Below are 112,418 nucleotides of genomic sequence, written 5' to 3'. Positions count from 1 at the left end.
CTGAGAGCGGACAACTGATCTGAACTTGCGCGCTGGCGCAATGCCATAAGGAATGGCAATGCGCTACAAGGTGAGGGCATCCCGCTTCACGCTGCATGCCCTTGCGCTGTTAATCCGATCAGGGAAAGCGACCGATGAAAAAGTTGATGCTAGCAATAGGATTGTTGAGCTTGGCGGGCACCGCGCTCGCAGACGGCAAGCCATGCGAAGAACTGAAAAGTGAAATCGCCGCGAAACTCGACGCCAAAGGTGTGGCGGGTTATTCGCTGGAAATCGTCGATAAAGGCGCGTCGACTGAAGGAAAAGTCGTTGGCACGTGTGAGGGTGGCGAAAAGGAAATTGTCTATACCCGCGGCTAATGCCTCGCGCTGGTACTTAAAGAAAACCGACGCCTGGGCGTCGGTTTTTTTTGCGCTGCGTCCCGGCGTCAGCCTTTCATAACCTGCGCCAGCAACTCGTAAGAATGCAGCCGATCGGCGTGTTCATACAGGTCACAGGTAAAGATCAGCTCATCGGCGCCGGTTTGCTCGATTAGGACGTCGAGCTTGGCGCGGATTTTTTCCGGGCTGCCGACCATCGCCAGGCCGAGGAAATCGCCCACTGCTTGTTTTTCGTGGGGTAGCCACAGGCCGTCCATGGTTTTTACCGGCGGACGCTGCACCAGGCTCTGCCCGCGCATCAGCGCAAGAATCCGCTGATAGACCGAGGTGGCCAGGTATTCGGCCTGCTCATCGGTGTCGGCGGCCACCAGCGGAACGCCGAGCATCACATAGGGTTTATCGAGCACGGCTGACGGCTTGAAGTGATTGCGGTAGATGCGAATCGCCTCGTGCATGTAGCGCGGTGCGAAATGTGAGGCGAAGGCGTAGGGCAAACCGCGCTCACCGGCCAGTTGCGCGCTGAACAGGCTCGAGCCCAATAACCACACCGGTACGTTGGTGTTGCTGCCGGGCATGGCGATCACTCGCTGGTCCGGGGTGCGCGGGCCGAGGTAACGCATCAGCTCGGCGACGTCTTCAGGGAAGTCGTCAGCGCTGCCGGAACGCTCACGGCGCAAGGCGCGGGCGGTCATTTGGTCGGAGCCGGGCGCGCGGCCCAGGCCCAGGTCGATGCGGCCGGGGTACAAGCTTTCGAGGGTGCCGAACTGTTCGGCGATCACCAAAGGCGCATGGTTGGGCAGCATTACACCGCCAGAGCCGACACGGATGCTTGAGGTACCGCCGGCCAGATAGCCCAGCAACACTGAGGTCGCGGAACTGGCGATGCCGTCCATGTTGTGGTGCTCCGCCACCCAGAACCGGGTGTAGCCGAGTTTTTCCACATGCTGGGCCAAGTCCAGGGAATTGCGCAGCGATTGCGCCGGGCTGCCGTTTTCGCGCACGGGCACGAGATCAAGAGTGGAATATTTCACATCGGACAATCGTGTCATGAGCCTGCTTCTCCAATTAGGGGTCCGCAGGTTTGTTCTCGCGAGCGAAAACCTGCCGATTTCAATAAGCCTGTTTCATGCAATGTGGGCATATACCCGAGTTTCAATAGCAGCCACGAAAATGCCTACCGAAAAAGCCGATCAATCCGACCGGGTGAACTTTGTCAGACCATCTATCCTCAGAACCCTTAGCAAGCAAAAACCACGAAGGCGCGGCCTTTCGCGTCGACTCTTGAGGAGGCAGCATGGCTATTGTCAAAAAAGCATCGGCTCATTGGGAAGGTGACCTGAAGACCGGCATTGGTTCGATCTCCACCGAAACCGGCGTCCTGCGAGAAGCCCCGTATGGCTTCAAGGCACGCTTCGAAGGCGGCAAAGGCACCAACCCGGAAGAACTGATCGGCGCAGCCCACGCGGGTTGCTTCTCCATGGCGTTCTCGATGATTCTCGACGGTGCCGGCCTCAAGGCTGACAGCATCGACACCAACGCCGAAGTCACCCTGGATCAAGTGGAAGGTGGTTTTGCGATCACCGCGGTGCACCTGATCCTCAAGGCGAAAATCCCGGGCGCCACTCAAGAACAGTTCGAAGAACTGAGCACCAAGGCCAAGGAAGGCTGCCCGGTCTCCAAAGTGCTGAACGCCAAAATCAGCCTGGATGCCACGCTGGTCAGCTGATTGTGCGCTGACAAGAATGGACGCCTTCGCGAGCAGGCTCGCTTCCACGGGATCTAACGATCAAAAGTGGGAGCGAGCCTGCTCGTGAATGGGTTAGCAGAAACAGCGCATGTCTCGGGCTGTATTAAAGGGAGTTACACCATGAAACGTTTTACCTTGGCCCTCATCGCGTGTGCACTGACCACCTCGGCGATCGCCGCGCCCAAAGACTGCGAAGAACTCAAAAATGAAATCGAAGTGAAGATCCAGGCCAATGCCGTGCCGTCCTACACACTGGAAATTGTGTCCAAGGAAGAAGCCGACAAACATGACGTGGCCATGGTCGTCGGCACTTGCGACAACGGCACCAAAGCCATCATCTACCAGAAAAACGACCGCTGACCGACATCACGGCACGCAGTTGATCAGCCGTTCTTCGGCCACGATCTGACGCTGGGCGTTGTACAGCCGGGCGCTCGGAGTGAAGGCCAACGAACGGGCTTGCAACTGATAACGCTGCCCCGCTTCGAAATGGTCATAGCGCAGCGTCATGTAGCACAGACGTTCTTGTGGATCGTTGAGCAGCCCGATACCGCCGCCGAATATCTCGAAATCGAAACGCACCGTCAGCTCATGGCTGCCCGGGGTCACCTGGAAGTAACGGCCATCGGGCAAACGCTGGTTATCCAGCCGTTCGGCCATCAGCACTTTGCCGCCCGGCGTCGGCATGGCCAGATCGACCCAGGCCTGCTGCGGATTCACCGCCGGCATGGGACTGGTGCAACCCGCCACCGCCACGGTTGCCACTAACACCGCGCACCACTTGATCATCATCGGTTCCCTACGCAAAGGATGCTCAGCATACCGCTGATCAACTGCGCTGACAGCCGGCCGGCTGACCTTGGCCAATCACATTGCGTTGCTGATCGTAAAGCCGGGCCCACGGCCGGAAGCCGATATTCCCGGCTTGCAGTTGGTATCGCTGGCCGGCATTGAAGTCCTTGAATTTCACATTCAGTTGGCAATCGCGCCACAGCGGAGCGGCATCCGGACCGATATTGGTCGGTTGCACCGCGAACTGGTAGCGCACCGTCAACTCATGGCTCCCTGGCTGGACTTCGAAATATCGCCGGTCCCGTGAGGTGTTGGCATCGACCTGCAGCGCTTGCAGATTGCTTTCATCGGGGTGGGGGTCGAGGTCAATCCAGGCTTGTGCCGGGTCGGGGTCGGGCAGGCCGGCACATCCGGCCAGCATCAGCAGGCCTCCAGTGAGCAGTAACGTGCGCATAGCGGAGCTCCAGTCAGGCGGGATAGTCTTGCGGGCAGACTGTCCAAGGATGTTTCGATGTGATCAGGCCGCTTCCAAGCCCTGGGTTACTTGATCGCGTTTTGCGCGTTTTGTTTCCGAGTGTGTTGTTTTTGTTACTCAACGGTTGCGCCAGCGTCAGCTACTACAGCCAATTGGCCAGCGGCCAATGGCAGTTGTTGCGGGCACGGGAGCCCGTTTCACAGGTAATCGCCGACCCGCAACGCGATGCGACGCTGCGTCAGCATCTGACCCAATCGCAACAGGCCCGCGCCTTTGCCAGCGATCACCTGCACCTGCCCGACAACCAAAGCTATCGCCTGTACGCCGACATCGGCCGGCCTTACGTGGTGTGGAATGTGTTCGCCACCGAGGAGTTTTCCCTAAAGCCCATTAACCACTGTTTCCCGATCGCCGGGTGCGTGGCCTATCGCGGTTACTACAGCCAGGGTGCCGCGCGGGGTGAAGCGGCGTTGCAACGGTTGAAGGGCATGGACGTGTCGATCGGCGGCGTCGAGGCGTACTCGACCCTCGGCTGGTTCAACGACCCGATCATGAATTCGATGATGGGCTGGGGCGATGAGCGGCTGGCGACGCTGATATTCCACGAACTGGCGCACCAGCGTGTGTATGTGAAAGACGACACCGAGTTCAACGAATCCTTCGCCACCTTCGTCGAGCAGGAAGGCACCCGACAATGGCGGGCGTTTCGCGGCTTGCCGCCGGACACTAACGCTCAGTCGCGGCAACGCGACCAGTTCATTCAACTGATACTCGATACCCGCACTCGGTTGGAGAAGCTCTACGCTCAGCCGTTTCCGGCGCAGCAGCTGCGCGAGCGCAAAGCAGCGGAATTCGAGCGGCTACGCAGTGAATATCGGCAGATGCGCGATCGGCAGTGGGCAGGCGACAAGCGTTACGACGCCTGGGTCAATGCGCCGATGAACAATGCGCGATTGCTGCCGTTTGGGCTGTATGACCAGTGGGTGCCGGCGTTTGCGGCGTTGTTCAAGCAGGTGGATGGGGATTGGTTGAGGTTTTATGCCGAGGTGGAGCGGCTCGGAAAATTGCCAGTAGAAAAGCGTAAAGCGTTGCTGAGTCAACTGACTGAGCGGTAACCCTGTGGCGAGGGAGCTTGCTCCCGCTGGGCCGCGAAGCGGTCCTCAGGAGATTTTGCGACTGCTGCGCAGTCGAGCGGGAGCAAGCTCCCTCGCCACAAAAGCTATGTCCGCATAAACGCCTGATGCAACTCATCCAGCGTTTCAAAGTGATAAGCCGGCGCCTCGGCCGTCAATTCTTCAAAACTGCCAAACCCATAACCCACCGCCGCCGCGTCCAGGCCGTTGCTGCGCGCGCCGATCAGATCGTGTTTGCGATCGCCGATCATCAAGGTTGTGGCCGGGTCCAGGCCTTCTTCCGCCATCAAGTGCGCAATCAGCTCGACCTTGTTGGTCCGCGTGCCGTCCAGTTCGCTGCCGTAGATCACTTTGAAGTGTTTGGCGAAATCAAAGTGCCGGGCGATTTCCCGGGCGAACACCCAGGGCTTGGACGTGGCGATGTACAACTGTCGTCCTTGGCCTGCGAGGGTCTCCAGCAGCGGGGTGACGCCCTCGAACACGCGGTTTTCATAGAGGCCGGTGACCTTGAAGCGCTCGCGATAAAAATTTACCGCTTGCCAGGCCTTGGCCTCGTCGAAACCATAAAACTGCATAAAGGCCTGCAATAGCGGCGGGCCGATGAAAGGTTCGAGTTTGCTCAAGTCCGGCTCATCGATATCCAGTTTGTTCAGCGCGAACTGGATCGAGCGGGTAATGCCCTCCCGGGGGTCGGTGAGGGTGCCATCGAGGTCGAACAAAACGGTCTGGTAATGCATGAAAAGTCCTGGGCGAATGTGGGAAAGGGTCAAGCCTGGTCGTAGCCTTCAGCCAGATGCAGGTCCTTGAGCTTCACGTAATTCGCCGCGCTGTAAGTGAAAAAGGCTTTTTCCTTGTCGGTCAGCGGCCGGATCTGTTTCACCGGGCTGCCGACGTACAGAAAGCCGCTGTCCAATTGCTTGCCCGGCGGCACCAGGCTGCCGGCGCCGATGATCACGTCGTCGTGCACCACCGCACCGTCCATCACAATACTGCCCATGCCGATCAGCACACGATTGCCGACGCTGCAGCCGTGCAGCATCACTTTGTGGGCAATGGTCACGTCGTCGCCGATCAGCAGCGGGTAGCCGTCCGGGTTGAACGGCCCGGCGTGGGTGATATGCAGCACGCAGCCATCCTGCACGCTGGTGCGCTGGCCAATGCGGATGCGGTGCATGTCGCCACGGATCACGGTCAACGGCCAGACCGAGCTGTTTTCGCCGATTTCAACGTCGCCGATCACCACCGCGGAGCCGTCGACAAAGGCGCCCGGGGCGAGCACGGGGGCGTGGTTCTGGTACTTGCGAAGGGACACGATAGGCTCTCTCTCTGTTTTCGATAGCGGCTGATAGCTGCGGTGGCCGTTGATTGTAATTAAGATGGCCCCATCTATGTTCTTACAGTTTCTACAGCCAAGGTGCCCACCGTGAGCGCGAACAACCCGCTTCTGCAGTCCTACGACCTGCCGCCGTTCTCGGCGATCCGTGCCGAACACGTGCAACCGGCCATTGAACAGATCCTCGCCGACAACCGCGCCGCGATTGCCGAGCTCCTCAAGACCCAAGGCCAACACCCTACCTGGGCCGGCCTGGTGCTGGCGATGGATGAACTCAATGATCGCCTGGGCGCTGCCTGGAGCCCGGTCAGCCACCTCAATGCCGTGTGCAACAGCGCTGAATTGCGCGAAGCCTACGAGGCCTGCCTGCCGGCGTTGAGCGCGTATTCCACCGAGATGGGGCAGAACCGCGAACTGTTCCAGGCCTTCGAAGCCTTGGCCAACAGCCCCGAAGCCGCCCATTTCGACGTGGCGCAAAAAACTATCCTGGAACATTCCCTGCGTGACTTCCGTTTGTCGGGTATCGACCTGCCGGAAGCCGAGCAGAAGCGCTATGCCGAAGTGCAAAGCAAACTTTCCGAACTGGGCAGCCGCTTCAGCAATCAATTGCTCGACGCGACCCAGGCCTGGACCAAACATATCACCAACGAAGCCGCCCTCGCCGGGCTGACCGACTCGGCCAAGGCGCAAATCGCCGCCGCTGCCCAGGCCAAAGGCCTCGAAGGCTGGCTGATCACCCTGGAATTCCCCAGCTATTACGCGGTGATGACCTACGCTGAGGATCGCGCGCTGCGCGAAGAACTCTACGCCGCCTACTGCACTCGCGCCTCGGACCAGGGCCCGAACGCCGGCCAGAACGATAACGGCCCGGTGATGGAAGAGATTCTCGACCTGCGCCAGGAACTGGCCAAGCTGCTCGGCTTCGGCAGTTTTTCCGAACTGAGCCTGGCCACCAAAATGGCCGAGTCCAGCGACCAAGTGCTGAGTTTCCTGCGCGACCTCGCCAAGCGCAGCAAGCCTTTCGCCGCCCAGGACCTTGAACAGCTCAAGGCCTTCGCCGCCGAACAAGGCTGCGCGGACCTGCAAAGCTGGGACAGCGGTTTCTACGGGGAAAAACTCCGCGAACAGCGTTACAGCGTCGCCCAGGAAACCCTGCGCGCCTACTTCCCGATCGACAAAGTGTTGAGCGGCCTGTTCGCCATCGTCCAGCGCCTGTACGGCATCGAGATCGCCGAGCAGAAAGGCTTCGACACCTGGCACCCGGACGTTCGCCTGTTTGAAATCAAGGAAAACGGCCAGCACGTCGGCCGCTTCTTCTTCGACCTCTACGCCCGCGCCAACAAGCGTGGCGGTGCGTGGATGGACGGCGCTCGCGACCGTCGCCGCACCGCCAACGGCGTGCTGCAAAGCCCGGTGGCCAATCTGGTGTGCAACTTCACCCCCGCCGACAGCGGCAAACCGGCGTTGCTGACCCACGACGAAGTGACCACCCTGTTCCATGAATTCGGCCATGGCCTGCATCACCTGCTGACCCGAGTCGAGCATGCCGGCGTGTCGGGCATCAATGGCGTGGCGTGGGATGCGGTCGAGTTGCCAAGTCAGTTCATGGAAAACTGGTGCTGGGAGCCGGAAGGCCTGGCACTGATTTCCGGTCACTACGAAACCGGCGAACCGCTGCCGCAGGACCTGCTGGAGAAAATGCTCGCGGCGAAGAATTTCCATTCCGGCCTGATGATGGTGCGCCAGATCGAATTCTCGCTATTCGACTTCGAACTGCACGCCACCCATGGCGATGGCCGTAGCGTCGCGCAGGTGCTGGAAGGCGTGCGCAACGAGGTGTCGGTGATGCGTCCGCCGGCCTACAACCGCTTCCCGAACAGTTTCGCCCACATTTTTGCCGGCGGTTATGCGGCCGGTTATTACAGCTACAAATGGGCGGAAGTGCTGTCGGCCGATGCCTTCTCCAAGTTTGAAGAAGACGGCGTGCTCAACGCCGAGACCGGCCGCGCCTTCCGCGAAGCGATCCTGGCGCGCGGCGGCTCCCAGCAACCGATGGTGCTGTTCGTCGACTTCCGTGGCCGTGAGCCTTCGATTGACGCACTCTTGCGTCACAGCGGCCTGAGTGAGGACGCGGCAGCATGAGTGAGGCACCTGTGATCACGAAAAGACGCTTTATCGCCGGGGCAGTTTGCCCGGCGTGCAGCGAGCCGGACCGACTGATGATGTGGAGCGAAGACGATGTCCCGCACCGCGAATGCGTCGCGTGCGGTTATTCCGACACGCTGAATGAGCAAGGTCTGTCCGTGCCCAAGGAATTGGGCACGCGAGTCAATACCGCGGCGCTCAAAGTGCCGGATGCCAAGGTGCAAGCGGTGCAGTTCTTCCCCAACCCGAAACTGAAGAAAAAACCCGAAGACCTGCACTGATCCCAGGCCTTCGTGGCTCGATACCGCCGCTACTGTGACGTGGTGGCGGTGTTGAACCAGCTCTGCATCGAGCACATGGCGAATACACTGGTGCTGCAATCACCATTGGCCAATGCCAGGCGCAGCTTCTCGACATCGGCGCGCATCATGTAGCGCACGCCATCCTTGAAGTGCTGGCTGTCGCCGAAGCCGCCCTCGGTCATCTCGCTCAGCGCATCCTCCTTGCTCCACCCCTGCACCACCACCCGATACATCGCCGCCATTAACCCGGTGCGGTCAGAGCCGTGCTCACAGTGCATCAGCACCGGCCCCTGGCTTTCGGCCGCCTGGATCGCCCGCAAGGCGGCCAGCACCTGGCTGTCATCGACGCGACTGGTGCGATAGGGCAGTTGCACTTGCTTGATCTCGGGGGTCGAAAGCCACGGCACGTCCGACTTGGGCAAGAAGGTGATGACTGTGCCGACCTTGAGTTTTTCCAGTAACGGCAGCGCACCGCGATCCGGTAACGCGCTGCGGTAGAGGGTCGGGGACATCTGATAGAGGTTGTAGCGGGACTCCACCAGCTGCGCCCATTCGTTGGGGCGAACCGGCGTCGGCTCGTCCGCATAGGCTGCGGCGCCCGTCAGATATGTCAGCAGCAGCGGCAGGAACAACCGGAAACAACGGATGGGAAACATGCTTTGAGTGACACTGCACGGGGAATGGATGCACAGCTTCGCTTCAGGGCAGTCAAAGCGCTGTAATGCGCGTGTCAAATAATCGTGAAGCGTCGCCCCGCCGCGCGGCATCCGCCAATGGTCGAACGGTCCTTGGAATCGTGCAAATCGTCAGATACTGTACATAACAACAGTATTTGAGATTTCCGTCATGGCCACTCCCCTGCCACCTCGCGGTCGCGGCACCGCGACCAATCCGCACAACCGTTTCGCCCCGAACCGTTCGTTGGCCGAAGACGACGGCTGGTTCCAGGAAGTGCCCGAGACCCAGAACACCGAAGTGATGATCGAAACCGCCAAGACCATCATCACCCGCAACAACTCTCCGGACCTGCCGTTCGATCGCTCGATCAATCCTTATCGCGGCTGTGAACACGGATGCATTTATTGCTACGCGCGCCCCAGCCATGCCTATTGGGACATGTCGCCAGGGCTGGATTTCGAAACCCGGCTGATCGCCAAGACCAACGCCGCCCAAGTGCTGGAAGAACAACTGTCGAAACGCGGCTATCAATGCGCGCCGATCAACCTGGGCTCGAACACCGATCCTTACCAGCCGATCGAACGTGAACACCGCATTACCCGCCAGACCCTGGAAGTGTTGCTGCGCTACCGCCATCCCGTGACCATCATCACCAAGGGGTCGCTGATTCTGCGGGATCTCGACCTGCTGACCGAACTGGCACGGCTCAACCTGGTGGCGGTGATGATCAGCCTCACCACCCTCGACGACGAACTCAAGCGCATCCTCGAACCACGGGCAGCGGCGCCCAAGGCTCGCTTGCGGGCGATCCGGGTGTTGCGCGAGGCGGGGATTCCGGTGGGGGTGCTGTGTTCGCCGATGATTCCGATGATCAATGACAGCGAAATCGAAAGCCTGCTGACCGAAGCTCAAGCCGCCGGCGCGCAGAGTGCCAACTACATGATGCTGCGCCTGCCCCTGGAAGTGGCGCCGCTGTTCGAGGAATGGCTGCACGCGCACTATCCGCAACGCGCCAACCACGTCTTGAGCCTGATCCGCCAGAGCCGTGGCGGTGAGTTGTACGACAGCCGTTTCGGGGTGCGCATGCGTGGCGAAGGGCCGTTTGCCGATCTGCTGGCGCAACGTTTCGCCAAAGCCTTGAAACGCATGGGGCTGAATCGGCGCGGCGACTTCCATCTGGACTGCGGCGCCTTCTGTCCGCCCGGGCGCCAGATGGCATTGATTTAGGGACAATGGACCTTAGAGTTGTGTGAGGCGCAGGCCCTTAGCCAGCAGCCAGTCACATTTTTTGTGACCTGTAACACACGTTCTAGAGCCTTTGATTCAGTTTGAGTTAAGTTTCGAGCGCTACCTTGATCATCGAGTGACTGACGGGTCGAATACTTGCGACCGGGATGTTTTATATCCAGCCACTGGCATCACAGTGGAAACCAGGGAAAGATTCCCTGAGTCCGCCCAAGAGGATGAATTATGAGTGACAAGGATAAACAGCCATTGGCTGCGTCGGCTTCCCCCAGCCCCGAGGCGGAATCCGCCGATGCAGCGCTGCAGCACATCGTTGATGGCTTTTTGCATTTTCATCATGAGGTCTTTCCGCAACAGGAAGAGCTCTTCAAGAAACTGGCCACGGCCCAACGGCCACGCGCCATGTTCATCGCCTGCGCCGACTCGCGCATCGTGCCCGAACTGATCACCAACAGCTCCCCCGGCGACCTGTTCGTTACCCGCAACGTCGGTAACGTGGTACCGCCGTATGGCCAGCTCAACGGTGGCGTATCGACCGCGATTGAATATGCGGTTCTCGCCCTGGGCGTGCAGCACATCATCATCTGTGGCCATTCCGATTGCGGCGCGATGCGTGCCGTGCTTAATCCGCAAAGCCTGGAAAAAATGCCCACGGTCAAAGCCTGGCTGCGCCACGCCGAAGTGGCGAAAACCATGGTTCATGACAACTGTGACTGCGCCAATGAATCCGAGAGCATGCACATCCTCACTGAGGAAAACGTAATCGCTCAGTTGCAACACCTGCGCACGCACCCCTCGGTGGCATCGCGCATGGCCAACGGTCAGTTGTTCATCCATGGCTGGGTGTACAACATCGAGACCAGTGAAATCAAAGCCTACGACGCGGATCAGGGTTGTTTCCTGCCCTTGGATGGTCGCCATCCGACGCCGATCGCGACGCCCAAAGCGCGCTTCTAAATCCTCCTAAACCCCAGGGTGGTTTTGCCGTGGCTGCCGATCAGGCAGCCGGGCTTTGCCATGCCTGAAGAAAACCTTCGGGAGAACTGACATGCGTGCTGCGCAATTGAAAGCTGTACTGCCACGGGAGCTGCTGGCGTCCGTGGTTGTGTTTCTGGTCGCCCTGCCGCTGTGCATGGGGATTGCCATCGCCTCCGGCATGCCGCCGGCCAAAGGCTTGATTACCGGGATCATCGGTGGACTGGTGGTCGGCTGGCTGGCCGGCTCACCGCTGCAAGTCAGCGGCCCGGCGGCCGGGCTTGCGGTGTTGGTGTTCGAACTGGTGCGCCAGCATGGCATGGCCATGCTCGGGCCGATTTTGCTATTGGCTGGGTTCCTGCAACTGCTGGCCGGGCGGTTCAAACTCGGCTGCTGGTTTCGGGTCACCGCGCCTGCGGTGGTGTACGGTATGTTGGCTGGGATTGGCGTGCTGATCGTGCTGTCGCAGGTGCACGTCATGCTCGACAGCGCGCCGAAACCGTCCGGGCTGGATAACCTCACCGGTTTCCCGGCGGCGGTGATGCAAGCCGTGCCGTCCTTTGGCTGGCAGGCCGGGTTGCTCGGTTTGTCGACGATTGCAGTGATGTGGCTGTGGGAAAAATTCCGCCCGCACAACTTGCGTTTCATTCCTGGCGCCTTGCTCGGCGTCGGCCTGGCCACCACCGCCAGCCTGCTGATGGCATTGCAGGTCAAACGGGTGGAAGTGCCGGATAACCTGGCCGAAGCCATCGATTGGCTGAAGCCGGCGGATCTGCTGAATTTTGCTGACCCTAACTTATTGATCGCAGCGTTCGCGGTGGCCTTCATCGCCAGCGCCGAAACCCTGTTGTCCGCAGCGGCGGTCGACCGCATGCACAGTGGCCAGCGTTCGGACTTTGATCGCGAATTGTCAGCGCAAGGCGTGGGCAACATGCTGTGCGGCCTGGTTGGCGCACTGCCGATGACCGGCGTGATCGTGCGCAGTTCGGCCAACGTCCAGGCCGGTGCCACCACGCGGATGTCGACGATCTTCCACGGCCTGTGGCTGCTGGCCTTTGTGCTGTTGCTGTCGAGCGTACTGCAGAGCATCCCCGTCGCCAGCCTGGCCGGTGTGCTGGTCTATACCGGTTTCAAGTTGGTGGACCTCAAGGCCTTTCGCGGCCTCGGTCGCTATGGCCGGATGCCGATGTTCACCTACGCCGCCACCGCGCTGGCAATCATCTTCACCGACCTGTTGACCGGCGTGTTGATCGGTTTTGGCCTGACCCTGGCGAAACTGGCATGGAAAGCCTCGCGCCTGAAAATCAGCCTGATCGATCTGCCGCCAGACGGTGAAATGGAATTGCGCCTGGTAGGCGCGGCGACCTTCCTCAAGGTACCGGCGTTGACCCAGGTGCTGGGCACCATCCCACCGGGCGCGACGGTCCATGTGCCGCTCAATAACCTGAGCTACATCGACCACTCGTGCCTGGAATTACTGGAAGAATGGGGCCGCGCCAATGCCAGCAAGGGCTCGAAACTGCTGATTGAAGCGCGGGGCTTGAAGCGCCGTCTGGAAGGTCGGCTACGGACAACGGCCGGGATCGGTTCGGCGGGATAAACCGTGCAGCAAAAAATGAGGGAGCGAGCCTGCTCGCGAAGCGGGCGTATCAGACAACATTTCCGGGGCTGATACACCGCTTTCGCGAGCAGGCTCGCTCCCACATTTGGATTGATGTACATCTGGTAGTGATTTGTTGGCTGTCAGGCCGTCATCGCTGGCAAGTCGAATCGTCGCACCGCAGCTCCCACAGGGTTCGTGTTGAGTTCACACCGCCGCTTGATCCAGCTCCAGGCCCACGCCCAAACGCCGGGACATGCACGGCCAGCGTTTCCACGCCGCGCCGGTGTCCGGGCTGCTGAGGGTCTCGCGGTAGGCTTCCACCGACTCCAGCGCAAAGCTGTCGTCGTTGAGCATCTCGTCCACCGCCAGGTGCACCACCTCATCCAGTTGGTTGGCGAATTCCTCGCCGATCAATTGATGGGCAATCAGGTTGGCGACGGTCATGTCTAACGGGATCAGCGGCTGGCCGAAATGCTTGATGTACAGGTCGTTGACCTCTTCCACAAACCGATGCGCCAGGTAGGCTTCGTCCAGCAGGCTGTCGAGCCCTACGTGCCCGGCCATGCAGGCTGGCGGCTGGAGAAAGTACTGCTCGGCGATTTTCAGTACCGGCTTGATCTGCGCTTCGATTCCCGCTTCCCTGGCGACTTCATTGGCTGCATCCAGCAGTTCTGGCACTTCATCGATATAGGCGGCGACAAACCGCGACAGCACGCCATTGGCATCGGCTTCCGGCAGTTGAATGGCCGGGTGCAGGTGCGGCAACTTGCTTTCCAGTTGACGGGTCAGCAGGCCGGTCTCGGCTTCATGTTGTTGGGCTGTTTGGATCTGCTCGCGCAATGCGGCGGTGTTCATGAAAACTCCAGGAAACAAAGGCAATGAAATAGGGAAGACATAACTTAGCTGGGTCTCGAAAAATGCTAAGACGCATTTGTCATAATTATTTCATCCTTGATGCATCGGCGTTATATCGCTTAGCCACCCTCTCGCGCGCATCCTTCTCCATCCGTGGCCTGCAGCGCAAGCGTTTGCTGTTTCAGTTCATTTGCGCCATCGCGTTGCGGGGTCGCAAGTGCTGTCTATACTCGGACTTGAAAGGAGTTAGCTGATGACGCCCGACTGCCTGTGCAGCAAGGCCCGGCGATTCAAGTTCGTAGTCTGAAAAAGCCGCTCCCTTGCCGCTGGTGTTAGCCGGCGGGATAACAAGAACGATAAGGGGAACCCGCAATGATGCGACATCCACACGTCTGGATGGGCCTCCTGTTGTGGTCATTTTTCAGCCAGGCGCAAGCCGCCTGGACTGTCAATATGGCGCCTGGAGCGACTGAAATCAGTCACGCAGTATTCGACCTGCACATGACCATTTTCTGGATCTGTGTGGTGATCGGCGTCATCGTCTTCGGCGCCATGTTCTGGTCGATGATTCTCCACCGCCGGTCCACCGGCCAGGTGGCGGCCAAGTTCCACGAAAGCACCACCGTCGAAATCCTCTGGACCATCGTGCCCTTCCTGATCCTGGTAGCCATGGCGGTTCCTGCCACGGCCACGCTGATCAAGATGTACGACGCCAGTGAATCGGATATCGATATCCAGGTCACTGGCTACCAGTGGAAGTGGCACTACAAATACCTGGGCCAGGACGTTGAGTTCTTCAGCAACCTGGCCACTCCCGCCGAGCAGATCCACAACAAAGAAGCCAAGGGCGAACACTACCTGCTGGAAGTGGACAAGCCGTTGGTGCTGCCGACCGGTGCGAAGGTGCGCTTTCTAGTGACCTCCGCCGACGTCATCCACTCCTGGTGGGTGCCGGCGTTTGCGGTCAAGCGCGATGCGATTCCGGGGTTCGTCAACGAAGCGTGGACCCGGATCGAAAAACCCGGTCTGTATCGGGGCCAGTGCGCCGAGCTGTGCGGCAAGGACCACGGTTTCATGCCGATCGTGGTCGAGGTCAAGGAGAAGGCCGATTACGACAAGTGGCTGGGCGAACGCAAAGCCGAGGCGGCGCAACTGGCGGAACTGACCAGCAAAGAGTGGACCCTCGACGAGCTCAAGGAGCGCGGCGACAAGGTCTACCACACCACCTGCGTGGCCTGTCACCAGGCCGAAGGCCAAGGGTTGCCGCCGATGTTCCCGGCGCTCAAGGGCTCGAAAATCGCTACTGGCCCGATAGCCGACCACTTGGGCATCGTCTACCACGGCAAACCGGGCACCGCGATGGCGGCGTTCGGCAAGCAGCTGTCGGAAGTCGATATCGCCGCCGTGGTCACCTACGAACGTAATGCCTGGGGCAACAACAAGGGCGACATGGTCACCCCTAAAGAAGTCCTGGAGCTGAAACAGGCGGAAAGCAAATGACCCAGTCCATTGCGCGTTCCCGGAACCGGTCGGGGCATTGTGCCCCGCGCCACCCAGCCCACTCGTTTGCAGGAGATCGGCCATGAGTGCAGTGATCGATGACCATGGTCATGCCGGCGCCGACCACGCCCACGGCCCCGCCAAAGGCTTGATGCGCTGGGTGCTGACCACCAACCACAAGGACATTGGCACGCTGTACCTGTGGTTCAGCTTCTGCATGTTCCTGCTTGGCGGCTCGTTCGCCATGGTGATCCGCGCCGAGCTGTTCCAGCCCGGTTTGCAGATTGTCGAGCCAGCGTTCTTCAACCAGATGACCACCATGCATGGTCTGGTAATGGTGTTCGGCGCAGTGATGCCGGCGTTCGTCGGCCTCGCCAACTGGATGATCCCCTTAATGATCGGCGCGCCGGACATGGCGCTGCCACGGATGAACAACTTCAGTTTCTGGCTGTTGCCGGCAGCGTTCCTGCTGCTGGTTTCGACCCTGTTCACTCCCGGTGGCGGGCCGAACTTCGGCTGGACGTTCTATGCCCCGCTCTCTACCACCTACGCCCCGGAAAGCGTGACGTTTTTCATCTTTGCCATTCACCTGATGGGCATCAGTTCGATCATGGGCGCGATCAACGTGGTCGCCACCATCCTCAACCTGCGAGCCCCCGGCATGACCCTGATGAAAATGCCGCTGTTCGTCTGGACCTGGCTGATCACTGCGTTTCTGCTGATTGCAGTAATGCCGGTGCTGGCCGGGTGCGTGACGATGATGCTGATGGACATTCACTTCGGCACCAGTTTCTTCAGTGCCGCCGGTGGCGGTGACCCGGTGTTGTTCCAGCATGTGTTCTGGTTCTTCGGGCACCCCGAGGTGTACATCATGATCCTGCCGGCCTTTGGCGCCGTCAGCTCGATCATCCCGACCTTCTCGCGCAAGCCGCTGTTCGGTTACACCTCGATGGTCTACGCCACGGCGAGCATCGCGTTCCTGTCGTTCATCGTCTGGGCGCACCACATGTTCGTGGTCGGCATTCCGCTGGTGGGTGAGTTGTTCTTCATGTACGCGACGCTGTTGATCGCCGTGCCCACCGGGGTCAAGGTGTTCAATTGGGTCAGCACCATGTGGCAAGGCTCACTGACCTTCGAGACGCCGATGCTGTTTGCGGTGGCCTTCGTGATTCTGTTCTCCATCGGCGGGTTCTCCGGGCTGATGCTGGCCATCGCCCCGGCGGACTTCCAGTACCAGGACACCTACTTCGTGGTGGCGCACTTCCACTACGTGCTGGTGCCGGGGGCGATTTTCGGGATCTTCGCCTCGGCCTATTACTGGTTGCCGAAATGGACCGGCCACATGTACGACGAAACCCTCGGCAAGCTGCATTTCTGGCTGTCATTCATCGGCATGAACATGGCGTTCTTCCCGATGCACTTCGTGGGCCTGGCCGGCATGCCGCGGCGGATTCCGGACTACAACCTGCAGTTCGCCGACTTCAACATGGTCTCGTCGATTGGCGCGTTCATGTTCGGGGCCACGCAGATCTTCTTCCTATTCATTGTGATCAAGACCATCCGTGGCGGCGCGCCCGCGCCGGCCAAGCCCTGGGATGGCGCTGAAGGGCTGGAATGGAGCATCCCGTCCCCGGCGCCGTATCACACCTTCACCACGCCGCCGGAAGTGAAATGAACACGCAGCCCGATGTGAGAGCGAGCTTGTGTGGCGAGGGAGCTTGCTCCCGCTCGACTGCGAAGCAGGCGCAAAGCTTTTGGGGCCGCTTCGCGACCCAGCGGGAGCGAGCTCCCTCGCCACAAAGGCTCGCTCCCACAGGGTACATGGTGAAGGGCCGATGCCATGGCTGACTCGATTTCGCTGAAGAAACTGGTCACCCGCCTGTTGCTGGTGGTGGTGGCGATGTTTGCCTTTGGTTTTGCCCTGGTGCCGATCTACGACGTGATGTGCAAGGCGTTCGGCATCAACGGCAAGACCGCCGGCCAATACGAAGGCGAACAGGTCACCGACGAATCGCGAAAAGTGCGGGTGCAGTTTCTGTCGACCAATTCCGCCGACATGGTCTGGGAGTTTTACCCGAAACAAAGTGAGCTGGTGGCGAACCCTGGCGCGGTGAACGAGATGATCTTCATCGCCCACAACCCCACCAATCGCCCCATGGCCGCGCAGGCTGTGCCGAGCATCGCGCCGAGCGCCGCCGCCGCGTATTTCCACAAGACCGAATGCTTTTGCTTTACCCAGCAAGTGCTGCAGCCCGGGCAGCGGATCGAGATGCCGGTACGTTTCATCGTTGACCGGGACATGCCCAAGGATGTGAAGCACCTGACGCTGTCCTACACGCTGTTCGATATCACCGCTCGTCATCCCCCGGTTGCAGTAAACACTGGCGGTTAAGCGTGCCCGATAAGGAGAACAATAAATGGCAACTCATGAGCATTATTACGTTCCCGCCCAGAGCAAATGGCCGATCATCGCCACGGTCGGCATGTTCGTCACCGTGTACGGCCTGGGCACCTGGTTCAATGATCTGAAAGCCGCACGGCCGGAATCCCACGGCCCGCTGATCTTTTTCGTCGGCGGCCTGATGCTGGCCTACATGTTGTTCGGCTGGTTCGGCGCGGTAATCAAGGAAAGCCGCGCCGGGCTGTACAGTGCGCAGCTCGACCGCTCGTTCCGCTGGGGCATGAGCTGGTTCATTTTCTCGGAAGTGATGTTCTTCGCCGCCTTCTTCGGTGCGCTGTTCTACATCCGCCATGTCTCCGGGCCGGCGCTCGGCGGCGAAGGGCCCAAGGGGCTGGCGCACATGCTGTGGCCGAATTTCGAATTCGTTTGGCCGCTGCTGAACAACCCCGACGCCAAACTGTTCCCGGCGCCAAAAGACGTCATCAGCCCGTGGGGCTTGCCGCTGATCAACACCGTGCTGCTGGTGACCTCCAGTGTCACCATCACCATCGCCCACCACGCCTTGAAGAAGGGCCATCGCGGTGCGCTGAAAATCTGGCTGGCGCTGACCGTGTTGCTGGGCTGCGCGTTTCTCGGTTTTCAGGCCGAGGAATACATCCACGCCTATCACGAACTGGGCCTGACCCTGGGTTCGGGGATCTACGGCGCGACGTTCTTCATGCTCACCGGGTTCCACGGCGCCCACGTCACCATCGGCACCATCATTTTGTTTGTGATGCTGATGCGGGTGTTGCGCGGGCATTTCGACAACGAGCACCAGTTCGGTTTCGAGGCAGCGAGCTGGTACTGGCACTTCGTCGACGTGGTGTGGATCGGTTTGTTCATCTTCGTCTATGTGCTCTGAGCTCGTTACCAGGGCACGTGCGACACCAACTGGCCGCTGAAAAAGCCCCAGGCGATCAGGCCGACGGTGCCGGCGGCCAGCGCCACACGAATGCTGAGGGCGATGACCAGGCGATTGGAGTTGCTGTCGTCCTTGACCAGAAACAACAGGCCGCTGAACAGGCTGACGACCGTGGCAATCAGCATCAGGACGATGGCTGTTTTGAGCATGGGGACACTCCGGGGGAACGGCAATGCACTTGAGTATAGCTAGCCCGACTTGCGACTTCGCGACCGCGCCATGAAAGGCTTCCGGCCGGGCGTCGTGCCAACCCTGGCGGTGGCGTTGCTGCTGCCGCTGCTGGTGTGCCTGGGGTTCTGGCAACTGAGCCGCGGCGCGGAAAAAACCGCGTTGCTCAACGCCTACGCTGAACGCCGCGCCGCCGAACCAATGGCCAGCATCGAACTGCCACACACGCAAGACCCGGCCTTTCGCCGGGTGCGCCTGCACGGCCAGTTCGACGGCGAGCACAGCCTGCTGCTGGACAACCGGCAGCGTAACGGCAAGGTCGGTGTCGAGTTGCTGCAACCCTTCCTCGATCAGGCCAGCGGCCTGTGGCTGCTGGTCAATCGCGGCTGGCTGCCGTGGCCGGACCGGCGCACCCCGGCGCAATTCAGCACGCCGAAGCAAGCCCTGGCACTCGACGCCTGGGTGTACGTCGCCCCCGGCGCAACCTTCCAGCTGCACGCCGACCCGGCGACCAGCACCTGGCCGCAACTGGTGACGGCGGTTGACCCGGCCAAGCTGTGGAGCAGCCTCGGCCGCGAAGGCTTCGCCTACGAATTGCGCGCGGAAGGTGGCCCCACTGCTTACCTGGCTGATTGGCCGGTGGTGGCGATGGGCCCGGAAAAACATTTGGCGTATGCCGTGCAGTGGTTCGCGTTGGCGATCGCGCTGTTCGGCCTCTATCTCTATCTCGGCTGGCACAACGCAAAGGAGAAACACCATGGGAGCGGCCATGAATCCACCCAGCATGTCTGAGGCGAAGACCCCGGCCAGTCGGCGACGCGGGCGTGTGCAGTTATTACTGATCGTGCTCGGCGTGATTGGCCCGATGATCCTCGCCACCGGCATGTACAAGTTGCAGTTCTGGGTGCCGGACGGTCGCAGCTACCACGGCGAACTGATCGGCAACGGCCAGACCCGCGCCGACCTCGGCGTGCAGGCGGACGTCGATCGCTGGCAGATTCTGGTAACCGCGCCCAAGGACTGCGCGGTGGACTGCCAGCAACTGGTATACCTGGCGAGGCAGGTTCAGATCGGCCTCGGCCGTGATGCTTCACGCGCCACCCATGCCCTGGCGGCGGCGCAACCTGTGAACAGCGACTACCAGGCCAAGCTGAGCGTGGAATACCCGCAGTTGCAGCGTTATCCGCTGGACCTCAGCCAGTTCAGCAAGACCGCCGGTGACAAAGGCACACCGCTGCTGTGGATCATCGACCCCCACGGCAACCTCGTGCTGCGCTACGACCCGACGGTCAAGGGCAAGGATCTGCTCAACGACCTGCGCCACCTGCTGAAACTGTCCAACATCGGCTGAGGGCATCGTCATGGCCAAACCTGGTTTTCGCCTCGCGCTGTTTGCCACCTTGCTGGCACTGATCGTCGTCCTACTGGGCGCCTACACCCGGCTGACCCACGCCGGCCTCGGCTGCCCGGACTGGCCGGGCTGTTACGGCTTTATCAGCGTGCCGAAAAGCGAAGCCCAACTGGCGCATGCCGAGCTGCATTTCCCGGACACACCCGTAGAGGCCCACAAAGGCTGGAACGAGATGGTCCACCGCTATTTCGCTGGCACCCTGGCCGTGATCATTGCAATTCTTGCGGGCCGGGCCTGGGTCAATCGCCGTCATCCGGGGCTGCCGGTGAAGCTGCCGCTGTTTGTGCTGGCGGTGGTGCTGGCGCAAGCGGCGTTCGGCATGTGGACGGTGACCCTCAAGCTGTGGCCGCAGGTGGTGACCGGGCATTTACTCGGCGGCTTCGCCACCCTGAGCCTGTTGTTTCTGCTGACCTTGCGCCTTTCCGGCGTACTGCCAGCGCTGACCGTGCCCAAGCGTTTGCAGTACTGGGCGACCGCTGGCTTGCTGCTGGTGATTCTGCAAATTGCCCTCGGTGGCTGGGTCAGTTCGAACTACGCCGCCGTGGCCTGCATCGACTTCCCGACCTGCCACGGCCAGTGGCTGCCGCCGGCGGACTTCGCCAACGGTTTTCACCTGAGCCAACACATCGGCCCCAATTACCTCGGCGGACAACTGGACAGCGATGCGCGCACGGCGATTCACCTCACCCACCGTATCGGCGCGCTGCTGGTGACCCTGGTGTTGCTGGGCCTCGCGTGGCAGCTGAAAGTGGTCGGCATGACGCGCCTGGCCGGGCTGGTGCTGATCGCCCTCGCCGCGCAGATTTCCCTGGGCATCAGCAACGTGATTTTCCATCTGCCGCTGCCCGTGGCCGTGGCGCACAACGCCGGCGGCGCTGCGCTGTTGCTGACCCTGGTGCTGGTCAATTACCACGCCCGCACCAGCCTGGTCCGGGTCAAACGCCAAACCCCTGTGCGCTGGCGCCTCAGCCCGCGTAAACACTCGGCCGGGCCCATAACAATAAAAGGAGAAGTGCCATGGCGATTCTGATCGGCGAACGTCACAGCCAGGCCATTTGGCGTGATTACCTGGAACTGACCAAACCTAAAGTGGTGGTGCTGATGCTCATCACCTCGCTGGTGGGCATGTTCCTCGCGACCCGCGCCGGGGTGCCGTGGACGGTGCTGGTATTCGGCAACCTGGGCATCGCGTTGTGTGCCGGCGGCGCGGCGGCGGTCAACCATGTGGTGGACCGGCGCATCGATGCGGTAATGGCGCGGACCCACAAACGGCCGCTGGCCGAGGGCCGGGTGTCGCCCGCTGCGGCGCTGACCTTCGCCCTGGTCCTGGCGATCGCTGGCCAGGCGTTGCTGTTGGCATTCACCAATCCATTGACCGCGTGGCTGACCCTCGCGTCATTGCTCGGTTACGCGGTGATCTACACCGGTTTCCTGAAACGCGCGACGCCACAGAACATCGTCATCGGCGGCTTGGCCGGCGCGGCGCCGCCGCTGTTGGGCTGGGTCGCCGCCACCGGGCATGTCAGCGCCGAACCGCTGTTGCTAGTGCTGATTATCTTCGCCTGGACCCCGCCGCATTTCTGGGCGCTGGCCATTCACCGCAAAGAGGAATATGCCCAGGCTGATATCCCGATGTTGCCGGTCACCCACGGCGAGCATTACACCAAGGTCCACATCCTGCTCTACACCTTCGCTCTGCTGGCGGTGAGCCTGATGCCGTTCGTCATTCACATGAGCGGCGTGCTGTACCTGATTTGCGCACTCGGCCTCGGCGCACGGTTTCTGCAATGGGCCGTGGTGCTGTACCGTGGCACTCGGCCGCACGCGGCGATCAACACCTTCAAGTACTCTATCTGGTACTTGTTCCTGCTGTTCATTGCCCTGCTCGTAGACCACTACTTACTGTTGAACCTATGACTCGAACTCAGAAAACCGTCTTCATTCTCGTTGCCCTGATCGCGCTGGTGCTGGGCCTGACCGTTAACAAGGTGCTGTCCGGCAAGGGCCAGGGTGATCCGACGGAGTTGATCGATGCAGGGATCATCCTGTTGCCGCAGAGCCGCACGCTGCCGGACGTGGCCATGACCAATCAGGACGGCCAGACGGTGACAATCAACGAGTTGAAGGGTAAATGGAGCTTGCTGTTTTTCGGCTACACCTTCTGCCCGGACATCTGCCCGACCACCCTTGCCCAACTGCGCCAGATCAAAAGCGAGCTGCCGGCGGACGCGGTGGACAAGTTGCAGATCGTGCTGGTCAGCGTCGACCCGAACCGCGACAACCCCAAGCAGCTCAAGCAGTACCTCGGCTACTTCGATCCGCAGTTCATCGGCCTGACACCGGGCTCGATCGACGACCTACAGAAAGTCGCCAACGCGGTGAGCATCCCGTTCATTCCCGCCGACACCAGCAAGCCCAACTACACCGTGGACCACAGCGGCAACCTTGCGGTCATCGGCCCGGACGGCAAGCAGCGCGGGTTTATTCGCTCGCCGCTGAACAATGCGAAGTTGGTCGCGCAGTTGCCGGTGATGCTTAAGCGCAACTGAGGCGCCACACACCAAAGTGGGAGCGAGCCTGCTCGCGAAAGCAATCTATCAGTTGACTGAGATGTCGACCGACACAACGCCTTCGCGAGCAGGCTCGCTCCCACAGGCCGATCAGAACGCCGGCAGTACCGCGCCTTTGTACTTCTCAAGAATGAAGGCTTTGACTTCCGGGCTGTGCAGCACGGCGACCAGTTTCTTGATCGCGTCGCTGTCCTTGTTGTCCGGGCGGGCCACCAGGATGTTCACGTAAGGCGAGTCGTTGCCTTCGATGACCAGCGCATCCTTGGCCGGATCCAGCTTGGCTTCCAATGCATAGTTGGTGTTGATCAGCGCCAGGTCGACCTGGGTCAGCACGCGCGGGATGGTCGCGGCTTCCAGTTCACGGATCTTCAGGTCTTTCGGGTTTTCGGCAATGTCCTTGACCGTGACGAGGATGTTGCTCGAATCCTTCAGCGTGATCAGGCCAGCCTTTTGCAGCAGCAACAGCGCACGGCCGCCGTTGGTGGCGTCGTTCGGGATCACCACATTGGCGCCGCCCGGCACGTCGTCCAGCTTCTTGAACTTGCTGGAGTACGCACCCAGTGGTTCCAGGTGTACACCGGCCACCGCTACCAGATCGGACCCACGGCTCTTGTTGAATTCATCCAGGTACGGCTGGTGCTGGAAGAAGTTGGCGTCGAGGCGTTTCTCCGCCACTTGCACGTTGGGCTGGATGTAATCGGTGAAGACCTTGATCTTCAAGTCCACACCTTGCTGGGCCAGGGTCGGTTTGACGAACTCGAGAATCTCCGCGTGCGGCACCGCCGTGGCGGCAACACTCAGGGTCTCGTTAGCCTGGGCGGAAAACGCCGCCACTGCAGCGAGGGCAACCAACAGTCTTTTCATTTACAAACTCCTTGTGCGGCGCCCACTTCAGGCACCGGCCGGCGCGCGGGCCGACTCATGGTAAGTGGCGGCGTGCAGCGTTATTTGCGCGAGAAATGCGCGACCAGTTTGTCGCCCACGGTTTGCAGCACTTGAACCAGCACCACCAGCAGAATGACGGTGACCAGCATCACGTCATTCTGGAAACGCTGATAACCGTAGCGGATCGCCAGGTCACCCAAACCACCGGCGCCGACCACACCGGCCATGGCGGTGTAACCCACCAGCGTAATAGTGGTCACGGTGATCGCGGCCAGGATGCCGGTACGCGCTTCCGGCAACAGGGCGTTGAACACGATCTGCCGGGTCGTCGCGCCCATGGCCTGGGTGGCTTCGATGATGCCGCGATCGACCTCACGCAACGCGGTTTCAACCAGCCGCGCAAAAAACGGCGCCGCGCCAATCACCAGCGGCGGGATGGCCCCGGCCACGCCGAGGGACGTCCCGGTAATAAAGATAGTCGTGGGAATCAGCACGATCAGCAAAATGATGAACGGCAGCGAGCGCACCACGTTGACCACGAACGCCAGCGCCGAATACACGCCTTTGTTTTCGAGCAACTGCCGTGGGCCGCAGAGGAACAGCAACACCCCCAACGGCAAGCCAAGTATCACGGTGAACACCAGCGAACCGCCGAGCATCAGCAGAGTGTCGCCAGTGGCTTCCCAAATGTCCGCCCAATCGATGTTGGCGAAAAAACCCAGTAACAGTTCCATCAGCGCAGCACCTCCATGTGGACGTCGGCGGCGGTGAAGCGGGCGAACGCCGCTTCCATGTCACCGCCGGTGACTGCCAGAGTCAGTTGCCCGTAAGGCGTGTCTTTGATGCGATCAATGCGCCCGGCGAGGATGCTGTAGTCGACCCCGGTTTCCCGCGCGACGGTACCCAGCAACGGCGCGTAGGTCGCGTCGCCCTGGAACGTCAGGCGTACGATGCGACCCGGTACGTGAGCGAAGTCATCGCGCTGTTCGCCTTCGTCGATCTGCTCGTCTTCCTGCACGAAACGCTTGGTGGTCGGGTGCTTGGGGTGCAGGAACACCTCAGCCACCGGACCTAGCTCGACGATCACGCCAGCATCCATCACCGCCACCTGATCGCATACCCGGCGGATCACGTCCATCTCGTGGGTGATCAGCACGATAGTCAGTTTCAGCTCGCGGTTGATCTCGGCCAGCAGTTGCAGGACTGACGCCGTGGTTTGTGGGTCGAGCGCGCTGGTGGCTTCGTCGCACAGCAGGATTTTTGGCTTGGTGGCCAGGGCACGGGCGATGCCGACGCGCTGCTTCTGGCCGCCGGAGAGTTGCGCCGGGTACTTCTTGGCGTGATCGGACAGGCCGACCCGCGCCAGCAATTCGGCGACACGCTGCTCGACTTCACTGCGGGACAATTCACCGGCCAGGGTCAGCGGCAGCGCGACGTTGTCGGCCACGGTCTTGGAGGACAGCAGGTTGAAGTGCTGGAAAATCATCCCGACTTGCTGGCGAAAGCGCCGCAGGCTCGGGGCGTCCAGCGCGGTGACTTCTTCGCCGTCGACGAAGATCTTGCCGCCGCTGGAGTCTTCCAGGCGATTGATCAGACGCAGCAGGGTACTTTTTCCCGCACCGGAATGGCCTATCAGGCCATACACCTGACCGTTCTCAATCGACAGATTGGTCGGGTGCAGCGCGGGGATATCCTTACCGGCGACGCGGTAGGTTTTATGGACGTTTTGAAACTCGATCACGTAGCGAACCTTGTGGGGCGCGGTGGAAAAGGATCAGCGGTAAGCCGGGCGCGCATTTTAGCCTGTCCGTATAGAGGTTCTTAGCATTTATTTGCTCGGCGTCATTCGATTTGGCAATAACGCGATCAAAGGTCATAAAAAAGGAACGGCTTGAGACTCCCGCCAGTCACTACCTAAGCAACTCGAAAATGCCCCGGACCGTGCCTGGGGAATATTCTGACGAGTCCTGGCTACGGCGGGGATCGCAACAAGGAGTTAATGACTGATGAGCAACAAGAAACCTCAAGCGCCGAAAAGCGCAATGGCCGGGACCGACACCCTGGACCGTGGCAACACTAACGCCAAACTCGAAAGCCTTGAACAGTTCCGCTCCGACGCCACCGAACAGGCCTTGCGCACCAATCAGGGCGTCAAGGTCTCGGACAACCAGAATACCCTCAAGGCCGGCGCCCGCGGGCCGTCGCTGCTGGAAGACTTCATCATGCGTGAAAAAATCACGCATTTTGACCATGAGCGGATCCCGGAGCGCATCGTCCACGCCCGCGGCGTCGGCGCCCATGGCTATTTCCAAAGCTATGAAAACCATGCCGCGTTGACCAAGGCCGGTTTCCTACAGGATCCGCAGAAAAAAACCCCGGTCTTCGTGCGCTTTTCCACGGTGCAAGGCCCACGCGGCTCGGGCGATACCGTGCGCGATGTACGCGGTTTCGCGGTCAAGTTCTTCACCGACGAAGGCAACTTCGACTTGGTGGGCAACAACATGCCGGTGTTCTTTATCCAGGACGCGATCAAATTCCCGGACTTCGTCCACGCGGTGAAACCCGAGCCGCATAACGAAATCCCCACCGGCGGCAGCGCCCACGATACGTTCTGGGACTTTGTATCGCTGCAACCGGAGTCGGCGCACATGGTGATCTGGGCCATGTCGGACCGGGCGATCCCGAAGAGCCTGCGCACCATGCAGGGCTTCGGCGTGCATAGTTTCCGCATGATCAACGCCGAAGGCACGGCGAACTTCGTCAAATTCCATTGGCGCCCGGCAGCCGGGACTTGCTCGCTGCTGTGGGACGAAGCGCAGAAACTGGCCGGCAAGGACACCGACTACCACCGTCGCGACCTCTGGGAGTCCATCGAAATGGGCGACTACCCGGAATGGGAATTCGGCGTTCAGATCATCCCTGAAGAAAACGAACACGACTTCGATTTCGACATCCTTGATCCGACCAAGATCATCCCCGAAGAGATCATCCCGATCACGCCCCTGGGCAAAATGGTGCTCAACCGTAATCCGGATAACTTCTTCGCCGAAACCGAGCAAGTCGCGTTTTGCCCTGGGCACATCGTGCCGGGCATCGACTTTTCCAACGATCCGCTGCTGCAAGGCCGGCTGTTTTCCTACACCGATACGCAAATCAGCCGACTCGGTGGGCCGAACTTTCATGAGATCCCGATCAACCGTCCGGTGGCGCCGTTCCATAATGGCCAGCGCGACGCCCTGCATCGCACCACCATCGACAAGGGCCGCGCCGCCTACGAGCCGAATTCTATCGACGGTGGCTGGCCGAAAGAAACCCCGCCCGGCCCGGTGGACGGTGGCTTCGAAAGCTACCCTGAGCGCGTCGACGCGGCGAAGATCCGCCAGCGTAGCGAGTCGTTCGGCGACCACTTCTCCCAGGCGCGGCTGTTCTTCCACAGCATGAGCAAGCACGAGCAGGAACACATCATCGCCGCCTACAGCTTTGAATTGGGCAAGGTCGACCGGTTGTGGATTCGTGAGCGGCAAGTGAACGAAATTCTCGCCAACATCGACCTCGAACTGGCCAAGCGTGTGGCGCAGAACCTTGGTTTGCCAGCGCCCAAGGCAGGCACTATCGACGTGCGGAAAATCTCCCTTGAACAGTCGCCGGCTCTGAGCCAGGCCAATTTGCTCTCGGGCGATATCAAGACGCGCAAAGTCGCGGTGCTGGTAGCGAACGGCGTCGATGCCGCAGCGATCGATGCGCTGAAGAAGGCACTCACCGCCGAAGGTGCGCATGCCAAAGTGCTGGGCCCGTCGTCGGCGCCGGTCACCACCAAGGATGGCAAAACATTGCCAGTGGATGCATCGATGGAAGGTTTGCCGTCGATTGCTTTCGACGCGGTATTCGTGCCGGGTGGCGCGGATTCGATCAAAGCCCTCAGCGGCGACGGCGTGGCCCTGCATTACCTGCTGGAGGCCTACAAGCACCTGAAGGCGATTGCACTGAACGGTGAAGCCAAGCAGTTGCTGGACGTGCTGAAGCTGGAAGCGGATGCCGGGTTGATCGTGGGTGTCGATGCCAAATCGATGAAGAACTTCTTCGCGGCGATTGCCCAGCATCGGGTTTGGGATCGGGAGCCTAAGGCCAAGGCGATTCCGGCTTAACCGTCAGGACGCTTTCGCGAGCAGGCTCGCTCCCACAAGATTGGGTAACACCCTTTCCAATGTGGGAGCGCGCCTGCTCGCGAAGTTTCTTAAGGCTTACGCGGACTCAACACCATCTGCGCCGGCACGGTGCGCAAGATCTGCTTTTGCAATGTCATGTCAAAGCTGGCCTCCAGCTTTTTCACCCGCTTGCTCAGCAACGTCGCCAGCCATGGGTAATCCTGAGTGCGCGGCGTCTGGATGATGACGTCGCACTGGTAATTCACCACATCAGCGGCGATGGCATCGAGTTGCCGACGCAGTTTCGCCATATCACCGATGTTCAGTGCAACCGTGGTGCTTTCAGCGGTCGGATCGATCACCCGCGCCTTAGGCTTGGCTTCAGCGGCCAGCAACGCAGCTTCGGCTTTGTCCAGCTCAGCCTTTCGCGCATTGACGATGGCGTTGTTGACGCCACCGGTCAGCGCCGGTGCCTTGGGCATCAGCGCACGGGCGCGGCTCAGGGCAGTAGCGGCGGCGTTGACATCACCTTTCTGCAACACAATCTGACTACGGCGCAGGTAGGCTTCGGCCAGTTGCCGCTGGTATTGCTCCAGCGACTGGTCGTTGGGGTATTGGGTTTGCAGCGTGGCCAATTGATCTTCGGCGGTGGCCAGCTCACTGCTGGCCAGGTTTTGCTCAAGCTGCGCGATGGCCGTGGCCCGCGCATCGGGGACCTCGGGGGCCGCCGGCGGCGTGCTTTGGCAGGCACCCAGCAGCAGGGAAAATGCGGCAAGGAGCAGATAACGGGAGGCGAACGGCTTCATTCCTGCGACTCTCTATTTGCGCAAAAAACGAGCAAGTCTACACCCCTCGACGGGGCAGGACAAAACTCAGCAGAAACAACGCGGCGGCCACGACGACAATCGAGGGCCCGGCCGGGGTGTCCTTGAACCACGATAACGCCAGCCCGCCGCACACTGCCAGCATGCCCAGCAGGCTCGCGCCCAACGCCATCTGCTCCGGCGAGCGGGCGTGACGCTGTGCCGCTGCCGCCGGAATGATCAGTAACGAAGTGATCAGCAACACGCCAACGATTTTCATCGCCACGGCAATCACCACGGCGATCAAGAGCATCAAGGTCAAGCGCAGCGCCGCCACCGGCAGGCCCTCGACCGTGGCCAGCTCCTCGTGGACGGTAATCGCCAGCAAAGGCCGCCACAGCGTTACCAGCAGCGCCAGCACCGCCGCGCTGCCGCCGAGGATCCACGCCAGATCAGTGGGGCTGATCGCCAGCAGGTCGCCGAACAGATAGGCCATCAGGTCGATCCGCACTTCGTGCATGAAGCTTAGGACCACCAGCCCCAGCGAGAGCGTGCTGGGCGCAAGAATGCCCAATAAGGTGTCGGACGCCAGCGGTTGGCGCTGTTGCAGGGTCACCAGCAACACCGCCAGCAACAGGCAACCGACGGTGACCGCCACGGTCGGGCTGACATCCAGCAAAAAGCCCAGGGCCACGCCGAGCAGGGCGGCGTGGGACAAGGTGTCGCCAAAGTAAGCCATGCGCCGCCAGACCACGAACGAGCCCAACGGCCCCGCCACCACCGCCAGCGCCAGACCTGCAAGCAGGGCGTATAACAGAAAATCAGCCATGCTTGCAGTTATCCCCGTGCACATGAACATGGCCGGCGGCGGCCTCAGTGACCACCGACCCGTGCAAGTCATGGGCATGGTCATGGTGGTGGTGATAAATCGCCAGGCTCTGGGCGTTTTTGCCGAACAACTCGACGAACGCCGGATCGCCGCTGACCTGTTCCGGGTGGCCCGAGCAACAGACGTGGCGATTGAGGCAGACCACCTGATCGGTCGTGCTCATCACCAGGTGCAAATCGTGGGAGACCATCAACACGCCGCAGCCGTGACGGTCACGCAGACGGGTGATCAGGCTGTACAGCTCGGCCTGGCCAGCGACGTCGACGCCTTGCACCGGCTCGTCCAGCACCAGCAGTTCGGGTTCGCGCAGCAGCGCCCGGGCCAGCAACACACGTTGCATTTCGCCACCAGAGACGCTTTGCACCGGGCTGTCGATCACCTGTTCGGCACCCACTTCCTTGAGCGCGGCCAAGGCACGGGCGCGATCCACGCCGGGCACCAGGCGCAGGAAGCGCAGCACCGAGAGCGGCAAGGTCGGATCGACGTGAAGTTTTTGCGGCATGTAACCAACGCGCAGCTTCGGCTTACGCCACACGCTGCCGCTGTCGGGCTTGAGCAGGCCGAGCACCGCGCGCACCAGAGTGGTCTTGCCGGCGCCGTTGGGGCCGATCAGGGTGACGATCTGCCGTGGCTCGACGCTGAGTTCGATGTTATCCAGCACGTTTTGTCCGGCGAAGGTGACGGCGACCTTGTCCAGACGGATCAGCGCGTTGCTCATCAAGCCCCCTGGCAACCCGAGCAGAGGCCGACCACTTCAACGGTCTGGGCTTCGACGATGAAACCGACGTCCTGGGCGCTGAAGACAATCGCGTCGCTGATGGATTTTTGTTCAAGCTCGATGGCGGCGTGGCATTCGCGGCAGATCAGGAACTGGCCCTGGTGCGCGTGCTCCGGGTGGTTGCAGCCGACAAAGGCGTTGAGCGAAGAGATGCGGTGGACCAGGCCGTTTTCCAGCAGGAAGTCCAGCGCACGGTACACGGTGGGCGGCGCGGCACGGCGACCGTCCTGCTCGCTGAGCACGGCGAGGATGTCGTAGGCGCCCAGCGGCTTATGGCTTTGCCACACCAATTCAAGCACCCGCCGGCGCAGGGCGGTCAAGCGCAAGCCTTGACGTGCGCACAAAGCATCGGCCTCTGACAGAGCGCTGTGCACGCAATGAGAGTGGTCGTGAGGACGGCTGGCAATCGGTGTTTTAGGCATGAGCGGCGACGAGTTTTGTGAGAGACGTTATTATGTTACCCGTTCTCGCCTCTTCGAGTGGTCATCGTGTCCCGACTTTTTTCTATCTTTGTCGCATTTGTCGCAACTTTTCTGCTGATCGGCCCGGCCAGCGCGGAAGTCAAAGTGCTCACCAGTATCAAGCCGCTACAGCTGATAGCCGCGGCCGTGCAGGACGGCGTGGCGATTCCGGAAGTGCTGCTGCCGCCCGGCGCCTCACCGCATCACTATGCGCTGCGCCCATCCGACGTACGGAAGGTGCAGTCGGTGGATTTGCTGTACTGGATCGGCCCGGACATGGAAGGTTTCCTGCCCCGAGTGCTGAATGGCCGGACGCTGCCCAGCGTCGCCGTGCAGGATTTGCCCGGCCTGAAGCTGCGGCACTTTACCGAAGACAGTCATTCGCACGCCGAAGAGGCTGACGAGCGTGACCATGATCACCGCCCTGGCAGCCTCGACGCGCACTTGTGGCTGTCGCCGGTCAACGCCCGGGTGATCGCCGGTAAAATGGCCGCCGACCTGAGCGCCGCCGACCCGGCCAATGCCGCGCGCTACCAGAGCAACCTCAAGGCCTTTGATGAACGCCTGGACGCCCTCGACCTGCGCTTGAAGGCTCGCTTGGGCGCCATCGCCGGCAAGCCGTACTTCGTGTTCCACGAAGCCTTCGATTACTTCGAAGACGCTTATGGGCTCAAGCATGCCGGCGTGTTCAGTGTCACTGCCGAAGTCCAGCCGGGCGCGCAGCATGTGGCGGCGATGCGCACGCGTTTACAGGCAGTGGGCAAAACCTGCGTATTCAGCGAGCCACCGCTGCGCCCACGCCTGGCGGAAACCCTGGTCGCCGGCCTGCCGGTGAAACTGGCCGAGCTGGATGCCTTGGGCGGCTACACCCCGGCAACTGCACAAGGTTATGAACAGGTGCTGGAGAAATTGGGGAATGACTTGGCCGGGTGCCTGGAGTCGTTGTAAGGCTATCCGCTTCACTGTGGCGGGGACTTCTTGTGGCGAGGGGGCTTGCCCCCGATGGGCTGCGCAGCAGCTCCCGCTTTTCAGTCAGATGAATCGCAGGGGAGCGCTTCGCACTCCAGCGGGAGCAAGCTCCCTCGCCACAAAAGCTTCGCAGAGCCTCAGAAGGCAAATGGCAGCGAAATACTCACCTGCTGCCGCTGCGCCAAGCGCTGCTGGAACTCCATCGGGTCATGAATCAGCACGTCCTGCCCGGCAAACGATTCGGCGGCAATCAGGCGCGACAGCCAGAACCGCACGCACGCCACCCGCAACATCGTCGGCCACAACTCAGCTTCGGCCGCGCTGAACGGGCGCAACGCCGCATAGGCGCCCAGCAACGCACGGGCCCGCGCGCCGTCGAGCACGCCCTGCTCGTCCGAACACCAATCGTTCAAGGCAATCGCCACGTCGTACAGCATCGGCCCGGAACAGGCGTTGTAGAAGTCGATCAGCCCGGTCAGGTGCGTGCCTTCGAACATCGCGTTGTCGCGGAACAGGTCGGCGTGGATATTGGCCCGTGGCAGCGCGAGAATTTTCTGTTTTTGCGCGCTGATTTCTTCCAGCGCCCGGCCCAGCAGCTCGCTTTGCCCGGCGTCCAGATGCGAGAGGAACGCCGTGCCCTCCTCCAGCATCCAGTCCAGGCCGCGATCGGTCTTGCGCTTGATCATTTTGTCCTGGGTCGCCAGGTGCAGATGGCCCAGCAACTCGCCAACCTGGGCGCAATGCTGCGCGTTGGCGACCTTGATGTGCTTGCCCGCCAGCCGTGGTTGCAGCAGCGCCGGCTTGCCCGCCAGCTCGCGCAACGCCACGCCATCGGTGGTGCGCAGGGCGTAGGGCACCGGTAGTTCAGCCTCGTGCAACACGTCGAGCAGCTCGATGAAGAACGGCATCTCCTGCACCGGACCGCGCTCGACCAGGGTCAGGACGAATTCGCCCTGCTCCAGGCTGATGAAGAAATTGGTGTTTTCGCTTCCGGCGGCGATTCCCTGGAAATCAAGCAGACGGCCGAGCCCGTAAGGGGCAAGAAAGGTTTCCAGCTCAGGCCGAGCCAGGGGGGTAAACACAGACATGGTTAGCACTGCCAGTACGCGCGCCGCCGCTGAAGCCGGCGCCGGTTGAAATTTAAGAAGCTACTTCCACTCGAAAATCTTCCACGACGGAATCAGCATATCCGGCTGATCCGAGCGGATGAAGTTTGCATCGCTACCGTCGGCGCGCACCAGGAAATAGGGCGGCGCTCCCTTGGGGGTCACCTTGATCGCGTAGAGGAAACCGTTTTGCCGGTACTCCTGAATAACATTGTCGCCCTCAGTGCGGATGGTCACATCCGGTTCTGGCGTGGGCGCATCGTCCGCTGCCATGACGGCCATCGGCGCGATTGCAAACAAGCTGAGCAGCAGGAAGCGATTTAGCGTGCGCATGATAACCTTGTCCCTTTGTCGTCAACGGTCCCGCTATTCTAGCGCCGGACCCGCCGAAAAGGTTGATCCTGCTCATGAGCCAAGCCCCCCTCGTCCTGGTGGACGGTTCGTCTTACCTGTATCGCGCCTTCCACGCGCTGCCACCGCTGACCACCTCCAAAGGCCTGCCGACCGGTGCGGTCAAGGGCGTGTTGAACATGCTCAAGAGCCTGCGCAAGCAGTACCCGGACAGCCCGTTCGCCGTGGTGTTCGACGCCAAGGGCGGGACGTTTCGTGATGACATGTATGCCGAATACAAGGCCAACCGCCCGAGCATGCCCGATGACATGCGTGTGCAGATCGAGCCGCTGCACCAGAGCGTGATCGCCCTGGGTTTCCCGCTGTTGTGCGTCGACGGCGTGGAGGCCGATGACGTGATCGGGACCCTGGCCCGCAGCAGCGCCGCCGCCGATCGCCCGGTGGTCATCTCCACTGGCGACAAAGACATGGCGCAACTGGTCGACGGCCACATTACCTTGGTCAACACCATGACCGGTAGCGCACTGGACGTGGAAGGCGTGAAGGAGAAATTTGGCGTCGCTCCGGAGCAGATCATCGATTACCTGGCACTGATGGGCGATTCGTCCGACAACATCCCGGGTGTTCCGGGCATTGGCCCGAAGACTGCCTCCGGTTTGCTGGTCGGCGTCAATGGCGGGCTTACCGAACTCTACGCGCAGTTGGATATCGTGCCGACCTTGCCGATTCGCGGCGCCAAAACCCTGCCGGCCAAGCTTGAAGAGCACAAGGAGATGGCATTCCTTTCCTATCAATTGGCGACCATCAAGATCGACGTGCCACTGGACATCGGCCTTGATGAGTTGCAAATGAAGGCGCCGGATCACGATAAGCTCGCTGAGCTGTACACCTTGCTGGAATTCCGCAGCTGGTTCGAAGACAACCAGCGCGACGCCAAGCGTGCCGGCCAGGAAGTGACGGCCCCGGTGGCTGAAGCGGAGACCGCCGAGCAGACCGAACTTGCCTACAGCACCATTCTGACTCAAGCCGATTTCGACCTGTGGCTGAAGAAGCTCAACGACGCCACGCTGATCGCTTTCGATACCGAGACCACTGGCATCGACGCACAGCAGGCGCAACTGGTAGGTGTGTCCTTCGCGGTCAAGGCCGGCGAAGCGGCCTACGTCCCGCTGACCCATTCCTACATGGGCGTGCCCGATCAACTCGACCGTGACACCGTACTGCGCGCGCTCAAGCCGATCCTCGAAGACCCGACCAAACTCAAGGTCGGCCAGCACGCCAAGTTCGACATGAACATCCTCGCCAACTGCGCCATCGGCGGCGACCAGGAGTGCGGCATCACGGTGCAAGGCATCGCCTTCGACACCATGCTCGAATCCTATGTGCTCGACTCCACCGCCACCCGCCACGACATGGACAGCCTCGCGCTCAAATACCTTGGGCACACCACCACCAGCTTCCAGGACATCGCCGGCAAAGGCGTCAAGCAACTGACCTTTGACCAGATCGCCCTGGAACTCGCCGGCCCCTACGCCGCCGAAGACGCTGACGTGACACTGCGCCTGCACCAGACGCTGCAGGAGAAACTCAACGCCATCCCGAGCCTGAGCACCGTGCTCACGGAGATCGAGATGCCGCTGGTGCCGGTGCTGGCGCGTATCGAGCGCCAAGGCGCGTTGGTTGACGCCAACCTGCTGGGGATCCAGAGCGTTGAGCTCGGCGACAAAATGGTTGCGCTGGAGCGTGAGGCATTTGCCATTGCCGGCGAGGAATTCAACCTCGGTTCGCCGAAGCAATTGGGCGTGATCCTGTACGAAAAGCTCGGTTTGCCGATTCTCAGCAAAACTGCCAAGGGCCAGGCGTCCACCGCTGAAGCGGTACTGGCGGAACTGGCCGAGCAGGACTTTCCGCTGCCCAAGGTGCTGATGCAGTACCGCTCGATGAGCAAGCTGAAAAGCACTTACACCGATCGTTTGCCGGAGCAGATCAACCCGCGCACCGGGCGCATCCACACGTCCTACCATCAAGCAGTCGCGGCGACCGGGCGCTTGTCCTCCAGCGATCCGAACCTGCAGAACATTCCGATCCGCACCGCCGAGGGCCGCCGCATTCGCCAGGCGTTCGTGGCGCCGAAAGGCTACAAACTGCTGGCAGCGGACTATTCGCAGATCGAACTGCGGATCATGGCGCACCTGGCCAAGGACGAGGGCTTGCTGCACGCGTTCCGCAATGATCTGGACGTGCACAAAGCCACGGCCGCAGAAGTCTTCGGCGTCGAATTGGCGGACGTCACCACCGACCAACGCCGCAGCGCCAAGGCCATCAACTTCGGCCTGATCTATGGCATGAGCGCGTTCGGCCTGGCCAAGCAGATTGGCGTCGACCGCAAGCAATCCCAGGCGTACATCGACCGCTATTTCACGCGTTATCCGGGCGTGCTGGCGTACATGGAGCGCACCCGCACCCAGGCGGCCGAGCAGGGGTTCGTCGAAACCATTTTCGGCCGGCGCCTGTACCTGCCGGACATCAACGCCAAGAACCCGGCCCTGCGCAAAGGCGCCGAGCGCACGGCGATCAACGCGCCGATGCAAGGCACCGCGGCCGACATCATCAAAAAAGCCATGGTGGCGGTGGATGGCTGGCTGACCAGTTCCGGGCTCGATGCCAAGGTCATTCTGCAGGTGCACGATGAATTGGTGCTCGAGGTGCGCGAGGACCTGGTGGACCAGGTGCGCGAGGACATTCGCCGACACATGAGCACCGCCGTGACACTCGACGTGCCGCTGTTGGTTGAAGTGGGCGTAGGCAATAACTGGGACGAGGCGCACTGAGGCGCGGCAAAGACATGGCACCGCGACGAATAGTCGCGGTGCTTGAGTTAGCGCGGAACGATTCAGGGTTTATTTCGAAAAGTTACTGAAAAAATCTGAACTAATGTTGTGAATCGTCACTCAGAGTTACTGAATGGCTGGTGAAGCCCTTCAATGCTCCTATGTTGTGTTAAGTGTTGGCAGATATCTGGACCCCGCCCTAACGGTCCGGAACTTGGACCCCGAACTTCCCCCTCCCCATAAGAAGTCCGGGGTTTTTTTTGCCTGCGATTCCTACTCCGCGCCTTCCGCGCCCTTATCCGCCAGCTCCATCCAGTCCGCCAATACAGTGTAGGCGTCTTCCAGGCCCATGCGTTTTGGCGCCGAGAATAACTGGATGGTCACCGCATCGCCCCAGCCTTTACGGATTTCTGCCTGAACCTTGAGCAGGGTATTTTTCGCCGCGCCATAGGTCAGCTTGTCGGCCTTGGTCAGCAGGATGTGCATCGGCATGCCGGCGGCAACGGCCCAATCGAGCATTAACAGGTCGAAGTCAGTCATCGGGTGGCGGATGTCCATCATCAGAATCAAGCCCTTCAAACTCTCCCGTCCACCCAGGTACGCTTCCAGATGACGCTGCCAGTGCATCTTCAGCGGAATCGGTACTTTTGCGTAACCGTAGCCCGGCAGGTCGACCAGACGGCGTTCATCGTCTAGCTTGAAGAAGTTCAACAGCTGTGTGCGACCCGGAGTTTTCGAGGTGCGCGCCAGGCTGGCGTGAGTCAGGGTGTTCAACGCGCTGGATTTACCTGCGTTGGAACGGCCGGCGAAGGCGACTTCAAAGCCTTCGTCATCGGGACATTGGTCGACCTTGGCGGCACTGAGCATGAAGGTGGATTGTTGGCACAGGCCGAGGATGGGGTTCTTGAGTTGCATGGGATTTCCGATGTGGGCGGCGCCGGGAATGGACGCGGCAAGCGGTGTCGTTTCCGTTTCAGTGACGCCAGTATATAATGCCGCAGATTTTGTGTGCGCTTTGTCCCAGCGTAGGATGAAGTTCACGAGAGCGATTGACCTTGATTGCGCACTAGAACGCAGAACGCTCTCAAACCCTGAAAAGGTTGCTGTATGACGAAATGGCTGCTGGCTGCCGGAGTCTTGATGCCGCTTTACAGCGCGCAGGCTACACAGGATCCGGAAGCTGTGTACAACCGTTCTTGTGGTGCCTGTCATTCCGGCCAGCTTCCCAACGCACCCCGCAAGGGCGATCAGGAAGCTTGGCAGCCGAGGTTGGCCAAAGGTATGGGGACGCTGGTGCAACACGTGACCCAGGGTTTCAAGGCGATGCCGCCGCGTGGTTTGTGCATGGACTGCAGTGCCGAGGATTACCAAGCCATCATCCACTGGATGAAAGAGTAAACCCGGTCCATAACTTAACCCTTAGCCGTAGTTGGATTAGCTGATGAACAAATTGATCGTGAGTCTGCTGTTGACCGTGGGGATCTCCGGTGTTGCGCATGCTGCAGGTGATGCGGCTGCTGGCCAGGCGAAAGCCGCAGTATGCGGCGCCTGTCATGGCCCGGATGGCAACAGCATGGCGCCTAACTTTCCAAAACTGGCGGGTCAGGGTGAACGCTACCTGAACAAGCAACTGCACGACATCAAGTCGGGCAAGCGCGTCGTCCTGGAAATGACCGGCCTGCTGACCAACCTGAGCGACCAGGACCTGGCCGATATCTCCGCCTACTTCGCCAGCCAGAAAGGCAGCGTCGGCGCCGCCGATCCGAAGATCGTCGCACGGGGTGAAGCCCTGTTCCGCGGCGGCGACCTGGCCAAGGGCCTGCCGGCCTGCACCGGCTGCCACTCGCCCAACGGCTCTGGCAACGCAGCCGCCGGTTTCCCACACGTTGGCGGCCAGCACGCTCAATACATCGCCAAGCAGCTCACCGACTTCCGCAAGGAAGAAGGCGGCCGTAACAACGACGGCGACACCAAGCCAATGCAGAGCATTGCGAAAAAACTGAGCGACGAAGACATCGCCGCAGTCTCCAGTTACATTCAAGGCTTGCACTAAGCCCGACTGATCGAGTCCTGCGAGAGGCCTACATCTCTTGCAACGTTAACACTCGATTAATCTGTCGCTGCAAGCATAAAAAGGGTGGCCTTGGCCGCCCTTTTTTGTGGCCGCTGCCGTTACACTAGCGAACTCAAGCCCGCCAGGACCTGTCTGAAAACAGGTCGCGCGAGGCGACCTTATTTGCCCAGGAGTAAAGCATGCGTAATCTGATCATCAGCGCCGCTCTCGTCGCTGCCAGCCTGTTCGGCTTCACCGCCCAAGCGGCCGAAGCGCCCGCCGCCCCTTATGTCGAACTGGCCAATCCCGTGCCCGTGGCCGTGCCTGGCAAGATCGAAGTCGTCGAGTTGTTCTGGTATGGCTGCCCGCACTGCTACGCCTTTGAGCCGGTGATCAATCCTTGGGTTGAAAAACTGCCGTCCGACGTCAACTTCGTGCGCATTCCCGCCATGTTCGGCGGTCCTTGGGACGCTCACGGTCAACTGTTCCTGACCCTCGAAGCCATGGGTGTCGAGCACAACGTGCACGCAGCAGTCTTTAATGCGATCCAGAAAGAACACAAGAAGCTGACCGACAAGAACGAGATGGCCGATTTCATCGCCACTCAGGGCGTCGACAAAGAGAAATTCCTCGCCACCTTCGACTCGTTTGCCATCAAAGGCAAAATTGTCCAGGCCAAAGAGCTGGCCAAGAAATACGAGATCACTGGCGTGCCTACCATGATCGTCAACGGTAAATACCGCTTTGATATCGGCTCCGCTGGCGGTGCCGAACAAGCCTTGCAACTGGCCGACCAGTTGATCGCTAAAGAGCGAGCGGCCGCCAACAAGGTCGCAGCGAACTAAGCGCGGCCCGCGCCATGCGCCGCTGGGGAACCGAACGCATCGTTGGCCTGCATGAACCGCGGGTCAACGAGCATCACCTGTCATCCACGGGCTTACCCGCAGACAGCCGTCTACGCCTGCTCAGCTTCAACATTCAGGTCGGCATCAGTACCGAGCGCTATCGGCATTACCTGACCCGCGGCTGGCAGCACCTGCTGCCGCACACGGGGCGCGCCGATAACCTGCAGAAAATCGGCAACCTGCTGGGCGACTTCGATCTGGTCGCGCTGCAAGAGGCCGACGGCGGCAGCCTACGCTCGGGCTACGTCAACCAGGTCGAGCACTTGGCGCAACTCGGCGCCTTCCCGTATTGGTATCAACAACTCAATCGCAACCTCGGGCGTCTCGGCCAGCACAGCAATGGTGTGCTCAGCCGTTTGAAGCCGTGGGCGATCGAGGATCATCCGCTGCCGGGGCCCAAGGGTCGCGGGGCGATTCTCGTGCGTTTCGGCGAAGGCCCCGAAGCGCTGGTGGTGGTAATGATGCACCTGGCCCTTGGCGCCCGAACGCGGACGATGCAACTGGCGTACATCCGCGAGCTGATCGGGGACTACAAACACCAGGTGCTGATGGGAGACATGAACACCCACGCCAGCGATTTGCTGCAAAACTCGCCGCTGCGCGACCTCGGCCTGCTCGCCCCGCAAGTCGAAGCCACCTTCCCCAGCTGGCGCCCGCAGCGCTGCCTGGACCACATCCTGCTCAGTCCGACCCTGACCCTGGAAAAGGTCGCAGTACTGGCACAGCCGATTTCCGATCACCTGCCGGTCGCGGTCGAGATTCGTTTGCCGGGTTCGCTCACGGCTGATGCATTGCCCGCGTTGAGTCCTGACCCTCGCGGAACCCCATGAATGAGCGACGACGCACAGCGCTGGAAAGAGAAATACCTCAAGAGCATTGAACAACAGGAAAAACTCGAACGCCGCTGGGACGCGCGTCTCGACCTGTTGCGCCGTGGCTTGGTACGCAGCACTCTGGCCGCCGAAGGCACCGACCGCGCCGTCGATCAATGCATGAAGGAAATGCGCGACGTGGTGCGCTCCGATGAGATGGACGCCGGCCTCGCGGCCTTGCTGCCCCGCCTGGAAAAAGCCGTGCTCGACTCCGAGCAGCGTCGCGCCACTCGGATCAACCAGACCAGCAGCGCCCTCACCGCGCTGGTTACGCAGTTGCAGAAACTGCCCTTGCCCCGGGAAGTCAGCCGGCCGCTGAAGAATTTCGCCAAACAGTTGGACAGCCGCGTCAGCCAGGCACGGGAAATCCCCCTGCTGCTCAGCGAGTTGAGCGGCCTGCAAGGCAAAGCCCTAAGCCAGTTGGAAACCCCCGCCGAGCCCCATCGGCCGGGCCTGCTGCAACGCTTATTCGGTGCGCAGGCGGATGAAACAGTGCCCGCCTCCAACGACCAGTCCGCAGCGCCATCGGCTCATCCGCAATCGACGGCACCCGCGCCCGTCAACCAGACACCGGAACCTGCACCCACGGAGCACCCGCTTGCGCCCCGCGCCGCGGACATCGAAGCAGTCAGTACCGAGATTGCACCCGGCAAGGCCGAAGCCGGAGCTGAGCCCGCCTCCCCGCAGGAGGTGATCCAGGCCCTCGCCGCTCCGGTCGCCGAATCGCCGCCCCCCGCGCTTGCCGAACCTTCGGTATCGATCAGTCCGCCCGAGCCCGTCTCCGCCCAATCGTTGCCGGAGTTCGAACCGCAACCCGCAGCGGCACAGGGCAATCCCGACGAGGTCACCCCGCTTGCGCCGTCTGGATTGCCTGCCCTGGCCGAAAGCGAGCAACCGTCAATCCCCCTCGAGGGCGACCAACTCGAGCACGACCACGAACAAGACTCGGCATACGCCCTGCCCGACTCTCCAGAGCCGTCCTACAGTTCGGTGGCCAAACACATCGAGGACACCCTGCTTGGCCTGCTCGAAGACCTGGCCTTACCCGAGCGCCATCGCCCGCAAGCCGAGGCCATGCGCGACCGGCTGCAAAACGGCCTGAACTGGTACGAGTTGCTACCGATCCTCGACGATCTGGCGACGCTGATGCTCGCAATCACCGACAGCGGCCAGCATGAATTCGAAGCCTACCTGCAGCGTTTGAATGAGCGTCTGGAGTCATTCCAGAGCAACTTGCAAGCGGCGAGCGAAGGCCATGCAGACAGTCACTCCGCCGCCCGGGACATGGACACGCAGATCCGCGAACAGGTCGGCGGTCTGCACAGCAGCATGCAGCAAGCCGCCGACCTCGATGACCTCAAGCAGGTTCTTGAGAACCACCTCGAAGGCCTGCTCGGCACCATGGATCAGCACCAGAAACAGCGTGACCAGCGCGAGCAGGAAGTCGCCGCGCGCCTTAAAGGCCTGTCAGAGAGGGTCGCGCACATGGAGCAGGAAGCCCTGGGCTACCGCGAACACCTGGAAGAACAACGGCAAAAGGCACTGGTCGATCCGCTGACCGGTCTGCCCAACCGGGCCGCTTGGAGCGAACGGCTGGAGCACGAGATCGGCGAATGGCAACAACACGGCAATACCCTGCTGTTGGCCATGCTGGACCTCGATCACTTCAAGAGCATCAACGATAACTACGGCCACCTGGCCGGCGACAAAGTCCTGAAGATCATCGCCACCGTGCTGCGTAAGCGCCTGCGCGGCACGGATTTCATCGCCCGCTTTGGCGGTGAGGAATTCGTCGTACTGCTGCCAGGCACGGTGCCGGCTGTCGGTGCCAAGTTGCTGGAAAGCCTGCGCGCGGCGATTGAGGCGTGCCCGTTTCACTTCAAGGGCGAGCGCGTGACTATCACCGTATCCATGGGGCTGACGGCGTTTAAATCCGGCGAACCGAGTGATCTAGTGCTCAAACGAGCTGATCAGGCGCTGTACCGGGCGAAAAATGCCGGACGCAATCGGGTCGAACTCGGCTGACAGGCAAAGTGTTCCATTTTGTTTAAAGCGCGGTTTCAGCGATCCGGGATCGAGGGAGTACGTTACACTGTTGCAATATTGTCTTGCGTGTACTGTCCTCTGCCATGAAATGCCTTGCTCTGATTGCGTCGATATTGCTGCTGGCCGGATGTGCCAGCGGTCCGCGCTTCGACACCAGCCATCCTTCCGTCAATTACGACAGCCGTATCCAGTTCGTGGTGGTGCATTACACCTCGGCGTCGCTGGAACGCTCGCTGGCGTTACTGACCCACGGCGAAGTCAGCAGCCATTACCTGATCGGCGACGACGATAAAGCGACCATTTACAAGCTGATCGATGAAAACCAGCGCGCCTGGCACGCCGGCGAGAGCGAATGGGAGGGCCGAACCTGGCTCAATTCCAGCTCCATCGGCATTGAAATCGTCAATCCCGGGTTCAAGGACACCCCGACCGGCCGACTCTGGTACCCCTACAGCGAAGCGCAGACCCAAGCGCTGATTGTCCTGCTCAAAGACATCTGCCAGCGCAACGGCATTAACCCGCGCAATATCATCGGCCATAGCGACATCGCCCCGCTGCGCAAGCTTGATCCCGGTCCGCTGTTTCCCTGGAAACGGCTGGCCGACGCAGGCCTGGGCGTGTGGCCGAATGCGCAGACCGTCGCCCGCTATCAAGCGCAATTCGCCTCACAGCCGCCAAGCATCAGCTGGTTCCAGAATGAACTGGCGCGCCTCGGCTACTCGACGCCGCAAACCGGCGAGCTCGATGTTGCCACCCGCCATGTGCTGGCGGCATTCCAGATGCGCTACCGCCCTTCCCGCTTCGACGGCAACCCGGACGCCGAGAGCGCCGCGATCCTGCAAACCCTCAATCAGACAAAATAATGACGCCCGCCCGACGGTCGCAGCAAATCCTCAATTAGCAGCTATAACTCATTGGTAATTCTTCGGATATCCCGTGATGGCTGCTGCCCGAGAGACGCTGCGTCGCTTGTTTTATCGCCCTTGGTTCGTGGCGATGCTCGCGGCTGTCTTCAGTGCGTGCCTGCTGGGCGCAGGGAGCCTGGTGCTGGCAAAGCATCAGGTGCAGCAGAACGAAAGCCAGGAAATGAACGCCCAAGGCGAGCGATTTCTGGCCCGCCTGGAACAGTTGTTCGGGCAATTGCGCGAAAGCCTCGACGATCTCCAAAACCAGCCCCTGCGCGGCTGCAGCATCGACATGATCGCCACGTTGCAGCAAGTCAGCTTCAGTTACCGTTTTGTGTATGAAGCCGCTTATTCCGACGGGCGTCTGTTCTGTTCCAACCGACCGCTGCAGGCCGGTCTGCCGGAGATGCGCGCGCCGGATATTCAGGGGCCGACCTACAGCTATTGGCTAAACACTACCACCGAACCCGATGAGAACCGTGCGGCGCTGATGCTCGGCCGGGGCAACTTTCGGGTCGCCACCTCGCGCGGCCACCTTACCGACATGGTTGACCTGTCACCCGGCAGCAGCTTGCTGGTGGTGCTCGACCACGGCCAGCGCGCGATCCCGGTAATGGGTGCCGCGCAGGTCTGGCCACCTACCGAAGCCTGGCCACCGTCGGATAAAAACGCGCTGCACGTCACCTCCACGCGGTTGATTTACCGCATGCCCACCGACAACCCTGAATATCAACTGGTGCTGATTACCCCGCGCACCGGGCTGCCCATCCCTGCCGCGTGGTGGTGGCTACTGCCGGCCAGCCTGCTGCTCGGCGCTTTTGTCGGGTTTCTGGTGTTCTTGCTGGTGCGCCAGCGCCAGTCGCTGGATGCCGAGCTACACGGGGCGATACGGCGGGGCGAGTTGCAGGTGCTGTATCAACCGATTTTCGACCTCGACAGCCGCCACTGCGTGGGGGCCGAGGCCTTGTTGCGCTGGCGCCGACCTGACGGCACGCTGACCAGTCCCGACCTGTTTATCCCGATGGCGGAAAACACCGGGCAGATCCGTCAGATGACCGATTTCGTGCTGCAACGCCTGCTCGAACAACTCGGCCAGCTACTGCGCGCCAACCCGCAGTTGTACATCTCGGTCAATCTGGCCGCGTGTGACGTGATGGTCCCCCGCATCGGCCAGGTGATGGCGCGACTGCTGGCGTTGCATCGGGTAGCGGCGCGTCAAATCGCGTTCGAAGTGACCGAGCGCGGCCTTATCGATGTGGTCGTCGCGCGGGAAAACCTGCAAGCCTTGCGCGATGTCGGGCATCAAGTGCTGATCGATGATTTCGGTACCGGTTATTGCAGCCTGGCGTATCTGCAAACCCTGCCGGTGGATTGCCTGAAAATTGACAAGGCCTTCATTGATGCGCTGGGCCACGATGCCGCCAGTAGTGGCGTGGCGCCGCACATCATTCACATGGCGCAGGCACTGCAATTGAAGGTAATTGCCGAAGGTATCGAGCTCGAATCCCAAGCCGCGCTACTGAGCAGTGAGGGGGTGAAGTTCGGCCAGGGCTGGCTGTTCGCCCATGCGTTGAGCGCCGTGCAACTGATCGAGCTGATCACCCCAGGCCGCCGGGGCAGCCGACGCCTGGATGACGAAGCCTGAGGTCAGACCGCCAGCGCCATGTAAAACTGCGTGCCCTGCCCCGGCCGGGAATAAACGCCCATGCGCCCGCCGTGCAACTGCACGATTTCCTTGCACAGCGCCAGGCCAAGGCCGGCGCCGCCCTTCTTGCGACCGACCTGCACGAAGGGCTCGAAGATCCGCCCTTGCTGGCCGTAGGCAATGCCTTCGCCGTTGTCTTCGACGCTGATGATCACCCGCTCGCCGTGTCGCCGCGCTTGCAAACGAATATGCCCGTCGCGCCCGGTATGTCGCAGGGCATTGTCGATCAGGTTGTCGAGCACCCGATCCAGTTGCACCTGATCAGCCTGCAAACGCGGCAGCGGCCCCTGCACTTCCACCAGCAAGGCGATGCCTCTCTCTTCGGCGGTTTCGGCAAAGCGACCCTTGGCCTGCTCCAGCAAATCGTCGATCGAACACGGCGCCAGCGTGAGTTTTTGCAGGCCGTTCTGGTAGCGGGAGAAATTCAGCAAGTCGTTGATCAGTTGCATCAGGCGCTGCATTTCTTCGTTGACTGTGTCCAGCAGATCGGCTTCGCGGGAGTCCTCGGGGAATTTCGCCCGTTCGCGGAACAGCCCGAACGCCATGTGCATGCCGGTGACCGGCGTGCGCAACTCGTGGGAGGCGCGCAGCACGAACTCGCTGCGCACCCGTTCGAAGGCGCGCTGCTCGGTGACGTCATGCAACACCATCACTGCGCCGAGGATATGCCCCTGGGTGTGGCTGACTGGCGTGAGGCTGTAGGTGAGCAGGCGCGATTCGCCATCCACTTCGATGGCCAGGTCTTCCGGCGCGCGCTCTAGGGTGCCGCCGCGCAGCACCAGTTGCAGTTGCGCATCCAGCTCGGGCCGTGACATCGCCGTGCCCAAGCCCTGGCCGACGCGGGTTTCATCCCAGCCCAATTGGCGCTGCGCCACCGGGTTAAGGTGCTCCAGGCAGCCCTGACGGTCGATCATCAGCAAACCGTCGTCGATGCTGTCGAGCACCGATTGCAAGCGCTGCTGACCGGCCAGCAGTTCGTCGACATTGGTCGCCTGATGCTCGCGCAACGCCTGGGCCATGATGCCGAAGCGGCGGGTCAACTGGTTGAGCTCCGCCGCCGAGGAAATCGGCAGCGTCACTTCGAAATTGCCCTGGCCGATATGGTCGGCGGCCTTGGCCAGCGCCTCGATCGGCTCGCCAAAACGTCGGGCAATGGCGTGCGCGGTGACGAAGCCAATGATCAGCACCGCCAGCCCCACCAGTCCCAGCAGCCCGGCCACCAGTACCGCGCGATCATGGACCCGGCGCTGGGTTTCGTGAATGTTGTCGAGGGCGCGCTTGTGTTCACTGATCAAGCCATTGCGCAAGTTGTTGAAGCGCTCGGTCAATTCCTCGTTGCCGACCAAGGCTTGATCCGGCTCCCGGGACTTGTCCACCGCTTGCAGAAACAGCAGGTAGTCGGCCTTGGCCTGATCGAAACCATATTCAGTGCCGTCTCCGACCTGTTGATGACTGATGCCATCTTCGAGCAGCTGGAAATAGTGCTGTTTAGATGCCTCGAAAGCCTGCATGTCCGGCGACTTGTCCAGCAGGATGACCAACTGATCACCCAGGGTCTGGCGCAGTTTCTGGCCTACTTCCAGGCTCAGGAAGTTATTGCGGATCAGCACTTCCTGAGTGCTGGCCATCTGCATCACGCTGACCAGCCCGAGCATCAGACCCAGCAAGGCCACGGTAATCAGCGCCGAGATGCTCAGGAATAACCGTGTGCGCAACTTCATCGCCAGTTTCATCGGACGATGCTCACAAGTTGTATTGCTTGCGTTTGCGATACAGCGTCGAAGCGTCGATGCCCAGGGTTTTGGCGGCTTGATCCAAGGTGCCGGCGGTGGCCAGTACTGCGCCGATGTGGGCCTTTTCCAGTTCATCCAGGCTCATCGCGGCACCAACGCGCGGGGCGTTGTTGGCCGGCTGTTCCGACATGCCCAAGTGCGTGATTTCCACCCGCTCTTGCGGGCAAATGATGCTGGCGCGCTCGACCACGTTACGCAATTCGCGAATGTTGCCCGGCCAGCGGTAACCCAACAGCGCTTCCCGCGCCTCGTCACTGAAGCCACGGGCCGGCCGGGCGTATTCCTTGACGAAGCGCGCCAGGAAACGATCGGCCAGCGTCAGGATGTCCTCGCTACGCTCGCGCAGTGGCGGCAGGTGCAAGGTGATGACGTTGAGGCGATAGAGCAAGTCCTCACGGAAACGCCCGTCGCGGACCATGTCTTCGAGATTGAGGTTGGTGGCGGCAAGGATTCGCACATCGGCACGGCGTGTCACCGGGTCGCCGACGCGCTCATATTCTTTGTCCTGGATGAAACGCAGCAACTTAGGCTGCAACGTCAGGGGAAAATCGCCAATCTCGTCGAGAAACAACGTGCCGCCGTCGGCTTGGTTGACCCGCCCGAGAGTGCTTTCACTGGCGCCGGTAAACGCGCCACGGCTGTGACCGAACAATTCGCTTTCCATTAGCTCAGCGGTCAACGACGGGCAGTTAATGGTCACGCAGGACTTTTTCTCGCGCTTGCTCCAGCCATGAATGGCCCGCGCCAGTTCGCCTTTACCGGTGCCGGATTCGCCAAGGATCAAGATGTTGGCGTCGGTGCTAGCCACTTGCCGTGCGGTTTCCAGCACCACTTTCATGGCCGGGCTGTGAGAGTCGAGTCCATCCTTGGGCTTGCGTACTTCGCCTTCCAGCGCTTCGAGCCGCGCCGAGAGCTGGCGCACTTCCAATTGCTTGGCGGTGGCCAGACGCAACTGGTCCGGGCTGCACGGCTTGACCAGGTAATCTGCTGCGCCGGCCTGGATCGCATCCACCGCCGTATCAACTGCCGAGTGCGCAGTGACGATCACCACGCGCATCCACGGCGCTTGAATGCGCATTTGCGCCAGGACATCGAGGCCGTTGTCTTCGCCGAGGCGCAAATCAAGGAAGCACAAGTCGAAGACCTGACGTTGCAACAGTGCCTCGGCCTGGGCCGCGCTGTTGGCGGTGGCAACGCTGTAGCCCTCGTCTTCGAGGCAATAACGGAAAGTACGCAGGATGGCGGACTCGTCGTCCACCAGCAGAATGCGGCCTTGATGCTCAGTGGCGGATTCCATGTTTCCTACGCTCCTTACAGAATAATGATGATTAGTGTCGGATAAATCGGGCAAGTTGCATGGTCGATTCTGATCGATATCGCCTACAACAGGTTAGCTATCTGTCATACAACAGGCCAATAGACTGAATTCACTGATTTTTTTCGATTCAAGGAAGCATCTGACCCATTCTTGCCTGCTTTTCTGACATCCGCCGTATCACTTCGACTCAAAAATTATCTTTTTCCTACAAATTAATCGTGCATTTCGCACGGCGTCCTAGGACGCATCGTGCAGGATGCGTTTGCCGGTATTTTCCATAACGATCTAATACATTGATTTATATAGATTTTTTAACGGCGAAAAAGCTGGCATGCAGGCTGCAATAGTCCTCTCATACCGGCGCTCAAATGAACGCCCAACCTAATGACCACCAGTGTGGGAGGAGCTTCAGGATGAATCGCCAACGTGCCGCCCAATTGCGTATCTCCCCACTGCATATTCAACAGGGCCTGACCGTCCTGCTCGCCTTGCTGATCACCCTGATCGCGGGCCAGCAGTTCGTGCAATGGCAGCAGAGCCAGCAGCCGGAAGTCCAGCCGCTCTCGATTCAACACCCGGTACAAACTCATTTCAGCGCCGCCAGCAGCAATCAGGCTGACAGCGAACCCGTGCGGATGATGGACGTCGACCAGGCTCAGCCTGTGACCGATATGCCTCGTCAGGAACGCTGGGTGTTCTAGGCAATGCAAACGGTGCTCGCATGCACCGAATCGAGCGACACAGCGTCACCTCTAAATAAAGCGTAAGGAGAATCACCATGTTGAGCTGGGCTATCACATTCCTGATCATTGCCATCATCGCCGCCGTACTGGGCTTCGGTGGTATCGCCGGCACCGCCACGGGTATCGCCAAGATTCTCTTTGTCGTATTCCTGGTGATGTTTATCGCTTCGTTCTTCTTCGGCCGTCGCGGCCGAGGCTGACCATGAGCGTCATGTTGAAGACATTGGCAGCCGCCCTGCTGTTGGGCGGTAGTGCCATGGCGATGGCGGCCAATGACGGCCAGACGCGGGCCAACGAGTTGTTGAACGCCGACCCGCAGTACCGCGAAACCTGGCAAGACGTGGTGAAGAAGGAAGAACGCCTGCCGGAATGGGTAATGAATCTGTCAGGCGCTGCCGAGCAGATGAACGCCGTCACGGAAGACAAGAACCAATACTTGGTTGGCCCGCTCTGTGAGTCCGAGGCGACTTGCAAAAGCCAGCGTCTGATCCTGGCTTTCAGCCTGGACAAGAAAGATGCGTACGCGATGTTGGTCGACGTGCCTGCCGGTTTGCCGGCGGATAAATCGCCCACCCGCCATGCCACCTACCGGTTCCTTGGCAAACCCGACCAAGGCATGCAGAACCTGTTGATGGAAACGCTGAAAAAAGATCCGAACTGGTACTGAGTTCGCATGAAGAAGTGACAACTTGTCGCTTCTCCCCTGCGCTACCCGAAGACGGTCAGCGCATGACCAAGGGGCCGGGATGTTCTGATTGCTACAGGATCGGAGTGACCTAGGGGTACAGGGAGTGCCTCCGCAAGGGCCGGGTCAGGAAAAGCTGCAACGCAGGTTCGTCGACCACCGGGTTGGCGGACTTGCGGCGCACTATCGATGACCTCCTCGAAAGATTTCGCCCCCTCTCGTCGACACCTTAATGGTGATTGCCAGCGCTTCGTCACGACCACCCATCGATAAAAATAGCCTTGATTTTGCAGAGAATTTTTCACTTCGCCTGTGAGACTTTTCGCATTTTCGAGTGTTTCCCGCCTGTTCAAAAAACACTCAACCAACCCTGAAGTGGCCGGTTCACGGCACCTAATGCTGCCGAAATGCCGCATTCGAACCGATTGCGACGTCGTTTTCAGATAAAAAAGCTCATGCCGATTCTGCATAGGGTAGGCATTTACGGCATTAGACGTCGCTTGCTTGCATGGGAATAGTTGCGCCTTTTTTCGCCTGCCAGAGAGCCGCCAACGCGCTCCAGGGCACCCATGACGGGGGCAGATGCAGTCGACTTATCGCCACGAGCGTCCCGGTTTCCGCATCTGCCTGAGTTAAACGCAAGCAAGGGTAAAGATATGAAGAAGGCAAAGCTCAGCCTCGCCTGGCAGATCCTCATCGGTCTGGTATTGGGGATTGCACTCGGTGCGCTGCTCAACCATTTCAGCGCCGAGAAGGCCTGGTGGATCAGCAACGTCCTGCAACCGGCAGGCGATATCTTTATCCGTCTGATCAAGATGATCGTGATTCCGATCGTCATTTCCTCGTTGATCGTCGGCATCGCGGGCGTCGGCGATGCGAAGAAACTCGGGCGCATTGGCCTGAAAACCATCATCTATTTCGAGATCGTCACCACCATCGCCATTCTGGTCGGTCTGGTGCTGGCCAATGTGTTCCATCCGGGCGCCGGCATCGACATGAGCACCCTCGGCACCGTGGACATCTCCAAATACCAGGCCACCGCCGCCGAAGTGCAGCATGAACACGCGTTCATCGAGACGATTCTGAACCTGATTCCGTCGAACATCTTCGCCGCCATGGCCCGTGGCGAAATGCTGCCGATTATCTTCTTCTCGGTGCTGTTTGGCCTCGGCCTGTCGAGCCTGCAAGCCGACCTGCGTGAACCGCTGGTGAAGATGTTCCAGGGCGTGTCGGAAAGCATGTTCAAAGTCACCCACATGATCATGAACTACGCGCCAATCGGCGTGTTCGCGCTGATCGCCGTGACCGTCGCCAACTTCGGCTTCGCTTCGCTGCTGCCACTGGCCAAACTGGTAATCCTGGTTTACGTCGCGATTGCTTTCTTCGCGTTCGTAGTGCTTGGCCTGATCGCCCGCCTGTTCGGCTTCTCGGTCATCAAGCTGATGCGTATCTTCAAGGATGAGCTGGTGCTGGCTTACTCCACCGCCAGTTCGGAAACCGTGCTGCCGCGCGTGATCGAGAAAATGGAAGCCTACGGCGCGCCGAAAGCCATTTGCAGCTTCGTGGTGCCGACCGGTTACTCGTTCAACCTCGACGGTTCGACCCTGTACCAAAGTATCGCGGCCATCTTCATCGCGCAGTTGTATGGCATCGATCTGTCGATCAGTCAGCAATTGCTGCTGGTATTGACCCTGATGGTCACCTCCAAAGGCATCGCCGGTGTGCCGGGCGTGTCCTTCGTGGTGCTGCTGGCGACCTTGGGCAGCGTCGGCATTCCGCTGGAAGGCTTGGCCTTCATTGCCGGCGTCGACCGCGTCATGGACATGGCCCGAACCGCGCTGAATGTAATCGGCAACGCCTTGGCGGTGTTGGTCATCGCCCGCTGGGAAGGCATGTATGACGACGCAAAAGGCCAGCGCTACTGGAATTCCCTGCCGCACTGGCGCAGCAAAGAAAAATTGCCAGCCGCAGAGATCTCCAGCAACTAACACCTAACCCGTGCGAGCCTGCTCGCGAAAGCGGTGTGTCAGCTAGCCGATCAGTCGACTGACACTCCCTATTCGCGAGCAGGCTCGCTCCCACAAGGGTTCAGCGCTGAACGTCGTAACAAACCCCGGAGAAATCCGGGGTTTGTCGTTTCCGGGGACCCCGCTATCATTCGGCGCATTCTTTGGGGGATTTGACTGATGCTCAATGGCCTGTGGCTTGGCTTCTTTATCGTGGCGGCCGTGTCGGCGCTGGCGCAGTGGTTGATCGGTGGCAATGCCGGGATCTTCGCCGCCATGGTCGAAAGCATCTTCGCCATGGCCAAGTTGTCGGTCGAGGTCATGGTGTTGCTGTTCGGCACCCTGACCCTGTGGCTGGGTTTCCTGCGCATTGCCGAGAAGGCGGGGATCGTCGATTGGCTGGCCAAGGCCCTGGGGCCGCTGTTCCTGCGGCTGATGCCGGAAGTACCGCCCGGCCACCCGGCGATCGGCTTGATCACCCTTAACTTCGCCGCCAACGGCCTGGGCCTGGACAACGCCGCCACGCCGATCGGCCTCAAGGCCATGAAAGCCCTGCAAGAGCTGAACCCCAGCGCCACGGTGGCGAGCAACGCGCAGATTCTGTTCCTGGTGCTCAACGCGTCTTCGCTGACCCTGCTGCCGGTGACCATCTTCATGTACCGCGCCCAACAAGGCGCGCCGGACCCGACCCTGGTGTTCCTGCCGATCCTGCTGGCCACCAGTTGCTCGACCCTGGTCGGCCTGCTGTCGGTGGCAGTGATGCAACGCCTGCGCCTGTGGGACCCGGTGGTGCTGGCCTACCTGATTCCCGGTGCGTTGATCCTCGGTGGCTTCATGGCGCTGCTGGCGACGCTTTCGGCCACGGCGCTGGCCGGGTTGTCATCGATCCTCGGCAACCTGACCTTGTTCGGCTTGATCATGCTGTTTCTGGTGATCGGCGCGCTGCGCAAAGTGAAGGTGTACGAAGCATTCGTCGAAGGTGCCAAAGAAGGCTTCGACGTGGCCAAGAACCTGCTGCCGTATCTGGTGGCGATGCTCTGCGCGGTCGGTGTGCTGCGCGCTTCCGGGGCGCTGGACTTTGGGCTCGACGGCATTCGGCATCTGGTGGAGTGGGCCGGGTGGGACACGCGTTTCGTGGATGCGCTGCCGACCGCGATGGTCAAGCCATTTTCCGGCAGTGCCGCCCGGGCGATGCTGATCGAAACCATGCAGACCTCCGGCGTCGACAGCTTCCCGGCGCTGGTAGCCGCGACCATCCAGGGCAGCACCGAAACCACCTTCTATGTGCTGGCGGTGTACTTCGGCGCGGTGGGCATCCAGCGCGCCCGGCATGCGGTGGGTTGCGCGCTGTTGGCGGAGCTGGCCGGCGTGGTCGGGGCGATTTTCGTCTGCTACTGGTTCTTCGGTTAAACCAAACCCGGCTTTTGTGGCGAGGGAGCTCGCTCCCGCTTGCCTGCGAAGCAGGCACCCTATTCGCTCTGGCTGAGGGATTGAGTGCTCAGCCTTTGGGGCCGCTGCGCGGCCCAGCGGGAGCAAGCTCCCTCGCCACAAAGGCATCCAAGCTCCCTCGCCAAAAATGCATCGAGGTGTCTCAGGGCTTCGGCGCCACGCGCGGCCCTTGCTCGACCACCCAACCAATCACCTGCCGGGTCAACTGATCGCCGGCCAGGCCAAAGCCGCTGACCACCGCCGGCACTTGCACGCCGCTCAAAGGCTGGCGCACTTCGAAGCGTTGGCTGGCGAGGATGCGCTGGTCGGCGCCGCGGATCAGCAGGGCGTCCAGACGAATCACCGTTACCGCCGTGCTGCCCTCGTATTCGGTCTGGAACGCCTGCAGGTTGCCGCCCAGTTCGAGGTCGGTCTGCAGCGCGCTGTCGTCGGTGCTCAGCAAGCGCACCCGGCCATCGCGGGCGAAGCCATCGAGCAGGCGGTTGCGCAGCAGGATCGGCGCCGGGTCGCTCCAGCGCGAAGCCTTGTAGCTGCTGAACAAATCACCTTGCGGAATGACGGCGATTTTCGCGCTGTTGAGCACGTCGCTGGTTTGCGGCTTCGACACCCGCAGCGACCAATCAATGACCGGGCCGCGAGGCGAGGGCGCCGCGCTGTGGCTGGCGGGCAGGCGATACACATCCAGTGGCTCGGGCGTCGGCAGCAGCGAACAGGCGCTGAGCAGGGCAAAACCGGCGAGCAGGGCTACGGGCGTCAGCTTCATGGGGTGAATTCCTTGTTCTTGTCACCGCCCAGCAAGTAGCCGCTGGGGTTGGCTTCCAGGCGCCGGGAAATCGCGCGCAGGGAGCTGAGGGTATCGCGCAGTTCACGCACCGCCGGCGCCAGGCTGTTAAGGCCTTGCATGCCGTTGTTGAGCGAGTCCTGGTTGGAGGTCAGCAGCGTATTGATGGTCTCGCTGCTTTTTTCCAGCGACTTCATCGCCTGCTCGGCACTGCCGAACATCTGCTTGCCCTGATCGTTGAGCAAGCCGTTGGCGTTGCGCATCAGCGCCGTGGTCTGCTCGAGGGTGGCACTGGCCTGCTTGCCGATCGACGCCAGTTGTTGCATCGCCACGCGCAGGTCGCCGCGCTGCTCGGCGAGGGCACCGGTGGTCTGTTCCAGATGTTCGAGGGTACTGCTCAGGCGCTGGACGTTTTCCGGCGACACCAGTTCGTTGGCGTTGTGCAGCAGCAGGTTGACGTTGGTCAGCAGGTCGTTGCTGTTGTTCAGCAGCCGCGCGATGGGCGAGGGCGCGGCGACGATCACCGGCAGGTTGCCGTCCTTGCCCTTGAGCTTGGGACTTTGCGGCGTGCCGCCACTGAGCTGGATGATCGAGGTGCCGGTGATCCCGGTCAGCGCCAGTTTGGCCTGGGTGTCTTCCTTGATCGGGGTCTCGCCGCCCAGGCGAATCCGCGCCAGCACCCGCCGAGGGTCATCCGGGTCGAGGCGCAGCGTGACCACATCGCCAACCTTGATCCCGCTGTACTGCACGGCACTGCCCTTGGACAGACCGCTGACCGCCTCGTTGAAGACGATCTCGTAATCCTTGAACTCGGTGTCGACGCTGGACTTGGCCAGCCACAGGCCGAAGAGCAGGGCGCCTGCCACCACGATCACGGTGAACAAGCCAATCAACACATGATGGGCGCGGGTTTCCATGTCAGACCTCGTTTAGCTGTTGGGCGGCCGTCAGCGCCGCGCGGCCGCGTGGGCCATGGAAGTATTCGTGAATCCACGGGTCGTCGGTTTCCGAAACCTTGTCGATGGCATCGGCCACCAATACTTTTTTCTGCGCCAGCACTGCCACCCGGTCGGTGATGGTGTAGAGCGTGTCGAGGTCGTGGGTCACTAGAAACACGCTCAGGCCCAGCGCATCGCGCAGGGTCAGGATCAGTTGATCGAACGCCGCGGCGCCAATCGGATCGAGGCCGGCAGTGGGTTCGTCGAGAAACAGGATGTCCGGGTCCAGCGCCAGCGCCCGGGCCAGCGCCGCGCGCTTGATCATGCCGCCGGAGAGCGACGCCGGGTATTTGTCCGCCGCCGACAGCGGCAACCCGGCCAGCGCCAGTTTGACCGCCGCCAGGTGCTCGGCGTCCTCACGGCTGAGGCCGGCGTGCTCGATCAGCGGCAGGGCGACGTTTTCGGTCACGGTCAGCGAGGAAAACAGCGCGCCTTTCTGAAACAGCACGCCGAATCGCCGCTCGACCAGCGAGCGCTGATGTTCGCCAAGGTTGAGCAAGTCCTGGCCAAACACCCGCACCGAGCCTGCGTTCGGCCGATTGAGGCCGATAATGCTGCGCAGCAACACCGATTTGCCGCTACCGGAACCACCCACCACTGCGAGGATTTCGCCCTTGTACAAATCCAGGTCGAGGTTTTCGTGCACGCTCTGGCTGCCGAAGCGATTGCACAGACCTCGAACTTCAATTACCGGTTCGCCGGCAACCTGCAAGGGACGGCTCACCAGTTCATCTCCATGAAAAACAGCGCGGCGACTGCGTCGAGCACAATCACCACGAAAATCGATTGCACCACGCTGGAGGTGGTGTGTGCGCCCACCGATTCGGCGCTACCACTGACCTTGAAGCCTTCAAGACAGCCAATGGCGGCGATCAGAAACGCGAAGACCGGTGCTTTGACCATGCCCACCAAAAAGTGCTGGACGCCAATGTCGGACTGCAACAGCGAGAGGAACATCGCCGGGGAAATATCCAGCGCCACCGCACACACCACGCCGCCGCCGATGATCCCGGAGAGCATCGCCAGGAAGGTCAGCATCGGCAACGCAACCAGCAGCGCGAGAACTCGCGGCACTACCAGCAATTCCACCGGGTCGAGACCGAGGGTGCGGATCGCATCGATTTCCTCGTTGGCTTTCATCGAGCCGATTTGCGCGGTGAAGGCACTGGCAGTGCGACCGGCCATCAGGATCGCGGTCAGCAGCACCGCGAACTCACGCAGGAAAGAGAACGCCACCAGGTCGACGGTAAAGATGCTGGCGCCAAAACTGGCCAGCACGGTTGCGCCAAGAAACGCCACCACCGCGCCTACCAAAAAGGTCAGCAGCGCGACGATGGGCGCGGCGTCGAGGCCGGTCTGCTCGATGTGCGAGACCACCGACGTCAGTCGCCAGCTCTTGGGTCGCGGCAACCCGCGCACGATGGTTTCCAGGATCAGCCCGACAAACCCCAGCAGTTGCAGGGTGTCCTTCCACACCACGTCCACCGCCCGGCCAATGCGCGTGAGCAGTTGCACACTGACGCTGATTTCCGGTTCCTTGATCGGCACGCAGAAGTCGGCCAGCGAGCAGTAGACCGTTTGCAGCAAGGCACGGTCGGCGGGCGACAGGGTGCAGGTGGGGTGTTGGGGGGACTGTCCGAGGCGCTCGGCCCCCAGCAACTCCACCAGCAACGACGCGCCGGCGGTGTCGAGCGCGCCGAGGCCGTTGAGATCGATGTGGGTGCTGGCGTCGTACCGGCCTTCCAGCTTGTCGCGCTGGCGCTTGAGGTCGGCGTAGTGGGCAAGCGTCCAGTCGCCGGTGACCCGCAACAGCGCAGGGGCGTTGGACGTATCCAGTTCGGCACTGCCGGCTGAGGGACTGCTGGTCATAAGCTCCGGGCTTTTACGATTGCGCTGAACTACGTAATAGCACGATCCCGACTAGTTTTCTTTGGTCGGTGTGCTGTCCTTGATTTTGAAGCGCAACACGCCAATCACCTGACCGTCCTCGGTCAACACCCGAACCTGCCAGCGACCGGCCGGGTTGCCGGGGAAATTCTGTTTGTGGGTCCAGGCGCGGTAGCCCTCCTTGCGCCCGCCGTGGATGTCGAGGGCGATGCGGTCGACCTCTTTGCCGTTGAACTGCCAGACGTGGTAAATCCGCTCGTCCAGGCCCCGTGGCGCGTTGATCGCGGTGTAGGCGTACAGGCCGCCGCCGCGAATCTGTTCGGCGCTGACTTCATCGAGGCTCTCGCCGGGGGTGCGGTCCTGCATCTGTGTGCTGATCGCCACGTCGGTCATCCACAGCGTGGCCGGCGGCACCCAGGAACGCAGCACCCAGCCGACGCCGCCGATGCCCAAGGTAATGCTGAGAATCGCCAGGGCATTGCGTAGCGTGCGGATCGGGAAAATCGACGCCAGGCTCGGGAACGACAAGAGCATGGCGATGCCCAGCGCCAGTTTGAAACTCTGCGCGGTGGTCAGGTGCAGGATGATCGGCAACGCGGTGAGCAGGGCGGCGAACAGGGTCAGGGTGTGCAACGCCAGGAACGCCCAGCGGCGCGGCGCCAGCCATTTGTAGTAGAGCGGGTCGATGATCGAAATCAGCGCGGCAATGCACAGCATGCCGGTGAAAAACAGTTGGCCGCTGTTCCAGGTGGTGGTGATGAAGAAGAACGGCAGGACGAAAAACAAGCTTTCCTGGTGGATCATCTGTGTGCCGTAACGCAGCAGCGGCACCGGAATTTCCCGTTTGAACAGCCGGGCGAAGAGCTTGGTCAGGCTGTTTTCCAGCATCAGCCAGATCCAGCTCACCAGCATAATGACCGCGATCCACGTCGCCAGGCCTTGCTGACGATCCACCAGCATGAAACTGCCGACCCCGGAGATGAAGCCACCGAGTGCAATGACCCCCGGATAGCGCTTCATCAACTCCAGGATGCGCTGCACATATACGTTGAGGGTCTGCATTCGGCGCTTCACATGGTAGTCGGGAAAAATCCTCGACAGGTTACCGCCGGGGCACGGATGAGACGAGAAATTTGACGGGTTGCCGGTCAGTTGGCTCGGCGGCGCAAGCGCCAGCCCAAAAACCCGAGGACGAGCAGCCCCAGCGCACCGCCGGCCAGCCACCACATCAATTCGTCCTCACTGAGCAGCGGCATCTCGATGCGCACGTAGCCCGGTTCCTTGAACAATTCACGCAGCGCCGTGTTGGCCTGCTCCAGCGTCACCGCTTGCAGGCCCTTCGCCGGGTCGGCGAAGCGGCCGTCGTCATAGTCGCTGAGGTTAGCCCAATAGTAGTCGGCCAACCCGCGATTGCCCTGGACCGTCCAGGCCTGCCGGGCCACCGCGGCTTGCTTGAGCCGGGCGAAGGCTTGTGGGTCGAGGCCGTTTTTCAGCAGATCGGCCTTCAGTTGCTCCAGCACTTGCTCGGCCTCAGGCACATCGGCGCGCTCCAGATCGGCGTTGAGGCTGGTGAAGCCAACACCACCAAACACTTCACGCTCGGCCCACGGCCCATAGGACAAGCTGTGCGCCAGCCGCAATTGACGATACAGCGCCCAGTCGAGGTAATCCTTGAGCAGGTCGAACGCCTGGTCCGGCTGATCTTCCAGTACCGGCTCGGGGAACAGCACGTGCAGCTTGGCACTGTCGCCGACGAAACCATGTACCAGATGACGGCGATCTGCGGCAGCCTTACCGGACAGCGCTGGCAACGGCGGGTGTTCGGTCGGCTCAACTGCCGGCAAAGTGCCACAGGCTCGCTCCAGATAGGCCGGCAGCAAGCGGTCGAGTTCGCCGACCACGATCAGGGTCATGTTGTTGGCGGCGTACCACTCCTTGCGCACCGTCTCCAGTTGCGCGCGGGTCAACTGATCGACTTCGGCCCGCTGCGGGCATTTCAGGCCCAGTTCCACTGCCAGTTGGCTGCTGGCCTTGTGGCCGAGGTCCTGGCGATCAAGCCAGCGCTGCAGGTGCGAGGAATGCCCGCCATCCTCGCGCTCGACCACCCGTTTGGCGGCGTCGATGGCCTGGTCGTCGAATCGGGTTTGAGTCAGCAAGGCCAGGAGCAGGTCGAGTACTTTGCGCTGGTTTTTCGCCGGCGCTTCGATCACGAAGGTGGTGTCGGCGTTGCTGGTGTAGGCATTCCATTCACCGCCAAGCGCCTGCATGCGTTCTTCCAGCCCACCTTCACCCGTACCGTCGATGCCACTGAACAGCAGATGCTCGAGCAAGTGCGGCAGTTCTTTCTGATCGCAACTGAAGTCGTCGAGGCCAACGCCCACCACCAGCCGAATCGCCACATGCCCGCGCTCGCTGCCGGGTTTGAGCAGCAATTGCAACCCGTTGGGCAGCACGTAGCCCTCGACCTGAAAGCGATCCAGGGCAAACGAAGGGAGCGAACCGAGCAGTAGGCAGGCGAACAGCAGGCAACGCATAACAAGCTTCCAGGCAAACCAATGGAGATCCATGTCGTCAGTCAGGCCGCCAGCGCGGGCAAACCCGCTCCCACAGGATTTTGTGGTGTAGACGAATGATGTGTAACACCGCAAGCCACTGTGGGAGCAAGCCTGCTCGCGAATGGCCATGATGCTGAATCAAAGTTACTGACTGACCACGATGCCAGACGTTCAAGGCGAATGCGTGATATCCACCAGATCGTCCACTGGCAAGGCGCCGGTGTCGGAGGTTTCCAGCACCACATAGGCGCTGCTGCAGAACAGCGAGTTGAGGCGCTTCATGTCAGCGATCAGCTCAAGGTGCAGCGAGCTGGTCTCGATGCTTTGCACGATCTTACGTTGCAAACGGCTGACATGAGCATGCGCGAGGCGCCGTTCCTGAGCGCGAAAACGACGTTTCTCGCGCAGCAATTGGCGAGCGCTTTCCGGGTCGGCGCTGAGGAACACCGACAACCCCAGGCGCAGGTTGGCAATCAATTGGCTGTGCAGGCCGGCGAGTTCTTCCAGGCCGACGTCGGAAAATGAACGGCGCTGCGAAGTCTTCTGCTGCTGCACTTTGCGCAGCATGCGTTCGATCAAGTCACCGGCAAGTTTGAGGTTGATTGCCAATTCGATGATTTCCGCCCAGCGTCGGCTGTCCTGTTCACTGAGGTCTTCGCGGGGCATTTGTGCCAGGTACAACTTGATGGCGCTGTACAACGCCTCGACGTCATCGCTCAAACGACGCATTTCCTGGGTCACCGCGGTTTGCTTGCCGCGCAGCACGTCGAGCATGGCTTCGAGCATGTTGTCGATCAGGTCGCCGATGCGCAGGGTTTCCCGCGCGGCGTTGGCCAACGCCAGGCTCGGCGTGACCAGCGCAGTCGGGTCGAGGTGGCGCGGCTTGGCCATGCCGTTCAGCTCCGGGCGTTCCGGCAGCAGCCAGGCGCACAGCCGCGCCATCGGCCCGACGCTCGGCAGCAGGATCAGGCAGCGCGCGGTGTTGTACAGCAGGTGGAAGCCAATGACCATTTCCTGCGGGCTGAAATCCAGGCTGTCGATCCAGTGCACCAACGGGTCGAGCACCGGAATGATCAGCAGCAGGCCAATCAATTTGTACAGCAAGCTGCCGAGCGCGACCTGGCGGCCGGCGGCGTTCTGCATGCTGGTGCTGAGGAACGCCAGCACGCCGCTGCCGATGTTGGCGCCGATCACCAGGCCGATCGCCACCGGCAAACTGATCACCCCGGCACCGGCCAGCGTCGCCGTCAGCAGCACGGCGGCCAGGCTTGAGTAGGAAATCATTGCGAACAGCGCACCGACCAAGGCATCGAGCAGGATGTCGCCGGTCAGCGAGGCGAAAATCACCTTCACCCCTTGCGCCTGGGTAATCGGCGCGGCGGATTCGACGATCAATTGCAGTGCCAGAATGATCAGACCCAGGCCAATACTGACCCGGCCCATCTGACCGACGCGAGTCTGTTTGCGCGAGAGGAACAGGATGACTCCGAGGAAAATCAGCAGCGGCGACAGCCACGACAGGTCGAACGTCAGGACCCGCGCCATCAGCGCCGTACCGACATCGGCACCGAGCATGGTCGCCAGGGCGGGGGTTAACGCCATCAAGCCCTGGCCCACGAAAGACGTCACCAGCATGGCGGTGGCGTTGCTGCTCTGGACCATGGCCGTGACCAGAATCCCGGCGATAAACGCCAGCCAGCGCTTGGACATGTTGCGGCCAATGACATGCCGCAGATTGGAGCCGTAAACCCGCAGGATGCCGGTTCGGACGATGTGCGTGCCCCAGATCAGCAAGGCCACGGCAGACAGCAAATTGAGCAGGGTGAGCATACAGGCCCCCTGGGGTGCTAGCGCTCCAAAGGAGCAAGTTAACGATACCGCGCGTTCTTCTACGTTCTGTACTTAAGCTGTAGTTGGCTAACGGGCTGCGCGCCAGCATCGCATAGCTAAAGCCGCGATTGAAACAAAACTGTCATAAAAACAGCTTGATGCAGACGTGAAAAAGGGGCCCGAAGGCCCCTTGTTGATCAGCGCAGAATCACGCAGCACTGTGGTGAGGGGGCTTGCCCCTACCTCTGCGGTTACTGCCCAGGAATATCCTTGCGCAGTTTCACTGGGTCCTGCTGCTTCTTCTTTTTCGCCGTGGCGATGCGCATCTTGATGTTGAACGCTTCTACCGCGAGCGAGAACGCCATGGCGAAGTAGACGTAGCCTTTTGGCACATGGACTTCGAACGATTCGGCAATCAGCACGGTACCGACCACCAGCAGGAACGACAGCGCCAGCATCTTCAGCGACGGGTGCTTGTCAATGAACGAGCTGATGGTCCCGGCCGCCAGCATCATCACCAGTACGGCCACGATGATCGCCGCCACCATGACCGGTACGTGCGAGACCATACCCACTGCGGTGATCACCGAGTCGAGCGAGAACACGATGTCGATGATTGCGATCTGAACGATGGTGTAGATGAAGCTGCCACCCTTGCCAGTCGGCTCGTCGCTGGTTTCGTCTTCGCCTTCGAGGGCGTGGTACATCTCTTGCGAGCTCTTCCACAGCAGGAACAGACCACCGAAGAACAGGATCAGGTCACGCCCGGAAATGCCCTGACCGAACACTTCGAACAGATCGGCGGTGAGGCGCATGACCCAGGTGATCGACAGCAGCAACAGGATCCGCGTGACCATGGCCAGCGCCAGGCCGAAGATCCGGGTGCGCGCCTGCATGTGCTTGGGCATGCGGCTGACCAGGATCGAAATCATGATGATGTTATCGATGCCCAGGACGATTTCCAGGGCGGTCAGGGTAAAGAAGGCAACCCAGATTTCAGGGTTGGTCAGCCATTCCATGTGTATTCCTTTGAGCGAGTGTTAAACCAGAGCGGGCCCGCGCTTCAAACAACGAAGCCGGACCCGCTTTGGCGAGATCTAGGCTTATAGAGTGCTGAACAGCGGAAAAATCCCCATCAGCAGTGCGGCGAGCAGTATGCACAAGCACACGAGCACTGCCCACTTCAGGGTGAACCGCTGATGATCACCGAATTCAATACCGGCCAGCGCCACCAACAGATACGTCGAGGGTACCAGCGGGCTCAACAAGTGGACGGGCTGGCCGACGATCGAGGCACGTGCCATTTCCACCGCGGTTATACCGTAGTGACTGGCGGCTTCCGCAAGTACCGGTAACACGCCGTAATAAAATGCATCGTTGGACATGAAGAAGGTAAACGGCATGCTCACCAGCGCGGTAATCACCGCCAGGTACGGGCCGAGGAACTCCGGGATGACCGCCAGCAGACTCTTCGACATGGCATCGACCATGCCGGTGCCCGACAGAATGCCGGTAAAAATACCTGCGGCGAAGATCAACCCGACCACCGCCAGCACGCTGCCGGCGTGGGCCGCGACGCGGTCCTTCTGCATTTGCAGGCACGGGTAGTTGACGATCATCGCGATACTGAACGCCACCATGAACAGCACCGGCAGCGGCAACAGACCGGCAATCAGGGTGCACATCAGACCGAGGGTCAGCAGGCCGTTGAACCAGATCAATTTCGGACGACGGGCATCCGGGAACTGCGAAACGCTGATTTCACTGTGGTCCATCTCGTCGCCCGCCAGGTGCAATTCACCCAGACGCGCACGTTCGCGTTTACCGTAGAAGTAGGCAATCGCCAGGATCGCCACTACGCCAGCCAGCATCGCCGGGATCATCGGGACGAAGATGTCCGACGGATCCACATGCAGCGCACTGGCGGCACGGGCGGTCGGGCCGCCCCACGGGGTCATGTTCATCACGCCGCCGGCGAGGATGATCAGGCCGGCCATGATCCGCGGGCTCATGCCGATGCGGCTGTACAGCGGCAGCATCGCGGCCACGCAGATCATGTATGTGGTGGCGCCGTCACCGTCGAGGGACACAACGAGCGCCAGCACCGCAGTGCCGACCGACACCTTCAAGGGATCGCCCTTGACCAGTTTGAGGATCTTGCGCACGGCCGGGTCGAACAGGCCGGAGTCGATCATCAGGGCGAAGTAGAGAATCGCGAACATCAGCATGACGCCGGTCGGCGCGAGCTTGGTGATGCCTTCGAGCATCATCGGGCCGATCTTCGGCGCGAACCCGCCGAACAGGGCGAACAGGATCGGAATAATGATCAGAGCAATCAGCGCGGACAGGCGCTTGGTCATGATCAGGAACATGAAGGTGATGACCATGGCAAAGCCAAGGAAAGTCAGCATGGGAATACTCCAGGCGTAGCGCGGCTAGGGAAAGGCGAACCGGACAGGGGTCAGCGCAGAACGAAAGGCACGAAGCGTACGGGGGGAGTCAGGGCGTAGAGGCGCGAAGCAGAGGACATCAGAATCACCATTGTTGTTGTTAATTGGGCCGTGCGAGCGCTGAAACACTGGCAGCGGCCAACCGGTCTGTTGCCGGCAGTGGGGGCGATCCTAATCGCGCAAGCTTTCACCCAGCTTTCGTTGGTGAAAGCATTCATCTGACAGATAAACGGTCGTGGGCCAGGCCCGGTTCTCCCGGCGTAGCGTAATGGTTGGAAAAAAACAGTCGAACCCTCGCCGATCCCGGCGGGTCACAGCCCATATACGCTGTGAATAAGGAAAACGGCCATGAAGAATGCCGAAACCCCGGTGGTCAAACTGGCGCTCTACGGTGCCATGGGCAGCCTGGGCAGCGCGCTGATGGCTGAAATGCTGCGGCGCCAACACGAAGTGATTGCGATCCTCGACGACCTGACGGCACTGGCGCCACGTCCAGGCTTGCGCACTAAAACCGGCGATCTGTTCAGCGCCGAACGGGTCAAGCAGAGCGTGGCCGGGTGTTCGGCGGTGATCTGCGTGCTGGACGCACCGGGCCTGCCGATCAGCAGTGACCATATCGAGAAAACCCTGATGCTTGGCCCGGTGGAACAAGTTTTGGCGGTCGATACCCTGATCGCTGGCCTGGAAGCGAGCAAGATCCCGCGGCTCTTTGTGCTCGGTGATTTCAGCGTGCTCGACGATCCGGAAGACGGCGATCGTTTGCAACGTCACGCCGCCGAGGAAATCCTCGACGCCCTCGGCAGTTGCTCGTTGCAATGGACACTGGTCAACACGCCACGAGCGGTGCCGGGCCTGACGATCGAGCACTTCAGCCAGGTCAGCAGCAGCCTCGAAGAAGGCATGGCGCAATCGCTAGAGCGCTTGAACCAAGTGGCGGTAGGCATCGCCGATGAGCTGCGGTTGAATCTGCACATTGGCGAACATGTGACGTTTATCGCCGCCACGCCTCAATAGCTACACCGCGATTGACGGTAACTCGACGCCGTTAAGAGTTTGAGCGCTGGTGGTCTGCTCAGCCATCAGCCAATCGACGAATTGCTGGATCAGCACGCTGCGTCGTTTGCGCTGGGGCAAGACCACGTAATAGCCCAAGCGCGAGATGAGCGTCTGGTTGATCGGCCGCACCAACAGCCCTTGCGCCAGTAAGTTATCCACAAGGTGCCGCCAGCCGATGGCGACGCCTTGGCCGCCAATGGCTGCCTGGATCAGCAAGGTGTAGTTATCGAAACGCAACTGACCGGGAGCGGGCGAGGAAGTGATGCCCAGTTCGCGAAACACGCCGCTCCAGTCAAACCAGTTGCTGCTGTTTTCCCCCCGAAGGTGCAACAAGGGAAACTCCAGCAGCGCTTTTGCATCCAGTGGCGTAGGACGTTCCTTCAATAGTTGTGGGCTGCACACCGGGAACACTTCCTCGCTGAACAACCAGTGGCTCTCGCCTTGTTTGAAGCGCCCGTCGCCGAATAGCACCGCCACGTCGATGTCGGTGCGCAGCATGTTGTGGCTGCGCTCACTGGTGACCAGGCTGACGTCCACATCTGGGTTAGCTTCATGAAAACGGTGCAGGCGCGGCATTAGCCAATACGCGGCGAAGGCAAAATCGGTGGCCACTTGCAGCACTTCATGTTGCCGCTGCGCGGTGATCGCGCTTAAACCGGCGTCGATACTCTGCAATCCGGCCTGAACCTGCTCAAAAAGAAGGCTACCGGCCTCGGTTAATTCAATGCCGCGATAAATGCGGTCGAACAGCCGGGTTTCCAGTTGTTCTTCCAAACGCTTTATCTGCTGGCTGATGGCCGGCTGGGTGGTGCCCAGCTCAACGGCGGCGGCGGTAAAGCTGCGTTGGCGCGCAGCCGCTTCGAAGGCGCGGAACAGATCCAGCGACAGGTCACCCAAAGATTCATACATAAGCTGTGCTTATCCTAGTCATTGCTTTCTATGGGCTTTACCGTACAAAGCAGGGTGGCCATGCTCGAAAGCAGCACTCTCGCATAAATATTCACTATGGAATGCCGCGATCACATGAAGCGCAAGAACATTCTTTTCATCATGGCCGATCAAATGGCCGCGCCAATGTTGCCGTTCTACGGTCCTTCGCCCATCAAGTTGCCTAATCTCAGCCGCCTCGCCGCTCATGGCGTGGTGTTCGACGCCGCGTATTGCAACAGCCCGTTGTGCGCGCCGTCGCGTTTTACCCTGGTCAGCGGCCAGTTGCCGAGCAAGATCGGCGCCTATGACAACGCCGCCGATTTCCCCGCCGATGTGCCGACCTACGCCCACTACCTGCGCCGCCTCGGCTATCGCACCGCGTTGTCGGGCAAGATGCATTTCTGCGGCCCGGACCAGTTGCACGGCTACGAAGAACGCCTGACGAGTGATATCTACCCGGCCGACTACGGTTGGGCGGTGAATTGGGATGAGCCGGACGTGCGCCCGACCTGGTATCACAACATGTCGTCGGTGCTGCAGGCCGGGCCGTGTGTGCGCACCAACCAACTCGATTTTGACGAAGAAGTGGTGTTCAAGGCCCAGCAGTACTTGTTCGATCACATCCGCGAAGACGGCGAACAGCCGTTCTGCCTGACCGTGTCGATGACCCACCCACACGACCCGTACACCATTCCCAAGACGTTTTGGGATATGTACAACAACGACGACATCCCGATGCCAGAAACTCCGGCCCAGGACAGTCTCGATCCACACTCGCAACGGCTGCTCAAGGTTTACGACTTGTGGGACAAGCCGCTGCCTGTGGATAAGATCCGCGACGCCCGCCGCGCCTATTTCGGTGCGTGCAGCTACATCGACAGTAACGTCGGCAAACTGCTGCAAACCCTTGAAGACACCGGGCTGATCGACGACACCATCATTGTGTTCTCCGGCGATCACGGGGACATGCTCGGCGAGCGCGGCCTCTGGTACAAAATGCACTGGTATGAAATGGCCGCTCGGGTGCCGTTGCTGGTCAGTGCGCCGGGTCAGTTTGCTGCCAGCCGGGTCAGCGCCGCGGTGTCCACTGCCGATCTGCTGCCGACTCTGGTGGAACTGGCCGGTGGGGAAATCGACGCCAGTTTGCCGCTCGATGGCCGCTCACTCGTCCCGCATTTGCAAGGGCAGGGCGGGCACGACGAAGTGTTTGGCGAGTACATGGCTGAAGGCACCATCAGCCCGCTGATGATGATTCGCCGTGGCGCCTATAAATTCATCTACAGCGAAGATGACCCGTGTCTACTCTTCGATGTGAGCAATGACCCGCGCGAGTTGGAGGAACTGAGCCAATCGCCGCAGCATCAGCAGCTGTTCGCTGATTTCCTCGCCGAAGCGCGGGCCAAGTGGGACATTCCGGCGATCCACCAACAAGTGCTCGCCAGCCAGCGGCGCCGGCGCTTTGTCGCCGACGCCCTGACCATCGGCAAGCTGAAGAGCTGGGATCACCAGCCGCTGGTGGACGCCAGTCAGCAGTACATGCGCAACCATATCGACCTCGATGACCTGGAGCGCAAAGCACGTTATCCACAACCCTGCCAAAACCAATAATGTTAAGGGGAAGTCCATGCAAAAGTTATCCACAGTAGTGACGGTCGGGCTATTGGCCCTCAGCAGTGCCTCGGCATTTGCCGAGCAGAGCTGCGACACGGTGAAAATGGCTGATCCAGGCTGGAGCGACATCGCCGCTACCAACGCCATCGCCGGTTTTCTGCTGGACGGCATGGGCTACAAGGCCAAGGTCGACACCCTCGCGGTGCCGATTACCTTTGGCGGTTTGAAGGATGGCAAAGTCGACGTGTTTCTGGGCAACTGGATGCCGGCGCAGCAAGGCTTCTACGACAAATTCGTGGCCAATGGCGACGTCACGCAGTTGGCGAAGAACCTCGATGGCACGGAATTTACCCTGGCGGTGCCGGATTACGTCTGGGACGCGGGTGTGCATAACTTCGCCGACCTGAACAAATTCGCCGACAAGTTCGAGAAGAAAATTTACGGCATCGGCTCCGGCGCGCCGGCCAACCTGTCGTTGCAGGACATCATCAAGAAAAACGACTTCGATCTCGGCCAGTGGAAACTGGTGGAATCCAGCGAGCAGGCGATGCTGGCGGAAGTCAGCCGCGCGGTGAAAAAGCAGAAATTCGTGACCTTCCTCGGCTGGACCCCGCACCCGATGAACGTGCAGTTGAAAATGCATTACCTGAAGGGCGGCGAGAAGTACTTCGGCGACACCGGCGCGGTGTATACCCTAACCCGCAAAGGTTATGCACAGGCCTGTCCGAACGTCGGCAAGCTGCTGACCAACCTGAGTTTCACCCAGGAAATGGAAAACAGCATCATGGCTGACGTGGTCAACAAGAAGGTCAGCAACGCCGACGCGGCCAAGGCATGGATCAAGGCCAACCCGGCCGTGCTCGACAAATGGCTCGACGGGGTGAAGACCGTGGATGGCAAGGAAGCGCTGGCGGCGGTGAAGGCCAAGTTGTAAGTAATCCCTGTGGTGAGGGGCCTGGCCCCCTCACCACAATCATCGCGTTCACCTGTTACCCTTTGCGCAAAACCTCCCACCTAGAGGCTCCATGGCATTCCCCACGCGCCATTCACTCTTTCCTTTTTTGAGCTGGTTGCCGCGCCAGACCCGCGCCAGCGTGGGTCGCGACCTGATCGTCGGCCTCAGCGGCGCAATCCTGGCGCTGCCGCAGTCCATCGCCTACGCACTGATCGCCGGTTTGCCCCCGGAATACGGTCTGTACGCCGCGATTATCCCGGTATTGATTGCCTGCCTGTGGGGCTCTTCCTGGCACCTGATCTGCGGTCCTACGGCGGCGATCTCCATTGTCCTGTACGCCAGCGTCAGCCCACTGGCCGTGCCGGCGTCCGAGGACTACGTCACGCTGATTCTGCTGCTGACATTCCTCGCCGGAGTCTTCCAGTGGTTGCTGGGCATGCTGCGCTTTGGCGCTCTGGTGAACTTCGTTTCGCATTCGGTGGTGCTGGGGTTCACCCTGGGCGCTGCCGTGGTAATCGCCATCGGCCAGTTGCCGAATTTACTGGGTCTGGACCTGGCCAACCAGGCCACGGCCCTCAGCAGTCTGGTCAGCCTGTTGAATCATCTCGGGGCTGTGGATAAACCTTCGCTGGTCCTTGGCGTCGCCACGGTAATCGTCGGCTTCATCCTGAAATTACTGCTGCCGCGCTGGCCAACCCTGTTGATCACGCTGGTGATCGCGAGCCTGGTGGTGTGGCTGTGGCCGGCCATGTTCGGACAAGTGAAACTGGTCAGTGCCTTCGCCGGCAGCCTTCCACCCTTCAGCCCATTACCGCTGGACCTGAACCTGGTGCTGCGCTTGCTGCCGAGCGCCGTGGCGGTGGGGATGCTGGGTTTGGTCACCAGCCTGTCGATTGCGCGCTCGCTGTCGGCACGTTCCGAGCAGTTGCTCGATGCGAATCAGGAGGTCCGCGCGCAGGGCCTTTCCAATATCGTTGGCGGATTTTTTTCCGGTTCACTGTCCGCCGGATCCTTCACCCGCTCGGGCCTGAGTTACGACGCAGGCGCCTGCTCGCCGCTGGCCGGCGTGTTCTCGGCGTTGTGGGTGGCGTTGTTCGCGGTGAGCGGCGCAGCGTTGATCGCACACATTCCGATCCCGGCCATGGCCGGCAGCATTTTGCTGATTTCCTGGGGGCTGGTGGACCATCGCGGCATTCGCGCGCTGTTTCGCGTGAGCCGCGCCGAGTTCGTGGTGATGCTGCTGACCTGCCTCGCCACCCTGCTGCTGGAACTGCAAACGGCGATCTACGCCGGGGTCCTGGCCTCGCTGTTTTTCTACCTCAAGCGCACCTCGCAACCTCGGGTGCAACACACCCGCGAGGGCGACGACGACGTGCTGCGGGTCGGCGGCTCGATCTTCTTCGGCGCCAGCCATTACCTGCAAGTACGGCTGCAACGCCTGCAAGGTCCGCGAGTGGTGATCGACGCGCAGCAGATCAACTTCATCGACTACTCCGGCGTCGAAATGCTCCACCAGGAAGCGCGCCGACTGCTACGCCAGGACCGCTGCCTGACCCTGCGCCGGGCGCGCCCGCAAGTGGTGGAAGAACTGCGCAAACTGGAAGGGCCGGAGAAGTGCCCGATCAGGTTCGAGGACTGAAGCCCCACCCAATCCACTGTGGCGAGGAAGCTTGCTCCCGCTTGAGTGCGACGCGCTCACAAAATTTCGGGGTCGCTGCGCAACCCAGCGGGAGCAAGCTCCCTCGCTACAGAATCCTAAAGCGCCAACTGCCGCCGAAGCTCCGCCAGCACCGGTGCCGACTCCGGGCGCACGCCGCGCCACAGGAAAAACGCTTCGGCCGCCTGCTCCACCAGCATGCCCAAGCCATCCATTGACACTGCGGCACCGTGCTCGGTGGCCCAGCGGCAGAATGAGGTCGGCTCCTGGCTGTACATCATGTCGTAGCAAAAGGTCTGGCCCGGTTCGATCAAACTGCTGGCAATCGGCGGTACATCGCCTGACAGACTGGCGGACGTGGCGTTGATGATCAGGTCCACCGGCTCGCGCAGCCAATCGAAACCGCTTGCAGACACTGGCCCCAGGTCGGCGAACAATTCGGCCAGGCGTTCGGCCTTTTCCACGGTGCGGTTGGCGATGATCACCGAGGCCGGTTGCTCGGCCAGCAGCGGCTCCAGCGCGCCGCGCACCGCGCCACCGGCGCCGAGCAACAGGATGCGTTTACCACTGAGGCTGAAACCGGCATTCACCGTCAAATCACGCACCAGTCCCGCGCCATCGGTGTTGTCACCCAGCAGGCTGCCATCGGCCAATTTGCTCAAGGTGTTTACCGCGCCGGCCCGTTGTGCGCGCTTGGTCAGGCTATCGGCCAGGCGCCAGGCCTCTTCCTTGAACGGCACGGTGACGTTGGCCCCACGTCCCTCGTGGAAAAATCCCAAGGCAAATGCGGAAAAATCATCCAGCGGTGCCAGCGAGGTGCTGTAGTCCAGCTGTTCGCCGGTCTGCTCGGCGAACATACGGTGGATCAGCGGCGACTTGCTGTGGCCAATCGGGTTACCGAAAACGACATAACGGTCCATCAGGATTCCTCGTTCAGGCCTTGCCCAACCAGTCGCGGTCTTGCAGGAAGTAATCGGTCAGGCGCGCTTCTTCACTACCGGGCTCGGCTTTCCAGTCGTAGCCCCAGCGCACTTGCGGCGGCAGCGACATCAGGATCGACTCGGTACGCCCGCCCGATTGCAAACCGAACAGGGTCCCGCGGTCGTAGACCAGGTTGAATTCAACGTAGCGGCCACGGCGAAATTCCTGGAACTCACGTTGTTTGGCGGTAAACGCCTCATGCTTGCGGCGCTGCACGATCGGCAGGTAAGCGTCGATAAACGCATCGCCGATGGCGCGCATGAAGGCGAAGCTGGTGTCGAAGTCCCACTCGTTCAGGTCATCGAAAAACAACCCGCCGATGCCGCGCGGTTCATGGCGATGCTTGATGTGGAAATAGCTGTCGCACCAGGCTTTGTAACGCGAGTAGACGTCCGGGCCGAACGGCGCGCAGGCCTGTTCGGCCACGCGATGCCAGTGCACGCAGTCTTCTTCGTTGCCGTAGTAAGGGGTCAGGTCGAAGCCGCCGCCGAACCACCAGACCGGCTCTTCGCCTTCTTTTTCAGCGATGAAAAATCGCACGTTGGCGTGGGACGTCGGCACATGCGGGTTGTGCGGGTGAATCACCAGCGACACGCCCAGGGCTTCGAAGCCGCGCCCGGCCAACTCTGGCCGATGGGCACTGGCGGACGGTGGCAGGCCGCTGCCAAACACATGGGAAAAGTTGACCCCGCCCTTTTCGATCACCGTCCCGTTTTCGATTACCCGGGTCCGGCCGCCGCCACCGGCGGGCCGGGTCCAAGCGTCCTCGACGAAGCGTGTGCCGCCATCTTCCACTTCCAGTGCGGCACAGATGCGGTCTTGCAGGTCGAGCAAATAGGCTTTAACGGATTCGGTGCGGGTAGTCATGGCATCACCTTGAATCGGGCAAAACAACGCGGCGCTCCGTCAGAGCGGGGCCGGCGCAAATGGGCGCGTAGCATACCATCGCCAATGCACCCGCCGCAGTTGACGAAGATCAAGGTTAGGAGTCCGATAGGTGGCTCGGTAAAACGATCCCAGGAGAGTGCAGATGGCAAAGCGTATCCAGTTCCGTGCCCATGGCGGCCCCGAAGTGCTTGAGTATGTCGATTACCTGCCCGCCGAGCCCGGGCCGCAGCAAGTGCGCGTCAGCAACAAGGCGATCGGCCTGAATTTCCTCGACATCTACTACCGCAACGGCCTGTACCCGTTGCCGGGCTTTCCGTCCGGCCTGGGTTCCGAAGGCGCCGGAGTGGTCGAGGCAGTGGGCAGCGAAGTGACCCGGTTCAAGGTCGGTGATCGCGTGGCGTATGGCAGCGGTCCGCTCGGTGCCTACAGCGAATTACACGTTCTGCCCGAAGCGAACCTGGTGCATCTGCCAGAGGCGATCAGTTTCGAACAGGCCGCCGGGGTCATGCTCAAGGGCTTGACCGTGCAATACCTGCTGCGGCAAACCCATGAGTTCAAGGGTGGCGAAACCATCCTGTTCCACGCCGCGGCCGGCGGCGTCGGTTCGTTGGCCTGCCAATGGGCCAAGGCCCTGGGCGTGAAGCTGATCGGCACCGTCAGTTCCCCGGAGAAAGCCGCGCTGGCCAAGGCCAACGGCGCGTGGGCAACCATCGACTACAGCCACGAAAACGTGGCGCAACGGGTGCTGGAATTGACCGACGGCAAGAAAGTCGCGGTGGTGTACGACGGCGTCGGCAAAGACACCTGGCTAACGTCGCTCGACAGCGTGGCGCCGCGAGGGTTGGTGGTGAGTTTCGGCAATGCCTCGGGGGCGGTGGACGGGGTCAACCTGGGGATTCTGGCGGCGAAGGGTTCCCTGTACGTCACGCGCCCGACCCTCGGCACCTACGCCAACAACGCCGAAAACCTGCAACGCATGGCCGATGAGCTGTTCGAGATGATCAGCAGCGGCAAGTTGACCGTGGACATCAGCCAACGCTATCCGCTGGCTGAAGCGGCCAAGGCCCAAACGGAATTGGCGGGGCGTCGGACGACGGGTTCGACGGTGTTGTTGCCTTAAGTTTTTCAGGGCTTGCCAAGGCCTCTTCGCGAACAGGCTCGCTCCCACAGGGGTTATGTGTCGATCACAGAACCTGCTCGCGAATGGCTGCACCGCCCATTCAGTCCGGGCGAATCACCTGCCCGGTCGCCAGGTCGCGGATCACGCTCGGGTTCTTGCGCCCACCGAGGTTGCCACCCAACACGTAATCCACCTGGCCACGGAAATATTGCTCGACCCGCAACCGCGTGCGCGCCGCCGGCCGGCCCTGAGGGTTGGCCGAAGTCGAGACCAAGGGCCCGACTACTGCGCACAAATCCCGCACCAGCGGATGATCGCTGACCCGCAAGGCTACGGTCTCGTGCACCCCGGTGATCCACTGCGGCAGCATGTTCTGATGCGGCACCAGCCAAGTATTCGGCCCTGGCCAGGTACTGGCCATGCGATCCATCCACAATTCCGGGAAGTCTTCGAACAGGAAGTCGAACTGGCGAATATTGTCGGCGATCAGGATCAGCCCCTTGTCCACCGAGCGGCCCTTGATCAGCAGCAGCCGATCGACGGCTTCTTCGTTCCACGGGTCGCAGCCCAGGCCCCAGACCGCTTCGGTTGGATAGGCAATCACCGCACCGGCACGGATTTCTTGCGCGGCTTGCTGCACGCGCCAACTGTTGACCATGTAAGACTCTCCGCAATAAGGCTGTGCGCAGTTTACCCATCCTGTTGTTAAAACCTAGCTCACCCGTGCAAACCAGCGGCCGTTTTCGCAGGCGGCGCGACCGTCCATTTCCAGCTCCGTGAGGCTGGCCAGCACTTTCGGTAGAGACCAGCCACTGCTGGCGGCGAGGGCTTCGCTGGTGTGCGGGGCGGCGTGCAGCAACCGCAACAGGGGATGCCGCGCCGCTGGCTCAGTCGGCTCGGGGCTGGGGGGCAAACGTTGCCAGCCGCGCAGGGCTTCGAGGATGTGCTCGATGGTTTCCACCAGCACCGCGCCGTCGCGAATCAGCTGATGACAGCCGCGTGCGCCGGGGTGATGGATCGAGCCAGGGATGGCGTACACCTCGCGGCCCTGTTCCGCCGCCAGCCGCGCGGTGATCAATGAACCGCTGGCGACACTGGCCTCGACCACCAGTACGCCAAGCGACAAACCACTGATGATCCGATTGCGCCTGGGGAAATTAGCCGCGCTCGGTCCGGCGTCCAGGGGAAATTCCGAAAGCACTGCGCTGCCGCTGGCAATCATGGCGTCCGCCAGGCGCCGATTGCGCTGTGGATAAAAGTTTTCCAGGCCGGTGCCCAACACCCCGACGGTTTGCCCACCAACATCCAGCGCGGCTTGATGCGCGGCGGCGTCGATGCCCAGGGCGAGGCCGCTGGTGATGACAAATCCGGCCGCGGCCAGGCTTCTGGAAAACGCAGCGGCGGTGTCCGTCCCCGGACGGCTGGCGCGACGACTGCCGACCATCGCCAGTTGCGGTTTTTCGAGAATCCCGGGGTCGCCGGCCACGAACAACAGCGGCGGCGCGTCATTCAGTTCGGCGAGCAAGGCCGGGTAATCGGCCTGGTCGAACATCAGCAAATGCTGGCCCGGCTGCTCTAGCCAGGCCAATGCGTGCGCCGCGCCATCGCGGATCTGCGGGCTGCGCCGCGCATCGGCACTGCTCAGTGGCAGGCCCAACGCCCGCCAAGCGCTGGCGGGTGCGCTGATGGCCTTGGAGGCCGAACCGAAGGCTTCGAGCAGGGTTTTGAAACGGCGCGGGCCGATCTCTGGCAAACGGTGCAAACGTAAACGGGCTTCGAGTTCCGCTGGGGAAATCGACCCGTGTTCTGACAACGGCATCTGATCGTCCTTGATCGTTATAAGCCCCATCGAAATGGGAACAAGCTGTGGATAAGTCTGTTGGTAACTTGTGGAGCAGGCTAAGGGTTTTGCACCTTGTCGAGCACCGCCAGGGAGCGCGAAGCGTTGAGCACCAAGCCATAGCTGAGCTTGTCGTAGGTGCGGAACACCATGAGCAGACCGGCCCGTTCGTCGGGGATTTTCAGCGGCTGGCCCGTGATGCGATCACGCACGGTTTCGCCGGTTTTCATCACCGCCAGCACGTTGCCTTCGGCGAGGCCGTCGCGCCGGCCCTTGTTCAGGGTGACCACGTCGAGCGCGCCGATCTGCGTCACGCCGCGAGGCACGTCGATGATCAGGCCGTTGACGTTGCCCTGCGGCGCGCTGGGCATGAAGGTTGAGTTGATTGAGCGCTCTTCGCCGCTGAACAGCCGATCCCCCAAACGAACTTCCTGGGTGGTGCGCTGCAAGGCGAGGGTGGCGACGTCACCTTCCGTGGCGACGATTTCGCCGCCACCGATGTCGTCGGCATTGATCCCCAGGAATTCCTTGCTCTGCGGATCGGTGTAGACCTTGCCCTGACGGAAGATCCCGTACACCGGCTGGTTCGGGTCGAAATGGCCGCGGGCAAAGATCCGGTCACCGGTACCGCTGAGCACCCGTTCGGCATCGCCGGCGACGATGTACGGCGCCTGGTCGAAATCCTCGACCGTGTCGACGATGCGGTTGCTCAACAGGAAACTGTTGATGGCTTGCAGCGGAATGCTCGGGATTGCGTCGGCCACTGGTGTGCTGCGGATGCGCGGCGACAGCTTGATGGTGCCTCGCGAGGCGCCGCGATTAAGCGTCAGGCGCGGCTGACCGTTGACGTAGACCAGCGACAGCGAGTCGCCGGGGTAGATCAGATTGGGGTTCTGAATCTGTGGATTGGCCTGCCACAGCTCCGGCCACTTCCAGGGTTCGCGCAGGTATTTTGCGGAAATGTCCCAGAGCGTGTCCCCCGCCACAACGGTGTATTGCTGTGGAAAACCTTCCTTGAGTTGCACTTGCCCATGCGCCAAACCGGCCGATGCCAATAGCAGCAGGGCGAGTAGTGATTTCCTCATGCGGTGAATCCCTTTATTATGTGCGTTCGCGTAAAACGCCAGAGCCCCCGTGGCTCGCTCCCGGCTTGACCGTCGATGTGACTATCAAAACAGGGCGCTACGTTTTACAACGGTAGCCTGCATCCTCGGACCCGCCAGGCCATCGACCCGACTTTACCTCACACGTGCAGCAATCAAGCTTATGGCCATTTTAAACATCCTCGAATTTCCCGACTCGCGCCTGCGGATTATCGCCAAACCCGTGGCGGTAGTGGACGACGAAGTGCGTCAGTTGGTCGATGACATGTTTGAAACAATGTATGAAGCGCCGGGCATCGGCCTCGCCGCGACCCAGGTCAACGTGCACAAACGTATTGTCGTGATGGACCTCTCCGAAGACCGCACCGAGCCGCGGGTGTTCATCAACCCCGAGTTCGAAACCCTGACCGACGAGATGGAGCAATATCAGGAAGGCTGCCTCTCGGTACCGGGTTTCTACGAGAACGTCGACCGCCCGCAGAAGGTCAAAATCAAGGCTCTGGACCGTGACGGCAAGCCCTACGAATTGATTGCCGAAGGCCTGCTCGCGGTGTGCATCCAGCACGAATGCGACCACCTCAACGGCAAGTTGTTCGTCGATTACCTGTCTAACCTCAAGCGTGACCGGATCAAGAAAAAACTGGAAAAGCTCCATCGCCAGAACGCTTGACGCCCTTCCTTCCAAAGGCTTGCTGCGGCAAGCCTTTTTCTTTTCAAGAGATTCCATCCATGCGCATCGTCTTTGCCGGCACCCCGGAATTCGCCGCCGAACACCTCAAGGCCCTGCTCGCCGGCCCTGATGAGATTGTCGCGGTCTACACCCAACCGGACCGACCGGCGGGCCGTGGGCAAAAATTGATGCCCAGCCCGGTCAAGCAATTGGCCCTGGAACACGATATTCCCGTGCTGCAACCGCCAACCTTGCGCAACGCCGAGGCCCAGGCCGAACTGGCGGCGCTGCAACCGGACCTGATGGTCGTGGTCGCGTATGGCCTGATCCTGCCACAAGTGGTGCTGGATATTCCGCGCCTGGGCTGCATCAACAGCCACGCGTCGCTGCTGCCACGCTGGCGCGGTGCGGCGCCGATCCAGCGCGCCGTGGAAGCGGGCGACGCCGAGAGCGGCGTGACCGTGATGCGCATGGAAGCCGGCCTCGACACTGGGCCGATGCTGCTCAAAGTCATTACGCCGATCAGCGCCGACGACACCGGCGGCAGCCTGCACGATCGCCTGGCCGAGCTGGGTCCACCGGCAGTGCTGCAAGCGATTGCCGGCCTCGCAGCGGGCACGCTGGACGGCGAGTTCCAGGACGACAGCCTCGCCACCTATGCGCACAAATTGAACAAGGACGAAGCGCGCATCGACTGGCGCCGCCCGGCCGTGGAGCTGGAACGCCTGATTCGCGCGTTTAACCCGTGGCCGATCAGCCACAGCACGCTGAATGGCGAAGCGTTGAAAGTGTTAGCCGCCCGTTTCGCTGAAGGCGAGGGCGCGCCGGGTGAGATTCTCGGCGCCAGCAAGGACGGCTTGATCGTTGCCTGCGGTGAACAGGCGGTGTGCCTGACGCGTCTGCAACTGCCCGGCGGCAAGGCGCTGAACTTCAGCGATCTGTTTAACAGCCGTCGCGAGAAGTTTGCCCTCGGCACGGTGCTGGGCGAAACGGCGGACACGCAATGAATCCTCGTCTGGCCGCTGCCAAGGCACTCGCCGCTGTTCTGAATGGAAAAGCCTCACTCAACAGTTCCCTGCCGACGCAACTGGACAAGGTCGAGGATCGCGATCGCGGCTTCACCCAAGACCTGGCTTTCGGCACCGCGCGCTGGCAACCGCGTTTGTCGGCGCTGGCCGCCAAGCTGTTGCAGAAACCGTTCAAGGCAGCTGACGCTGATGTCGAGGCGTTGCTGCTGGTCGGTCTGTACCAGTTGCTCTACACCCGAGTACCGGCCCACGCCGCCATCGGTGAAACCGTGGGTTGCGCCGACAAGCTGAAAAAACCCTGGGCCAAGGCGCTGCTCAACGCGGTATTGCGTCGTGCCCAGCGCGAGAGTGAAGCGCTGCTGGCCGAGCTGGAACATGACCCTGTGGTGCGCACCGCTCACCCGCGCTGGCTGCAAAAATCTCTGAAAGCGTTTTGGCCGCAACAATGGGAAGCCATTTGCGCGGCCAACAACGCGCACCCGCCAATGATTCTGCGGGTAAACCGCCGCCATCAAACCCGCGACGCCTATCTCTCTTTGCTCAGCGACGCCGGGATCGCTGCCGCGCCTTGCGTGTATAGCCGCGACGGCATCGTTCTCGACGCCGCCAGCGACGTACGCAGCCTGCCGGGTTTCGCCGACGGCTGGATCAGCGTGCAGGACGAAGCGGCGCAACTGGCCGCCGATCTGCTCGACCTGGCGCCGGGCCAGCGCGTGCTCGACGCCTGTTGCGCGCCGGGCGGCAAGACCTGCCACATCCTGGAAGCCGAACCGGCATTGGCCGGGGTGGTAGCGGTGGACCTGGAAGCCAAGCGCCTGGTGCGGGTTCGAGAGAATTTGCAACGCCTGGGGCTCAGCGCCGAGCTGATCGCCGCCGATGGCCGCGACACAGCGGCCTGGTGGGACGGTAAACCGTTCCAGCGCATTCTGCTCGACGCACCGTGTTCGGCCACCGGCGTGATCCGTCGTCACCCGGACATCAAGTTGACCCGCCAACCCGACGACATCGCCGCCCTGGCAGTGCTGCAAGGCGAGTTGCTGGACGCGATGTGGCAAACCCTCGAAGTCGGCGGCATTCTGCTGTACGCCACCTGCTCGACGCTGCCGACCGAAAACACCGAGGTGATCGCGGCGTTCCTCGATCGCACGTCCGGCGCGCGGGAACTCGACATTGCCGGCCAGAACGGTCAGCCTGCGGCCGGGATCAAGCAACCCCACGGTCGCCAATTGCTCGCGCAAGAAGGCGGGCATGACGGTTTCTATTACGCCAAGCTGATCAAGATCGCCGCCGCACGCGGTTAAATGGATTCAACGGAGTGACTGGATGAAGATCATCATCCTCGGGGCAGGGCAGGTCGGCGGTTCGCTGGCCGAACACTTGGCCAGCGAAGCCAACGACATTACGGTGGTCGACACCGACAGCGAACGCCTGCGCGACCTTGGCGATCGCCTCGACATCCGTACCGTGCAGGGTCGTGGCTCGCTGCCGACGGTGCTGCGCCAGGCCGGTGCCGATGACGCCGACATGCTGGTAGCGGTGACCAACAGCGACGAGACCAACATGGTCGCCTGCCAGGTCGCGCACACCCTGTTCCACACCCCGACCAAAATCGCCCGCGTGCGTGAAGCGGCGTACCTGACCCGCGCCGACCTGTTCGATAACGAGGCGATCCCGGTCGACGTGCTGATCAGCCCCGAGCAGGTAGTCACCAATTACATCAAGCGCCTGATCCAGCATCCTGGCGCGTTGCAGGTGATCGACTTCGCCGAGGGCAAGGCGCAACTGGTCGCCGTCAAGGCCTACTACGGCGGGCCGCTGGTGGGCCAGCAACTGCGCCAGTTGCGCGAGCACATGCCGAATGTCGAGACCCGCGTGGCAGCGATTTTCCGTCGTGACCGGCCAATTCTGCCCCAGGGCGACACGGTGATCGAGGCTGACGACGAAGTGTTCTTCATCGCTGCCAAGGCCAACATCCGCGCGGTGATGAGCGAAATGCGCCGCCTCGACGAGAGCTATAAACGCATCGTCATCGCCGGCGGCGGGCAGATCGGCGAACGCTTGGCCGAGGCCATCGAAAGCCGCTACCAGGTGAAGATCATCGAGATGAACCCGGCCCGTTGCCGCTACCTCTCCGACACCCTCGACAGCACCGTAGTGTTACAAGGCAGCGCCTCGGACCGCGACCTGCTGCTGGAAGAGAACATCGCCGACGCCGACCTGTTCCTGGCCCTGACCAACGACGACGAAGCCAACATCATGTCGTCGCTGCTGGCCAAACGGCTGGGGGCGAAGAAGGTGATGACGATCATCAACAACCCGGCCTACGTCGACCTGATCCAGGGCGGCGATATCGACATCGCCATCAGCCCGCAACTGGCGACCATCGGCACCTTGCTGGCCCATGTGCGCCGGGGCGATATCGTCAGCGTGCACTCACTGCGCCGGGGCGCGGCGGAAGCCATCGAAGCGATCGCCCATGGCGATGCGAAGTCGAGCAAGGTGATTGGCAAGGCCATCGAACACATCGGCCTGCCGCCGGGCACCACCATCGGCGCGATCATCCGCGACGAGCAAGTGATCATCGCCCACGACGACACGGTGATCGCCGCTGGCGACCATGTGATCCTGTTCCTTGTGGATAAAAAGCATATTCGCGATGTGGAGAAGCTGTTTCATGTGGGGTTGAGCTTCTTCTGATCCGGATTTTTCTGTGTTCACACTGGACTCATCGCTGGCAAGCCAGCTCCCACAGGGTTCTTTGGTGTACATGCCGCTTGTGAACAACCGGAACACTGTTAGTGCTGGTTGCCAGACCCCACAGGGTTCTCTGATGTACATGTCTCTTGTGAACAACCGGAACACTGTGGGAGCTGGCTTGCCAGCGATGGCGGTTTCAGAGACGCATTGAATGTTCCTGACACGCCTCTGCGAGGAAACCAACATGCTCGAATCTCTGGAAAAAATGCTCGCCAAGGGTGTGGATAACTCATTGCTACGCTTCGGCCTGGGCAAGGGTTATCTCGATGCCGGCGACAACGCCAAAGCCGCTGAACATCTCCGGCATTGCGTGGCGTTCGATCCGAAATACTCGGCGGCGTGGAAGTTGTTGGGCAAGGCCCATCTGGCCCTGGCCGATCACGCTGCTGCGCGTCTGGCCTGGGAGCAGGGCCTGGAAGCGGCCCGCGCCCACGGCGATAAACAGGCGGAGAAAGAAATGACGGTGTTCCTGAAGAAGCTCGACCGCCAAGCGCCGTGATTCAGAGGTAGCGCAAACCAATGCCGTCGGCATCCACCTGCACCACTTCCATACGCACCCGTGGCGCGCCGCTGGGCAAGTCCTGAACTTGACCATAGACCACCGCGCCCCTGGGCAGCGCCGATAAGCGCGGATGGCTGACGTAGACCCCGGTGGCTGAGAGGTTGCGGGTATGGCCCAGGCATTCGCCGAAGCTTTCGTGACAAATCTTGATGCGCAATGACTTTCGGTGTTCGGACATCTGCTGCGCCCTTTAATGAACGGTTGTGGATAACGCCCCTGGCCGGGTTATCCACGGATCATGCCAATGGCCTCAATACCAACGCGCTTCGCCCGGTGGCCGCTTCTTGAAACGCTTCATGCTCCACATGTACTGGCTCGGGTAAGCCCGCACGTAGCGCTCGACCACTTGGCTCATGGCCGCGCACGAAGTTTCAGTGTCGGTGCTGTACATGGCGTCCGGCGCGGCTTCGAGGATCACTTTGTAGCCCGAGCCATCGGGCAGGCGCAGCGCATGCAGGAACACGCCAACCGCTTTACCGCCCGCGAGCATGTTCGGTACGAATTTGCTGGTCAGTGCCTGGGTGGCGAAGAATGGCACGAAGATCCCGGCGGATTCGGCCGGTTCCGGGTCAGCCGGAATGCCTACTGCACCACCTTTGCGCACTTCCTTGATGACGCTGAGGATGCCTTCCTTGGTCGATGCCGCCACGCGGTTGCCCAATTGCACCCGTTGTTTGCGCAGCAAATCGTCCACCGCTTTCAACTTCGGTGGGCGGTAGAAAATGATCGGTTTGCACTGGCTGCAATAGAAATGGTTGAGCACTTCCCAGTTGCCCAGGTGGCTGGTGATGCCCACCACGCCTTTGCCGGACGCCAGTGCCTCCGTCAACACGTCGAGGCCTTCGACTTCGCGCACCAGATCGATCGAGCGCTGGGCCGGCCAGATCCAGGCGCAGGCGCTTTCGGTCAAGGATTTGCCGATGTCGCCCAGGCTCTGGCCGACCAGACGTTCGCGCGCGGCGGGGTCCATGTCGGGAAAGCATTTAGCCAGGTTGATACGCACCACGTCGCGGGAACGGTTGGGGGTTTTCCACATCAGCCAGCCAATTGCCGAACCCACCGCTTGTACGGCGCGCCACGGAAGCAAGGCAAACAGCCGCAGAGCGCCTACCAGCAAGGCGCCTTTAAACTTATCCACAGGTCACTCCTGATCTTGTGCTGTGCGCGAGGCGGCCATTCTAACCGCCGTTGGCCAAGGTCGCGTAGCGGTCACAGTCGCGGGTGTGGTCCATGACCATGCCCGAGGCCTGCATGAACGCGTAGCAAATGGTCGGACCGACGAAGGTAAACCCAGCCTTCTTCAGGCCTTTGCTCATCTGCACCGCGATCGGCGTAATGGCCGGCACTTCGCTGCGATCCTTGAAATGGTTGATCACCGGCGTGCCGCCCACAAACGACCAGAGAAACCGCACCGGGTCTTCCAGCGCCAGCCAGGCCTGGGCATTGCGCCGCGCGGCGTTGAGCTTGAGGCGGTTGCGGATGATGCCGGGGTCGAGCATCAGTGCTTCGATTTCGGCGTCGCTCATCTGCGCCACGCGCTGGACATCGAAGCCGAACAGCACCTGCCGGTAGTGCTCGCGTTTGCGCAGGACAGTGATCCATGACAGCCCGGCCTGGAACCCTTCGAGCAAAAGCAACTCGAACAAACCCTGCGCATCGCGCAGCGGCGTTCCCCACTCCCGATCGTGATAAGCCATGTACAACGGATCTTCAGTGCACCAAAAGCAGCGTGGCATAAGGCTCCAGGGGGTGGAGGCGCGACCGAATCGGGTATACTCCCGCTCTTTAAATCGCAGCCCAAGAAACAGGTGAATTCGTGAGCCAGCCTACGCCAGCCGTGCGTACCTTCCAAGACTTGATCCTCGCCCTCCAGCAATACTGGGCCGAGCAAGGTTGTGTGGTACTTCAGCCCTACGATATGGAAGTAGGCGCCGGCACTTTCCACACCGCTACCTTCCTGCGCGCCATTGGCCCGGAAACCTGGAACGCCGCTTATGTGCAGCCCAGTCGTCGACCGACTGACGGCCGCTACGGCGAAAACCCGAATCGTCTGCAGCACTACTACCAGTTCCAGGTGGTACTGAAGCCGAACCCGGACAACTTCCAGGAACTGTACCTGGGCTCGCTCAAGCACGTCGGTCTGGACCCGCTGGTCCACGACATCCGTTTCGTCGAAGACAACTGGGAATCGCCGACCCTGGGCGCCTGGGGCCTGGGTTGGGAAGTCTGGCTCAACGGCATGGAAGTGACGCAGTTCACCTACTTCCAGCAAGCGGGCGGCATTGAGTGCTACCCGGTGACCGGCGAAATCACCTACGGCCTCGAGCGCCTGGCGATGTACCTGCAAGGCGTGGACTCGGTGTACGACCTGGTCTGGGCTGACGGCCCATTCGGCAAAGTCACCTACGGCGATGTGTTCCACCAGAACGAAGTGGAGCAGTCGACCTACAACTTCGAACACGCCAACGTCGAAAAGCTGTTCGAGCTGTTCGACTTCTATGAAAGCGAAGCCAAGCGCCTGATCGAGCTCGACCAGCCGCTGCCGTTGCCGAGCTATGAAATGGTGTTGAAGGCTTCCCATACCTTCAACCTGCTGGATGCGCGCCGGGCGATCTCGGTCACCGCGCGTCAGCAATACATCCTGCGTGTGCGCACCCTGGCGCGTTCCGTAGCGCAAGCCTATCTGCTGGCGCGCGCCAAGCTGGGCTTCCCGATGGCGACCCCGGACCTGCGTGACGAAGTACTGGCCAAGCTGGAGGCTGCACAATGAGTGCTCAAGATTTTCTGGTTGAACTGGGCACCGAAGAACTGCCACCCAAAGCCCTGAACACCCTGGCCGAGGCCTTCCTTGCCGGGATCGACAAAGGCCTGCAAGCCGCTGGCCTGAGCTACGAAGCGAAAACCGTGTACGCCGCACCGCGGCGCTTGGCCGTGCTGATTACCGCACTGGCCACCCAGCAACCGGATCGCAGCATCAACCTCGACGGCCCGCCACGCCAGGCCGCGTTCGATGCCGATGGCAACCCGACCCAGGCGGCGCTGGGCTTTGCCAAGAAGTGCGGCGTCGAGCTGAGCGAAATCGACCAGAGCGGGCCGAAGCTGCGTTACAGCCAAAGCATCGCCGGCAAGCCGACTGCCAGCCTGCTGCCAACCATCGTTGAAGACTCGTTGAACGACCTGCCGATCCCCAAGCGCATGCGCTGGGGTGCGCGCAAAGAAGAATTCGTGCGTCCAACCCAATGGCTGGTGATGCTGCTCGGTGACCAGGTCATCGATTGCACGATCCTTGCGCAAAGGGCCGGCCGCGATTCCCGTGGTCACCGCTTCCATCACCCGCAGAGCGTGCGCATCAGCTCGCCGGCCAACTACCTGAACGACCTGCGGGCCGCTTATGTGCTGGCCGACGCCAACGAGCGTCGCGCGCTGATCAGCAAGCGCACTGAAGAGCTGGCCACCCTGCAGGAAGGCACCGCCATCGTGCCGCCAGGCCTGCTCGATGAAGTGACCGCGCTGGTGGAATGGCCGGTGCCGCTGGTGTGCTCGTTCGAGGAACGCTTCCTCGACGTGCCGCAAGAAGCCTTGATCACCACCATGCAGGACAACCAGAAATACTTCTGCCTGCTGGATGTCGACGGCAAGTTGCTGCCGCGCTTCATCACTGTGGCCAACATTGAGAGCAAGGACCCGCAGCAGATCGTCGCCGGTAACGAGAAAGTCGTCCGCCCGCGCCTGACCGACGCCGAGTTCTTCTTTAAGCAAGACAAGAAGCAGTCGTTGGAAAGCTTCAACCAGCGCCTGCAAAACGTGGTGTTCCAGGAAAAACTCGGCAGCGTCTACGACAAGGCCGAGCGCGTTTCCAAACTGGCGGCCTACATTGCCACGCGCATCGGCGGCGATGCCCAGCGCGCGGCCCGTGCCGGCCTGCTGTCGAAGTGCGACCTGGCGACCGAGATGGTCGGCGAGTTCCCTGAGATGCAAGGCGTGGCCGGTTACTACTACGCCCTCAACGACGGTGAGCCCGAAGACGTCGCATTGGCGCTGAACGAACAGTACATGCCCCGCGGTGCCGGCGCTGAACTGCCGTCCACCGTCACCGGCGCGGCCGTGGCGATTGCCGACAAGCTGGACACCCTGGTGGGGATCTTCGGCATTGGCATGTTGCCCACCGGCAGCAAGGACCCGTACGCCCTGCGTCGCGCCGCCCTCGGCGTGCTGCGCATCCTGATCGACAAACAATTGGACCTCGACCTCAACGACGCGGTGGCGTTTGCCGTCAATGCCTTCGGTGGCAAGGTCAAGGCTGCCGGCCTGAACGAGGCGGTGCTGGAGTTCATCTTCGATCGCCTGCGTGCACGTTACGAAGACGAAGGCGTCGACGTTGGTACTTATCTGTCGGTGCGGGCACTGAAGCCAGGCTCGGCGCTGGACTTCGATCAGCGTGTGCAAGCGGTGGAAGCCTTCCGCAAACTGCCGGAAGCGGCAGCGCTGGCGGCGGTGAACAAGCGCGTGTCGAACCTGCTGAGCAAGGCTGAAGGTTCGATCCCAGCGGTGGTGGAAGCCAAATACTTCGACAACGCCAACGAGTTCTCGCTGTATTCGGCGATCCAGCAAGCGGATCAAGCGGTGCAACCGATGGCGGCAGCGCGGCAGTACAGCGAATCCCTGGCGCGCCTGGCGGCACTGCGCGAACCGGTGGATGCGTTCTTCGAAGCGGTGATGGTCAATGCCGAGGATGCCAACGTGCGTGCCAACCGCTATGCGTTGCTGGCGCGTCTGCGGGGCTTGTTCCTGGGCGTTGCCGATATTTCGCTGCTGGGTTGAGGGGCTGTTGTGAAACTGCTGATTCTCGATCGGGATGGTGTGATCAATTACGACTCCGATGCGTACATCAAATCGGTGGAGGAATGGATTCCATTGCCCGGTTCGATCGCAGCGATTGCGCAGTTGAGCCAGGCTGGCTGGACGGTGGCGATTGCCACCAACCAGTCAGGCATCGCTCGCGGTTACTACGACCTCGCCACCCTCGACGCCATGCACGCGCGCCTGCGCGAACTGGTGGCGGAGCAGGGCGGTGAAGTCGGGCTGATCGTCTATTGCCCGCACGGTCCGGACGAAGGCTGTGATTGCCGCAAGCCAAAACCGGGGATGTTGAAGACCATCGCCGGGCACTATGGTGTCTCGCTGACGGATTTATGGTTCGTCGGCGACAGCCTTGGTGACCTGGAGGCGGCCAAGGCCGTCGATTCTCAGCCTGTGTTGGTAAAGACCGGAAAAGGCGACAAGACTTTGGGCAAGACCCTACCGGTAGGCACTTTGATTTTTGACGATCTGGCGGCGGTTGCCGCAGAACTTATCCACCACTAAAGCGCTACTGACATCCTGACAAGGACTGTCCGGGAGTGTGCTTTTAACAGGCGGGCAATCCCCGCGAATGGTAAATGCCGCTATGTCGATACTGCAGGCAATCAGAACCTTGCTCTTTTACCTGCTGCTGGGCACCAGCTCTCTGCTCTGGTGCAGCCTGAGCTTTTTCATCGCGCCGTTTCTGCCATTCAAGGCGCGTTACCGTTTTATCAATGTGTACTGGTGCCGCTGCGCGCTGTGGCTGAGCAAGGTATTCCTTGGCATTCGCTATGAAGTCAAAGGCGCCGAGAATGTACCCGAGCGCCCATGCGTGATTCAGTCGAACCACCAGAGCACCTGGGAGACGTTTTTTCTTTCGGCCTATTTCCAGCCCTTGAGCCAGGTGCTCAAGCGCGAACTGTTGTACGTGCCGTTTTTCGGCTGGGCGATGGCCATGTTGCGGCCAATCGCGATCGATCGTGATAACCCGAAAGCCGCGCTCAAGCATGTGGCGAAGAAGGGCGATGAACTGCTGAAAGACAACGTCTGGGTGCTGATTTTCCCGGAAGGCACGCGTGTCCCATTCGGCACCGTGGGCAAGTTTTCCCGTGGCGGTACCGCGCTGGCGGTGAACGCCGAACTGCCGGTACTACCGATTGCGCACAACGCTGGCAAGTTCTGGCCGAAGACCGGTTGGGCGAAAACTTCAGGTGTCATCACGGTGATCATCGGTGAACCGATGTACGCGATCGGCTCGGGGCCCCGAGCCATCGCCGAGCTGAATGACCGGGTACAGGCTTGGAATGAACAGCGTCAGCGGGAGATGGGATCACTGCCTGAAACACCCGCAGCGACCGATACAGTTGCCGTTGGATGATCTGTGGATAACCTGTGTACCGTTTTCCGAAAAACTGTCATTTTTGTGTCATAACTTCATGATTTTTCTACATATTTCATAAACACATAAAAATTCGAAAAGCGTGCATAAGTTTTCCCTGGCATAAAAAACCGGCCTTTGTGAGCCGGTTTTTTTACGCCCTCAATAAACAGTTAAAAATGGCCTTCGTACAGTTGGAACTGTGCGACCTGCGCATCACAGAACACACTGCGAATTCTTGTGGCCCCTGCAACACCTGGTCAAGGAGTACCGCGCCGGCGTCGAGAATGGCAGCATCGGTGCCGACGATATCCGGTCCAAATTCCTGCGCGCGCTTGAAGCCAAGAGCATGGCCGACAACGGCATGGTGGTTATTCCCGAGCACGGCCGCGTTTACGTCAGCGGCTACGGTTCCTTCCAGCCGAAAGAGGAGGGCTTGCCGACGTTCTCGAGTGACTGAAGAGCAGCCATAAAAAACCCCGACTCGAAGGTCGGGGTTTTTTATGGCAGATGATCAAACCGGATCAGAAATCCAGGTTAGACACCGCCAGGGCATTGCTTTCAATGAAGTCACGACGTGGCTCGACCGCGTCACCCATCAGGGTGTTGAAAATCTGGTCGGCGCCAATGGCGTCTTCGATGGTGACTTTGAGCATCCGGCGCGAACCCGGGTCCATGGTGGTTTCCCACAACTGATCCGGGTTCATCTCACCCAGCCCTTTATAGCGCTGGATGGTGTGGCGCTTGGTGCTTTCGGCCATCAGCCATTCAAGGGCTTCCTTGAACTCGGTCACGGCTTTCTTGCGTTCGCCACGCTGGATGTACGCGCCATCGTCGAGCAGGGTGCTTAGCTGCGCGCCCAGGGAAACAACGGTTTTGTAATCGTTGCTGCCGAAGAAGTCGCGGTTGAAGGTGACGTAGTTCGACAGGCCGTGGGAGATCAGTTCGACTTCGGGCAACCAGACGTTACGTTCACGGTCTTCGCGCAGGCTGGCCTTGTAGACCAGGCCCGATTTCTCGACGGTGCGCAGGCGGACTTCGTACTGCGCCAGCCAATCCTGCATCGCTGCGTGGTCGGAGAGTTGCTCCATGCTCACGGCCGGCAGATAGATGAAGTGCTCGGTCAGCTCCTGCGGGTACAGGCGCGACAGACGCTTGAGCGTCTTCATCACCAGACGGAAGTCGTTCACCAGGCGCTCGAGGGCTTCGCCAGAAATGCCAGGGGCTTCTTCGTTGAGGTGCAGGCTCGCGTCTTCCAGGGCCGACTGCGTCATGTACTCTTCCATGGCGTCGTCGTCTTTGATGTATTGCTCTTGCTTGCCTTTCTTGACCTTGTACAGCGGCGGCTGGGCGATGTAGATGTAGCCGCGCTCGATCAGCTCCGGCAACTGACGGAAGAAGAAGGTCAGCAGCAGGGTACGGATGTGCGAACCGTCGACGTCAGCATCGGTCATGATGATGATGTTGTGGTAACGCAGCTTGTCGATGTTGTACTCGTCTCGGCCAATGCCGCAGCCCAGCGCGGTGATCAAGGTGCCCACTTCCTGAGAAGAGATCATCTTGTCGAAACGCGCCTTTTCGACGTTCAGGATCTTGCCCTTGAGCGGCAGGATGGCCTGGGTCTTGCGGTTGCGTCCCTGCTTGGCGGAGCCGCCAGCAGAGTCACCTTCCACCAGGTACAGTTCGGACAGCGCCGGGTCTTTTTCCTGGCAGTCCGCCAGTTTGCCCGGCAGGCCGGCGATGTCCAGCGCGCCTTTGCGGCGGGTCATCTCCCGGGCCTTGCGCGCGGCTTCACGGGCACGGGCGGCGTCGATCATCTTGCCGACGACCAGCTTGGCTTCGTTCGGATTTTCCAGCAGGAAGTCGGAGAAGTACTTGCCCATTTCCTGTTCGACCGCGGTCTTCACTTCGGAAGACACCAGCTTGTCTTTGGTCTGCGAGCTGAACTTCGGATCCGGCACCTTGACCGAAATGATCGCAGTCAGGCCTTCGCGGGCATCGTCACCGGTGGTGGCGACTTTGTGCTTCTTCGCCAAGCCTTCGGCTTCGATGTAGGTGTTGAGGTTACGCGTCAGTGCGGAACGGAAGCCCACCAAGTGAGTACCGCCATCGCGCTGTGGAATGTTGTTGGTGAAGCACAACAGGTTCTCGTTGAAGCTGTCGTTCCACTGCAGGGCGATCTCCACGCCGATGCCATCTTCGCGCTGGATGTTGAAGTGGAACACCTGATTGACCGCCGTCTTGTTGGTGTTCAGGTATTCAACGAACGCACGCAAGCCACCTTCGTACTTGAACAGTTCCTCTTTACCGCTGCGCTCGTCCTTGAGGACGATGCCGACACCGGAGTTGAGGAACGACAGTTCACGAATCCGCTTGGCCAGGATGTCCCAGCTGAAATGGATGTTCTTGAAGGTGTCAGCCGAAGGCTTGAAGTGAATCTGGGTGCCGGTTGTTTCGCTGTCGCCAACGATCTTCATTGGCTCCTGTGGGACACCGTGGACGTAGGTCTGCTCCCAGATCTTGCCACTGCGGCGCACGGTCAGGATCAACTCTTCCGACAATGCGTTCACCACCGAAACGCCCACACCGTGCAGGCCGCCGGAGACTTTATAGGAGTTGTCGTCGAATTTACCGCCGGCGTGCAGCACGGTCATGATGACCTCGGCCGCGGACACGCCTTCTTCTTTGTGCACGTCTACCGGAATGCCACGACCGTTGTCGCGCACGGTGATGGATTCATCCGGGTGAATGATGATGCTGATGTCGTCGCAATGGCCAGCGAGCGCTTCGTCGATCGAGTTGTCGACCACCTCGAACACCATGTGGTGCAGACCGCTGCCATCATCGGTGTCGCCAATGTACATACCGGGACGTTTGCGTACGGCATCCAGGCCTTTCAGCACTTTGATGCTGGTTGAGTCGTACGTATTCGTATTTTCTTCGCTCAATGCCTTCACTCCCGATGGTCGTGGGTCTGGGTGATACGGCCCTGTTCCACGTGGAACAGAGCGACTGGCGTTTCCGTCTGCCAGCCTTCCCTCAATAATTCGTGGTCTACACAGGTGATGAACACCTGGCAGCGTAAGTCTTCCAGCAAACGGCACAGCGCGCGGCGGTGTTGCTCGTCCAACTCGGACGGCAAGTCATCCACCAGATAAATACACTGGCCGCGCCGGGCCTGGCTCACCAAATGCCCTTGAGCGATGCGCAAAGCACAGACCACCAACTTCTGCTGACCCCGGGACAGAATGTCCGCGGCATTGTGTGCGCCCAATCGAAGACGCAAGTCAGCGCGTTGTGGTCCGGCCTGGGTATGCCCGATTTGCTGGTCCCGCTGAAGAGACGACGCGAGTACAGCACTGAGTTCGCGTTCTTTGTCCCAACCGCGGTAATAGCTGAGCGTCAAACCCTCGAGCTCTACCAGTTCGCTCAAGGTTTGTTCAAAGACTGGTTTCAAGGCTTTGATATAAGCACGGCGGTATTCATCAATTTCAGCGCTGGCCTGGCACAGTTCCCTGTCCCAAACCGCTTGCGAAACGGCGTCAAGTGTACCATGCCGAAGCCAAGAGTTTCTCTGGCGCAGGGCCTTCTGCAAGCGCTGCCAGGTGGACATGAATCGCGGCTCGACATGGAACACGCCCCAATCGAGAAACTGTCGGCGAATCTTCGGCGCGCCCTCCAGCAGTCGGAAGCTGTCAGGGTTGATCAACTGCAGTGGCAGAATCTCCGCCAGTTGCGCGGCGCTGCGCGCATTCTGACCGTCGATGCGGATCTGAAACTCGCCCTGACGATCACGAGAGATGCCCAACGCGCTGTGCCCACCCTCGGCCAGTTCCACCTGACCGAACACCGTGCAGGCCAGTTGTTCGTACTGAATGACCGGCAACAGGCGGGTGCTGCGAAACGAACGGGCAAGCCCCAGCAGGTGAATGGCTTCCAGGACACTGGTTTTGCCGCTGCCGTTGGCGCCGTACAGGATGTTGATGCGGGGAGAGGGGGAGAAGGTCACCGGGTGCAAATTGCGCACCGCGGTGACCGAGACGCGACTGAGGGACATCTAGCTTCTGCTGAACATGATTACAGACGCATCGGCATGACAACGTAAGCCGAGTCGTCGTTGTCGGACTCTTGTACCAACGCGCTGCTGTTGGAGTCGGACAGGATCAGGCGCACTTGTTCGGTGGTCATCACGCCCAGTACATCGAGCAAGTAACTGACGTTGAACCCGATTTCCAGCGAGCCACCGGAGTACTCGACGCCCACTTCTTCTTCCGCTTCTTCCTGCTCCGGGTTGTTCGCCTGGATCTTCAGCTGACCATTGGCCAATTGCAGACGGATTCCACGGTACTTCTCGTTGGACAGAATCGCGGTGCGGCTGAACGCTTCGCGCAGTGCCTGGCGATCGCCCAATACCAACTTGTCGCCGCCTTTTGGCAGTACACGCTCATAGTCAGGGAATTTGCCGTCGACCAATTTTGAAGTGAACGTGAACTCGCCGGTGGTGGCGCGGATGTGGTGTTGGCCCAGCACGATGCTGACGATGCCGTCCGGCTCGGTCAGCAGACGCGCCAGTTCCAGGATGCCTTTGCGCGGCACAATCACTTGGTGACGATCAGGCTGACCGATGTCGGCCTGCATCGAGCACATAGCCAGACGGTGGCCGTCGGTAGCCACGGCACGGATCACACCGGCGGACACTTCCAGCAGCATACCGTTGAGGTAATAGCGAACGTCCTGCTGGGCCATGGCGAAACTGGTGCGCTCGATCAAGCGACGGAGCTTGCTCTGCTCGAGGCTGCAAGTCAGCGAACCCGGGCCTTCTTCAACGGTCGGGAAATCGTTCGCCGGCAGGGTCGACAGGGTGAAACGGCTGCGACCTGCCTTGACCACCAGCTTCTGCTCGTCAACCTTGATGTCGATCAGCGCGTCGTTCGGCAGGCTCTTGCAGATGTCCATCAGCTTGCGCGCCGGCACGGTGATGGAGCCCGGATCGGCCGGCTCTTCAAGTTGCACACGACCGACCAGTTCGACTTCCAGGTCGGTACCGGTCAGCGACAGTTGCTGGCCTTCGACAACCAGCAGCACGTTGGAAAGTACCGGCAAGGTCTGGCGGCGTTCGACGACGCCGGCGACCAGTTGCAGGGGTTTCAACAGGGCTTCGCGTTGAATGGTGAAATGCATGGTCTAGTCCCTTGCCTTAATAAGCTGCGCTGGAGTTCATCAAGTGGTCAGTGTTCGCAGCAGGTTCTTGTAGTCCTCGCGGATGTCCGCGTCGGATTCCTTAAGTTCGTTGATCTTGCGGCAGGCGTGCAAAACAGTCGTATGGTCGCGGCCGCCAAACACATCACCGATTTCCGGCAGGCTGTGGTTGGTCAGCTCCTTGGACAAGGCCATGGCGACCTGACGCGGACGTGCCACCGAGCGCGAACGACGCTTGGACAGCAAATCGGATATCTTGATCTTGTAGTACTCAGCGACAGTACGCTGAATGTTATCCACAGACACCAGTTTGTCTTGCAGCGCCAACAAGTCTTTCAAGGATTCACGAATCAACTCGATGGTGATGTCGCGGCCCATGAAGTGCGAGTGTGCGATCACGCGTTTGAGCGCGCCTTCCAGCTCGCGGACGTTGGAACGAATGCGCTGAGCGATGAAGAACGCAGCGTCGTGGGGCAGATCGACTTTGGCTTGGTCTGCCTTTTTCATCAGGATCGCCACACGGGTTTCCAGCTCTGGCGGCTCGACGGCGACGGTCAGACCCCAACCAAAGCGGGATTTAAGGCGCTCTTCGAGCCCTTCGATTTCTTTCGGGTAGCGGTCACTGGTGAGAATGACCTGCTGGCCACCTTCAAGCAGGGCGTTGAAGGTGTGGAAGAACTCTTCCTGCGACCGTTCCTTGCGGGCAAAGAACTGAATGTCATCGATCAGCAACGCGTCCACCGACCGGTAGAAGCGCTTGAATTCGTTGATGGCATTGAGTTGCAGCGCCTTGACCATGTCGGCCACGAAGCGCTCGGAATGCAAGTACACGACCTTGGCATTCGGGTTCTTCTTTAAAAGATGGTTACCCACCGCGTGCATCAAGTGGGTTTTACCCAAACCGACGCCGCCATAAAGGAAGAGCGGGTTGTATCCGTGCTTGGGGTTATCCGCCACCTGCCAGGCAGCCGCGCGGGCTAACTGGTTGGACTTACCTTCGACGAAATTCTCGAATGTGAAAGTGCGGTTCAGGTAGCTGGTGTGCTTGAGCGCGCCTTCAACCTGCACGGTACGTTGTTCTGATCGTACCGGGGCCTGTTGCGAGCTGGCGCCCGCCATAGGGTCAAAACTGTCGCGGGACGGTTCTTCGCTGACCTCGGCAACTTTCTGTGTAGCCCGTTTGGTCGGTGCTGGCGCGGGAGCCGGCGCACTGACCGGGGCCGGCGAGGCTTGAGCCTGCGAAGCGGCGGCGGCCAATGGCGCATTCGGCGCCGCACGCGGGGCAGAACTGCGCTTGCTGCCTATTAATAAGGCCAACGCTGGCGTCGAACCGTTGCCGTGCTCTTCCAGCAGTTCGAGCACCCGCCCCAGGTACTTTTCATTGACCCAGTCGAGAACGAAACGGTTTGGCGCATAGACACGCAATTCGTCGCCTTCGGCTTCGACCTGTAGTGGACGGATCCAAGTGTTGAATTGTTGGGCAGGCAGCTCATCGCGCAAGAGCTCCACGCACTGCTGCCAAAGTTCCACTGACACGGATATCCCCTAAGTTGAAAGCCGGTGAGGCAAAAACAAGCGGCCATTGTAGCGGCCAGACGCGGACTTATCCACACGAAGGTTGCTGTGGGGTATCGCTGAATCACTGATTTATACGGAAAAAACACGACCGACGGTCTGTGAATAAGCTCTGTGGATAACCGCCTCTAAGGGCACTGGACAAGTGGGGGCGAAAGTCGGTGGATAACCGCCCTGTGGATAACTGCCTGTTCCACACACAGCTTATCCGACAGCGCAGCACAGATTTGCCACCGCTTTCCCGCCTAGTTGTCATTCTCTGTACAGCCTGATTTGACTGACCTCAAGGCACTTATCCACAGAAGAACTTCTCCCTAGCCTTTATAAGCTTTACAGAAAAGCTTTAAATAATTCCCTTCTTTAATTTTATATTTGGGTTGCACAGCCAAAAGCGTTTGAAGGCCTTGAGATCTATTTACAGGAAACGCTGGTTGGAAATTGACCTAGAGGCTTGCTTTCTCTAGAATCCCCGGTCTCTTAAAACGGGGGCCATTCCGGCCCGTTGTGGACGAACCAGGTAACACGACATGAAACGTACTTTCCAACCAAGCACTATCAAACGCGCTCGTACCCACGGTTTCCGTGCTCGCATGGCTACCAAGAACGGTCGTGCCGTCCTGTCGCGTCGTCGCGCCAAAGGTCGTGCGCGTCTGGCAGTTTGATAATCCGGCACTGGAGGTGAGTCAGGACTTCAGTCGGGAAAAGCGTCTGCTTACTCCCCGGCATTTCAAGGCAGTCTTTGACTCCCCTACCGGCAAGGTTCCGGGGAAAAACCTCCTGCTCCTTGCACGCACCAACGATCTTGATCACCCCCGACTCGGGCTGGTAATCGGGAAAAAGAGTGTGAAACTCTCCGTTGAGCGAAATCGCCTCAAACGTCTGATGCGCGAATCGTTCCGTCTGAACCAGGAAGCTCTGGTCGGCTGGGACATCGTTATCGTCGCGCGCAAAGGTTTGGGTGATGTAGAAAGCCCCGAATTGATTCAGCATTTCGGCAAACTCTGGAAGCGTCTGGCACGTAGCAAGCCGGTCCCAGCAGTCAAAACCGAAACTGTAGGGGTAGACAGCACTGATGCGTAAACTGGCACTCGTTCCGATCCAGTTTTATCGCTATGCCATTAGTCCCTTGATGGCCAGTCACTGTCGTTTCTACCCCAGTTGTTCCTGCTACGCGTATGAAGCCATTGAAAACCATGGCCTTCTACGCGGTGGCTGGCTGACCTTTCGTCGTTTAGGTCGCTGTCATCCGTGGAATCCCGGTGGTTATGACCCGGTTCCACCTATCCCTACCTCCCGTTCTTCTTCGATGGCCGAGTAATCATGGATATCAAACGCACGATCCTGATCGTCGCCCTGGCAATCGTGTCCTACGTTATGGTTCTTAAATGGAACCAGGACTATGGCCAGGCTGCCCTGCCGACTCAGAATGTTGCTTCCAGTACGACCGCACCGGGCCTGCCGGACACGGCGACTGGCAATAACGCTGCTGTCAGTGACGACATTCCACGCGCCGCAAGCGACACCAGTGCGCCAGTCGAAGCGCCGGTGGCTGCAAGCAAAGACCTCATCCAGATCAAGACGGATGTGCTCGAACTGGCGATCGACCCTCAGGGTGGTGATGTTGCCCAGCTGAAGTTGCCGCGTTATCCACGTCGCCAGGACCACCCGGAAATCCCATTCCAGCTGTTCGATAACGGTGGCGAGCGGACTTACCTGGCCCAGAGCGGCCTGATCGGCACCAACGGCCCGGACGCCAGTCCTGCCGGCCGTCCGGTCTACTCCTCGGAGAAGAAGACTTATCAACTGGCTGACGGTCAGGACCAATTGGTCGTTGACTTGAAGCTCAGCAAGGACGGCGTCAATTACATCAAGCGTTTCACGGTAAAACGTGGCTTGTATGACGTTACGGTGACCTACCTGGTGGATAACCAGAGCGCACAACCTTGGTCCGGCGCGATGTTTGCCCAGCTCAAGCGTGACGACAGTTCCGATCCTTCTTCCAGCACGGCCACTGGCACCGCGACTTACCTGGGCGCTGCCCTGTGGACAAGTGGCGAGCCGTACAAAAAAGTGTCCATGAAGGACATGGACAAGGCTCAGTTGAAAGAAACCGTGACCGGCGGCTGGGTTGCCTGGTTGCAGCACTACTTCGTGACCGCATGGATTCCGGCGAAGGGCGAAAACAACGTCGTCCAGACCCGTAAAGACAGCAAAGGCAACTACATCATTGGCTATACCGGCCCGGCATTCACTGCCGCTCCGGGTGCCAAGGCCGAGACCAGCGCCATCCTGTACGCCGGTCCGAAAAGTCAGGCGGTATTGAAAGAGTTGTCCCCAGGCCTGGAACTGACCGTTGACTACGGCATTCTGTGGTTCATTGCCCAGCCAATCTTCTGGCTGCTGCAACACATCCACGCCATTGTCGGTAACTGGGGCTGGTCGATCATCTTCCTGACCATGCTGATCAAAGGCCTGTTCTTTCCGCTGTCAGCGGCCAGTTACAAATCCATGGCTCGCATGCGCGCCGTGGCCCCGAAACTGGCGGCCTTGAAAGAACAGCACGGCGACGACCGGCAGAAAATGTCGCAGGCGATGATGGAGCTGTACAAGAAAGAGAAGATCAATCCACTGGGTGGCTGCTTGCCGATCCTGGTGCAGATGCCGGTTTTCCTTTCGCTGTACTGGGTGTTGCTGGAAAGCGTGGAAATGCGTCAGGCACCGTTCATGCTGTGGATCACGGACCTGTCGATCAAAGACCCGTTCTTCATTCTGCCGATCATCATGGGCGCCACCATGTTCATCCAGCAGCAGTTGAACCCAACGCCTCCGGATCCGATGCAGGCCAAGGTGATGAAGATGATGCCGATCATCTTCACCTTCTTCTTCCTGTGGTTCCCGGCGGGTCTGGTGCTGTACTGGGTCGTCAACAACGTCCTGTCCATCACTCAACAGTGGTACATCACTCGTAAGATCGAAGCGGCTACCAAAAAAGCCGCGGCGTAACTTACTCTGTGGATAACCACTCAAGACGCCCCCTAGTGGGGCGTTTTGCTACCTGCCATTTTTGTCTGGAACCCGGTTATGAGTGCTCCCCGTGAAACCATCGCCGCTGTCGCTACCGCACAGGGCCGCGGCGGTGTCGGCATCGTCCGGATCTCCGGGCCGCTGGCCAATGCGGCGGCCGAAGCCATCGTTGGCCGCGAACTCAAGCCGCGTTTTGCCCATTACGGTCCTTTTCTCGGCTCCGATGAATTAGTGCTGGATGAAGGCATCGCCTTGTATTTCCCCGGGCCAAACTCCTTTACCGGCGAAGATGTACTGGAACTGCAAGGTCATGGTGGCCCTGTTGTCCTGGACATGCTCCTTAAGCGCTGCCTCGAACTGGGCTGCCGGCTCGCACGGCCGGGGGAGTTCAGCGAACGGGCCTTCCTCAACGATAAACTCGACCTCGCCCAGGCTGAGGCCATTGCCGATTTGATCGAAGCCAGCTCCGCGCAAGCTGCAAGAAATGCGTTGCGCTCGCTGCAAGGCGCATTCTCCCAGCGTGTGCATCAACTGACTGAACAACTGATCGCACTGCGTATTTATGTTGAAGCGGCGATCGACTTCCCAGAGGAGGAAATCGATTTCCTCGCCGACGGCCATGTGCTTTCGATGCTGGATAAGGTGCGTGACGAGTTATCCACAGTGCTCCGCGAAGCCGGGCAGGGCGCGTTGTTGCGCGACGGCATGACGGTGGTGATCGCCGGCCGGCCTAACGCCGGCAAGTCGAGCCTGCTCAATGCGCTGGCGGGACGCGAAGCAGCGATCGTGACTGAAATTGCCGGCACCACCCGGGACATTCTTCGCGAACATATCCACATTGATGGCATGCCACTGCACGTTGTCGACACCGCCGGCCTGCGGGATACCGACGATCAGGTGGAAAAAATCGGCGTTGAACGCGCGTTGAAAGCGATCGGCGAGGCGGATCGCGTGTTGTTGGTGGTGGACAGCACCGCGCCTGAGGCGTTGGACCCCTTCGCCCTGTGGCCGGAGTTCCTCGAAACCCGACCGGATCCGGCGAAGGTCACGCTGATTCGTAACAAAGCCGACCTGACGGGCGAAGCCATTGCGCTGGACGTGAGCGACGATGGCCACGTGACTATCAGCCTGAGCGCCAAATCAACCAATGGCGGACTGGATCTTCTGCGCGATCATCTCAAGGCCTGCATGGGCTATGAGCAGACGTCGGAGAGCAGCTTCAGCGCGCGCCGACGGCATTTGGAAGCCTTGCGCCACGCCAGCACCGCGTTGGAACACGGTCGTGCACAGCTGACCTTGGCGGGTGCCGGCGAGTTGCTGGCCGAAGACCTGCGCCAGGCACAGCATGCGCTTGGCGAAATCACCGGCGCCTTCAGCTCGGATGACTTGTTAGGGCGGATCTTCTCCAGCTTCTGTATCGGCAAATAAAAGGTTGGTGGATAAGTTATCCACCGCCCTTCTTTCTCTTTCGATTTACCAGTTGTAGGAAACAGAGCCCAGCAGCGTGCGACTGTCGCCCCAATAGCAACGGCCGGCGTCGTTACAGCCCGACACATATTCCTTGTCGAAGAGGTTTTTCGCGTTAAGGTCGACCGACCAGTTGCGATCGATCTGATAGCCGATCGCCGCATCTACCAAGGTCACGTCGCCTGCGTCGAGCTTCCCATAGAGGGGCGGCGCAGTGTAGGAGAACGTGCTGTCGAAGTAGCGAACTCCGCCACCGATCCGTAGGCCTTTGAGGCTGCCTTCGAGGAAGCTGTATTTGCCCCACACCGACGCCTGATTGCGCGGCACACCGGTCATTTGGTGATCTTTCACCAACGAGGTGGCGGAATCTTCGGTGATTCGCGCGTCGGTGTAGGTGTACGCCGCCGTGACGTTGAGGTTAGGCGTCAGGTTGCTGTTGACCTCCAGCTCAACCCCTTTGGCGCGGCTTTCGCCCACTTGGCGATAGCTGTTGGTGGTGCCATCGAAATAGGTGTCGTCTTTCTTTCGCAAGTCGTACACCGAGGCGGTGAACGCGGTGTCCCAGCCGATTGGTTCGTATTTGAGGCCCACTTCATACTGGCTGCTGGTGATCGGGTCCAACGGCGCGCCGGCATTGGAGATCTGCTGCACCGGCACGAACGCGGTGGAGTAGCTGACATACGGCGTGAGGCCGTTGTCGAACTGGTACATCACGCCGCCCTGGTAGGTGAACTTCTTGTCCTCAGAGCTAATATTGCTGCCCCTGGCCACCTTGTCGCGAAAATCACTGTCGACCCAATCCTGACGGCCACCGAGCAAGAACAGCCAATGGTCGTACTTGCTCTGGATTTGCGCGTAAACGCCTTTCATCTCCTGCTCGAGCAAAGTGTTTTGCACAGCGATGGGTGTCAGCGGATCGCGCAGATACACCGGGTTGAACACGTTAATCGGGCCGACGATGCCGGCATTCCAGTCCTGGTTGTAGGACGTGCGGTCGAAGCTGCCGCCAAACAGCACGGTGTTTTCCAGGCCACCGACTTCGAATTTTCCTTCCAGTTGGTTATCCAGCGAGTAGACCATCGATTTGTTGTAGCGGTCGTAGGCGGTCATGTTCACGTTGGTGCCGAAACCGGCGTTGTTCAAGTTGCCGGGCCAGGTTTCATGGCGGTTGATGCGCGACTGCATGTACCGCGAGTTCTGGCGGAACTGCCAATCGTCATTGAAGCTGTGGCTGTATTCGTAGCCGGCGCTCCAGGTTTCCCGCTCGAAAGTGTTCCAGTCCGGGTTGCCGAGCATCGTATGCTTGGACAGTTTACCGTTGGGGTTCTTCAGTAAAGTACCTGCGGCGGGTAGGCCGAGTTCCAGATTGGTGTGGTCTTTCTGGTAGTTGGCCAGCAACGTCAGCGTGTTGAAGTCGTCGAAATTCAGGGTCAGCGACGGCGCCACGTAAATACGGTCGTCCGGCACATGGTCGGTTTGCGTGTCGGCGTTGCGACCAAGCACGACCACCCGGCCAAGGATATCGCCGCTGTCGTTCAACGGGCCAGAGACGTCGACGCCCAATTGCCGACGATTATTGGAACCGTAACTGAGCTGCACCTCGCCCTGAGGCGCGGCGGTCGGGCGTTTGCTCACCAAGTTGACCAGGCCGCCGGGAGCGTTTTCGCCGTACAGCAGGGACGACGGCCCACGGAATACCTCAACCCGTTCCAGGCCGTAGGGTTCGGTGCTGGTGTCATACCGGTTGCCTTGCACCCGTAGTCCATCGCGCAACAGGCCGTAGCCATAATCCGTCGCGTTGAAGCCGCGAATAAAGAACAGATCCCCGGCCAGGCCATCACCGGCGGCAAAGGGTGGCGCGAAAATGCCGGGGACGTAGCCCAGCACATCGGTCAGGGTCTGGGATTTCTGATCCTTGATGCGCTGACCGGTCACCACCGACACCGAGCGCGGGGTTTCCGAAAGCGGCGTACTGGTTTTCGTACCGATGCGGCTGTTTTGCGCTTTGTAACCAACGTCCGCGCTGTAATCGAGGTTCATCGCATTGGTTTGCTGCGCGCTGATGTTAGTGGGTGCAAGCACCACCGAGTCAGACGCTGGCACTGGCTGCAGAATGTAGCTGCCAGGTGCTTGAAGCACGGCTTGCAAACCCGAGCCCTGAAGCAAGGTGGCGAAACCCTGCTCGACCGAGAAGTTGCCGCTCAACCCCGCACTGCGTAAATGGGCGGTTTGTTGGGGGGAGAACGAAAGGATCACATTGGCGGCCGCAGCGAATTGGCTCAGGGCATTGTCCAGCGGGCCGGCGGCGATGGCGTAACGTTGTACGGCGGTTGCGGCCATGGCATTGACCGATACCAGACAGGCGCTGGCCGTGCCGGTCATGAGTAAGCCGTAGGCAATGCAGTGGTAGGAAAGACGCTGACGTGCTGGCAACGGGATCGTAGGAAAGCGCATGAGTGGATAAGCCCTGAAGGTGGCGAAAGCCGCGTAGATCGCGATTACCTGTAGGGCCGCGTCAGGTTTGAAAAAGATAACCCCCTGCGCAACTATTTTTCCTACGGTGCATTTCGATCAGGCTGTCGGCGTGATCGACACCCAGTAGCGGGTGAAATAGCGCACGCTGATCGGCAGCGCCGCTTGCAGGTTGGCCAGTACTGCTTCCGTAGAATCGAGGCGGAAGGTTCCGGATACCCGCAGCCGCGCCGCCGCCTCATCACACAGCAGAACACCGGCGCGATAACGGCCCAGCTCTTCGATGACCGTACCGAGGCGGGCGTCGAGCACGATCAACTGGCCATCGACCCACGCCACGTCGGAAGCTCGGTAGCCATGAATGGCACCCAGTCGTTGAGTGTCGAAATCGACGCCTTCACCCGCCTTCAACAACTGACCACTGCCGGACTGTTCACTGGGCAGCACCGTGACCCGATCCTCAAGCACACCGACCCGCGTCATGCCGGACAACTGCCGCACCGAAAAACGCGTGCCCAGCGCCTGGATGCGGCCCTGGTGAGTCTCGACAAAGAACGGCCGTGGATCGCCGCGCTTGCCGGTGCGGATAAGCAGTTCGCCACTGCGCAACCGGATCAACCGCTGCTGATCATTGAACAGCACGTCGATGGCGGTATCGGTATTCAGGTGAATTTGGCTGCCGTCGGCGAGTTCGACCGTGCGCCGCTGGCCAACCTGGGTACGGTAGTCGGCCCAAAAGTCGCCGACCGCGGTGTGTTCCTTAAGTGTCCAGCCAGCGTATCCGGTGCCCGCCAGGATCAGCAGCAACTTGAGCACATGGCGGCGTTGTTGGGTGGCCGACAAGGCACGTCGCGTCAGATCCTGAGGCAATGTGCCGAGGTTGCGCTGCAATTGTTCGACGTGGTTCCAGGCCGATTGATGTGCCGGATCACTGTTCAGCCAGCGTTCCCAAGCCTGGCGCTCGGCCGGACTCGGCGGATCCGCCTGAAACTGCACGTACCAACTGGCCGCCGCTTCGAAGACTTTGCGATCAGGGGTGATAGCCATCACAGACTCGCCATGATCAACGAGCATTCTGTCAGCGCACGGATCATGTGTTTCTTCACAGTAGTCAGTGACACCTGCAACCGATCGGCGATCTGTTGATAAGTCAGGCCATCGACCTGCGACAACATGAATATCTGCTGGGCTCTGGTGCCCAATCCCGTCAACGCTTTGTCCACAGCCATCAAGGTTTCAATGATGACTGCCTTGTCCTCTTCGCTGATTTCCGTGGCTTGCGGGCGTGTTGCCAGGGTTTCCAGATACGCCGACTCAATGGCGCGCCGTCTATACCGATCAATCACCAGTCCCCGCGCAACGGTGGCCAGGTAGTCGCGAGGTTCCAGGATCTGCAGCGCATTACGCGCACTGAGGATGCGCACAAAGGTGTCATGGGCTACATCCGCCGCATCGCAGGCGTCATGCAATTTGCCCCTGAGCCATCCATGTAACCAGGAATGGTGTTGCTCATAGATTCGCTGAACGGCAGCAGTGTGCGCAGGCAAGGACATAGGCATAAAGGGTGAGTGGATGATAATGGCTATTATTAGCTTTTGTTACGTCTTCTCACAATAGCGTCCTGCATTTGGCCTTTTGCTCACTGATATTTGCCCACAACTATCGAATAAGCCCTGTGTGTAAGTGCCTCTAAGGGCAGTTGATAAACCCCCTTGAAAACTGAAGGTAACCGCCTCTGTGGATAACCACTGCTTTAATCCACAGGCTTACACCGGTTATCCAAGGGGCTCTTGACCACATGGGCACAGGGTTTTGAATCGCTGTACACATTGATAATAAAGGCCTGCATGAATCTATCCACAGAAAGGCTGCTCAGTAGAAATAAACATAAAAACAAAGATTTAATAAATTTCTCTCTTTTAATTTCTATTACCCGATAGTTCTCCACAGCTGGTTAAATTTTGTGCAAAGGGTTCTTTAGGAAGGGCGAAGTCCCTATACTTGCCGACCTGGTCGAAAAACCAGGGCTCAGCAACCTATATTCCTATTACCTAACTGAAGCAGGCACGAGGTGCGTGGTGGATTTCCCTTCCCGTTTTGAAGTGATCGTCATCGGCGGCGGTCATGCCGGTACCGAGGCAGCACTTGCATCAGCACGCATGGGGGCAAAGACCCTGTTGCTGACGCACAACGTGGAAACCCTCGGCGCCATGAGCTGCAACCCGGCCATTGGCGGGATCGGCAAAAGCCACCTGGTCAAGGAAATCGACGCCCTCGGCGGCGCGATGGCCATCGCCACCGACAAGGGTGGTATTCAGTTTCGCGTGTTGAACAGCCGCAAAGGCCCCGCCGTGCGCGCCACTCGCGCCCAGGCTGACCGGGTGTTGTACAAGGCCGCTGTCCGCGAAATCCTCGAAAACCAGCCCAACCTGTGGATATTTCAGCAACCCGCTGACGATTTGATCGTTGAGCAGGAGCAAGTGCGCGGTGTTGTCACTCAAATGGGTCTGCGCTTCTTCGCCGATTCCGTAGTTCTGACCACCGGCACCTTTCTCGGTGGACTTATCCACATTGGTTTGCAGAATTATTCCGGCGGCCGTGCTGGCGATCCTCCGTCGATTGCCCTGGCCCATCGCCTGCGTGAACTGCCGCTGCGCGTCGGTCGCCTGAAAACCGGGACACCGCCGCGCATCGACGGTCGTTCGGTGGATTTCTCGGTGATGGCCGAGCAACCGGGCGACACGCCGATCCCGGTGATGTCGTTCATGGGGTCGAAGGAGCAGCATCCGAAGCAAGTCAGTTGCTGGATCACGCACACCAACGCGCGTACCCACGAAATCATTGCCGCGAACCTCGATCGTTCGCCGATGTATTCCGATTCCGGGCTGATCGAAGGCATCGGTCCGCGCTACTGCCCGTCGATCGAAGACAAAATTCACCGCTTTGCCGACAAGGAAAGCCACCAGGTGTTCATCGAGCCGGAAGGCCTGACCACCCATGAGCTGTATCCGAACGGCATCTCGACCTCGTTGCCCTTCGACGTGCAGTTGCAGATCGTGCAATCGATTCGCGGCATGGAAAACGCACACATCGTGCGTCCCGGTTACGCCATCGAATACGACTACTTCGACCCGCGCGACTTGAAATACAGCCTGGAAACCAAGGTAATCGGCGGTCTGTTTTTCGCCGGACAAATCAACGGCACCACGGGCTATGAAGAGGCCGGTGCCCAAGGTTTGTTGGCCGGGGCCAACGCAGCACTGCGCGCCAAGGGCAAAGAAGCCTGGTGCCCGCGTCGTGACGAGGCGTACATCGGCGTGTTGGTTGACGACCTGATCACCCTGGGTACCCAGGAGCCGTATCGGATGTTCACCTCCCGCGCCGAATACCGCCTGATCCTGCGCGAAGACAACGCCGACCTGCGCCTGACCGAGAAAGGTCGCGAATTGGGTCTGGTTGACGACGTCCGTTGGTCGGCGTTCTGCAAAAAACGCGAAAGCATCGAGCTGGAAGAGCAACGTCTGAAAAGCACTTGGGTTCGCCCGGGTACCGAGCAGGGCGATGCGATTGCCGAGAAATTCGGCACGCCGCTGACGCATGAATACAACTTGCTCAACCTCTTGAGCCGGCCGGAAATCGACTACGCAGGTCTGGTCGAAGTCACCGGGCAGGGCGCCGATGATCCACAGGTCGCCGAGCAGGTCGAGATCAAGACCAAATACGCCGGTTATATCGATCGCCAGCAGGACGAAATCGCCCGCCTGCGAGCCAGCGAGGACACCAGATTGCCTGTGGATATCGACTACACCAACATCTCCGGGCTCTCCAAGGAGATCCAGAGCAAGCTCGGTGCGACCCGCCCTGAGACGCTCGGCCAGGCCTCGCGGATTCCCGGCGTCACGCCGGCGGCCATTTCGCTGTTGATGATCCATTTGAAAAAACGCGGCGCGGGCCGTCAGTTGGAGCAAAGCGCTTGAGTTCGTTGGTCACCTTGCAGCATGCAGAAGAGTTATCCACAGGTGCACGCCAGCTCGGCGTCGACTTGACCGAAGCCCAGCATGCGCAATTGCTGGGTTACCTGGCCTTGTTGATCAAATGGAACAAGGCTTACAACCTGACCGCTGTGCGCGACCCGGACGAAATGGTGTCACGTCACTTGCTCGACAGCTTGAGCGTGATGTCATTTGTGGAAAACGGCCGCTGGCTGGATGTCGGCAGCGGCGGCGGAATGCCCGGCATTCCCCTGGCGATCCTGTTTCCTGAGTCCCAGGTCACCTGCCTGGACAGTAACGGCAAGAAAACCCGGTTCCTGACCCAGGTCAAACTCGAACTGAAACTCGACAATCTGCAGGTTATCCACAGTCGCGTTGAAGCGTTCCAGCCTGCACAGCCGTTTAACGGGATCATTTCCCGGGCGTTCAGCAGCATGGAAAATTTCAGCAACTGGACCCGCCACCTCGGCGACCGTGACACGCGTTGGCTGGCAATGAAGGGCGTCCATCCGGCCGATGAACTGGTAGCATTGCCGGCGGACTTCCACCTCGATAGCGAACACGCCTTGGCCGTACCCGGTTGCCAAGGCCAACGCCATCTGCTGATACTGCGCCGCACGGCATGATTGGGAACACAAGCAAGAATGGCTAAGGTATTCGCGATAGCGAACCAGAAAGGTGGTGTGGGCAAGACCACCACCTGCATCAACCTCGCAGCATCCCTGGTCGCGACCAAGCGCCGGGTGTTGTTGATCGATCTCGATCCACAGGGCAACGCCACCATGGGTAGCGGTGTGGATAAACACGGCTTGGAAAACTCGGTCTACGACCTGTTGATCGGTGAATGCGATCTGGGTCAGGCCATGCATTACTCAGAGCACGGCGGTTATCAATTGCTGCCGGCCAACCGTGACCTCACCGCTGCTGAAGTGGTGCTGCTGGAAATGCAGATGAAGGAAAGTCGTCTGCGCAGCGCGCTGGCGCCGATCCGTGAAAACTACGATTACATTTTGATCGACTGCCCGCCGTCGCTGTCGATGCTGACGCTCAATGCGCTGGTCGCGGCCGACGGGGTGATTATCCCCATGCAGTGCGAGTACTTCGCCCTCGAAGGCTTGAGCGACCTTGTGGATAACATCAAGCGGATCGCCGAATTGCTCAATCCGGATCTCAAGGTCGAAGGCTTGCTGCGGACCATGTATGACCCGCGGCTGAGCCTGATGAACGATGTCTCGGCGCAGCTCAAGGAACACTTCGGCGAGCAGCTGTACGACACCGTCATTCCACGCAACATCCGTCTGGCAGAAGCCCCGAGCTACGGCATGCCGGCGCTGGCCTACGACAAACAATCCCGTGGTGCGCTGGCCTACTTGGCACTGGCGGGCGAGATGGTTCGCCGTCAACGTCGCAATCCCCGCACTGCCGCCGCTCAGCCAACTTAAGGAATCCCCATGGCCGTCAAGAAACGAGGTCTCGGACGTGGACTGGATGCACTGCTGAGTGGTCCGACTGTCAGCTCCCTGGAAGAACAAGCGGTCCAGGCCGATCAACGGGAACTGCAGCACTTGCCGCTGGACCTGATCCAGCGCGGTAAATACCAGCCGCGCCGGGACATGGACCCGCAAGCGCTGGAAGAACTGGCGAACTCGATCAAGGCCCAAGGCGTGATGCAGCCGATTGTGGTGCGTCCGCTGGGCAACGGTCGTTTCGAAATCATCGCCGGTGAGCGCCGCTGGCGCGCCAGCCAGCAGGCTGGCCAGGAAACCATTCCAGCGATGGTCCGTGATGTGCCGGATGAAACCGCGATCGCCATGGCGCTGATCGAGAACATCCAGCGCGAAGACCTCAATCCGATTGAGGAGGCGGTAGCCCTGCAGCGCTTGCAGCAGGAATTCCAGCTGACCCAGCAACAAGTTGCTGAAGCGGTGGGCAAGTCACGCGTGACCGTGGCTAACTTGCTGCGGCTGATCGCGCTGCCGGAAGTCATCAAAACCATGCTGTCCCACGGTGACCTGGAAATGGGTCATGCCCGTGCTTTGCTCGGATTGCCAGAAAATCAACAGGTTGAAGGGGCGCGACATGTTGTCGCACGAGGCCTCACCGTGCGCCAAACTGAGGCACTGGTTCGCCAGTGGCTGAGTGGCAAACCGGAGCCTGTGGAAGCCGCCAAGCCAGATCCGGACATCGCTCGGCTCGAACAGCGTTTGGCCGAGCGCCTAGGCTCTGCGGTGCAGATTCGGCACGGCAAGAAGGGTAAAGGCCAGTTGGTGATTGGCTACAACTCGCTTGATGAGCTACAAGGTGTGCTCGCACACATTCGCTGAAACATTTCCTCATGTAGCGCGCAGTCGGAAATCACTACCTGACAGTTGAATAGGGGCTGAACCGCCCCTATACTCTGCGCGCATTTTGTCGGCACAAATTATGCCAAGTTACTGAATTCTGGCAGCCGACCATTGGAGAGCAAAAGTGATGGAAACACGCACGCCAAACCGCTTGCCGTTCCATCGCCTGGCAGTTTTTCCGGTGTTAATGGCTCAATTTGTCATTTTGCTGATTGCCGCGTTGGCGCTCTGGCAATGGCATGGAGTCGTTGCCGGATACTCGGGACTTTGCGGAGGCCTGATAGCCTTGCTGCCCAATATGTATTTCGCTCACAGGGCCTTTCGGTTTTCCGGCGCCCGAGCAGCTCAAGCCATCGTCCGGTCTTTTTATGCCGGCGAGGCGGGCAAACTGATTTTGACGGCAGTGCTCTTTGCATTGACGTTCGCAGGTGTGAAGCCATTGGCGCCGCTGGCTGTATTCGGCGTCTTCGTGCTGACCCAACTGGTCAGCTGGTTCGCTCCCCTGCTGATGAGAACAAGACTTTCGAGACCTTAGGGCGTTTGAGGCAACCATGGCAGAAACAACCGCTTCGGGCTATATCCAGCACCACTTGCAGAACCTGACCTTCGGTCAGCACCCAACTGGCGGGTGGGGTTTTGCCCACACCGCAGCAGAAGCCAAGGAAATGGGCTTCTGGGCTTTCCACGTCGATACCCTCGGCTGGTCGGTCGCGTTGGGTCTGATCTTCGTTCTTCTTTTCCGCATGGCGGCGAAGAAGGCGACTTCCGGTCAGCCTGGTGCTTTGCAGAACTTCGTTGAAGTATTGGTCGAATTCGTCGATGGCAGCGTGAAAGACAGCTTCCATGGCCGTAGCCCGGTGATCGCACCGCTGGCGCTGACCATCTTCGTCTGGGTGTTCCTGATGAACGCCGTCGACCTGATCCCGGTCGACTGGATTCCTCAGCTCGCCATCCTGATCTCTGGCGATGCGCACATTCCATTCCGTGCCGTATCGACCACTGACCCGAACGCGACCCTGGGCATGGCCCTGTCGGTGTTCGCGTTGATCATTTTCTACAGCATCAAGGTCAAGGGCATCGGCGGCTTCATCGGCGAACTGACCCTGCACCCGTTCGGCAGCAAGAACATCTTCGTTCAAGCCCTGCTGATCCCGGTGAACTTCCTGCTGGAGTTCGTGACGCTGGTCGCCAAGCCAATTTCGCTGGCACTGCGTCTGTTCGGCAACATGTACGCTGGCGAGCTGGTGTTCATTCTGATCGCTGTGATGTTCGGCAGCGGTCTGCTCTGGCTTAGCGGCCTGGGCGTAGTACTGCAGTGGGCGTGGGCTGTGTTCCACATCCTGATCATTACCCTGCAGGCGTTTATCTTCATGATGCTGACTATCGTTTATCTGTCGATGGCGCACGAAGAGAACCATTAAGGCCAGTCTCGACTAGTCTGATGTCCCTCTCGGTCAAACGAGAGGGGGCCCGTTGAGGGCTATGAAACGATTTGTTTTACCGCTTTAAAATCTAAAAAACCTAAACCATACGACGTAAAAGTCGGGAGGAAAGATGGAAACTGTAGTTGGTCTAACCGCTATCGCTGTTGCACTGTTGATCGGCCTGGGCGCACTGGGTACCGCAATTGGTTTCGGCCTGTTGGGCGGCAAGTTCCTGGAAGGCGCAGCGCGTCAGCCAGAAATGGTTCCAATGCTGCAAGTCAAAATGTTCATCGTTGCCGGTCTGCTCGACGCCGTAACCATGATCGGTGTTGGTATCGCTCTGTTCTTCACCTTCGCGAACCCATTCGTTGGTCAACTCGCTGGCTAATCACTCGAACCTTCGAGTGATTGGTGTGATGTGCAACGAACGAGCGAGGTGTTGGCGTGAACATTAATGCAACCCTGATTGGCCAGTCCGTTGCGTTCTTCATTTTTGTACTGTTTTGCATGAAGTTCGTGTGGCCTCCGGTCATCGCGGCTTTGCACGAACGTCAGAAGAAGATCGCGGATGGACTGGACGCTGCCGCCCGAGCAGCTCGCGACCTGGAATTGGCCCAAGATAAAGCGGGTCAACAACTGCGCGAAGCTAAAGCTCAGGCAGCCGAGATCATTGAGCAAGCCAAGAAACGCGGTAACCAGATCGTCGAAGAGGCCGTTGAAAAGGCCCGTATCGACGCTGACCGTGTGAAGGTTCAGGCTCAAGCCGAGATCGAGCAGGAACTGAACAGTGTCAAAGATGCGCTGCGTGCCCAACTGGGTGCACTGGCCGTCGGCGGCGCCGAGAAGATCCTGGGTGCCACAATCGATCAAAACGCGCACGCGGAGCTGGTTAACAAACTGGCTGCTGAAATTTAAGCGAGGGCGATCATGGCAGAACTGACCACGTTGGCCCGACCTTACGCTAAGGCAGCCTTCGAGCACGCCCAGGCCCACCAGCAACTGGCCTCTTGGTCAGCCATGCTCGGCCTGGCTGCAGCAGTGTCGCAAGACGACACCATGCAGCGCGTGCTCAAGGCCCCGCGTCTGACGAGCGCAGATAAGGCCACCACGTTTATTGACGTGTGTGGCGACAAGTTCGATGCCAAGGCACAGAATTTCATTCATGTCGTTGCCGAAAACGACCGTCTCCCGCTTCTGCCGGAGATCGCCGCTCTGTTTGACCTGTACAAGGCTGAACAAGAGAAGTCGGTAGACGTGGACGTCATCAGTGCTTTCGCATTGGACAAAGAACAGCAAGACAAACTCGCCAAGGTTCTCAGTGCACGGCTCGGCCGGGAAGTGCGCCTGCACGCGTCGGAGGATGCCGCCTTAATCGGTGGTGTCGTAATCCGCGCCGGCGACCTGGTAATCGATGGCTCGATTCGCGGCAAACTCGCGAACCTTGCCGAAGCATTGAAATCTTGAGTTTGAAGGGGCAGCAGAGCAATGCAGCAACTCAATCCTTCCGAAATAAGTGAAATTATCAAGGGCCGCATCGACAAGCTCGATGTGACCTCCCAAGCCCGTAACGAAGGCACTGTCGTCAGCGTATCTGACGGCATCGTGCGGATTCACGGTCTGGCCGACGTAATGTACGGCGAGATGATCGAGTTTCCGGGCGGCGTCTACGGTATGGCTCTCAACCTGGAGCAAGACTCCGTAGGTGCCGTTGTACTCGGTTCCTACCAGTCTCTGGCTGAAGGCATGAGCGCCAAGTGCACTGGCCGCATCCTGGAGGTTCCGGTTGGTAAGGAACTGCTGGGTCGCGTAGTCGATGCACTGGGTAACCCAGTTGACGGCAAAGGTCCGCTGAACAACACCGAGACCGATGCGGTCGAGAAAGTTGCTCCAGGCGTGATCTGGCGTAAGTCGGTAGACCAGCCTGTACAGACTGGCTACAAGGCAGTCGATGCCATGATCCCTGTCGGCCGTGGCCAGCGTGAGCTGATCATCGGTGACCGTCAGATCGGTAAAACCGCTCTGGCGATCGACGCGATCATCAACCAGAAAGACAGCGGCATTTTCTGCGTCTACGTCGCGATCGGTCAGAAGCAATCGACCATCGCCAACGTGGTTCGCAAGCTGGAAGAAAACGGCGCGCTGGCTAACACCATCGTCGTGGCCGCGAGCGCCTCGGAATCTGCAGCACTGCAGTTCCTGGCTCCGTACTCCGGTTGCACCATGGGTGAATACTTCCGCGACCGCGGTGAAGACGCACTGATCGTTTATGACGATCTGTCCAAGCAAGCAGTGGCTTACCGCCAGATTTCCCTGCTGCTGCGCCGTCCACCAGGCCGTGAAGCCTACCCAGGCGACGTGTTCTATCTCCACTCCCGTCTGCTGGAGCGCGCATCCCGCGTTTCGGAAGAATACGTAGAGAAGTTCACCAACGGCGCAGTGACCGGCAAAACCGGTTCCCTGACCGCACTGCCGATCATCGAAACCCAGGCTGGCGACGTTTCCGCGTTCGTTCCGACCAACGTGATTTCCATCACCGACGGTCAGATCTTCCTGGAATCGGCCATGTTCAACTCCGGGATCCGTCCTGCTGTGAACGCCGGTGTTTCGGTATCCCGTGTGGGTGGTGCCGCTCAGACCAAGATCATCAAGAAGCTCTCCGGTGGTATCCGTACCGCTCTGGCTCAGTACCGTGAACTGGCGGCATTCGCCCAGTTCGCTTCTGACCTGGACGAAGCGACCCGTAAGCAACTTGAGCATGGTCAGCGCGTTACCGAGCTGATGAAGCAGAAGCAATACGCACCGATGTCGATCGCTGACATGGCGCTGTCGCTGTATGCCGCTGAGCGTGGGTTCCTGACTGACGTTGAAATCGCCAAGATCGGCAGCTTCGAACAAGCGCTGATTGCTTTCTTCAACCGCGATCACGCCGATTTGATGGCGAAGATCAACGTGAAGGGTGACTTCAATGACGAAATCGACGCTGGCATGAAAGCCGGTATCGAGAAGTTCAAGGCCACCCAAACCTGGTAAGCCGCAGCGGGAGCCGCAAGGCTCCCGCTTGCTAACCTGATAGGTGTTACATGGCAGGCGCAAAAGAGATTCGCAGTAAGATTGCGAGCATCAAAAGCACGCAAAAGATTACCAGCGCCATGGAAAAAGTGGCGGTCAGCAAAATGCGCAAGGCACAAATGCGCATGGCTGCTAGCCGTCCTTACGCGGAGCGCATCCGCCAGGTTATTGGTCATCTGGCCAACGCCAACCCGGAATATCGCCACCCATTCATGATCGACCGCGCCATCAAGCGCGTTGGTTACGTTGTGGTGAGCAGTGACCGTGGTTTGTGCGGTGGCTTGAACACCAACCTGTTCAAGGCCCTGGTCAAGGACATGGCGGTAAACCGCGAAAACGGCGTCGAGATCGATCTGTGTGTCGTGGGTAGCAAGGGTGCGGCTTTCTTCCGCAACTTCGGCGGTAACGTCGTCGCAGCTATCAGCCACCTGGGTGAAGAACCGTCGATCAATGACTTGATCGGCAGCGTCAAGGTGATGCTGGATGCTTACCTGGAAGGCCGTATTGATCGCCTGTCCGTGGTGTCCAACAAGTTCATCAACACCATGACGCAGCAGCCTACCGTGGAGCAATTGATTCCACTGGTGGCGACCCCGGATCAGCAACTCAAGCACCACTGGGACTATCTCTACGAACCGGATGCCAAGGAGCTGCTCGACGGCTTGATGGTCCGTTACGTGGAGTCGCAGGTCTACCAGGCGGTGGTCGAGAACAACGCTGCTGAACAAGCGGCGCGGATGATCGCGATGAAGAACGCTACCGACAACGCCGGTGATTTGATCAGCGATTTGCAGCTGATCTACAACAAGGCGCGTCAGGCTGCGATCACCCAAGAGATCTCGGAAATCGTCGGCGGCGCTGCCGCGGTTTAACGGTTCAAATATTCAGAGGATCCAGCTATGAGTAGCGGACGTATCGTTCAAATCATCGGCGCCGTTATCGACGTGGAATTCCCACGCGACAGCGTACCGAGCATCTACAACGCTTTGAGTGTAAAAAGCGATGCCGGCACCACTCTCGAAGTTCAGCAGCAGCTGGGCGACGGCGTGGTTCGTACCATTGCAATGGGTTCCACCGAGGGCTTGAAGCGCGGTCTGGAAGTCACTGACTCCGGCGCAGCCATCTCGGTACCGGTCGGTAAAGCGACCCTGGGCCGGATCATGGACGTCCTCGGCAACCCGATCGACGAAGCCGGTCCAATCGACACCGAAGAGCGCTGGGGCATTCACCGTCCTGCGCCATCCTTCGCTGAACAAGCGGGCGGCAACGACCTGCTGGAAACCGGCATCAAGGTTATCGACCTGGTTTGCCCGTTCGCCAAGGGCGGTAAAGTCGGTCTGTTCGGTGGTGCCGGTGTAGGCAAAACCGTAAACATGATGGAACTGATCCGTAACATCGCCATCGAGCACAGCGGTTATTCCGTGTTCGCCGGTGTGGGTGAGCGTACTCGTGAGGGTAACGACTTCTACCACGAGATGAAGGATTCCAACGTTCTGGACAAAGTGGCACTGGTTTACGGTCAGATGAACGAGCCGCCGGGTAACCGTCTGCGCGTGGCATTGACTGGCCTGACCATGGCCGAGAAGTTCCGTGACGA

111 protein-coding genes (2 of these 111 running past the window's edge) are annotated in these 112,418 nt (G+C 60.3%); 66 read left to right on the top strand and 45 right to left on the bottom strand.

Annotated elements, in window-relative coordinates:
* Positions 1 to 4: the final stretch of a dodecin gene (locus RG836_RS07445; RefSeq protein ID WP_310844420.1), read on the top strand. The gene continues 212 nt to the left of window position 1, outside the view; 4 of the gene's 216 nt are visible here — the last part of the coding sequence; the start codon falls outside the window, past its left edge; it ends in the stop codon at positions 2 to 4.
* 130 nt (positions 5 to 134) lie between these two features.
* On the top strand, positions 135 to 359 hold the full coding sequence (locus RG836_RS07440; protein ID WP_310844419.1) for a DUF1161 domain-containing protein: 225 nt from the start codon (positions 135 to 137) through the stop codon (positions 357 to 359).
* Between the two features lie 68 nt (positions 360 to 427).
* Here the strand turns inward: RG836_RS07440 and RG836_RS07435 are convergent, their stop codons facing one another.
* Positions 428 to 1,429: an LLM class flavin-dependent oxidoreductase gene (locus RG836_RS07435; RefSeq protein WP_310844418.1), complete on the bottom strand. Its 1,002-nt coding sequence runs from the start codon at positions 1,427 to 1,429 to the stop codon at positions 428 to 430.
* 245 nt (positions 1,430 to 1,674) lie between these two features.
* On the opposite strand from RG836_RS07435, the gene RG836_RS07430 reads away from it, so the two are divergent.
* Both RG836_RS07430 and RG836_RS07425 read left to right on the top strand, forming a co-directional pair.
* Positions 1,675 to 2,106, top strand: coding sequence for an OsmC family protein (locus RG836_RS07430; protein ID WP_310844416.1), 432 nt, complete (start codon positions 1,675 to 1,677; stop codon positions 2,104 to 2,106).
* A 141-nt stretch (positions 2,107 to 2,247) separates the two neighbouring features.
* Complete coding sequence (locus tag RG836_RS07425) at positions 2,248 to 2,487, top strand: DUF1161 domain-containing protein (RefSeq protein ID WP_310844415.1); 240 nt, start codon at positions 2,248 to 2,250, stop codon at positions 2,485 to 2,487.
* Between the two features lie 6 nt (positions 2,488 to 2,493).
* Here RG836_RS07425 and RG836_RS07420 read toward each other — a convergent pair whose 3' ends face one another.
* Together RG836_RS07420 and RG836_RS07415 are read right to left on the bottom strand one after the other, a co-directional pair.
* Positions 2,494 to 2,916, bottom strand: a complete 423-nt coding sequence (locus tag RG836_RS07420) for a PA0061/PA0062 family lipoprotein (RefSeq protein ID WP_409078055.1) — start codon at positions 2,914 to 2,916, stop codon at positions 2,494 to 2,496.
* Positions 2,917 to 2,956: 40 nt separating this feature from the next.
* The gene (locus RG836_RS07415; protein WP_310844414.1) at positions 2,957 to 3,373 is read right to left on the bottom strand and encodes a PA0061/PA0062 family lipoprotein; all 417 of its coding nucleotides are present in this window, start codon (positions 3,371 to 3,373) and stop codon (positions 2,957 to 2,959) included.
* A 59-nt stretch (positions 3,374 to 3,432) separates the two neighbouring features.
* On the opposite strand from RG836_RS07415, the gene RG836_RS07410 reads away from it, so the two are divergent.
* Complete coding sequence (locus tag RG836_RS07410; protein ID WP_310844413.1) at positions 3,433 to 4,509, top strand: aminopeptidase; 1,077 nt, start codon at positions 3,433 to 3,435, stop codon at positions 4,507 to 4,509.
* 104 nt (positions 4,510 to 4,613) lie between these two features.
* On the opposite strand, the gene RG836_RS07405 is transcribed toward RG836_RS07410, so the two are convergent.
* Positions 4,614 to 5,264 (bottom strand): HAD family hydrolase, encoded by a 651-nt coding sequence (locus RG836_RS07405; protein WP_310844412.1) that lies wholly within the window; start codon positions 5,262 to 5,264, stop codon positions 4,614 to 4,616.
* Between the two features lie 29 nt (positions 5,265 to 5,293).
* Complete coding sequence (locus RG836_RS07400; protein ID WP_310844411.1) at positions 5,294 to 5,839, bottom strand: gamma carbonic anhydrase family protein; 546 nt, start codon at positions 5,837 to 5,839, stop codon at positions 5,294 to 5,296.
* Between the two features lie 111 nt (positions 5,840 to 5,950).
* Between RG836_RS07400 and prlC the strand changes: the two genes are divergently transcribed.
* The gene (gene prlC, locus RG836_RS07395) at positions 5,951 to 8,002 is read left to right on the top strand and encodes an oligopeptidase A (protein ID WP_310844410.1); all 2,052 of its coding nucleotides are present in this window, start codon (positions 5,951 to 5,953) and stop codon (positions 8,000 to 8,002) included.
* Positions 7,999 to 8,286, top strand: a complete 288-nt coding sequence (locus RG836_RS07390; protein ID WP_310844409.1) for a YheV family putative zinc ribbon protein — start codon at positions 7,999 to 8,001, stop codon at positions 8,284 to 8,286. The genes prlC and RG836_RS07390 overlap by 4 nt, the downstream gene beginning before the upstream one ends.
* A gap of 29 nt (positions 8,287 to 8,315) precedes the next feature.
* Here RG836_RS07390 and RG836_RS07385 read toward each other — a convergent pair whose 3' ends face one another.
* Positions 8,316 to 8,963, bottom strand: a complete 648-nt coding sequence (locus RG836_RS07385; protein WP_310844408.1) for a phosphatase domain-containing protein — start codon at positions 8,961 to 8,963, stop codon at positions 8,316 to 8,318.
* 190 nt (positions 8,964 to 9,153) lie between these two features.
* On the opposite strand from RG836_RS07385, the gene RG836_RS07380 reads away from it, so the two are divergent.
* The 3 genes from RG836_RS07380 to RG836_RS07370 all read left to right on the top strand — a co-directional run bounded on the left by RG836_RS07380 (position 9,154) and on the right by RG836_RS07370 (position 12,805).
* Complete coding sequence (locus tag RG836_RS07380) at positions 9,154 to 10,212, top strand: PA0069 family radical SAM protein (RefSeq protein ID WP_310844407.1); 1,059 nt, start codon at positions 9,154 to 9,156, stop codon at positions 10,210 to 10,212.
* Between the two features lie 243 nt (positions 10,213 to 10,455).
* Positions 10,456 to 11,187, top strand: a complete 732-nt coding sequence (locus tag RG836_RS07375) for a carbonic anhydrase (protein ID WP_310844406.1) — start codon at positions 10,456 to 10,458, stop codon at positions 11,185 to 11,187.
* Positions 11,188 to 11,278: 91 nt separating this feature from the next.
* The gene (locus RG836_RS07370; RefSeq protein WP_310844405.1) at positions 11,279 to 12,805 is read left to right on the top strand and encodes a SulP family inorganic anion transporter; all 1,527 of its coding nucleotides are present in this window, start codon (positions 11,279 to 11,281) and stop codon (positions 12,803 to 12,805) included.
* A 207-nt stretch (positions 12,806 to 13,012) separates the two neighbouring features.
* Here the strand turns inward: RG836_RS07370 and RG836_RS07365 are convergent, their stop codons facing one another.
* Positions 13,013 to 13,663, bottom strand: coding sequence for a hypothetical protein (locus RG836_RS07365; RefSeq protein ID WP_310844404.1), 651 nt, complete (start codon positions 13,661 to 13,663; stop codon positions 13,013 to 13,015).
* A 372-nt stretch (positions 13,664 to 14,035) separates the two neighbouring features.
* Here RG836_RS07365 and coxB point away from each other — a divergent pair, with 372 nt between their 5' ends.
* From coxB to RG836_RS07345, 4 genes are all read left to right on the top strand, one after another.
* Positions 14,036 to 15,163, top strand: a complete 1,128-nt coding sequence (gene coxB, locus RG836_RS07360) for a cytochrome c oxidase subunit II (RefSeq protein ID WP_310844403.1) — start codon at positions 14,036 to 14,038, stop codon at positions 15,161 to 15,163.
* 82 nt (positions 15,164 to 15,245) lie between these two features.
* On the top strand, positions 15,246 to 16,838 hold the full coding sequence (gene ctaD, locus RG836_RS07355; protein ID WP_310844402.1) for a cytochrome c oxidase subunit I: 1,593 nt from the start codon (positions 15,246 to 15,248) through the stop codon (positions 16,836 to 16,838).
* A gap of 165 nt (positions 16,839 to 17,003) precedes the next feature.
* Positions 17,004 to 17,555, top strand: a complete 552-nt coding sequence (locus RG836_RS07350) for a cytochrome c oxidase assembly protein (protein WP_310844401.1) — start codon at positions 17,004 to 17,006, stop codon at positions 17,553 to 17,555.
* A 25-nt stretch (positions 17,556 to 17,580) separates the two neighbouring features.
* Positions 17,581 to 18,468, top strand: coding sequence for a cytochrome c oxidase subunit 3 (locus tag RG836_RS07345; protein ID WP_310844399.1), 888 nt, complete (start codon positions 17,581 to 17,583; stop codon positions 18,466 to 18,468).
* 5 nt (positions 18,469 to 18,473) lie between these two features.
* Here RG836_RS07345 and RG836_RS07340 read toward each other — a convergent pair whose 3' ends face one another.
* Positions 18,474 to 18,677, bottom strand: coding sequence for a twin transmembrane helix small protein (locus RG836_RS07340; protein WP_310844398.1), 204 nt, complete (start codon positions 18,675 to 18,677; stop codon positions 18,474 to 18,476).
* 70 nt (positions 18,678 to 18,747) lie between these two features.
* Between RG836_RS07340 and RG836_RS07335 the strand changes: the two genes are divergently transcribed.
* The 5 genes from RG836_RS07335 to RG836_RS07315 are packed head-to-tail and all read left to right on the top strand — an operon-like array spanning position 18,748 to position 22,656.
* Positions 18,748 to 19,488, top strand: coding sequence for an SURF1 family protein (locus RG836_RS07335; protein ID WP_310844397.1), 741 nt, complete (start codon positions 18,748 to 18,750; stop codon positions 19,486 to 19,488).
* Positions 19,454 to 20,047 (top strand): hypothetical protein, encoded by a 594-nt coding sequence (locus RG836_RS07330; protein WP_310844396.1) that lies wholly within the window; start codon positions 19,454 to 19,456, stop codon positions 20,045 to 20,047. The genes RG836_RS07335 and RG836_RS07330 overlap by 35 nt, the downstream gene beginning before the upstream one ends.
* Positions 20,048 to 20,057: 10 nt before the next feature.
* On the top strand, positions 20,058 to 21,137 hold the full coding sequence (locus tag RG836_RS07325; protein WP_310844395.1) for a COX15/CtaA family protein: 1,080 nt from the start codon (positions 20,058 to 20,060) through the stop codon (positions 21,135 to 21,137).
* Positions 21,125 to 22,024, top strand: a complete 900-nt coding sequence (gene cyoE / locus RG836_RS07320; RefSeq protein WP_310844394.1) for a heme o synthase — start codon at positions 21,125 to 21,127, stop codon at positions 22,022 to 22,024. Before RG836_RS07325 ends, cyoE begins: the two co-directional genes overlap by 13 nt.
* A complete protein-coding gene (locus tag RG836_RS07315; protein WP_310844393.1) occupies positions 22,021 to 22,656 on the top strand; it encodes an SCO family protein in 636 nt (211 codons plus the stop codon). Before cyoE ends, RG836_RS07315 begins: the two co-directional genes overlap by 4 nt.
* A gap of 111 nt (positions 22,657 to 22,767) precedes the next feature.
* Here RG836_RS07315 and RG836_RS07310 read toward each other — a convergent pair whose 3' ends face one another.
* From RG836_RS07310 to RG836_RS07300, 3 genes are all read right to left on the bottom strand, one after another.
* Complete coding sequence (locus RG836_RS07310) at positions 22,768 to 23,541, bottom strand: MetQ/NlpA family ABC transporter substrate-binding protein (protein WP_310844392.1); 774 nt, start codon at positions 23,539 to 23,541, stop codon at positions 22,768 to 22,770.
* 80 nt (positions 23,542 to 23,621) lie between these two features.
* Positions 23,622 to 24,296, bottom strand: coding sequence for a methionine ABC transporter permease (locus RG836_RS07305; RefSeq protein WP_310844391.1), 675 nt, complete (start codon positions 24,294 to 24,296; stop codon positions 23,622 to 23,624).
* Positions 24,296 to 25,303 carry a methionine ABC transporter ATP-binding protein gene (locus RG836_RS07300; RefSeq protein ID WP_310844390.1) on the bottom strand — a complete coding sequence of 336 codons (1,008 nt, stop codon included), beginning with the start codon at positions 25,301 to 25,303 and terminating at the stop codon, positions 24,296 to 24,298. Before RG836_RS07300 ends, RG836_RS07305 begins: the two co-directional genes overlap by 1 nt.
* Before the next feature lie 265 nt (positions 25,304 to 25,568).
* On the opposite strand from RG836_RS07300, the gene katE reads away from it, so the two are divergent.
* Positions 25,569 to 27,707 carry a catalase HPII gene (gene katE / locus RG836_RS07295; protein ID WP_310844389.1) on the top strand — a complete coding sequence of 713 codons (2,139 nt, stop codon included), beginning with the start codon at positions 25,569 to 25,571 and terminating at the stop codon, positions 27,705 to 27,707.
* 89 nt (positions 27,708 to 27,796) lie between these two features.
* On the opposite strand, the gene RG836_RS07290 is transcribed toward katE, so the two are convergent.
* Genes RG836_RS07290 through zur form a run of 4 tightly spaced genes read right to left on the bottom strand, consistent with a single transcriptional unit; the run spans position 27,797 to position 30,599 of the window.
* Positions 27,797 to 28,513 carry a PA5502 family lipoprotein gene (locus RG836_RS07290; protein WP_310844388.1) on the bottom strand — a complete coding sequence of 239 codons (717 nt, stop codon included), beginning with the start codon at positions 28,511 to 28,513 and terminating at the stop codon, positions 27,797 to 27,799.
* Positions 28,514 to 28,550: 37 nt separating this feature from the next.
* On the bottom strand, positions 28,551 to 29,339 hold the full coding sequence (gene znuB, locus RG836_RS07285; protein ID WP_310844387.1) for a zinc ABC transporter permease subunit ZnuB: 789 nt from the start codon (positions 29,337 to 29,339) through the stop codon (positions 28,551 to 28,553).
* Positions 29,332 to 30,117: a zinc ABC transporter ATP-binding protein ZnuC gene (znuC, locus tag RG836_RS07280; RefSeq protein WP_310844386.1), complete on the bottom strand. Its 786-nt coding sequence runs from the start codon at positions 30,115 to 30,117 to the stop codon at positions 29,332 to 29,334. Before znuC ends, znuB begins: the two co-directional genes overlap by 8 nt.
* Positions 30,117 to 30,599 (bottom strand): zinc uptake transcriptional repressor Zur, encoded by a 483-nt coding sequence (gene zur, locus RG836_RS07275; protein WP_310844385.1) that lies wholly within the window; start codon positions 30,597 to 30,599, stop codon positions 30,117 to 30,119. The genes znuC and zur overlap by 1 nt, the downstream gene beginning before the upstream one ends.
* A gap of 66 nt (positions 30,600 to 30,665) precedes the next feature.
* Here zur and RG836_RS07270 point away from each other — a divergent pair, with 66 nt between their 5' ends.
* Complete coding sequence (locus tag RG836_RS07270) at positions 30,666 to 31,586, top strand: zinc ABC transporter substrate-binding protein (protein WP_310844384.1); 921 nt, start codon at positions 30,666 to 30,668, stop codon at positions 31,584 to 31,586.
* A 158-nt stretch (positions 31,587 to 31,744) separates the two neighbouring features.
* On the opposite strand, the gene RG836_RS07265 is transcribed toward RG836_RS07270, so the two are convergent.
* Positions 31,745 to 32,695, bottom strand: coding sequence for a homoserine kinase (locus tag RG836_RS07265; RefSeq protein ID WP_310844383.1), 951 nt, complete (start codon positions 32,693 to 32,695; stop codon positions 31,745 to 31,747).
* A 60-nt stretch (positions 32,696 to 32,755) separates the two neighbouring features.
* On the bottom strand, positions 32,756 to 33,046 hold the full coding sequence (locus tag RG836_RS07260) for a DUF2782 domain-containing protein (RefSeq protein WP_310844382.1): 291 nt from the start codon (positions 33,044 to 33,046) through the stop codon (positions 32,756 to 32,758).
* Between the two features lie 74 nt (positions 33,047 to 33,120).
* On the opposite strand from RG836_RS07260, the gene polA reads away from it, so the two are divergent.
* Positions 33,121 to 35,895, top strand: coding sequence for a DNA polymerase I (gene polA, locus RG836_RS07255; protein ID WP_310844381.1), 2,775 nt, complete (start codon positions 33,121 to 33,123; stop codon positions 35,893 to 35,895).
* Positions 35,896 to 36,168: 273 nt separating this feature from the next.
* Here polA and yihA read toward each other — a convergent pair whose 3' ends face one another.
* On the bottom strand, positions 36,169 to 36,810 hold the full coding sequence (yihA, locus tag RG836_RS07250) for a ribosome biogenesis GTP-binding protein YihA/YsxC (RefSeq protein ID WP_310844380.1): 642 nt from the start codon (positions 36,808 to 36,810) through the stop codon (positions 36,169 to 36,171).
* 192 nt (positions 36,811 to 37,002) lie between these two features.
* On the opposite strand from yihA, the gene RG836_RS07245 reads away from it, so the two are divergent.
* The 7 genes from RG836_RS07245 to RG836_RS07215 all read left to right on the top strand — a co-directional run bounded on the left by RG836_RS07245 (position 37,003) and on the right by RG836_RS07215 (position 44,321).
* Entirely contained in the window at positions 37,003 to 37,293 is a 291-nt protein-coding gene (locus RG836_RS07245; protein WP_310844379.1) for a c-type cytochrome, read from the top strand.
* 43 nt (positions 37,294 to 37,336) lie between these two features.
* Entirely contained in the window at positions 37,337 to 37,948 is a 612-nt protein-coding gene (locus RG836_RS07240; protein ID WP_310844378.1) for a c-type cytochrome, read from the top strand.
* A gap of 200 nt (positions 37,949 to 38,148) precedes the next feature.
* Positions 38,149 to 38,793 (top strand): thiol:disulfide interchange protein DsbA/DsbL, encoded by a 645-nt coding sequence (locus RG836_RS07235; protein WP_310844377.1) that lies wholly within the window; start codon positions 38,149 to 38,151, stop codon positions 38,791 to 38,793.
* Between the two features lie 14 nt (positions 38,794 to 38,807).
* On the top strand, positions 38,808 to 39,683 hold the full coding sequence (locus tag RG836_RS07230) for an endonuclease/exonuclease/phosphatase family protein (RefSeq protein WP_310844376.1): 876 nt from the start codon (positions 38,808 to 38,810) through the stop codon (positions 39,681 to 39,683).
* A complete protein-coding gene (locus RG836_RS07225) occupies positions 39,684 to 41,750 on the top strand; it encodes a diguanylate cyclase (protein WP_310844375.1) in 2,067 nt (688 codons plus the stop codon). It begins immediately after the preceding gene.
* Positions 41,751 to 41,854: 104 nt separating this feature from the next.
* Positions 41,855 to 42,634, top strand: a complete 780-nt coding sequence (locus RG836_RS07220) for an N-acetylmuramoyl-L-alanine amidase (protein WP_310844373.1) — start codon at positions 41,855 to 41,857, stop codon at positions 42,632 to 42,634.
* Between the two features lie 76 nt (positions 42,635 to 42,710).
* A complete protein-coding gene (locus RG836_RS07215) occupies positions 42,711 to 44,321 on the top strand; it encodes an EAL domain-containing protein (protein WP_310844372.1) in 1,611 nt (536 codons plus the stop codon).
* A gap of 2 nt (positions 44,322 to 44,323) precedes the next feature.
* Here the strand turns inward: RG836_RS07215 and RG836_RS07210 are convergent, their stop codons facing one another.
* Both RG836_RS07210 and algB read right to left on the bottom strand, forming a co-directional pair.
* On the bottom strand, positions 44,324 to 46,114 hold the full coding sequence (locus RG836_RS07210; protein ID WP_310844371.1) for a KinB sensor domain-containing domain: 1,791 nt from the start codon (positions 46,112 to 46,114) through the stop codon (positions 44,324 to 44,326).
* A 10-nt stretch (positions 46,115 to 46,124) separates the two neighbouring features.
* The gene (gene algB, locus RG836_RS07205; RefSeq protein WP_310844370.1) at positions 46,125 to 47,471 is read right to left on the bottom strand and encodes a sigma-54-dependent response regulator transcription factor AlgB; all 1,347 of its coding nucleotides are present in this window, start codon (positions 47,469 to 47,471) and stop codon (positions 46,125 to 46,127) included.
* Between the two features lie 434 nt (positions 47,472 to 47,905).
* Here algB and RG836_RS07200 point away from each other — a divergent pair, with 434 nt between their 5' ends.
* The 5 genes from RG836_RS07200 (at position 47,906) to RG836_RS07180 (ending at position 52,336) form a co-directional block, all read left to right on the top strand.
* Positions 47,906 to 48,193, top strand: a complete 288-nt coding sequence (locus RG836_RS07200; protein ID WP_310844369.1) for a hypothetical protein — start codon at positions 47,906 to 47,908, stop codon at positions 48,191 to 48,193.
* A 77-nt stretch (positions 48,194 to 48,270) separates the two neighbouring features.
* Positions 48,271 to 48,435 carry a DUF1328 domain-containing protein gene (locus RG836_RS07195; RefSeq protein ID WP_003177151.1) on the top strand — a complete coding sequence of 55 codons (165 nt, stop codon included), beginning with the start codon at positions 48,271 to 48,273 and terminating at the stop codon, positions 48,433 to 48,435.
* A 2-nt stretch (positions 48,436 to 48,437) separates the two neighbouring features.
* Complete coding sequence (locus RG836_RS07190) at positions 48,438 to 48,902, top strand: inhibitor of vertebrate lysozyme family protein (RefSeq protein ID WP_310844368.1); 465 nt, start codon at positions 48,438 to 48,440, stop codon at positions 48,900 to 48,902.
* A 674-nt stretch (positions 48,903 to 49,576) separates the two neighbouring features.
* The gene (gltP, locus tag RG836_RS07185; RefSeq protein ID WP_310844367.1) at positions 49,577 to 50,908 is read left to right on the top strand and encodes a glutamate/aspartate:proton symporter GltP; all 1,332 of its coding nucleotides are present in this window, start codon (positions 49,577 to 49,579) and stop codon (positions 50,906 to 50,908) included.
* 198 nt (positions 50,909 to 51,106) lie between these two features.
* The gene (locus RG836_RS07180) at positions 51,107 to 52,336 is read left to right on the top strand and encodes a nucleoside recognition domain-containing protein (protein ID WP_310844365.1); all 1,230 of its coding nucleotides are present in this window, start codon (positions 51,107 to 51,109) and stop codon (positions 52,334 to 52,336) included.
* 181 nt (positions 52,337 to 52,517) lie between these two features.
* Here RG836_RS07180 and RG836_RS07175 read toward each other — a convergent pair whose 3' ends face one another.
* The 9 genes from RG836_RS07175 to RG836_RS07135 all read right to left on the bottom strand — a co-directional run bounded on the left by RG836_RS07175 (position 52,518) and on the right by RG836_RS07135 (position 62,837).
* Positions 52,518 to 53,138 (bottom strand): ABC-type transport auxiliary lipoprotein family protein, encoded by a 621-nt coding sequence (locus RG836_RS07175; RefSeq protein ID WP_310844364.1) that lies wholly within the window; start codon positions 53,136 to 53,138, stop codon positions 52,518 to 52,520.
* Positions 53,135 to 54,073, bottom strand: a complete 939-nt coding sequence (locus RG836_RS07170) for an MlaD family protein (protein WP_310844363.1) — start codon at positions 54,071 to 54,073, stop codon at positions 53,135 to 53,137. The genes RG836_RS07175 and RG836_RS07170 overlap by 4 nt, the downstream gene beginning before the upstream one ends.
* A 1-nt stretch (position 54,074) precedes the next feature.
* Complete coding sequence (locus RG836_RS07165; protein WP_310844454.1) at positions 54,075 to 54,866, bottom strand: ABC transporter ATP-binding protein; 792 nt, start codon at positions 54,864 to 54,866, stop codon at positions 54,075 to 54,077.
* Between the two features lie 8 nt (positions 54,867 to 54,874).
* On the bottom strand, positions 54,875 to 56,023 hold the full coding sequence (locus RG836_RS07160; protein WP_310844362.1) for an ABC transporter permease: 1,149 nt from the start codon (positions 56,021 to 56,023) through the stop codon (positions 54,875 to 54,877).
* Between the two features lie 51 nt (positions 56,024 to 56,074).
* The gene (locus tag RG836_RS07155; RefSeq protein ID WP_310844361.1) at positions 56,075 to 57,103 is read right to left on the bottom strand and encodes a DUF5924 family protein; all 1,029 of its coding nucleotides are present in this window, start codon (positions 57,101 to 57,103) and stop codon (positions 56,075 to 56,077) included.
* A gap of 86 nt (positions 57,104 to 57,189) precedes the next feature.
* The gene (locus RG836_RS07150; protein ID WP_310844360.1) at positions 57,190 to 58,575 is read right to left on the bottom strand and encodes a M16 family metallopeptidase; all 1,386 of its coding nucleotides are present in this window, start codon (positions 58,573 to 58,575) and stop codon (positions 57,190 to 57,192) included.
* 192 nt (positions 58,576 to 58,767) lie between these two features.
* The gene (locus RG836_RS07145; RefSeq protein ID WP_310844359.1) at positions 58,768 to 60,426 is read right to left on the bottom strand and encodes a Na/Pi cotransporter family protein; all 1,659 of its coding nucleotides are present in this window, start codon (positions 60,424 to 60,426) and stop codon (positions 58,768 to 58,770) included.
* 251 nt (positions 60,427 to 60,677) lie between these two features.
* Positions 60,678 to 61,445 (bottom strand): TerC family protein, encoded by a 768-nt coding sequence (locus RG836_RS07140; RefSeq protein ID WP_310844358.1) that lies wholly within the window; start codon positions 61,443 to 61,445, stop codon positions 60,678 to 60,680.
* An 84-nt stretch (positions 61,446 to 61,529) separates the two neighbouring features.
* Entirely contained in the window at positions 61,530 to 62,837 is a 1,308-nt protein-coding gene (locus tag RG836_RS07135) for a CitMHS family transporter (protein ID WP_310844357.1), read from the bottom strand.
* 387 nt (positions 62,838 to 63,224) lie between these two features.
* Between RG836_RS07135 and RG836_RS07130 the strand changes: the two genes are divergently transcribed.
* The gene (locus tag RG836_RS07130; protein WP_310844356.1) at positions 63,225 to 63,890 is read left to right on the top strand and encodes an NAD(P)-dependent oxidoreductase; all 666 of its coding nucleotides are present in this window, start codon (positions 63,225 to 63,227) and stop codon (positions 63,888 to 63,890) included.
* Here the strand turns inward: RG836_RS07130 and RG836_RS07125 are convergent, their stop codons facing one another.
* Positions 63,891 to 64,841: a choline sulfate utilization transcriptional regulator gene (locus RG836_RS07125; protein ID WP_310844355.1), complete on the bottom strand. Its 951-nt coding sequence runs from the start codon at positions 64,839 to 64,841 to the stop codon at positions 63,891 to 63,893.
* A gap of 114 nt (positions 64,842 to 64,955) precedes the next feature.
* On the opposite strand from RG836_RS07125, the gene betC reads away from it, so the two are divergent.
* The 3 genes from betC to RG836_RS07110 all read left to right on the top strand — a co-directional run bounded on the left by betC (position 64,956) and on the right by RG836_RS07110 (position 69,067).
* A complete protein-coding gene (betC, locus tag RG836_RS07120) occupies positions 64,956 to 66,470 on the top strand; it encodes a choline-sulfatase (RefSeq protein ID WP_310844354.1) in 1,515 nt (504 codons plus the stop codon).
* 16 nt (positions 66,471 to 66,486) lie between these two features.
* On the top strand, positions 66,487 to 67,407 hold the full coding sequence (choX, locus tag RG836_RS07115; RefSeq protein WP_310844353.1) for a choline ABC transporter substrate-binding protein: 921 nt from the start codon (positions 66,487 to 66,489) through the stop codon (positions 67,405 to 67,407).
* A 91-nt stretch (positions 67,408 to 67,498) separates the two neighbouring features.
* Entirely contained in the window at positions 67,499 to 69,067 is a 1,569-nt protein-coding gene (locus RG836_RS07110; RefSeq protein ID WP_310844352.1) for a SulP family inorganic anion transporter, read from the top strand.
* Positions 69,068 to 69,183: 116 nt separating this feature from the next.
* Here RG836_RS07110 and aroE read toward each other — a convergent pair whose 3' ends face one another.
* On the bottom strand, positions 69,184 to 70,005 hold the full coding sequence (aroE, locus tag RG836_RS07105) for a shikimate dehydrogenase (RefSeq protein ID WP_310844351.1): 822 nt from the start codon (positions 70,003 to 70,005) through the stop codon (positions 69,184 to 69,186).
* A gap of 13 nt (positions 70,006 to 70,018) precedes the next feature.
* A complete protein-coding gene (hemF, locus tag RG836_RS07100; RefSeq protein ID WP_310844350.1) occupies positions 70,019 to 70,933 on the bottom strand; it encodes an oxygen-dependent coproporphyrinogen oxidase in 915 nt (304 codons plus the stop codon).
* A 163-nt stretch (positions 70,934 to 71,096) separates the two neighbouring features.
* On the opposite strand from hemF, the gene RG836_RS07095 reads away from it, so the two are divergent.
* Positions 71,097 to 72,074 carry a quinone oxidoreductase family protein gene (locus RG836_RS07095; protein ID WP_310844349.1) on the top strand — a complete coding sequence of 326 codons (978 nt, stop codon included), beginning with the start codon at positions 71,097 to 71,099 and terminating at the stop codon, positions 72,072 to 72,074.
* A 100-nt stretch (positions 72,075 to 72,174) separates the two neighbouring features.
* Here RG836_RS07095 and tsaC read toward each other — a convergent pair whose 3' ends face one another.
* From tsaC to RG836_RS07080, 3 genes are all read right to left on the bottom strand, one after another.
* On the bottom strand, positions 72,175 to 72,732 hold the full coding sequence (tsaC, locus tag RG836_RS07090; protein ID WP_310844348.1) for an L-threonylcarbamoyladenylate synthase type 1 TsaC: 558 nt from the start codon (positions 72,730 to 72,732) through the stop codon (positions 72,175 to 72,177).
* 54 nt (positions 72,733 to 72,786) lie between these two features.
* The gene (gene dprA, locus RG836_RS07085) at positions 72,787 to 73,893 is read right to left on the bottom strand and encodes a DNA-processing protein DprA (RefSeq protein ID WP_310844346.1); all 1,107 of its coding nucleotides are present in this window, start codon (positions 73,891 to 73,893) and stop codon (positions 72,787 to 72,789) included.
* 80 nt (positions 73,894 to 73,973) lie between these two features.
* Positions 73,974 to 74,999, bottom strand: coding sequence for a LysM peptidoglycan-binding domain-containing protein (locus RG836_RS07080; protein ID WP_310844345.1), 1,026 nt, complete (start codon positions 74,997 to 74,999; stop codon positions 73,974 to 73,976).
* Between the two features lie 181 nt (positions 75,000 to 75,180).
* Here RG836_RS07080 and def point away from each other — a divergent pair, with 181 nt between their 5' ends.
* The 5 genes from def (at position 75,181) to RG836_RS07055 (ending at position 79,971) form a co-directional block, all read left to right on the top strand.
* Complete coding sequence (gene def, locus RG836_RS07075; protein ID WP_310844344.1) at positions 75,181 to 75,687, top strand: peptide deformylase; 507 nt, start codon at positions 75,181 to 75,183, stop codon at positions 75,685 to 75,687.
* Positions 75,688 to 75,746: 59 nt separating this feature from the next.
* Positions 75,747 to 76,694 carry a methionyl-tRNA formyltransferase gene (gene fmt, locus RG836_RS07070; protein WP_310844343.1) on the top strand — a complete coding sequence of 316 codons (948 nt, stop codon included), beginning with the start codon at positions 75,747 to 75,749 and terminating at the stop codon, positions 76,692 to 76,694.
* A complete protein-coding gene (rsmB, locus tag RG836_RS07065) occupies positions 76,691 to 78,016 on the top strand; it encodes a 16S rRNA (cytosine(967)-C(5))-methyltransferase RsmB (protein WP_310844342.1) in 1,326 nt (441 codons plus the stop codon). The genes fmt and rsmB overlap by 4 nt, the downstream gene beginning before the upstream one ends.
* A 22-nt stretch (positions 78,017 to 78,038) precedes the next feature.
* A complete protein-coding gene (trkA, locus tag RG836_RS07060; RefSeq protein ID WP_310844341.1) occupies positions 78,039 to 79,412 on the top strand; it encodes a Trk system potassium transporter TrkA in 1,374 nt (457 codons plus the stop codon).
* A gap of 244 nt (positions 79,413 to 79,656) precedes the next feature.
* Positions 79,657 to 79,971, top strand: a complete 315-nt coding sequence (locus tag RG836_RS07055; RefSeq protein ID WP_310844340.1) for a tetratricopeptide repeat protein — start codon at positions 79,657 to 79,659, stop codon at positions 79,969 to 79,971.
* A gap of 1 nt (position 79,972) precedes the next feature.
* Here RG836_RS07055 and RG836_RS07050 read toward each other — a convergent pair whose 3' ends face one another.
* From RG836_RS07050 to RG836_RS07040, 3 genes are all read right to left on the bottom strand, one after another.
* Positions 79,973 to 80,212, bottom strand: a complete 240-nt coding sequence (locus tag RG836_RS07050) for a PilZ domain-containing protein (protein ID WP_310844338.1) — start codon at positions 80,210 to 80,212, stop codon at positions 79,973 to 79,975.
* A 72-nt stretch (positions 80,213 to 80,284) separates the two neighbouring features.
* Positions 80,285 to 81,172: a lysophospholipid acyltransferase gene (locus RG836_RS07045; RefSeq protein ID WP_310844336.1), complete on the bottom strand. Its 888-nt coding sequence runs from the start codon at positions 81,170 to 81,172 to the stop codon at positions 80,285 to 80,287.
* 40 nt (positions 81,173 to 81,212) lie between these two features.
* Positions 81,213 to 81,770, bottom strand: coding sequence for a DNA-3-methyladenine glycosylase I (locus tag RG836_RS07040; protein WP_310844335.1), 558 nt, complete (start codon positions 81,768 to 81,770; stop codon positions 81,213 to 81,215).
* Between the two features lie 80 nt (positions 81,771 to 81,850).
* Between RG836_RS07040 and glyQ the strand changes: the two genes are divergently transcribed.
* The 5 genes from glyQ (at position 81,851) to RG836_RS07015 (ending at position 86,714) form a co-directional block, all read left to right on the top strand.
* The gene (glyQ, locus tag RG836_RS07035) at positions 81,851 to 82,804 is read left to right on the top strand and encodes a glycine--tRNA ligase subunit alpha (RefSeq protein ID WP_003213601.1); all 954 of its coding nucleotides are present in this window, start codon (positions 81,851 to 81,853) and stop codon (positions 82,802 to 82,804) included.
* Positions 82,801 to 84,855: a glycine--tRNA ligase subunit beta gene (gene glyS / locus RG836_RS07030; protein ID WP_310844333.1), complete on the top strand. Its 2,055-nt coding sequence runs from the start codon at positions 82,801 to 82,803 to the stop codon at positions 84,853 to 84,855. Before glyQ ends, glyS begins: the two co-directional genes overlap by 4 nt.
* A gap of 9 nt (positions 84,856 to 84,864) precedes the next feature.
* Positions 84,865 to 85,398 carry a D-glycero-beta-D-manno-heptose 1,7-bisphosphate 7-phosphatase gene (gene gmhB / locus RG836_RS07025; RefSeq protein ID WP_310844331.1) on the top strand — a complete coding sequence of 178 codons (534 nt, stop codon included), beginning with the start codon at positions 84,865 to 84,867 and terminating at the stop codon, positions 85,396 to 85,398.
* 82 nt (positions 85,399 to 85,480) lie between these two features.
* Positions 85,481 to 86,254 (top strand): lysophospholipid acyltransferase family protein, encoded by a 774-nt coding sequence (locus RG836_RS07020; RefSeq protein WP_310844330.1) that lies wholly within the window; start codon positions 85,481 to 85,483, stop codon positions 86,252 to 86,254.
* Positions 86,255 to 86,492: 238 nt separating this feature from the next.
* The gene (locus tag RG836_RS07015) at positions 86,493 to 86,714 is read left to right on the top strand and encodes a hypothetical protein (protein ID WP_310844329.1); all 222 of its coding nucleotides are present in this window, start codon (positions 86,493 to 86,495) and stop codon (positions 86,712 to 86,714) included.
* A 64-nt stretch (positions 86,715 to 86,778) separates the two neighbouring features.
* Here the strand turns inward: RG836_RS07015 and gyrB are convergent, their stop codons facing one another.
* Genes gyrB through dnaA form a run of 4 tightly spaced genes read right to left on the bottom strand, consistent with a single transcriptional unit; the run spans position 86,779 to position 92,989 of the window.
* A complete protein-coding gene (gene gyrB / locus RG836_RS07010; RefSeq protein ID WP_310844328.1) occupies positions 86,779 to 89,202 on the bottom strand; it encodes a DNA topoisomerase (ATP-hydrolyzing) subunit B in 2,424 nt (807 codons plus the stop codon).
* Positions 89,203 to 89,207: 5 nt separating this feature from the next.
* On the bottom strand, positions 89,208 to 90,311 hold the full coding sequence (gene recF, locus RG836_RS07005) for a DNA replication/repair protein RecF (protein WP_310844326.1): 1,104 nt from the start codon (positions 90,309 to 90,311) through the stop codon (positions 89,208 to 89,210).
* Between the two features lie 20 nt (positions 90,312 to 90,331).
* Positions 90,332 to 91,435, bottom strand: coding sequence for a DNA polymerase III subunit beta (dnaN, locus tag RG836_RS07000; protein ID WP_310844325.1), 1,104 nt, complete (start codon positions 91,433 to 91,435; stop codon positions 90,332 to 90,334).
* 39 nt (positions 91,436 to 91,474) lie between these two features.
* The gene (gene dnaA, locus RG836_RS06995; protein ID WP_310844324.1) at positions 91,475 to 92,989 is read right to left on the bottom strand and encodes a chromosomal replication initiator protein DnaA; all 1,515 of its coding nucleotides are present in this window, start codon (positions 92,987 to 92,989) and stop codon (positions 91,475 to 91,477) included.
* 566 nt (positions 92,990 to 93,555) lie between these two features.
* Between dnaA and rpmH the strand changes: the two genes are divergently transcribed.
* The 5 genes from rpmH (at position 93,556) to mnmE (ending at position 97,480) form a co-directional block, all read left to right on the top strand.
* Positions 93,556 to 93,690 carry a 50S ribosomal protein L34 gene (rpmH, locus tag RG836_RS06990; RefSeq protein ID WP_003213577.1) on the top strand — a complete coding sequence of 45 codons (135 nt, stop codon included), beginning with the start codon at positions 93,556 to 93,558 and terminating at the stop codon, positions 93,688 to 93,690.
* Between the two features lie 16 nt (positions 93,691 to 93,706).
* Entirely contained in the window at positions 93,707 to 94,108 is a 402-nt protein-coding gene (gene rnpA / locus RG836_RS06985) for a ribonuclease P protein component (RefSeq protein WP_310844453.1), read from the top strand.
* Positions 94,101 to 94,346: a membrane protein insertion efficiency factor YidD gene (gene yidD, locus RG836_RS06980; RefSeq protein WP_010465488.1), complete on the top strand. Its 246-nt coding sequence runs from the start codon at positions 94,101 to 94,103 to the stop codon at positions 94,344 to 94,346. The genes rnpA and yidD overlap by 8 nt, the downstream gene beginning before the upstream one ends.
* Positions 94,347 to 94,348: 2 nt before the next feature.
* On the top strand, positions 94,349 to 96,031 hold the full coding sequence (gene yidC / locus RG836_RS06975) for a membrane protein insertase YidC (protein WP_310844322.1): 1,683 nt from the start codon (positions 94,349 to 94,351) through the stop codon (positions 96,029 to 96,031).
* A 78-nt stretch (positions 96,032 to 96,109) separates the two neighbouring features.
* Positions 96,110 to 97,480, top strand: coding sequence for a tRNA uridine-5-carboxymethylaminomethyl(34) synthesis GTPase MnmE (gene mnmE / locus RG836_RS06970; RefSeq protein WP_310844321.1), 1,371 nt, complete (start codon positions 96,110 to 96,112; stop codon positions 97,478 to 97,480).
* Positions 97,481 to 97,525: 45 nt separating this feature from the next.
* Here mnmE and RG836_RS06965 read toward each other — a convergent pair whose 3' ends face one another.
* The 3 genes from RG836_RS06965 to RG836_RS06955 form a co-directional block, all read right to left on the bottom strand.
* Complete coding sequence (locus tag RG836_RS06965; RefSeq protein WP_409078059.1) at positions 97,526 to 99,901, bottom strand: TonB-dependent siderophore receptor; 2,376 nt, start codon at positions 99,899 to 99,901, stop codon at positions 97,526 to 97,528.
* A gap of 189 nt (positions 99,902 to 100,090) precedes the next feature.
* Positions 100,091 to 101,038, bottom strand: coding sequence for a FecR domain-containing protein (locus tag RG836_RS06960; protein WP_310844318.1), 948 nt, complete (start codon positions 101,036 to 101,038; stop codon positions 100,091 to 100,093).
* Entirely contained in the window at positions 101,038 to 101,544 is a 507-nt protein-coding gene (locus tag RG836_RS06955) for a sigma-70 family RNA polymerase sigma factor (RefSeq protein ID WP_310844452.1), read from the bottom strand. The genes RG836_RS06960 and RG836_RS06955 overlap by 1 nt, the downstream gene beginning before the upstream one ends.
* A gap of 525 nt (positions 101,545 to 102,069) precedes the next feature.
* Between RG836_RS06955 and mnmG the strand changes: the two genes are divergently transcribed.
* The 12 genes from mnmG to atpD all read left to right on the top strand — a co-directional run.
* Positions 102,070 to 103,968, top strand: a complete 1,899-nt coding sequence (mnmG, locus tag RG836_RS06950) for a tRNA uridine-5-carboxymethylaminomethyl(34) synthesis enzyme MnmG (protein WP_310844316.1) — start codon at positions 102,070 to 102,072, stop codon at positions 103,966 to 103,968.
* Positions 103,965 to 104,609 (top strand): 16S rRNA (guanine(527)-N(7))-methyltransferase RsmG, encoded by a 645-nt coding sequence (gene rsmG, locus RG836_RS06945; RefSeq protein WP_310844315.1) that lies wholly within the window; start codon positions 103,965 to 103,967, stop codon positions 104,607 to 104,609. The genes mnmG and rsmG overlap by 4 nt, the downstream gene beginning before the upstream one ends.
* 18 nt (positions 104,610 to 104,627) lie before the next feature.
* Positions 104,628 to 105,425: a ParA family protein gene (locus tag RG836_RS06940; protein WP_310844312.1), complete on the top strand. Its 798-nt coding sequence runs from the start codon at positions 104,628 to 104,630 to the stop codon at positions 105,423 to 105,425.
* A 9-nt stretch (positions 105,426 to 105,434) separates the two neighbouring features.
* Positions 105,435 to 106,307, top strand: coding sequence for a ParB/RepB/Spo0J family partition protein (locus RG836_RS06935; protein ID WP_310844311.1), 873 nt, complete (start codon positions 105,435 to 105,437; stop codon positions 106,305 to 106,307).
* A gap of 148 nt (positions 106,308 to 106,455) precedes the next feature.
* Positions 106,456 to 106,863, top strand: a complete 408-nt coding sequence (locus RG836_RS06930; RefSeq protein ID WP_310844309.1) for a F0F1 ATP synthase subunit I — start codon at positions 106,456 to 106,458, stop codon at positions 106,861 to 106,863.
* Positions 106,864 to 106,879: 16 nt separating this feature from the next.
* Positions 106,880 to 107,749 (top strand): F0F1 ATP synthase subunit A, encoded by an 870-nt coding sequence (gene atpB, locus RG836_RS06925; protein ID WP_310844308.1) that lies wholly within the window; start codon positions 106,880 to 106,882, stop codon positions 107,747 to 107,749.
* A gap of 133 nt (positions 107,750 to 107,882) precedes the next feature.
* Positions 107,883 to 108,140, top strand: coding sequence for a F0F1 ATP synthase subunit C (gene atpE, locus RG836_RS06920; RefSeq protein ID WP_002555987.1), 258 nt, complete (start codon positions 107,883 to 107,885; stop codon positions 108,138 to 108,140).
* 56 nt (positions 108,141 to 108,196) lie between these two features.
* Positions 108,197 to 108,667, top strand: a complete 471-nt coding sequence (locus RG836_RS06915; protein WP_008027535.1) for a F0F1 ATP synthase subunit B — start codon at positions 108,197 to 108,199, stop codon at positions 108,665 to 108,667.
* Positions 108,668 to 108,679: 12 nt separating this feature from the next.
* Complete coding sequence (locus tag RG836_RS06910) at positions 108,680 to 109,216, top strand: F0F1 ATP synthase subunit delta (protein WP_310844307.1); 537 nt, start codon at positions 108,680 to 108,682, stop codon at positions 109,214 to 109,216.
* Between the two features lie 21 nt (positions 109,217 to 109,237).
* Entirely contained in the window at positions 109,238 to 110,782 is a 1,545-nt protein-coding gene (atpA, locus tag RG836_RS06905; protein WP_310844306.1) for a F0F1 ATP synthase subunit alpha, read from the top strand.
* Between the two features lie 50 nt (positions 110,783 to 110,832).
* Positions 110,833 to 111,693 carry a F0F1 ATP synthase subunit gamma gene (gene atpG / locus RG836_RS06900; RefSeq protein WP_310844305.1) on the top strand — a complete coding sequence of 287 codons (861 nt, stop codon included), beginning with the start codon at positions 110,833 to 110,835 and terminating at the stop codon, positions 111,691 to 111,693.
* A gap of 27 nt (positions 111,694 to 111,720) precedes the next feature.
* Positions 111,721 to 112,418, top strand: partial view of a F0F1 ATP synthase subunit beta gene (gene atpD / locus RG836_RS06895; RefSeq protein ID WP_310844303.1) — the 5' portion only. 682 nt of this gene lie beyond the right edge of the window; the window shows 698 of its 1,380 coding nt (coding positions 1-698); it begins with the start codon at positions 111,721 to 111,723; the stop codon falls past the right edge of the window.

Origin of the sequence: Pseudomonas rhizozeae, assembly GCF_031583775.1 — a bacterium.
GTDB lineage: Bacteria > Pseudomonadota > Gammaproteobacteria > Pseudomonadales > Pseudomonadaceae > Aquipseudomonas.
This window is presented reverse-complemented; position numbering and strand designations above follow the sequence as displayed.

Bases quoted from the DNA above. Each gene is read 5' to 3' on its own strand.
- RG836_RS07440 (WP_310844419.1), top strand. From the start codon at position 135: ATGAAAAAGTTGATGCTAGCAATAGGATTGTTGAGCTTGGCGGGCACC.
- RG836_RS07435 (WP_310844418.1), bottom strand. From the start codon at position 1,429: ATGACACGATTGTCCGATGTGAAATATTCCACTCTTGATCTCGTGCCC.
- RG836_RS07430 (WP_310844416.1), top strand. From the start codon at position 1,675: ATGGCTATTGTCAAAAAAGCATCGGCTCATTGGGAAGGTGACCTGAAG.
- RG836_RS07425 (WP_310844415.1), top strand. From the start codon at position 2,248: ATGAAACGTTTTACCTTGGCCCTCATCGCGTGTGCACTGACCACCTCG.
- RG836_RS07420 (WP_409078055.1), bottom strand. From the start codon at position 2,916: ATGATCAAGTGGTGCGCGGTGTTAGTGGCAACCGTGGCGGTGGCGGGT.
- RG836_RS07415 (WP_310844414.1), bottom strand. From the start codon at position 3,373: ATGCGCACGTTACTGCTCACTGGAGGCCTGCTGATGCTGGCCGGATGT.
- RG836_RS07405 (WP_310844412.1), bottom strand. From the start codon at position 5,264: ATGCATTACCAGACCGTTTTGTTCGACCTCGATGGCACCCTCACCGAC.
- RG836_RS07390 (WP_310844409.1), top strand. From the start codon at position 7,999: ATGAGTGAGGCACCTGTGATCACGAAAAGACGCTTTATCGCCGGGGCA.
- RG836_RS07385 (WP_310844408.1), bottom strand. From the start codon at position 8,963: ATGTTTCCCATCCGTTGTTTCCGGTTGTTCCTGCCGCTGCTGCTGACA.
- RG836_RS07380 (WP_310844407.1), top strand. From the start codon at position 9,154: ATGGCCACTCCCCTGCCACCTCGCGGTCGCGGCACCGCGACCAATCCG.
- RG836_RS07375 (WP_310844406.1), top strand. From the start codon at position 10,456: ATGAGTGACAAGGATAAACAGCCATTGGCTGCGTCGGCTTCCCCCAGC.
- RG836_RS07370 (WP_310844405.1), top strand. From the start codon at position 11,279: ATGCGTGCTGCGCAATTGAAAGCTGTACTGCCACGGGAGCTGCTGGCG.
- RG836_RS07365 (WP_310844404.1), bottom strand. From the start codon at position 13,663: ATGAACACCGCCGCATTGCGCGAGCAGATCCAAACAGCCCAACAACAT.
- coxB (WP_310844403.1), top strand. From the start codon at position 14,036: ATGATGCGACATCCACACGTCTGGATGGGCCTCCTGTTGTGGTCATTT.
- ctaD (WP_310844402.1), top strand. From the start codon at position 15,246: ATGAGTGCAGTGATCGATGACCATGGTCATGCCGGCGCCGACCACGCC.
- RG836_RS07350 (WP_310844401.1), top strand. From the start codon at position 17,004: ATGGCTGACTCGATTTCGCTGAAGAAACTGGTCACCCGCCTGTTGCTG.
- RG836_RS07345 (WP_310844399.1), top strand. From the start codon at position 17,581: ATGGCAACTCATGAGCATTATTACGTTCCCGCCCAGAGCAAATGGCCG.
- RG836_RS07340 (WP_310844398.1), bottom strand. From the start codon at position 18,677: ATGCTCAAAACAGCCATCGTCCTGATGCTGATTGCCACGGTCGTCAGC.
- RG836_RS07335 (WP_310844397.1), top strand. From the start codon at position 18,748: ATGAAAGGCTTCCGGCCGGGCGTCGTGCCAACCCTGGCGGTGGCGTTG.
- RG836_RS07330 (WP_310844396.1), top strand. From the start codon at position 19,454: ATGGGAGCGGCCATGAATCCACCCAGCATGTCTGAGGCGAAGACCCCG.
- RG836_RS07325 (WP_310844395.1), top strand. From the start codon at position 20,058: ATGGCCAAACCTGGTTTTCGCCTCGCGCTGTTTGCCACCTTGCTGGCA.
- cyoE (WP_310844394.1), top strand. From the start codon at position 21,125: ATGGCGATTCTGATCGGCGAACGTCACAGCCAGGCCATTTGGCGTGAT.
- RG836_RS07315 (WP_310844393.1), top strand. From the start codon at position 22,021: ATGACTCGAACTCAGAAAACCGTCTTCATTCTCGTTGCCCTGATCGCG.
- RG836_RS07310 (WP_310844392.1), bottom strand. From the start codon at position 23,541: ATGAAAAGACTGTTGGTTGCCCTCGCTGCAGTGGCGGCGTTTTCCGCC.
- RG836_RS07305 (WP_310844391.1), bottom strand. From the start codon at position 24,296: ATGGAACTGTTACTGGGTTTTTTCGCCAACATCGATTGGGCGGACATT.
- katE (WP_310844389.1), top strand. From the start codon at position 25,569: ATGAGCAACAAGAAACCTCAAGCGCCGAAAAGCGCAATGGCCGGGACC.
- RG836_RS07290 (WP_310844388.1), bottom strand. From the start codon at position 28,513: ATGAAGCCGTTCGCCTCCCGTTATCTGCTCCTTGCCGCATTTTCCCTG.
- znuB (WP_310844387.1), bottom strand. From the start codon at position 29,339: ATGGCTGATTTTCTGTTATACGCCCTGCTTGCAGGTCTGGCGCTGGCG.
- znuC (WP_310844386.1), bottom strand. From the start codon at position 30,117: ATGAGCAACGCGCTGATCCGTCTGGACAAGGTCGCCGTCACCTTCGCC.
- zur (WP_310844385.1), bottom strand. From the start codon at position 30,599: ATGCCTAAAACACCGATTGCCAGCCGTCCTCACGACCACTCTCATTGC.
- RG836_RS07265 (WP_310844383.1), bottom strand. From the start codon at position 32,695: ATGTCTGTGTTTACCCCCCTGGCTCGGCCTGAGCTGGAAACCTTTCTT.
- RG836_RS07260 (WP_310844382.1), bottom strand. From the start codon at position 33,046: ATGCGCACGCTAAATCGCTTCCTGCTGCTCAGCTTGTTTGCAATCGCG.
- polA (WP_310844381.1), top strand. From the start codon at position 33,121: ATGAGCCAAGCCCCCCTCGTCCTGGTGGACGGTTCGTCTTACCTGTAT.
- yihA (WP_310844380.1), bottom strand. From the start codon at position 36,810: ATGCAACTCAAGAACCCCATCCTCGGCCTGTGCCAACAATCCACCTTC.
- RG836_RS07245 (WP_310844379.1), top strand. From the start codon at position 37,003: ATGACGAAATGGCTGCTGGCTGCCGGAGTCTTGATGCCGCTTTACAGC.
- RG836_RS07240 (WP_310844378.1), top strand. From the start codon at position 37,337: ATGAACAAATTGATCGTGAGTCTGCTGTTGACCGTGGGGATCTCCGGT.
- RG836_RS07235 (WP_310844377.1), top strand. From the start codon at position 38,149: ATGCGTAATCTGATCATCAGCGCCGCTCTCGTCGCTGCCAGCCTGTTC.
- RG836_RS07230 (WP_310844376.1), top strand. From the start codon at position 38,808: ATGCGCCGCTGGGGAACCGAACGCATCGTTGGCCTGCATGAACCGCGG.
- RG836_RS07225 (WP_310844375.1), top strand. From the start codon at position 39,684: ATGAGCGACGACGCACAGCGCTGGAAAGAGAAATACCTCAAGAGCATT.
- RG836_RS07220 (WP_310844373.1), top strand. From the start codon at position 41,855: ATGAAATGCCTTGCTCTGATTGCGTCGATATTGCTGCTGGCCGGATGT.
- RG836_RS07215 (WP_310844372.1), top strand. From the start codon at position 42,711: ATGGCTGCTGCCCGAGAGACGCTGCGTCGCTTGTTTTATCGCCCTTGG.
- RG836_RS07210 (WP_310844371.1), bottom strand. From the start codon at position 46,114: ATGAAACTGGCGATGAAGTTGCGCACACGGTTATTCCTGAGCATCTCG.
- algB (WP_310844370.1), bottom strand. From the start codon at position 47,471: ATGGAATCCGCCACTGAGCATCAAGGCCGCATTCTGCTGGTGGACGAC.
- RG836_RS07200 (WP_310844369.1), top strand. From the start codon at position 47,906: ATGAATCGCCAACGTGCCGCCCAATTGCGTATCTCCCCACTGCATATT.
- RG836_RS07195 (WP_003177151.1), top strand. From the start codon at position 48,271: ATGTTGAGCTGGGCTATCACATTCCTGATCATTGCCATCATCGCCGCC.
- RG836_RS07190 (WP_310844368.1), top strand. From the start codon at position 48,438: ATGAGCGTCATGTTGAAGACATTGGCAGCCGCCCTGCTGTTGGGCGGT.
- gltP (WP_310844367.1), top strand. From the start codon at position 49,577: ATGAAGAAGGCAAAGCTCAGCCTCGCCTGGCAGATCCTCATCGGTCTG.
- RG836_RS07180 (WP_310844365.1), top strand. From the start codon at position 51,107: ATGCTCAATGGCCTGTGGCTTGGCTTCTTTATCGTGGCGGCCGTGTCG.
- RG836_RS07175 (WP_310844364.1), bottom strand. From the start codon at position 53,138: ATGAAGCTGACGCCCGTAGCCCTGCTCGCCGGTTTTGCCCTGCTCAGC.
- RG836_RS07170 (WP_310844363.1), bottom strand. From the start codon at position 54,073: ATGGAAACCCGCGCCCATCATGTGTTGATTGGCTTGTTCACCGTGATC.
- RG836_RS07160 (WP_310844362.1), bottom strand. From the start codon at position 56,023: ATGACCAGCAGTCCCTCAGCCGGCAGTGCCGAACTGGATACGTCCAAC.
- RG836_RS07155 (WP_310844361.1), bottom strand. From the start codon at position 57,103: ATGCAGACCCTCAACGTATATGTGCAGCGCATCCTGGAGTTGATGAAG.
- RG836_RS07150 (WP_310844360.1), bottom strand. From the start codon at position 58,575: ATGCGTTGCCTGCTGTTCGCCTGCCTACTGCTCGGTTCGCTCCCTTCG.
- RG836_RS07145 (WP_310844359.1), bottom strand. From the start codon at position 60,426: ATGCTCACCCTGCTCAATTTGCTGTCTGCCGTGGCCTTGCTGATCTGG.
- RG836_RS07140 (WP_310844358.1), bottom strand. From the start codon at position 61,445: ATGGAATGGCTGACCAACCCTGAAATCTGGGTTGCCTTCTTTACCCTG.
- RG836_RS07135 (WP_310844357.1), bottom strand. From the start codon at position 62,837: ATGCTGACTTTCCTTGGCTTTGCCATGGTCATCACCTTCATGTTCCTG.
- RG836_RS07130 (WP_310844356.1), top strand. From the start codon at position 63,225: ATGAAGAATGCCGAAACCCCGGTGGTCAAACTGGCGCTCTACGGTGCC.
- RG836_RS07125 (WP_310844355.1), bottom strand. From the start codon at position 64,841: ATGTATGAATCTTTGGGTGACCTGTCGCTGGATCTGTTCCGCGCCTTC.
- betC (WP_310844354.1), top strand. From the start codon at position 64,956: ATGAAGCGCAAGAACATTCTTTTCATCATGGCCGATCAAATGGCCGCG.
- choX (WP_310844353.1), top strand. From the start codon at position 66,487: ATGCAAAAGTTATCCACAGTAGTGACGGTCGGGCTATTGGCCCTCAGC.
- RG836_RS07110 (WP_310844352.1), top strand. From the start codon at position 67,499: ATGGCATTCCCCACGCGCCATTCACTCTTTCCTTTTTTGAGCTGGTTG.
- aroE (WP_310844351.1), bottom strand. From the start codon at position 70,005: ATGGACCGTTATGTCGTTTTCGGTAACCCGATTGGCCACAGCAAGTCG.
- hemF (WP_310844350.1), bottom strand. From the start codon at position 70,933: ATGACTACCCGCACCGAATCCGTTAAAGCCTATTTGCTCGACCTGCAA.
- RG836_RS07095 (WP_310844349.1), top strand. From the start codon at position 71,097: ATGGCAAAGCGTATCCAGTTCCGTGCCCATGGCGGCCCCGAAGTGCTT.
- tsaC (WP_310844348.1), bottom strand. From the start codon at position 72,732: ATGGTCAACAGTTGGCGCGTGCAGCAAGCCGCGCAAGAAATCCGTGCC.
- dprA (WP_310844346.1), bottom strand. From the start codon at position 73,893: ATGCCGTTGTCAGAACACGGGTCGATTTCCCCAGCGGAACTCGAAGCC.
- RG836_RS07080 (WP_310844345.1), bottom strand. From the start codon at position 74,999: ATGAGGAAATCACTACTCGCCCTGCTGCTATTGGCATCGGCCGGTTTG.
- def (WP_310844344.1), top strand. From the start codon at position 75,181: ATGGCCATTTTAAACATCCTCGAATTTCCCGACTCGCGCCTGCGGATT.
- fmt (WP_310844343.1), top strand. From the start codon at position 75,747: ATGCGCATCGTCTTTGCCGGCACCCCGGAATTCGCCGCCGAACACCTC.
- rsmB (WP_310844342.1), top strand. From the start codon at position 76,691: ATGAATCCTCGTCTGGCCGCTGCCAAGGCACTCGCCGCTGTTCTGAAT.
- trkA (WP_310844341.1), top strand. From the start codon at position 78,039: ATGAAGATCATCATCCTCGGGGCAGGGCAGGTCGGCGGTTCGCTGGCC.
- RG836_RS07055 (WP_310844340.1), top strand. From the start codon at position 79,657: ATGCTCGAATCTCTGGAAAAAATGCTCGCCAAGGGTGTGGATAACTCA.
- RG836_RS07050 (WP_310844338.1), bottom strand. From the start codon at position 80,212: ATGTCCGAACACCGAAAGTCATTGCGCATCAAGATTTGTCACGAAAGC.
- RG836_RS07040 (WP_310844335.1), bottom strand. From the start codon at position 81,770: ATGCCACGCTGCTTTTGGTGCACTGAAGATCCGTTGTACATGGCTTAT.
- glyS (WP_310844333.1), top strand. From the start codon at position 82,801: ATGAGTGCTCAAGATTTTCTGGTTGAACTGGGCACCGAAGAACTGCCA.
- RG836_RS07020 (WP_310844330.1), top strand. From the start codon at position 85,481: ATGTCGATACTGCAGGCAATCAGAACCTTGCTCTTTTACCTGCTGCTG.
- recF (WP_310844326.1), bottom strand. From the start codon at position 90,311: ATGTCCCTCAGTCGCGTCTCGGTCACCGCGGTGCGCAATTTGCACCCG.
- dnaN (WP_310844325.1), bottom strand. From the start codon at position 91,435: ATGCATTTCACCATTCAACGCGAAGCCCTGTTGAAACCCCTGCAACTG.
- rpmH (WP_003213577.1), top strand. From the start codon at position 93,556: ATGAAACGTACTTTCCAACCAAGCACTATCAAACGCGCTCGTACCCAC.
- yidD (WP_010465488.1), top strand. From the start codon at position 94,101: ATGCGTAAACTGGCACTCGTTCCGATCCAGTTTTATCGCTATGCCATT.
- yidC (WP_310844322.1), top strand. From the start codon at position 94,349: ATGGATATCAAACGCACGATCCTGATCGTCGCCCTGGCAATCGTGTCC.
- mnmE (WP_310844321.1), top strand. From the start codon at position 96,110: ATGAGTGCTCCCCGTGAAACCATCGCCGCTGTCGCTACCGCACAGGGC.
- RG836_RS06965 (WP_409078059.1), bottom strand. From the start codon at position 99,901: ATGACCGGCACGGCCAGCGCCTGTCTGGTATCGGTCAATGCCATGGCC.
- RG836_RS06960 (WP_310844318.1), bottom strand. From the start codon at position 101,038: ATGGCTATCACCCCTGATCGCAAAGTCTTCGAAGCGGCGGCCAGTTGG.
- RG836_RS06955 (WP_310844452.1), bottom strand. From the start codon at position 101,544: ATGTCCTTGCCTGCGCACACTGCTGCCGTTCAGCGAATCTATGAGCAA.
- RG836_RS06940 (WP_310844312.1), top strand. From the start codon at position 104,628: ATGGCTAAGGTATTCGCGATAGCGAACCAGAAAGGTGGTGTGGGCAAG.
- RG836_RS06935 (WP_310844311.1), top strand. From the start codon at position 105,435: ATGGCCGTCAAGAAACGAGGTCTCGGACGTGGACTGGATGCACTGCTG.
- RG836_RS06930 (WP_310844309.1), top strand. From the start codon at position 106,456: ATGGAAACACGCACGCCAAACCGCTTGCCGTTCCATCGCCTGGCAGTT.
- atpB (WP_310844308.1), top strand. From the start codon at position 106,880: ATGGCAGAAACAACCGCTTCGGGCTATATCCAGCACCACTTGCAGAAC.
- atpE (WP_002555987.1), top strand. From the start codon at position 107,883: ATGGAAACTGTAGTTGGTCTAACCGCTATCGCTGTTGCACTGTTGATC.
- RG836_RS06910 (WP_310844307.1), top strand. From the start codon at position 108,680: ATGGCAGAACTGACCACGTTGGCCCGACCTTACGCTAAGGCAGCCTTC.
- atpA (WP_310844306.1), top strand. From the start codon at position 109,238: ATGCAGCAACTCAATCCTTCCGAAATAAGTGAAATTATCAAGGGCCGC.
- atpG (WP_310844305.1), top strand. From the start codon at position 110,833: ATGGCAGGCGCAAAAGAGATTCGCAGTAAGATTGCGAGCATCAAAAGC.